Origin of the sequence: Nannocystis sp. RBIL2 (assembly GCF_026626745.1) — a bacterium.
Taxonomy (GTDB): Bacteria; Myxococcota_A; Polyangia; order Nannocystales; family Nannocystaceae; genus Nannocystis.
Genome location: NZ_JAPNJW010000002.1, coordinates 1,959,901 through 2,075,243 on the forward strand (window position 1 = coordinate 1,959,901; position 115,343 = coordinate 2,075,243).

The 115,343-nt window shown below is 71.7% G+C and carries 85 protein-coding genes, 1 pseudogene and 1 riboswitch (2 of these 87 only partly in view); of the genes and pseudogenes, 42 read left to right on the top strand and 44 right to left on the bottom strand.

Going from position 1 to position 115,343, the window contains the following annotated elements; all coding sequences use genetic code 11:
- The 12 genes from OV090_RS32895 to OV090_RS32950 form a co-directional block, all read right to left on the bottom strand.
- On the bottom strand, positions 1-686 hold the 5' portion of the coding sequence (locus tag OV090_RS32895; RefSeq protein WP_267708629.1) for a M20/M25/M40 family metallo-hydrolase. Its footprint begins 529 nt before the window's first position; only the first 686 of its 1,215 coding nucleotides appear in the window; it begins with the start codon at positions 684-686; its stop codon lies off the left edge, out of view.
- 20 nt (positions 687-706) lie between these two features.
- Positions 707-1,540, bottom strand: coding sequence for an acetylglutamate kinase (argB, locus tag OV090_RS32900; RefSeq protein ID WP_267708630.1), 834 nt, complete (start codon positions 1,538-1,540; stop codon positions 707-709).
- Positions 1,537-2,607, bottom strand: coding sequence for an N-acetyl-gamma-glutamyl-phosphate reductase (argC, locus tag OV090_RS32905; protein WP_267708631.1), 1,071 nt, complete (start codon positions 2,605-2,607; stop codon positions 1,537-1,539). The genes argB and argC overlap by 4 nt, the downstream gene beginning before the upstream one ends.
- A 498-nt stretch (positions 2,608-3,105) precedes the next feature.
- Positions 3,106-4,026, bottom strand: a complete 921-nt coding sequence (locus OV090_RS32910; protein WP_267708632.1) for a hypothetical protein — start codon at positions 4,024-4,026, stop codon at positions 3,106-3,108.
- A gap of 13 nt (positions 4,027-4,039) precedes the next feature.
- On the bottom strand, positions 4,040-4,249 hold the full coding sequence (locus tag OV090_RS32915; RefSeq protein WP_267708633.1) for a hypothetical protein: 210 nt from the start codon (positions 4,247-4,249) through the stop codon (positions 4,040-4,042).
- Between the two features lie 9 nt (positions 4,250-4,258).
- Positions 4,259-4,645, bottom strand: a complete 387-nt coding sequence (locus tag OV090_RS32920) for an acyl-CoA thioesterase (RefSeq protein ID WP_267708634.1) — start codon at positions 4,643-4,645, stop codon at positions 4,259-4,261.
- 32 nt (positions 4,646-4,677) lie between these two features.
- Entirely contained in the window at positions 4,678-5,145 is a 468-nt protein-coding gene (locus OV090_RS32925) for a hypothetical protein (RefSeq protein ID WP_267708635.1), read from the bottom strand.
- On the bottom strand, positions 5,142-8,111 hold the full coding sequence (locus OV090_RS32930; RefSeq protein ID WP_267708636.1) for a tetratricopeptide repeat protein: 2,970 nt from the start codon (positions 8,109-8,111) through the stop codon (positions 5,142-5,144). Before OV090_RS32930 ends, OV090_RS32925 begins: the two co-directional genes overlap by 4 nt.
- Positions 8,112-8,241: 130 nt before the next feature.
- Positions 8,242-9,948: a sigma 54-interacting transcriptional regulator gene (locus tag OV090_RS32935; protein WP_267708637.1), complete on the bottom strand. Its 1,707-nt coding sequence runs from the start codon at positions 9,946-9,948 to the stop codon at positions 8,242-8,244.
- A 3-nt stretch (positions 9,949-9,951) separates the two neighbouring features.
- Positions 9,952-10,374 (bottom strand): hypothetical protein, encoded by a 423-nt coding sequence (locus OV090_RS32940; protein WP_267708638.1) that lies wholly within the window; start codon positions 10,372-10,374, stop codon positions 9,952-9,954.
- Positions 10,375-10,394: 20 nt separating this feature from the next.
- Positions 10,395-10,865 carry a hypothetical protein gene (locus OV090_RS32945; protein WP_267708639.1) on the bottom strand — a complete coding sequence of 157 codons (471 nt, stop codon included), beginning with the start codon at positions 10,863-10,865 and terminating at the stop codon, positions 10,395-10,397.
- 113 nt (positions 10,866-10,978) lie between these two features.
- Positions 10,979-11,707, bottom strand: coding sequence for a hypothetical protein (locus tag OV090_RS32950; RefSeq protein WP_267708640.1), 729 nt, complete (start codon positions 11,705-11,707; stop codon positions 10,979-10,981).
- A gap of 195 nt (positions 11,708-11,902) precedes the next feature.
- Between OV090_RS32950 and bioA the strand changes: the two genes are divergently transcribed.
- Positions 11,903-13,237: an adenosylmethionine--8-amino-7-oxononanoate transaminase gene (gene bioA / locus OV090_RS32955; protein ID WP_267708641.1), complete on the top strand. Its 1,335-nt coding sequence runs from the start codon at positions 11,903-11,905 to the stop codon at positions 13,235-13,237.
- Positions 13,238-13,286: 49 nt separating this feature from the next.
- Complete coding sequence (locus OV090_RS32960; protein WP_267708642.1) at positions 13,287-14,558, top strand: hypothetical protein; 1,272 nt, start codon at positions 13,287-13,289, stop codon at positions 14,556-14,558.
- A gap of 111 nt (positions 14,559-14,669) precedes the next feature.
- On the opposite strand, the gene OV090_RS32965 is transcribed toward OV090_RS32960, so the two are convergent.
- Complete coding sequence (locus OV090_RS32965) at positions 14,670-15,494, bottom strand: PA14 domain-containing protein (RefSeq protein WP_267708643.1); 825 nt, start codon at positions 15,492-15,494, stop codon at positions 14,670-14,672.
- Between the two features lie 307 nt (positions 15,495-15,801).
- Between OV090_RS32965 and rseP the strand changes: the two genes are divergently transcribed.
- Together rseP and tsaB are read left to right on the top strand one after the other, a co-directional pair.
- Entirely contained in the window at positions 15,802-17,433 is a 1,632-nt protein-coding gene (gene rseP / locus OV090_RS32970; RefSeq protein WP_267708644.1) for an RIP metalloprotease RseP, read from the top strand.
- On the top strand, positions 17,433-18,173 hold the full coding sequence (gene tsaB, locus OV090_RS32975) for a tRNA (adenosine(37)-N6)-threonylcarbamoyltransferase complex dimerization subunit type 1 TsaB (protein WP_267708645.1): 741 nt from the start codon (positions 17,433-17,435) through the stop codon (positions 18,171-18,173). Before rseP ends, tsaB begins: the two co-directional genes overlap by 1 nt.
- Before the next feature lie 92 nt (positions 18,174-18,265).
- Here the strand turns inward: tsaB and OV090_RS32980 are convergent, their stop codons facing one another.
- Positions 18,266-19,111 carry a hypothetical protein gene (locus OV090_RS32980; RefSeq protein ID WP_267708646.1) on the bottom strand — a complete coding sequence of 282 codons (846 nt, stop codon included), beginning with the start codon at positions 19,109-19,111 and terminating at the stop codon, positions 18,266-18,268.
- Positions 19,112-19,510: 399 nt separating this feature from the next.
- Complete coding sequence (locus OV090_RS32985; RefSeq protein WP_267708647.1) at positions 19,511-20,746, bottom strand: tRNA cytidylyltransferase; 1,236 nt, start codon at positions 20,744-20,746, stop codon at positions 19,511-19,513.
- Positions 20,747-20,809: 63 nt separating this feature from the next.
- Here OV090_RS32985 and OV090_RS32990 point away from each other — a divergent pair, with 63 nt between their 5' ends.
- The gene (locus OV090_RS32990; RefSeq protein WP_267708648.1) at positions 20,810-21,199 is read left to right on the top strand and encodes a hypothetical protein; all 390 of its coding nucleotides are present in this window, start codon (positions 20,810-20,812) and stop codon (positions 21,197-21,199) included.
- Positions 21,200-21,205: 6 nt separating this feature from the next.
- On the opposite strand, the gene polA is transcribed toward OV090_RS32990, so the two are convergent.
- Together polA and OV090_RS33000 are read right to left on the bottom strand one after the other, a co-directional pair.
- The gene (polA, locus tag OV090_RS32995; protein WP_267708649.1) at positions 21,206-23,986 is read right to left on the bottom strand and encodes a DNA polymerase I; all 2,781 of its coding nucleotides are present in this window, start codon (positions 23,984-23,986) and stop codon (positions 21,206-21,208) included.
- A 206-nt stretch (positions 23,987-24,192) separates the two neighbouring features.
- Positions 24,193-26,337, bottom strand: coding sequence for a bifunctional serine/threonine-protein kinase/formylglycine-generating enzyme family protein (locus OV090_RS33000; RefSeq protein WP_267708650.1), 2,145 nt, complete (start codon positions 26,335-26,337; stop codon positions 24,193-24,195).
- Between the two features lie 545 nt (positions 26,338-26,882).
- Here OV090_RS33000 and OV090_RS33005 point away from each other — a divergent pair.
- A complete protein-coding gene (locus tag OV090_RS33005) occupies positions 26,883-28,562 on the top strand; it encodes a hypothetical protein (RefSeq protein WP_267708651.1) in 1,680 nt (559 codons plus the stop codon).
- Between the two features lie 431 nt (positions 28,563-28,993).
- Here OV090_RS33005 and OV090_RS33010 read toward each other — a convergent pair whose 3' ends face one another.
- The 15 genes and pseudogenes from OV090_RS33010 to OV090_RS33080 all read right to left on the bottom strand — a co-directional run bounded on the left by OV090_RS33010 (position 28,994) and on the right by OV090_RS33080 (position 46,419).
- Positions 28,994-32,074, bottom strand: coding sequence for a hypothetical protein (locus tag OV090_RS33010; RefSeq protein WP_267708652.1), 3,081 nt, complete (start codon positions 32,072-32,074; stop codon positions 28,994-28,996).
- A 12-nt stretch (positions 32,075-32,086) separates the two neighbouring features.
- Positions 32,087-32,941 carry an alpha/beta fold hydrolase gene (locus OV090_RS33015; protein WP_267708653.1) on the bottom strand — a complete coding sequence of 285 codons (855 nt, stop codon included), beginning with the start codon at positions 32,939-32,941 and terminating at the stop codon, positions 32,087-32,089.
- A 23-nt stretch (positions 32,942-32,964) separates the two neighbouring features.
- Positions 32,965-34,788, bottom strand: a complete 1,824-nt coding sequence (ptsP, locus tag OV090_RS33020; protein ID WP_267708654.1) for a phosphoenolpyruvate--protein phosphotransferase — start codon at positions 34,786-34,788, stop codon at positions 32,965-32,967.
- Positions 34,785-35,060 (bottom strand): HPr family phosphocarrier protein, encoded by a 276-nt coding sequence (locus tag OV090_RS33025; RefSeq protein ID WP_267708655.1) that lies wholly within the window; start codon positions 35,058-35,060, stop codon positions 34,785-34,787. Before OV090_RS33025 ends, ptsP begins: the two co-directional genes overlap by 4 nt.
- Positions 35,057-35,479, bottom strand: coding sequence for a hypothetical protein (locus OV090_RS33030; RefSeq protein WP_267708656.1), 423 nt, complete (start codon positions 35,477-35,479; stop codon positions 35,057-35,059). Before OV090_RS33030 ends, OV090_RS33025 begins: the two co-directional genes overlap by 4 nt.
- Positions 35,472-36,350, bottom strand: coding sequence for an RNase adapter RapZ (rapZ, locus tag OV090_RS33035; RefSeq protein WP_267708657.1), 879 nt, complete (start codon positions 36,348-36,350; stop codon positions 35,472-35,474). The genes OV090_RS33030 and rapZ overlap by 8 nt, the downstream gene beginning before the upstream one ends.
- A gap of 2 nt (positions 36,351-36,352) precedes the next feature.
- Positions 36,353-37,384, bottom strand: coding sequence for an HPr(Ser) kinase/phosphatase (gene hprK, locus OV090_RS33040; protein ID WP_267708658.1), 1,032 nt, complete (start codon positions 37,382-37,384; stop codon positions 36,353-36,355).
- A gap of 68 nt (positions 37,385-37,452) precedes the next feature.
- Positions 37,453-38,109 carry a ribosome-associated translation inhibitor RaiA gene (gene raiA, locus OV090_RS33045; RefSeq protein ID WP_267708659.1) on the bottom strand — a complete coding sequence of 219 codons (657 nt, stop codon included), beginning with the start codon at positions 38,107-38,109 and terminating at the stop codon, positions 37,453-37,455.
- Positions 38,110-38,204: 95 nt separating this feature from the next.
- Positions 38,205-39,689, bottom strand: coding sequence for an RNA polymerase factor sigma-54 (gene rpoN, locus OV090_RS33050; protein WP_267708660.1), 1,485 nt, complete (start codon positions 39,687-39,689; stop codon positions 38,205-38,207).
- Between the two features lie 200 nt (positions 39,690-39,889).
- Positions 39,890-41,521 carry a CTP synthase gene (locus OV090_RS33055; RefSeq protein WP_267708661.1) on the bottom strand — a complete coding sequence of 544 codons (1,632 nt, stop codon included), beginning with the start codon at positions 41,519-41,521 and terminating at the stop codon, positions 39,890-39,892.
- Between the two features lie 96 nt (positions 41,522-41,617).
- The gene (locus OV090_RS33060) at positions 41,618-43,129 is read right to left on the bottom strand and encodes an acetyl-CoA carboxylase biotin carboxylase subunit (RefSeq protein ID WP_267708662.1); all 1,512 of its coding nucleotides are present in this window, start codon (positions 43,127-43,129) and stop codon (positions 41,618-41,620) included.
- A 45-nt stretch (positions 43,130-43,174) separates the two neighbouring features.
- Positions 43,175-43,510 carry a hypothetical protein gene (locus OV090_RS33065; RefSeq protein WP_267708663.1) on the bottom strand — a complete coding sequence of 112 codons (336 nt, stop codon included), beginning with the start codon at positions 43,508-43,510 and terminating at the stop codon, positions 43,175-43,177.
- A gap of 401 nt (positions 43,511-43,911) precedes the next feature.
- A pseudogene (gene rpoZ, locus OV090_RS51100) lies at positions 43,912-44,085 on the bottom strand (DNA-directed RNA polymerase subunit omega); the annotation flags it as partial.
- Positions 44,086-44,174: 89 nt separating this feature from the next.
- Complete coding sequence (locus OV090_RS33075) at positions 44,175-44,606, bottom strand: DUF533 domain-containing protein (protein WP_224194965.1); 432 nt, start codon at positions 44,604-44,606, stop codon at positions 44,175-44,177.
- 163 nt (positions 44,607-44,769) lie between these two features.
- Positions 44,770-46,419, bottom strand: coding sequence for a hypothetical protein (locus OV090_RS33080; protein ID WP_267708664.1), 1,650 nt, complete (start codon positions 46,417-46,419; stop codon positions 44,770-44,772).
- Positions 46,420-46,596: 177 nt separating this feature from the next.
- A riboswitch (cobalamin riboswitch) is annotated at positions 46,597-46,828 on the top strand.
- A gap of 245 nt (positions 46,829-47,073) precedes the next feature.
- Between OV090_RS33080 and OV090_RS33085 the strand changes: the two genes are divergently transcribed.
- The 9 genes from OV090_RS33085 (at position 47,074) to OV090_RS33125 (ending at position 58,704) form a co-directional block, all read left to right on the top strand.
- Complete coding sequence (locus tag OV090_RS33085; protein ID WP_267708665.1) at positions 47,074-49,257, top strand: TonB-dependent receptor; 2,184 nt, start codon at positions 47,074-47,076, stop codon at positions 49,255-49,257.
- A complete protein-coding gene (locus tag OV090_RS33090; RefSeq protein WP_267708666.1) occupies positions 49,254-50,495 on the top strand; it encodes a hypothetical protein in 1,242 nt (413 codons plus the stop codon). The genes OV090_RS33085 and OV090_RS33090 overlap by 4 nt, the downstream gene beginning before the upstream one ends.
- A 19-nt stretch (positions 50,496-50,514) precedes the next feature.
- Positions 50,515-51,729, top strand: coding sequence for a hypothetical protein (locus OV090_RS33095; RefSeq protein ID WP_267708667.1), 1,215 nt, complete (start codon positions 50,515-50,517; stop codon positions 51,727-51,729).
- Between the two features lie 137 nt (positions 51,730-51,866).
- A complete protein-coding gene (locus tag OV090_RS33100) occupies positions 51,867-52,742 on the top strand; it encodes an ABC transporter substrate-binding protein (protein ID WP_267708668.1) in 876 nt (291 codons plus the stop codon).
- Complete coding sequence (locus tag OV090_RS33105) at positions 52,739-53,740, top strand: iron ABC transporter permease (protein WP_267708669.1); 1,002 nt, start codon at positions 52,739-52,741, stop codon at positions 53,738-53,740. Before OV090_RS33100 ends, OV090_RS33105 begins: the two co-directional genes overlap by 4 nt.
- Before the next feature lie 504 nt (positions 53,741-54,244).
- Complete coding sequence (locus tag OV090_RS33110; RefSeq protein WP_267708670.1) at positions 54,245-55,294, top strand: hypothetical protein; 1,050 nt, start codon at positions 54,245-54,247, stop codon at positions 55,292-55,294.
- Between the two features lie 198 nt (positions 55,295-55,492).
- Positions 55,493-56,998, top strand: coding sequence for a hypothetical protein (locus tag OV090_RS33115; RefSeq protein ID WP_267708671.1), 1,506 nt, complete (start codon positions 55,493-55,495; stop codon positions 56,996-56,998).
- Between the two features lie 230 nt (positions 56,999-57,228).
- Positions 57,229-58,260, top strand: coding sequence for a beta-ketoacyl-ACP synthase III (locus tag OV090_RS33120; protein WP_267708672.1), 1,032 nt, complete (start codon positions 57,229-57,231; stop codon positions 58,258-58,260).
- Positions 58,261-58,305: 45 nt separating this feature from the next.
- Positions 58,306-58,704 carry a hypothetical protein gene (locus tag OV090_RS33125; protein ID WP_267708673.1) on the top strand — a complete coding sequence of 133 codons (399 nt, stop codon included), beginning with the start codon at positions 58,306-58,308 and terminating at the stop codon, positions 58,702-58,704.
- Positions 58,705-58,827: 123 nt separating this feature from the next.
- Here the strand turns inward: OV090_RS33125 and OV090_RS33130 are convergent, their stop codons facing one another.
- Entirely contained in the window at positions 58,828-59,373 is a 546-nt protein-coding gene (locus tag OV090_RS33130) for an RNA 2'-phosphotransferase (protein WP_267708674.1), read from the bottom strand.
- A 392-nt stretch (positions 59,374-59,765) separates the two neighbouring features.
- On the opposite strand from OV090_RS33130, the gene OV090_RS33135 reads away from it, so the two are divergent.
- From OV090_RS33135 to sppA (OV090_RS51105), 6 genes are all read left to right on the top strand, one after another.
- Positions 59,766-60,377: a CAP domain-containing protein gene (locus OV090_RS33135; RefSeq protein ID WP_267708675.1), complete on the top strand. Its 612-nt coding sequence runs from the start codon at positions 59,766-59,768 to the stop codon at positions 60,375-60,377.
- A 172-nt stretch (positions 60,378-60,549) separates the two neighbouring features.
- On the top strand, positions 60,550-61,248 hold the full coding sequence (locus OV090_RS33140; protein WP_267708676.1) for a CAP domain-containing protein: 699 nt from the start codon (positions 60,550-60,552) through the stop codon (positions 61,246-61,248).
- 44 nt (positions 61,249-61,292) lie between these two features.
- Entirely contained in the window at positions 61,293-62,099 is an 807-nt protein-coding gene (locus OV090_RS33145) for a DUF4159 domain-containing protein (protein WP_267708677.1), read from the top strand.
- Between the two features lie 6 nt (positions 62,100-62,105).
- Positions 62,106-64,457 (top strand): hypothetical protein, encoded by a 2,352-nt coding sequence (locus OV090_RS33150; RefSeq protein ID WP_267708678.1) that lies wholly within the window; start codon positions 62,106-62,108, stop codon positions 64,455-64,457.
- Positions 64,458-64,524: 67 nt separating this feature from the next.
- Complete coding sequence (locus OV090_RS33155) at positions 64,525-64,947, top strand: co-chaperone GroES (protein WP_267708679.1); 423 nt, start codon at positions 64,525-64,527, stop codon at positions 64,945-64,947.
- A complete protein-coding gene (gene sppA, locus OV090_RS51105; RefSeq protein WP_267708680.1) occupies positions 64,944-67,766 on the top strand; it encodes a signal peptide peptidase SppA in 2,823 nt (940 codons plus the stop codon). The genes OV090_RS33155 and sppA (OV090_RS51105) overlap by 4 nt, the downstream gene beginning before the upstream one ends.
- Here the strand turns inward: sppA (OV090_RS51105) and OV090_RS33165 are convergent.
- Positions 67,747-68,490, bottom strand: coding sequence for a hypothetical protein (locus OV090_RS33165; protein ID WP_267708681.1), 744 nt, complete (start codon positions 68,488-68,490; stop codon positions 67,747-67,749). The genes sppA (OV090_RS51105) and OV090_RS33165 overlap by 20 nt on opposite strands.
- 305 nt (positions 68,491-68,795) lie before the next feature.
- Here OV090_RS33165 and OV090_RS33170 point away from each other — a divergent pair, with 305 nt between their 5' ends.
- Positions 68,796-71,732 carry a M16 family metallopeptidase gene (locus OV090_RS33170; protein ID WP_267708682.1) on the top strand — a complete coding sequence of 979 codons (2,937 nt, stop codon included), beginning with the start codon at positions 68,796-68,798 and terminating at the stop codon, positions 71,730-71,732.
- Between the two features lie 104 nt (positions 71,733-71,836).
- Here the strand turns inward: OV090_RS33170 and OV090_RS33175 are convergent, their stop codons facing one another.
- The 3 genes from OV090_RS33175 to OV090_RS51115 all read right to left on the bottom strand — a co-directional run bounded on the left by OV090_RS33175 (position 71,837) and on the right by OV090_RS51115 (position 77,936).
- Positions 71,837-72,559: a TerB family tellurite resistance protein gene (locus OV090_RS33175; RefSeq protein WP_267708683.1), complete on the bottom strand. Its 723-nt coding sequence runs from the start codon at positions 72,557-72,559 to the stop codon at positions 71,837-71,839.
- 62 nt (positions 72,560-72,621) lie between these two features.
- Entirely contained in the window at positions 72,622-75,288 is a 2,667-nt protein-coding gene (sppA, locus tag OV090_RS51110) for a signal peptide peptidase SppA (RefSeq protein ID WP_267708684.1), read from the bottom strand.
- A gap of 59 nt (positions 75,289-75,347) precedes the next feature.
- A complete protein-coding gene (locus OV090_RS51115; protein WP_267708685.1) occupies positions 75,348-77,936 on the bottom strand; it encodes a Smr/MutS family protein in 2,589 nt (862 codons plus the stop codon).
- A gap of 254 nt (positions 77,937-78,190) precedes the next feature.
- Between OV090_RS51115 and OV090_RS33190 the strand changes: the two genes are divergently transcribed.
- The 11 genes from OV090_RS33190 to OV090_RS33240 all read left to right on the top strand — a co-directional run bounded on the left by OV090_RS33190 (position 78,191) and on the right by OV090_RS33240 (position 90,495).
- Complete coding sequence (locus OV090_RS33190) at positions 78,191-78,664, top strand: Na+/H+ antiporter subunit E (RefSeq protein ID WP_267708686.1); 474 nt, start codon at positions 78,191-78,193, stop codon at positions 78,662-78,664.
- Positions 78,664-78,927 carry a monovalent cation/H+ antiporter complex subunit F gene (locus tag OV090_RS33195; RefSeq protein WP_267708687.1) on the top strand — a complete coding sequence of 88 codons (264 nt, stop codon included), beginning with the start codon at positions 78,664-78,666 and terminating at the stop codon, positions 78,925-78,927. The genes OV090_RS33190 and OV090_RS33195 overlap by 1 nt, the downstream gene beginning before the upstream one ends.
- Positions 78,928-78,929: 2 nt before the next feature.
- Positions 78,930-79,241 carry a monovalent cation/H(+) antiporter subunit G gene (gene mnhG / locus OV090_RS33200; protein WP_267708688.1) on the top strand — a complete coding sequence of 104 codons (312 nt, stop codon included), beginning with the start codon at positions 78,930-78,932 and terminating at the stop codon, positions 79,239-79,241.
- A complete protein-coding gene (locus OV090_RS33205; protein WP_267708689.1) occupies positions 79,238-80,446 on the top strand; it encodes a Na(+)/H(+) antiporter subunit B in 1,209 nt (402 codons plus the stop codon). The genes mnhG and OV090_RS33205 overlap by 4 nt, the downstream gene beginning before the upstream one ends.
- Complete coding sequence (locus tag OV090_RS33210; protein ID WP_267708690.1) at positions 80,443-80,901, top strand: cation:proton antiporter subunit C; 459 nt, start codon at positions 80,443-80,445, stop codon at positions 80,899-80,901. The genes OV090_RS33205 and OV090_RS33210 overlap by 4 nt, the downstream gene beginning before the upstream one ends.
- Positions 80,894-82,414, top strand: coding sequence for a monovalent cation/H+ antiporter subunit D family protein (locus OV090_RS33215; protein WP_267708691.1), 1,521 nt, complete (start codon positions 80,894-80,896; stop codon positions 82,412-82,414). Before OV090_RS33210 ends, OV090_RS33215 begins: the two co-directional genes overlap by 8 nt.
- Entirely contained in the window at positions 82,411-83,988 is a 1,578-nt protein-coding gene (locus OV090_RS33220) for a monovalent cation/H+ antiporter subunit D family protein (protein ID WP_267708692.1), read from the top strand. The genes OV090_RS33215 and OV090_RS33220 overlap by 4 nt, the downstream gene beginning before the upstream one ends.
- On the top strand, positions 83,985-84,230 hold the full coding sequence (locus OV090_RS33225) for a hypothetical protein (protein ID WP_267708693.1): 246 nt from the start codon (positions 83,985-83,987) through the stop codon (positions 84,228-84,230). Before OV090_RS33220 ends, OV090_RS33225 begins: the two co-directional genes overlap by 4 nt.
- Entirely contained in the window at positions 84,223-86,022 is a 1,800-nt protein-coding gene (locus tag OV090_RS33230) for a Na(+)/H(+) antiporter subunit D (protein ID WP_267708694.1), read from the top strand. The genes OV090_RS33225 and OV090_RS33230 overlap by 8 nt, the downstream gene beginning before the upstream one ends.
- Before the next feature lie 192 nt (positions 86,023-86,214).
- Positions 86,215-88,257, top strand: a complete 2,043-nt coding sequence (locus tag OV090_RS33235; RefSeq protein ID WP_267708695.1) for an ATP-binding protein — start codon at positions 86,215-86,217, stop codon at positions 88,255-88,257.
- 450 nt (positions 88,258-88,707) lie between these two features.
- Positions 88,708-90,495 (top strand): VIT domain-containing protein, encoded by a 1,788-nt coding sequence (locus OV090_RS33240; protein WP_267708696.1) that lies wholly within the window; start codon positions 88,708-88,710, stop codon positions 90,493-90,495.
- Positions 90,496-90,700: 205 nt separating this feature from the next.
- Here OV090_RS33240 and OV090_RS33245 read toward each other — a convergent pair whose 3' ends face one another.
- The 3 genes from OV090_RS33245 to OV090_RS33255 all read right to left on the bottom strand — a co-directional run bounded on the left by OV090_RS33245 (position 90,701) and on the right by OV090_RS33255 (position 95,869).
- Positions 90,701-92,569 (bottom strand): serine/threonine-protein kinase, encoded by a 1,869-nt coding sequence (locus OV090_RS33245; RefSeq protein ID WP_267708697.1) that lies wholly within the window; start codon positions 92,567-92,569, stop codon positions 90,701-90,703.
- A 187-nt stretch (positions 92,570-92,756) separates the two neighbouring features.
- Positions 92,757-94,070, bottom strand: coding sequence for a carboxypeptidase-like regulatory domain-containing protein (locus OV090_RS33250; RefSeq protein WP_267708698.1), 1,314 nt, complete (start codon positions 94,068-94,070; stop codon positions 92,757-92,759).
- Positions 94,067-95,869, bottom strand: coding sequence for a phospho-sugar mutase (locus OV090_RS33255; RefSeq protein ID WP_267708699.1), 1,803 nt, complete (start codon positions 95,867-95,869; stop codon positions 94,067-94,069). Before OV090_RS33255 ends, OV090_RS33250 begins: the two co-directional genes overlap by 4 nt.
- A 291-nt stretch (positions 95,870-96,160) precedes the next feature.
- On the opposite strand from OV090_RS33255, the gene OV090_RS33260 reads away from it, so the two are divergent.
- The 5 genes from OV090_RS33260 (at position 96,161) to OV090_RS33280 (ending at position 103,052) form a co-directional block, all read left to right on the top strand.
- Complete coding sequence (locus tag OV090_RS33260; RefSeq protein ID WP_267708700.1) at positions 96,161-98,329, top strand: hypothetical protein; 2,169 nt, start codon at positions 96,161-96,163, stop codon at positions 98,327-98,329.
- 107 nt (positions 98,330-98,436) lie between these two features.
- A complete protein-coding gene (speE, locus tag OV090_RS33265) occupies positions 98,437-99,267 on the top strand; it encodes a polyamine aminopropyltransferase (RefSeq protein ID WP_267708701.1) in 831 nt (276 codons plus the stop codon).
- 77 nt (positions 99,268-99,344) lie between these two features.
- Entirely contained in the window at positions 99,345-100,751 is a 1,407-nt protein-coding gene (locus OV090_RS33270; RefSeq protein WP_267708702.1) for a hypothetical protein, read from the top strand.
- Between the two features lie 39 nt (positions 100,752-100,790).
- Positions 100,791-102,302 (top strand): hypothetical protein, encoded by a 1,512-nt coding sequence (locus OV090_RS33275; protein ID WP_267708703.1) that lies wholly within the window; start codon positions 100,791-100,793, stop codon positions 102,300-102,302.
- A 9-nt stretch (positions 102,303-102,311) separates the two neighbouring features.
- Positions 102,312-103,052 carry a hypothetical protein gene (locus OV090_RS33280; protein WP_267708704.1) on the top strand — a complete coding sequence of 247 codons (741 nt, stop codon included), beginning with the start codon at positions 102,312-102,314 and terminating at the stop codon, positions 103,050-103,052.
- Positions 103,053-103,100: 48 nt separating this feature from the next.
- On the opposite strand, the gene OV090_RS33285 is transcribed toward OV090_RS33280, so the two are convergent.
- Positions 103,101-103,517, bottom strand: a complete 417-nt coding sequence (locus OV090_RS33285) for an inorganic diphosphatase (protein ID WP_267708705.1) — start codon at positions 103,515-103,517, stop codon at positions 103,101-103,103.
- 79 nt (positions 103,518-103,596) lie between these two features.
- Positions 103,597-104,493 (bottom strand): hypothetical protein, encoded by an 897-nt coding sequence (locus OV090_RS33290; RefSeq protein ID WP_267708706.1) that lies wholly within the window; start codon positions 104,491-104,493, stop codon positions 103,597-103,599.
- Between the two features lie 96 nt (positions 104,494-104,589).
- Here OV090_RS33290 and OV090_RS33295 point away from each other — a divergent pair, with 96 nt between their 5' ends.
- On the top strand, positions 104,590-106,176 hold the full coding sequence (locus OV090_RS33295; protein ID WP_267708707.1) for a serine/threonine-protein kinase: 1,587 nt from the start codon (positions 104,590-104,592) through the stop codon (positions 106,174-106,176).
- A gap of 224 nt (positions 106,177-106,400) precedes the next feature.
- Here the strand turns inward: OV090_RS33295 and OV090_RS33300 are convergent, their stop codons facing one another.
- Complete coding sequence (locus OV090_RS33300) at positions 106,401-107,936, bottom strand: hypothetical protein (RefSeq protein WP_267708708.1); 1,536 nt, start codon at positions 107,934-107,936, stop codon at positions 106,401-106,403.
- Positions 107,937-108,029: 93 nt separating this feature from the next.
- Positions 108,030-108,554, bottom strand: a complete 525-nt coding sequence (locus tag OV090_RS33305; RefSeq protein ID WP_267708709.1) for a hypothetical protein — start codon at positions 108,552-108,554, stop codon at positions 108,030-108,032.
- Between the two features lie 727 nt (positions 108,555-109,281).
- On the opposite strand from OV090_RS33305, the gene OV090_RS33310 reads away from it, so the two are divergent.
- The 3 genes from OV090_RS33310 to OV090_RS33320 all read left to right on the top strand — a co-directional run.
- Positions 109,282-112,008 (top strand): trypsin-like peptidase domain-containing protein, encoded by a 2,727-nt coding sequence (locus tag OV090_RS33310; protein WP_267708710.1) that lies wholly within the window; start codon positions 109,282-109,284, stop codon positions 112,006-112,008.
- Positions 112,009-112,522: 514 nt separating this feature from the next.
- Positions 112,523-113,566 (top strand): hypothetical protein, encoded by a 1,044-nt coding sequence (locus tag OV090_RS33315; protein ID WP_267708711.1) that lies wholly within the window; start codon positions 112,523-112,525, stop codon positions 113,564-113,566.
- Positions 113,563-115,343, top strand: partial view of a hypothetical protein gene (locus tag OV090_RS33320; protein WP_267708712.1) — the 5' portion only. It continues 709 nt past the right edge of the window; the window shows 1,781 of its 2,490 coding nt (coding positions 1-1,781); the start codon lies at positions 113,563-113,565; the stop codon falls past the right edge of the window. The genes OV090_RS33315 and OV090_RS33320 overlap by 4 nt, the downstream gene beginning before the upstream one ends.

The following is a 115,343-nucleotide window of genomic DNA, read 5'->3' on the forward strand; positions in this document are numbered from 1 at the left end:
CGATCGACCAGCAGCGCGAGCGCGTGGATGGCGTTGACGCCCTTGTGATGGTTGTTGCCGGCGTGGGCCGCCTTGCCGCGCACCGTGATGGTGAACAGTCCGCCGCCCTTGCGCCGCGTGACGATCGTGTCGCCCTCCCGGCCCGACTCGAACACCAGCGCGCCGGTGAGCTTCGGCGCCAGCTCGCGGTACATCGCCGCGCTGCTCGGCGAGCCGACCTCCTCGTCGCTGACGACGATGAAGCGCACCGGCAGGCTCGCGCGCGCCGGCGCCACCGCCCGCAGCGCGCGCAGGGCGAAGATCACCGAGGTGAGCCCCGACTTCATGTCGAGCACGCCGGGGCCGCGGGCGACGTCGCCGTCGCGGCGGAAGCTCAGGAAGCCGAGCGAGCGCGGGAACACGGTGTCGATGTGCCCGACCAATGCCAGCGACGGTCCGTCGCCCACGCTCGGATCGGCGTAGACGCGATGGTCGGCGAACCTGCCCGAAGGGTCCGGTATTTTGGTACAGGTGAGCCCGGTCGCCGCGGCCGCCTCGTCGAGCGCCGCGGCGGCGATCTCGACGTCGTCGCGGGCGTAGGTGTGGCTCGGGAGGTCGACCAGCCGCTGCAGCAGCGGCACCTGTTCGGTCTCGAAGGCGGCGTCGACGGCCGCGCGCAGGGCGGCGCCGAGGAGTGGGTCGCGCATGGGCCGCGAGTGTAGCAGCCTCACGCGACCAGCACGGTGCCGACGCTGCCGGGCGTCGCCGCCTCGGCCTGCAGCGCCCCCGCGGTGGCGCCGAGGACGTGCACTGCGCCGATCCCGAGGGCCAGGTTGGCGAGCGCCTCCTCGACCTTGGGGATCATGCCGCCGACGATCACCTTCATCTCGATCGCCCCGCGCGCCTCGGCGGCGCTGAGGCGAGCGATGCGCGTGCTCGGGTCGTCCTTGTCGCGCAGCACGCCCGGCACGCCGGTCATGAGGAACAGGTGGTCGACCTTGAGCGCGCCCGCGATCGCCGACGACACGGTGTCGGCGTTGATGTTGAAGACCGGGCAGGCGAAGCCCGCGGTCTCGAGCCCGACGCCGAGCGTGTTGATCACCGGCGTGTACCCGCCGGCCCACAGGTGTTCGATCACCGCGGTGCGGATCTCGACGACGTCGCCGACGAGGCCGAAGTCGACCAGCTCCTCGCCGCCGCCGCTCACGCGCGTGGGCGGACGCTTGCGCGCCGAGACCAGGCCCGCGCTGACGCCGGAGAGCCCGAGCGCGCCGCCCAGCCCGGCCGCGAGCGCGGCGGCGACGACGTCGACCGAGAGCTCGCCGGCGAGGACGTACTTCATGACCTGCAGCGTCGCCTCGTCGGTGACCCGCCGGCCGCCGACCTTGATCGGCTGCAGCCCCAGGCGCTCCTGCAGCGCGTTGGCCTGCGGCCCGCCGCCGTGGCAGATGGCGAACTTCCACCCGGCCGCGGTGAGGCGGGCGACATCGCCGAGCACCGCCGCCAGCGCGGGCGCGTCGGCGATGACCTCGCCGCCGAATTTGAGGACCGCCGTCGTCATGGCCACAGCCCCGGGGCGTCGATGCCGGCCGTCTCCGCGAGCCCGAGCATCAGGTTCATCGACTGCACCGCCTGCCCTGCCCCGCCCTTGACGAGGTTGTCGAGCGCGGTGACCACCGCCAGCTGGCGCTGGCCGGTCGCCGGATCGACCTGTCCCAAAGTCCAGGACAGGTCGACGTACATGCTGCCCTTGATCGCCACGACCTCGGCGCCGACCTTGCTGCCGAGCACGCGGACGAACGGCGCGTCGCGGTAGTACTCGCCGAAGAGCGCCTTGACGTCGACGTCGCCGGGCACCGGGACGATGCTGGTCGCCAGGATCCCGCGCACCAGCGGCGCCGACACCGGCACGAACGCCAGCGAGAACTCGCTCGCCTGCTTGTTGCGCCCGGCCGCGTCGCGCAGCGTCTGCTCGATCTCCGGCGTGTGCTGGTGGTTCAGCACCTTGTACGTCTTGAGGTTGCCGGCGCGCAGCGGGTGGTGCGTGCCGATCTGCGCGTAGGCACCCGAGCCGGACGAGCCGGTCATGGCGACGGTGTGGATCGCCCCGCGCAGCAGGCCGGCGTGGGCCAGCGGCAGCAGGCCGAGGGCGATCGCGGTGGCGAAGCAGCCCGGCGAGGCGACCCTACGGGCCTCGCGGATCGCCTCCTTGTGCAGCTCCGGCAGGCCGTAGACCCACGTGCCGAGGTGCTCGGGGTGCGGGTGGACGTCGCCGTAGAAGGTCTTGTAGTCGTCCTTGTCGCGCAGGCGGAAGTCGCCGGACAGGTCGATCACCCGCGCCGGCACGTCGGCGAGCTCGCCCGCCATGGTCGCGCTGACCTTGTGCGGCAGCGCGAGAAACACGACGTCGACGTCACGGGCGGCCTCGGCAGCGGGGATGTTCTCGAACACCAGGCCGGTCTTCGGCAGGTTGCGGTGGACCGCCTCCAGCGGCTCGCCGACCTGGTCGATGCTGGTCACGCGGACCAGGTCGACGCCGGGGTGCCAACGAAGTAACCGGATCAGCTCGGCGCCGCCGTAGCCGGTTCCACCAATAATCGTCACGCGTGGCCGCGAATTCGTGGACATGGGGCCTCTGTGCGGGACTTCCTAGCAGATGCCCGCGGCACGCGCGATGTCCGGCCCCGGCCGCGCACGACATCGATGTCATGGCCTGTCGCGGCGGCCGGCGGGCCAGGTCTGACAGAGATGTCATACCGGAGCGGAGCGGCGCCGCACCTGACAACCTGTCATCAATGATCTCGACAACTTGCCAACCTGGCTCGTGCCCTGCACTCCTAGGTCGGTGTCGCCGGAAACGACGACCTTACTTACCTTAGCCCTTCTGCTTCGCCTTCTGACTTACGCCTTAGCTTCTCTAGCTTCTCTTGCGCCACTTACCGCTTATTTAGCTTCTTCTGGCTTGAACCTTCGCGCCTAACTTAAAGATTCGCCTGGTTTATCGAGTCGTTTTGAGCTTGTCGCGCTTCGCTTGGTCGGTGCAGTAGCAACATCTTAGATCTGGGGGGGGACCCGGGATGCTTTGGTCGGCATCTCGGGTTCTCGATTTTAAGGCCCCGCCGGAGCTCAGTGCAGGTGATCGTCGGGCTCGACCACGTGGTCGGCCAGGCGCTCGACCTGGTCGGACGCGAGCAGCCCCTGCAGCGCCGACTCGAGCTCCGCGCGGCCTGGCTCACCTGGCCCGAGAGCCAGGTTCGAGGCCGCGACCGCGAAGTGAGCGCGCAGACCGCACCGCTCGCCGAAAGGCATCGCGTGGACCGCGGGCGCCCAGCCGTCGCGCCCGAGGCGCTCGTGGTCGGCGCGGATCGGCCCGCCGCAGCGCGGACACACGAGCTCGCCCTGAGCCTCGCCGCGCCACAGCGTGAGCAGCGGATCGCGCCCGCCCGTCCGCGCGCCCGACCACCAGCGCGAGTCGAACGGCAGCACGCCCGGCAGCTCGCGCGGGAGCAAGCCCTCGGCGCGGAACCATGCGGCGCTGAGGTAGTACGCCGGGGCCTGGCGCTGCTCCTGCTCGCGCGCCTCGACGAACAGCGACGGCTTCTCGAAGTGCGGATCGATCGTCCACGACGCCTCGAGCCGCTCGCGCATCGGCCCGCCCAGGCGCGTGAAGCGGTGGCCGACGACCACCCGCGTCAGGCGATCGGCGAACACCCACAGGACGTTGCCGAGCTTGTGCCACGGGTCGATCGTGAGGTCGCAGACCTTGAGCTTGTCGCAGGCGAGGCCGTCGCGGGCGCGCCACACCGACACCAGCTTGAGCTCGATGCGGTCCTCCCAGTCGAGGCGATCGAGGCCGTCGTGCGGCTCGAGCCCGAAGTGCCACTGCAGCGCGCTGCCGTAGCGCCCGCGCGAGCCGCGAGGCGTGACCAGATCGGCGGCTGGCCCCAAAGCCAGGCCGCGCGCGTGCTCGGCGAGCGCCTCGAGATAGGCGCAGCGCCGCAGCTGGGCGTCGCGCCCGTGCGGCGGGTGGCGGAGCGGCAGCCGCATCGCTGACGCCGGACTACTTCGCCTCGGGCGCGGGCGCAGGCGCAGGCGCAGCGTCGGCCGGCTTGGTCTCGGTCTTCGTCTCGGTCTTCGTCTCGACCGTCTTGCCGTTGACCGTCTTCGCCTCGGTCTTGGTCTCCTCTTCCTTCTTCTTGCCAGGCTGCTCGGCGCAGCCGGTGGCGAGGCCGAGGGACAGGGCGAACACGGAACAGGTGAAGCGCTTCATGCCGGCAAGCTAGCACTCCGCGTCGCGGGGCGGAAGTGTGCGCTGGATCGGCACCGGGCGGCCGCGGTCGTCGACCTGCACGTAGACCAGCTCGGCGGTGGTGACCTCGACGCTGCGGCCGCCGATCGGCTCGTGCGCCTCGACCCGCACCCGGATCGTCAGCGAGGTCGACCCCACGTTCGTGACCTCGGCGTAGAGGCTGACGATGTCGCCGACGTGCACCGGCTCCTTGAACACGACCTCACGAATGGCCACCGTCACGACCTTGCGCGCGCCGATGGCGTGCGCCGCGACCGCCCCGGCCTGGTCGAGCAGGCTGAGGATGTGACCGCCGAAGATCGTGCCGTGCGCGTTGGTGTCGCGCGGCATCATCATGACCCGAATCGCGGGCTGCATGAGGCGGACGATGCGCCAAACGGCGCCGATTGTCACGCGGGCGTGCGCCCGACGGCGCGCTGGATCGCGGCGTAGATCGTGTCGGCGTCGGCGTAGTCGGGGCAGTAGCTGAGCGCCGGATCTCGCTCGGACAGGGCGCGGAACCGTCGCTCCTCCGCGCCGAAGTCGTACGACAAGATCACCGGGCCGCGGAAGCCGGCGTCCCGCAGCGCCCGCAGCACGAACAGGCCCTGATTGTCCTGTTGGAAGGCGCGCGCGCGCGCGACGTCGCCGTTGAAGCGAGCAGTCAGCGCCACGAGGTCGCCGAGCAGCGCCTCGATCGGCGTGCGGTCGAAGCGCATGTCGAGGTACACGAGGTCCGGCTGCAGCGACGACAGCAGCGCGCACGCCTGCTCGCCGCTCTTCGCCTGCGTGTAGCGGATCCCCCGCGACACGAAGGTCGAGAGGTTGGTCAGGTACTCGTCCCCGTCTTCGACGACGAGGACCTTGATCTCGCTCATGGCCCCTCCTCCACGGTGAAGAAGCGCAGCACCACCGCCTTCTGCCAGCCGCGCTCGGGCTCGACGGCGATCGAGCCGTCGTAGCGCGACAGGAGGTCGGCGGTGATACCCATGCCGCGCTCGACGTAGCGACCGCGCAGCATCTCGTTGCTCAGCTGCTCGGTCGAGCGGTCCTTGATCCGGATCGCCAGCGTCGACAGGCCGGTGATCTCGTCCATCTCGGTGACGAGGTCGATGCCCAGCGCGATCGGCTTCGGCCCGTACAGCACGCTCGACTGCAACGAGTTGCGCAGCACGTTGGTGACGATGTCCTCGAGGTCGGTGTGGAACACGCGGATCTTGGCGCCCTCGCCGGCGATCTGCGGCTCGGCGATCTGCACCTTGGCGAACTGCGGCTCGGCGACCACCTGCGCGAAGATCTCGCGGATCGTGGCCGGGTCGACTGCGACGATGCAGAGCGAGCGGATCACGCCCGACAGCTCCTCGAACGCCTTGCGGCCGAGGACGTGACCGCTGCGGCTGAGCCGGCGCGCCCACTCGAGCTTGAGCCCGTGCCGCTCGCGGTTCGGCGCCCGCTGCAGGCCCTCGAGCCCGCGCAGGTCCTCGAACGCCGCGATCATGGCGCTGAAGATCGGGTCCTTGCGATAGAGGTTGAGGTTGATGTTGTGGCTGCGGCCGACCTTCTGCAGCTCGTCGACGTAGCCGAGGAAGCGGCCGTGGATCCCGCGCTCGCGCAGCGAGCCGCGCCCGGGCGTCGGGCTCGACTCGTTGCGGTCGCGCGGGGCGCCGAACAGGCGGGCGGCCACGACTGCGGTGCGCGCCTCGGCGTCGGGCTCGTCCATCTCGAGCGCGCGGCCGACGTCGGACAGGAAGGAGGTGTTGTGCTTGAGGATCTCATGGCGGATGAGGCTCAAGATCCGCGCGACCTCGGGGAAGCTCTTCGGCGCCCGCTCGAGCATCTGCGCCAGCGAAGCCCCGCGCAGGCGGCGGTAGACCTGCCACGCCGGGATCGCAACCAGCAAGAACGCGAGCGCCCCGGCGCCGAGGTAGATCCGCAGGAAGATGGCGTCCATGCGGTCGCGCAGGCGGTGCGCGGCGTCCCAGTGCAGGTTGTACTCGTCGGCCTCGCGCAAGAACTGGTCGAGCTGCTCCGAGGCCTCGATCAGGTGGTAGTCGTCCCACAGCCGCTTGGCCAGGCGGAAGCGCGCGGTCGCCGACCCGAGCTCGGCGGCGCGGCGCAGGTGCACCGTCGACTGCGCCGGCAGGTCGCGCTCGAGCAAGATGCCGAGGCGCTCGTGGACCTCCATCTGCTCCTCGGCGAGCGCCAGGCTCTGCTCCCAGAACTGCCGCGCGTCGCCGGTGCGGCCCTGGGCGTACACGACCTTGGCGAGCTCGTTGTAGACCACCGGCTCGCTGCGGAACCGCTCGCGCGCGCGCTGCAGGATCTTCTCGGCCTGGTTGAGGTCGCCTTCTTCGGAGACGCGCAGGTAGGCCTCGTTGATCATGCGCTGCAGCGACGGATCGAGGCGCTGCAGGTTGTCGGGCGGCTCGTTGAGGTAGAGCGGCTCCTCGGGGCTGACCTCCTGCGTGAGGTCCTTGAGCGCGCGCTCGGCCTGCGCGCGATCGGGGTCGTCGTCGGGCGCGGTGCGGAGGAACCGCTCGTAGTGACGGCGCGCGGCGTCGCGGTTCTCGCGGGCGTTGAGCTCGCCGAGCAGGATGTGGAGGTGGTGCAGGTCGGGCCGCAGCAGCAGCGCCTTCTCGAGGTGCTCGATGGCCCGCACGTCCTCGGCGCCGGCGAACTGCTTCTTGTAGACGAGGCCGAGCGCCATGTGAGCCTCGTAGTCGAAGCGATCCATGCGCACTGCGAGCTTGAGCTGGTCGACGGCCTTGGGGATCCGGCCCTTGCGGGCGTAGATGACGCCGAGGGTGTAGTGGGCCTTGGGGTACCACGGCGAGTTCTCGATCGCGGCCAGGAGGTCGCGCTCGGCGGCGTCGAGGTCGCCGGCCCGCATCGCGGCCAGCGCCCGTCGGTAGCTCTGCTCGGCGAACTCGCTCGGCCGCCCGCCCTGCTCCTTCTCCAGCTTGTTGAGCTCGACCTGCAGGCGCAGCTCGTCGAGCTGCTCCTTGGCCTGCTTGGCCAGGGGCGTGCCGGGATAGGCGGCGCTGAGCTCCTCGTTGATGGCGATCGCGCCCTCGAGGTCGTTCTGCTCGAGCAGCAGGTCGGCCTGCAGTCGCAGCGCCTCGGCACCCGGCTTGCGCCCGCCGGCGGTGCAATCGCGGCGGTAGAGGTCGAGCTGCTTGAGCGCCGCCTCGCGCTGGCTGTCGCGCTCTCGCGTCGACACGGCCTTCTCGGCCTGCTTGCTGAGCAAGGAGGCGACGGTGTAGCGGATCTCCGGCGGCCGGCCCTCGGTGCGCGGGTCCTGCTCGGCGATCTCGAGCGCGAGGTTCAGCCGCTCGTCGTCGTAGCGCTCCTCGCAGCGGCCCATCCACTCGACCAGGGTGCGCCGCTCGGCCAGCCACAGGCCGCGCGGATCGTAGGTGCGCAGCAGCTTGAGGTCGTCGATGGCCCGCCGCGGGCAGGTGTTCTCCCGCGTGCGACGGGCCCGCAGATAAGCCCGCCCGCGCAGCGCCCCGGGATCGCCGGGCTGCAGCTTGAGGGCGTTGTTGTACTCGCGCAGGGCGTCGTCCGGCCGGCCCTCGCGCTCGAACCGCGCGGCCCGGCTCATGCTGACGTCGAACTGCTCCATCCGCTGCTCGGGCGTGAGCCCGCCCGGCTCCTCGAACGCGCTGTCCTCCTCGGGCGGCAGCGGCAGCTCGGCCAGCGGGTCGTAGACCGGCTTGATGGTGGGCTCGTCGGCCTTGCCGGGCTTCTTGCTGGCCTTGCTGACCGTCGGGGCGGGCGCCGCCGCGGCCACCGACGGGCTGGCCCACAGGACATGTGCGAACAGGCATGCCCCAAGGCGCATTGCCGATCGGACATGTCCCTTGCGCACGGTCGCTAGCCCTCCGCCCGAGTGGTGAGACCCGGGCCCGGCGACCCGCGCCGCCCGGCCCGAGACGACAGAGTAGCAGGCGGCGAGCGACGCATGGCCCCGCCTAGCCGTCGGCGCGGCGCTTGAGCCGGCGCAGCTTGATCCCGAGCTGGTTCATGCGGAGCTGGATCTTGCGCCCCGCCCCGGCGTCGTTGAGGAGGATCTCGCCCATCTTGCCGAGGTCGCCGAGGCAGCGCTCGTAGAGGTGCTCCAGATACTGGCGCTCGACCGCGCACGAGACTGCGTTGAGCGAGTCCCCCGGGCGCACGACGATCGCCAGGCGCGCGAGCTCGGCGCCGTCGGCCGCGACCTCATCGAGCGGCGCCTCGGCCGCGGTCGGGGCGGTCATCGGCCGCAAGAGGTCGCTGACGGTGCGCGGCAAGATCGGGATGATGTCAGGACGCCCGGCCTCGCCCAGATCTTCCGGCTCGATGCGCTCGGGCCGGTCGACGAGGTCGACGAGGGTGAAGGTGAGGAGGTTCGAGAGGGTCATCTCGAACTGGCGGAAGTTGCCGGGCCAGTCGAACTCCTGCAGCAGCTTGAAGCTGCTGGGGTGCAGGAGGACGTGCATGCGCCGGGCGTCGCCGCGCGGGGGGATCGATCGTCCGACCGTGACCGCGAGGTTGTCGTTCGGCCCCGGCGCCGGGAGGCCGCGCTGCTCCGCGTACTGGGCCAGCAGATCGCGGTTGTACGCCTCGGCGGTGACGCGGCGCATGAACCACTCGAGCAGCTCCTGGAAGTCGTCGCGACGCTCGCGGAGGCCCGGCAAGGTGACCGCGGTCGCGGGGTTGAGGCGCATGTAGAGATCCTCGCGGAAGCGGCCGGCGCGGACCATGGCGGCGAGGTTCTCGTTGGTGGCGACGACCAGCTTGATGTCGGTCTGCAGCTCCTTGGTGGCGCCGATCGGGCGGTACGCGCCCTCCTGCAGCACGAGCAGCAGCGACTTCTGCAGTTCGAGGCCGAGGTTGCCGATCTCGTCGAGGAACAGGGTGCCGCCGTGGGCCCGCGCGAGCACGCCCTCGCGCGAGCTGGTGGCGCCGGTGTAGGCGCCCTTGACGACGCCGAACAGGTGCGCGGCCATGAGGTCGTTCGGCAAGGTCGAGAGGTCGACCGCGACGAACGGACCGGCGCGCTCGGAGCGAGGGTGGATGAACTCGCGGGCGACGAGGCTCTTGCCGGTGCCGGTGGCGCCCTGAATGATGACCGGCAGGCGCCCGCGCGCGAGGATGCCGAGCCGCCGGCGCAGGCTGATCATGGCGGCCGAGTTGCCCCAATAGAACGGCTCGCTGGCGGCGGCGACGTGGCGCTCGCGCTGGGCGAGGATGCCGTCGATCTGCAGCTTGAGCGCGCGCGCGTCGAGGTAGTCGTCGGCGAGGAGATACGTGTAGTCCTCGGCCCGCAGGCGCTCGGCGTCGGCCTCGAGCGGCAGGTCGTCGCGCGAGGTCATCACGATCACCGGCAGGTCGGGGTGGCTCTGCCGGATCTGGTCGAGGATGTAGAGGCCCTGGCTGCGGCGCAGCCGCTCGAACACCTTGGCCGGGTCGCCGCCGCGGGCGAGCAGCGGCTGCTTGTCGTGCGGCAGCAGCTCGGCGTCGGGGATGTTGAAGTGGACGTCGAGCAGGACGAGGTCGACCTGGCCGGCGTAGCGACGCAGCGCCGCCGCGGTCTCACGGTAGTTGCGGGCCGGCGGCAAGAAGCTGTGCTCCGGCATGTAGCGCCGGCACAGCTCGAGGTAGTTGTCCTCGTCGTCGATGATGAGGATCGACGGCACGAATCACCCGCGAGATGACTGGAGGCGCCGATGCAGCTTCTGCAGCTCGCTGCGGATCGTCTGCTGGGCGGCGCGGATCTGCGGGCGCGCGGCGGCGATGGCGTCGCGGTCGCCGCGCGCGAGCGCCGGACTGTGGGCGCGCAAAACCTCGACTGCGGCCTCGACCTCGACGAGCTCGGGCGCCGGCAAAGGACGCGGCCAATCGGCGGCGAAGCGGGTCCACAGCTCCCACGCGGCCTCGACGGTGCCGTCGCCGCCGCTGCGCGTGCGCAACAGGTCGCGCCGCAGGGCCTCGACGAGCTCGTCGCGCAGCGGACCGTGCCAGTGGTCGTCGCCGAGGTTGGCCGACATCCAGGCGACGTACTTGCCGAGGTCGTGCTTGAGCGCGGCGACCTGCTCGGGGAAGTCGGCGACCGCGAATGCCATGGCGTGCGAGCGCCGGCGGCTCAGGCCCCGGCCGGCTTGTGATAGCGGGTCGCGCGGGCGCGCCCCGAGCTGTCGATCTTGCCCATCTTCTTCATCCACGCCAGGTAGCCGCGCAGCTCGGCGATGTCGCAGTCGATGCGCTTGGCGAGCTGGCCGATGGTGAGCGGCTCGTCCTCGATGGCGGTGAGGATCTGCTTGTAGACCTGGACCTCGCGCGCCTCGCCGGCGCCGTTGGCCGCGCCCTCGCCCTCGCTCGTCGTCGCCGCTGCCGCCGCCGGGCGGGCGGCCCGCGCGGGCACCAGCGCGGCGAGGGCCTCGCGCAGCTCGCTGATGCTGAGCTGGCGGATCGAGGCGCCAGCCTCGCTGCTGAGCAGCTCACTGAGCTTGGTGGTGGCCGGCATCCGCGCCACCGTGTTGATCGCGGCCTTGCGCAGCAGCGTGGCCCGATTCTGTCGGAGCGCAGATTCGAAGAGCTGGGCGATCTCTGTCATGGAAGTCCACCACGCCGCATGTGGCCCTGACGGACATACACGCGACGGGGGAGACGTAGCGGCAATCAGGCGCAAAAGCAAGGGGCCCGCGCACCCCCGCGCCTCGCCGGGCTTCAGCCCTGGCAGGTGAGGAACCCGAGATCCAGCAGATCTTGGGAGCCGCAGGCGGCACAACACGCGTCGCACTGACCGGAGCCGTCGAGGTTGAAGCCCCAGGTGACGTCCCCGGAGGCGCCGGCGAAGCAGATTTGTTCGCCCTCGAAGCACTGAATCGTCTGGTAGACGTCGACGCCGCGGCCCGCGGTGCGGAAGGTCGAATCGACGCTGGGCCAGGCCCAGTCGCGGCCCTGCGCGAACAGCTTCCACTCGATGTCGAGGCCGTCGTCGCAATCGTCCGTCAGCAACCACTCCTGGAAGACCGGCGCCGAGCAGACCGCGGTCGCCTCGTCGGCGCCGTTGGGACAGTCGGCGGTCTTGTCGCAGAGCCGCTCGGTCGGCATGCACCCGGCGTTCTCGCCGCAGACGTAGACGTGGTCGAGCTCGCAGTAACACTCGCCTTCGGAGCAGTAGGCGTTCTGCCCGCAGTCCTTGGCGCACTTCTCATCGACTGCGGGCGTCGCGTCCTGACAGCCGGTGTACGGGTTGCCCTCGTAGCCCGGGTCGCAGAAGCACTGGCCGTCGCCGCAGCTGGCATGGTTGCCGCACGCGACCTCCTGGCAGGTCTTGTAGTCGTCGGGCTCGCCGTAGAGCACGCAGCCACCGGCGACGGCGGCAGTGAACAGCCCGGCGAACAGAGGGAGCGAACGGAGGGCGGTACGAAGGGTCGAGAGCGTGCGCTGCATGGCAAAAAACCCGAGGCGGCGCGACCGGTCGCGAGCCGCGCCCACCGCAAGGTTGCGCGAGCGGCCCGGCTCACGCAATGGGGACCGCACGCACGCCGGCGGGTCGGGCCAAAGCCGGCGCGGACGGCGAGGGGCCGGCCTGCGCGGCTCGCTGGGGCTTGACGGCCGCGCGCGCCTGAGGTCAGCCTCGCCGGCGTGGCGAGGCTCATCGACCGCGATCGCGCGCACGTCTGGCACCCGGCGACGCACTTCGCCGATCTCGACCGCCTGCCGCCGATCGCCGTCGAACGCGCCCGCGGATGCTGGCTCTACGAGGCCGGCGGGCGGGCGATCCTCGACGCGATCGCGTCGTGGTGGACGTGCGTCCACGGCCACGGCCACCCCGCCATCGTCGCGGCGGTCCGCGAGCAGGTCGAACGCCTCGACCACGTGATGTTCGCCGGCTTCACCCACGAGCCGGCGGTCGCGCTCGCCGAGGCGCTGCTGGCCGCGGCGCCGCCCGCTTATGAGCGGGTGTTCTACGCCGACTGCGGCTCGGCGGCCGTCGAAGTCGCGCTCAAGCTCAGCTACCAGGCCCGCCAGCAGCGCGGCGAACCCGGCCGGCGCCGCTTCGCCACGCTGCGCAACGGCTACCACGGCGAGACCCTGGGCGCGCTGGCCCTCTGCGGCGCCAGCGCGTACCGCGACACGTTCGCCCCCCTGCTCTTCTCGCCGGTCGAGCTGCCGGCCCCGAGCTTCCGCGAGCACGAGCACGCCGACCTCGCGTCCGACCTCGGCCGTGACGCGCCCGAGACGCAGGCCGCGATCGCGGCGCTCGAGGAGCACGCGCACGAGCTGACGGCGGTGGTGATCGAGCCGCTGGTGCAGTGCGCGGGGCGGATGACGATGACCGGCGCCGGCTTCTACCGCGAGCTGGCGAGCGCGGCCAAACGCCTCGGGATCCACGTCATCGCCGACGAGATCGCGGTCGGCTTCGGCCGCACCGGGCACATGTTCGCAAGTACATGGTCGGAAGTGCAGCCCGATCTGCTGTGCCTCAGCAAGGGGCTGGCGGGCATCCTCCCGCTGGCGGCGGTGCTGGTGCGCGAGGGCTTCGACGTCGATTTCCGCGGCTCGCCGGCCCGCAGCTTCCTCCACAGCCACACGTTCACGGCCAACCCGATCGCCTGCGCGGCCGCGATCGCGGGGCTGGAGCTGTTCCGCTCGACCGACCTGCTGGCCCGCTTGCCGGCCCGCGTGGAGGCGATGGCGGCGCGCCGGCGGGCGGTCGCGGCGGCCTGCCCCGCGGTGGTGGCTCACCGCCAGGCGGGGATGATCGCGGCGCTCGAGGTGGTCCCCGCGGCCGGCAGCCCCGGGGCGCGCGACGGCCGGCTCGGGCTGCTGCTGCGCGAGGCCGCGCTGGCCCATGACGTGCTCCTGCGGCCGCTGCACGACACGATCTACTGGTTCCCGCCGCTGGTGATCGACGACGCGGAGCTCGACCGCCTGGCCGAGGTGACGATCGCGGCCATCCGCGCCGTGCTCGAGTGATTCGCGGCCGACGTCGCGGCGATGCGGCGTCGCGAGTATCATCGCGGCGATGCGGGCTCGCGGACTCGTCGGCGCGGCGCTGCTCGGCGCGTGCAGCCCGGTGACGCCGCCCGGGCTGGTCCTCGACATCGGCCGCATGTGCCGGGACATCGCGCTCGCGGTCGCCGATCCCGACGTGCTGCCGGGCTGGCGGATCCACGCGGCCGCGATCGCCCGCAGCGGCGAGGACGCGACGTGGTACCTGGCGAGCGAACACCCGGGCGAGCTGGCGCTTCGACGTGTCCCCGAGGACATCCCCGGCGTCGACCTGACCACTGTCGGCGCGACGCACGAGTTCACGCTGTCGCGCGGCCCGATCGAGGGCCAGATCTGGCTGACCCTCGACCGCGGCGACGAGGCGCGGCTGTGGCGGATCGACGAGGACGGGGCCGAATTGTCCGCCGGACCGACGCTCGCGGGCTTCCCCGGCGACGCGAGCACCGAGTGGTTCTACCGCCTGGTGTTCCTCGGCCACAGCCCGCACCTGCTCGCGCTGCCGCGGCTGACGCGGGCCGGCGAGGTGCCAATCCACGTGGCGGCGGTGACCCCGGAGTTGGAGCTCGGCGAACGCTGGGCGTTGACCGCGACCGTGACCTGCCCGCCGCTCAGCGAGCTGAACTGCCCGTTGCTGTGGGAGGACCTGCGCGAGCTCGACGTGCTCGACGTCGCCGAGCCGGGCAGCGTCGCCGGGGCCGCGCTGCTGATCTCGATCGCCACGCTGCCCGACGAAGAGCCCGCTCCCGAGATGCCCGCGGCCGTGTTCCAGACCCTTGTCATCAGCCTCGCGCTCCAGCGCGACCCGACCGCGGAGGCGCCGGTGCTCACCCGACGCGATCACGTAGCGTGGACGACCGCCGGACCCGTGCTGCCCTCTCCCGCCCAGATCGCGGCCGATCCGCTCGGGATCTACGTACTCGCGGGGCTCGTCCCCGGCCCCGACGGCTCCAGCGCCGACGCGACCCCCGCCGACTATCTGTACCACGCCGACCTGCTGAAGGCGGACGGGGCTGACGAAGGCGACGTGATCGCGCTGCTCGACAGGGACCTGCACTCGCACCTGCTGCAGCTCGGCAGCCGGGTGGCGCTCGGCCAGCTGCCGACGAAGCACTGGTACGTGGCGCCGCTCGACGGCGTGACCATCGACGAGGACATCGTCGGCACGCTCGAGGTCGGCGAGCAGGCGACCCTCCTGCGAGCCGGTCGCGGTCAGGTCGTCGTGCGCGCCCAGTCGGCGCCGACCCGGCGGGTCCAGATCGCCTGCGCCGACCCGACGCAGGAGTAGCCGGATCCGGGATGAACGAAGAGCATGTCCTTGCGGACATGCTCTTCGGGTCATGTCTCTATCAGCAGGTCCTCGCGGACATGTCGCCGAGGACCTGCTCGAAGTGCCAGCTTACTTGCCGGCCTTGGCGCGGGCGTCGGCGCCCTCGGGCTTGTACAGGTTCTTGAGCGGGATGGCGGCCGGGGTGCCGTCCTTGCCCTCGGCCCACGCCAGGCCGACGACGATCGGGGCGCTGGTGTGGAACGTGCGCAGCTCGAGCTTGTACTCGCCGGGGTCGAGGCTGACGAGCTCGCAGGCCTCGGAGGCCTCGGTCTTCACGCCGTCGTTGTCGACGATCAGCGTGTCCTCGATGTAGAGCTGGCTGCCGTCGTCGCTCTTGGCGCACAGCTTGTACTCGCCGGCGGTGATGACGTTGACCGAGCCGGTGAAGCGCAGCGCGATCGGGGCCGTGACGGTCTTCGGCAGGCCGGCGATCGGCGCGGTGGCGGCGGCGTCGAGGCCGTTGGCGATGAACGCCTTCTTGACCGTCAGGCCGGCGAAGTCGGGCAGCTTCTCGGTGGCCGCCGGGATGGTGAAGGCCTCGGCGAGGAGGCCGTTCGGGCTGACCGCGCGGCCCGGCTTGGGCTTGGCCGGCGCGGGGGTCTCGGGCTCTTCGGCCTTCGGCGGCTTGCTCGCCGCGATCCGCTTGACGACCTTGGGACCGACCGAAGCGCCGCGCGTGGTGGTGGAGTCGCGGCCCTTGATCGCGGGCTCGCTGCCGCCGTCGCCGTCGCCGTCGGCCGGGGTGCTGCTGCCACCGCCGTTGCTGGGCGTGCCGACGTCGTAGTCCACCTTGCCGGCGTCGGGAGAGTTCGATTGCGGCGCGTTCGCCGAAGAAGAGGCACAACCAGCGAGCAGCCCGAAGCTCGCGACCAGGATGACGGACGTGCGAAGCATGAAAATCCTCTGGAGGTCAGAACTGGCGCCTGTGACGACGCCCTCGGCGCAGGGATTCAGGCGGGCTCGGGCCCGCAGGAACGGGGAGTCTGCGCTCCGCGAGTGTACGGCGCTGAATTGATTCGAGGTGGCGAAAACGGCCGGGTCCGTGCGACCCCAGCGCCCCCGCACGACCTGTGAGGCGCGTCACTCATCCTGCGCTCGGCCAGAGGCCCCGGGTCGAGTATCCACAGTCAGCCATGTCCAGGACGGAGGCAGCCGGGCGCGACCGCGCCAGTACCCGCGAGAGACGCCGCGGAGGCGGTCGATGACGCAATTCCTGGCGTTCATCCTCCTGATCGGCCCGCTGATCTTTGTGCATGAGCTCGGCCACCTGCTGGCCGCCAAGCTGGTCGACGTCAAGGTGGTGCGCTTCTCGCTCGGCTTCGGTCCGGCGCTGGCGCGGATCCAGCTCGGCGAGACCGAGTACCGGATCGCTCCGATCCCGCTCGGCGGCTACGTGACGCTGCTCGGCCAGTCCCCCGACGAACCACTCGCCCCGCACGAGGCGCACCGAGCTCTGCGGAACCGACCGCTGTGGGCCCGCTACCTGGTCCTCGGCGCCGGACCGCTGTTCAACCTGCTGCTGCCGCTGCTGCTCTACTTCACGTTCTACCTCGGGCACACGGTGATCGCGCCGCCGGTGATCGGCACCGTGCTCGACGACTCGGCCGCCGCCACCAGCGAGCTGCACTCCGGCGACCGCATCGTCGCCATCGACGGCACCGACATCCACTCGTGGGGCGAGATGCAGGACCACGTGCGGGCGGCGCCCGACCGCGAGGTCAAGCTGCAGATCGAGCGCGACGGGGTCCGCTTCGACCGCTTCGTCACGCCGCGCCGCAGCGTGGTCAAGAACGCCGTCGACGAGCCCGAGGCGCGCGGCATGCTGGGCGTGTTCCCGTGGGTCTACGCGCCGCAGATCGGCATCGTCGACACCCACTCGCCGGCCCACGAGCAAGGCCTGCAGACCGGCGACATCATCACCTCGATCAACGGCGAGCCGATCGAGACGGTCGAGGACCTCGAGCGCGAGCTGACGCGCCAGGGCACGGCGCTGCTGCGCCTGACGTATCTGCGCGCGGTGCCGGTGCGCGGCGAGCTAGGCACGTATTGGTGGTACGCGTCGCACCACGCCCGCCTGCTCCCGCGTCACGAGGGCGGCGCGAGCACGGGGCTGTTGCCGGCCAACACGTTCGTCCGCACGGTCGCGTCCGGTTCGCCGGCGGCCAAGGCGGGGATCGCCCCGGGCGATCGCGTGCTCGCGGTCGACGATCGGCCCGTGACGCGCTGGGAGACGGTCGCGGTGATGCTCGACCGCCAGGGCACCAAGCCGATCGACCTGCGGGTGCAGTCGCCCGGCGATGCGCCGCGCACGGTCCGCGTGGAGCAGGAGATCCGCACCCACCGCGGGATCTACAAGCAAGAGCGCAGCTACCTGTTCTTCGGGGCCGAGCCGTACGCCAAGCGCGAGGTGCCGCCGCCCGAGCCGATCCGCGGGCGAGTGACCTACGCCGTGCGCTCGGCCGTCGACGAGACGCTGTCGATGCTCGGCATGATGTGGACGAGCCTGCGGCAGATGGTGACGCTCGAGCGCGGCGTCGACGAGCTCAGCTCGGTGGTCGGGATCTTCAACGTCGCCGGCACCGCGGCCGAGCAAGGCCCCGGCCAGTTCCTGCTGCTGATGGCGCTGCTCAGCATCAACCTCGGCTTCGTCAACCTGCTGCCGATCCCGATCCTCGACGGCGGGCACCTGATGTTCTTCACGCTCGAGGCGCTGCGCCGCAGGCCGCTGGGCCAGCGCGCGCGCGAGGTCGCCAGCGCGATCGGCCTGGTGATCATCCTCGTGCTGCTGCTGATCGCCCTGCGCAACGACATCACCCGCTTCTGGATGGACTGATGGCGACCTGGCTCCTCGCGCTCGACACCTCGACGCCGCGGACCGCCCTAGCGATCGGCCGCATCGATCGCGCGACCGGTACGACGCAGCCGGTGGCGGAGGCGACGCACGACGATCGCGGGCGCCCGGCCTCGGCCGAGCTGACCACGCGGATCTCGGCGCTGCTGGCAGCGGCCGGCGTCGCGCCGCGCGAGCTCGGGGCGATCGCCTGCGGCCTCGGGCCCGGGATGTTCACCGGCAGCCGCGTCGCCCTCGCCACCGCCAAGGGCCTGGCGCTCGGCCTCGACTGCCCGCTGTTCGGCCTCAGCACCCTGGCGATCGTCGCTGGCGCCGAACACGTGCGCGGGCCGGTGCTGGCCCTGCTCGACGCCCGTCGCGGCGACGTCTACGCCGCGCCGTTCCGCCTCGGCGACGACGGACCCGAGCGCCTGGCCGACGATCGCTGCTGTCCCTTGGAGCAGGTCCTGGCCCATCTGCCGGCCGAGTTCGTCGCCGAGGCCCGCGCGATCGGTCCCGGGGTGGCCGCGGTCGCCTCCGCCCTGCCGGCCGAGCTGGGCGCGCGCTCGCTCGCAGTCCCCGGCGCCGACGGGCCCGGATTGTGGGCCGCCGCCGCCCGCGCGGCCCTGCGCGAGGCGCCCGCCGACGTCGCCACGGTCGATGCGGTCTACCTGCGCGCCAGCTACGCCGAGCTCGGGCTCAACACGCCCAAGCGACCGCCGTACCGCTCGCCGTTCGTGTGAGCGCCGCACCGCGGGCGTAACAGCAACATGTCCCCGGAGACATGACCGATCGGGCATGCGCATTTCTTCATGTCCCAGAGGACATGCGCTTTTTAAAAAGCCACGGAGAGGCCGCGGCCGCCGAGCGCGAGGGCGGCGGCGCGGCGGCGTTTGTCGCCGATGATGAGCATCGGCATGCCGACGGTGAAGGCAGTGGCGCCGGTGACGATGCTGAGCGCGGCCGAGGCGTCGCGCTCGCGCCCGGCCATTCCGACGCCGAGGCCGACCACCAGCAGGCCGCCGGCCATCAACGCAACGCCGAGGTTGGTCCACAGCTTGCCGCGCTTGCCCGAGCGCGGCGGGATGGCGGGTACGTACGGGCTGTCCTGCGGGGCGGCGCGGGCCAGCGCGCCGGGCTCGAGGATCCGGTCGCTGAGGACATGTCCTTCGGGATAGGTGACGACAGTGCTGAGCGCCACGGAGGCCGGCACCGCGGCGGTCGGATTGGTGCAGACCGCCCCGGCTTCGCGCAGGCGAGCGTCGATGCGGGACCTGGCCCCGCGCAGCACGGCGACGGCCGCGGGCGTGAGCACGTCGGCGGACTCGAGCAGGCGCGCGTGCCGGACCACGCGGAGGTCGGCGGCGCACAGAAGGTCGGTGCGCTGCCGATCGAGGGCCTGGGCGACTGCGGCCGCGTTGACGCCCTTCTCCAGCGGCACGTGGGCGCTGCCGAGGAGCCGCTGCGGCGCGGCGCTGCCGGTGAGGCGGTCGTGGGCGCGGAAGTAGAAGTCTGCCGCGCCGGCGTGGTCCCCCTCGGCCCCACGCTGGTCGGCGTAGCCGGTCAGGTTGTCGCTCCACAGGACGCTCTCGCTGACCGGGCCCTCGGCCGGCTTGGCGGCGACGGAACCGGCGCCCAGCGCCACCACGAGCCCACAGGCGACCGCCCGGACACCGCGCATGCCACCAGCGTACCCCCGGCGAGCGAGTCGCGCCAGTCGCCCGCGCGCGGCGCCGCGAGTCCACATGCTCCGTCCTCGCGCATGTCAGGTCTCGCGAGCGGCGTCCCGAACCGACATGCATCCCCCTCGCGCACGCACTGTCCGACCCCGCGGGCAGCGCCGCCAAGCGGCATACATCGGCCTCGCGCTGTCCGACCTCGCGGGCAGCGCTGCCGACCGGCATGCATCAACCTCGTGCAGGCATGTCCGATCATCGTGGGCAGCGCGGCATGCCGTCCGCACCCGCAAGTCTCGCGTCGCTCCGCACGGCGAACATGTCCGAAGAGACAGAGGAAGCGCACTCATGAAGGCGCTTCATCTGTCCTACGGGACAGATGCCCGATTCTCTGCCCTGAACGCTCAACCGCGCAGGTGCGCCAGCAGCTGCTCCGCGGTGTTGCGGCGCGGCTCCTCGAGCACCCAGTCGAGCAAGTCGGCCAGCGTCTTGCCGAGCTTCGGGCCCGGGGTGGCCAGGCCCTCGCGGACCAGGTCGTCGCCGCCGATCGCCAGCTCGCCGATCGCCAGCGGCGCGCCGCGGATGGCCTCCTCGATCGTGACCGCCTGGGCCCACTCGCTGGCGTGCAGGGCGGCCGCGTCGGCGGCGTACTTGCGGCCCAGCTTGGCGAGGATCCGGCGGATCTGCAGGGGGTCGTGCGAGTGCCCCAGCGGCTCGAGCGCGGGGCTGGTGAGCGCGAGGACCCGCGCGCGCTCGTCCCGGCTCGGGCGCAGGTTGTCGATCACCCTCTCGATCAAGGCCTTGTCGGCGCGCACCGGCCACAGCAGCCGTGCCAGGCGGATCACCGGGTCGCGCGGCATGCGGTCGACGTGCTCGATCGCGGCGGACAGGACCTCGCGCTCGAGCGGGACGAGGACGCGCGACCAGATGCCGGTCTCGGCCATCGGCAGGAGGCCGAGGATCGGCCGCGCCGCTGACAGCAGTTTGAACAGCTCGACGTGGACGCGCTCGCGGCTGACCTTGTCGAGGACGTCGAGCGCGCCGCCGATGGCCGCCGCGGTGTCGAGGTCGAGCCTGTACTCGAGGACAGCACACAACCGGACCGCGCGCATGGCCCGGAGGCCGTCCTCCTGGAAGCGCTGGGCCGGGTCGCCGACGGCCCGGATGAGCCCACGGCCGAGGTCGCCGAGGCCGTCGAAGCAGTCGGTGAAGATCTCGCGGATGGGGTTCCACGCGAACGCGTTGATGGTGAAGTCGCGGCGCGCGAGGTCCTCGCGGAGCTCGCGGAGGAATCGGACCTCGGTCGGCCGACGCCCGTCCTCGTAGCGGCCCTCGCCCCGGAAGGTCGTGACCTCGGCGTGGACCCTGTTGTCGCCGCGGCCATGGACGACGGTCACCGTGCCGTGGGCGACGCCGGTCGGGATCGTCTTCTTGAACAGCGCCTGGACCTCTTCGGGCGTGGCGCTGCTGGCGAGGTCCCAGTCGCCGTGGAGCCGGCCGAGGAGCACGTCGCGGACGGCGCCGCCGACCAGCACGGCCTCGTGTCCGGCGTCGTGGAGGATCTGGGCGATCTCGCGGAGCGCGGCCGGGATCGGCGCGGCGCGCAGCAGGGCCGCCGCCTGCGAGGGCGTGGGGTTCATGCGATCGACGGTATCACTCGCGCGGCCGGGTTCGCACGCCGAGTGCTATGGTTGACCCTGGCCATGGACTTCCCCATCCGGATCACGCCCCTGCTCCGACCCCTGCTGTTTCCGCTCCGGGCCTCGGGGGAACGAGCGGCGGTGCATGTGGGGGGCGGACACGTCGAGGTGGAGTTCGGAGTGTTGTTCCACGGCAGCTTCGCGCTCGAGCAGGTCGAGCACGTGAGCCGCTCGACCTGGCCGTGGTGGAGCGGCCTCGGTCTGAGGATCGGCGCCCGCGGTCGCGTCGGCCTCATCGGCTCGCTCGAAGGGGTGGTCTGCATCCACTTCAACCGGCCCCAGCGCGTTCGCGCGCCGTTCCCCTGGCGATGTCGCGAGCTGTACCTCTCGCTCCACGACCCCGACGGCTTCATCGCCACGGTGGAGGCCGCAGCCCACATGGCTGCGGCCTGACGCGCCTCAGCCCTTGCACGCAGCCCAGCTCGGGCCGTGCCCCGACTCTACTTGCAGAGGCACCTGGAGCTTGTCGCCCGCGGCGCCCTCCATCAGGGGCCGCGCGAGGGCGATGAGCTCGTCGACGCGGCCGGCCTCGCACTCGAAGATGAGCTCGTCGTGGACGGTCAGCAGCATCTGCGCCCACGGCTTGTCGGCCAGCGCCGCGTCGACGGCGATCATGGCCCGCTTCATGACGTCGGCGGCGCTGCCCTGGATCGGCGTGTTGCGGGCGATCCGCTCGCCGTAGGAGCGCGCGGCCCCCTTGCGCGCGAGCTCGGGGATCCGGCGCCTGCGGCCGAAGATGGTCTCGGCGTAGCCGCGCGCGCTGGCGAGGTCGATGAGCTCCTCCATGTAGCGCGACACGCCGGGGATCTTCTCGAAGTAGACCTTGATGTAGCTGCCGGCCTTGCCGCGCGGGATGCCGAGCTGGCGCGCGAGACCGAACGCCGACTGGCCGTAGATGACGCCGAAGTTGACGGCCTTGGCGATCCGCCGCTGATCGCCGGTGACGTCCTGCTCGGCGACGCCGAACACCTCGGCCGCGGTGCGCCGGTGGACGTCGACGCCGTCGCGGAACGACGACACGAGGTTCTTGTCGCCCGAGAGGTGGGCCAGGATCCGCAGCTCGATCTGCGAGTAGTCGAGCGCGACCAGCTCCTTGCCCGACCCGGCGACGAAGGCCTCGCGGATCTGCCGGCCGACCTCGCTGCGGATCGGGATGTTCTGCAGGTTGGGGTCCTTGCTCGACAGGCGCCCGGTCTGGGCCACTGCCTGGCGGAAGTTGGTGTGCAGGCGCCCGGTGACCGGGTTGATCTCCTGCGGCAGCGAGTCGAGGTAGGTGCCCTTGAGCTTGGTGAGGCCGCGGTACTCGAGGATGAGGCCGACCACCGGGTGATAGGCGGCGAGCTCCTCGAGCACCGCGGCGTCGGTGGAGAAGCCGGTCTTGGTCTTGCGCCCGGCCTCGAGGCCGAGGTCCTCGAACAGCAGCTTCTGCAGCTGCGTGGGCGAGTCGGGGTTGAGGTCGTAGCCGGCGTGCTCGGCGATCTGGACCCGTAGTTTAGCGATGTCGGCGCCCATGACCTCGCCTTGCTTGGCCAGGACGCCGGCGTCGACGCGCACGCCCGTCTCCTCGATGCGCTGCAGCACGCGCACCAGCGGCATCTCCAGCTCGTCGAACAGCGAGCGCAGGGCGCTCGACTCCTCGAGCTGCGGACGCAGGTGGGCACTTGTCTTCAAGGCCAGCTCGGCGCGCTCGCAGGCGTAGATCGTGGTGCGGTCGACCGGGGCGCGGGTGAAGGTGACGGCCTTCTTGCCCTTGCCGAGCACGTCCTCCTGGACGCCGGCGGTGTAGGCGAACAGGTCCTTGGCCAGCTCGGTGAGGTTGTGGGACGCGCGCGCGGGGTCGAGGGTGTACGAGGCGAGCTTGGGGTCCATCACCAGCGGCCCGAGCTCGACGCCGTGGCGGCGCAGGACGATGGCCTGGAACTTGGACCCCTGGGCGACCAGCGGCAGGCCGCCGGTGGTCAGCCGGCGCAGCTGGGCGCTGATGATGTCCTTCGGGACATGTTTAACCAGCAAGGCGTCGCCCTCGTGCGCGACCGGGATGTAAGCCGGGGCCGGAGCCCCCTCGCCGCCGGGCGCCAGGGCCACGCCGACCAGCGCGGCGCGCATCGAGTCGGCGATGTCGACGACGATCTGCAGCGCGAGGCTGCTGCTCTTCGCTAGGGTCTCGTCGACGTAGGCGACCAGCTCGGCCTCGCTGCCGAGAGCGCGGTAGCGCGACTTGTCGAGGGTCAGCGGGGCGCCGGGCCGCAGCTCGAGCGGGCCCTCGGGCGGCTTGGTCTCGATGGCCTTGCTCCTGAGGCCGAGCAGGCTCTTGAACCCGAGCGGGCCGAAGAACGCCTCGAGCGTCTCCTGATCGCTGCCGTGGTCGGCGAGCTCGTCGAGCGGGCGCGGCAGCGGGACGTCGCAGCGCAGCTGCACGAGCTGCCGGCTGAGGCGCGCGTTGGCGGCGTGCTCCTGCAGGGCCTCGCGCCGCTTGACCTGCTTGATGCTGGCGGCGCCGTTCAGCAGGCCCTCGAGATCGCCGAACTCTTCCAGCAGCTGCGCGGCCGTCTTGGGGCCGATGCCGGGCACGCCGGGGACGTTGTCGGAGCTGTCGCCGGTGAGCGCCAGCAGGTCGACGAGCTTGGTCGGCGGCACGCCCCACTTCTCGACGACCTCGGCCGGGCCGATCAGCTTCGACTTCATCGAGTCCCACATGAGGATCGGCTTGCGGTCGCCGCCGCCGGCGTCGATGAGCTGCATGAGGTCCTTGTCGGTCGACAGGATGACGACCGAGCGCCCGGCCTTCTGCGCGGCTTGGGCGTAGCAGCCGATGATGTCGTCGGCCTCGACCCCGGGGACCTCGATCACCGGCAGGCCCAGCGCGGCAGTCGCCTGGCGGACCAGCGGGATCTGCGGCACCAGATCCTCGGGCATCGGCGGGCGGTGCGCCTTGTAGGCCGGGTACAGCTCGGTGCGGAAGCTCTTCTCGCTGTGGTCGAACACTGCGATGAAGACCTCGGGCTGGAACTCCTTCCGCATGGCCTGGATCATGCGGACGAACCCGTGCACGGCGTTGATCGGCACGCCTCCGGGCGCGCTCAGGCTCGGCATGGCATGGAAGGCGCGGAAGATGAAGTTGTTGCCGTCGATGAGGAAGACGCTGCCAGGGCCGCCTTGAGGACGCGCGTTTGTGCTCACGCTGCGGGTTCTACCACAAGCGAGCGGCGGGTCGACCCGGTCCCGGCGCCCGCGGCGGCCGCAGGCGGATCCGCGGACCTGCGCCTGCGCACGCGGGCCGGAAGACATGTCCCCGGGGACAGGTCATGCGAGCGGACTCGGCCGTGCGACATGGCCCGTGGGACAGGTTGCAGTGACCTGTCCCGCGGGACATCTGGGGGCGGCCGTCAGCGCGGGTCGGCGGCGCAGCGGAAGCCGATGCCGTGGGTGTGCGCGTCGGCGTCGTTGGGGAAGCGCAGCGCCGGGTCGGTGTGCTCGGGCTCGGAGCTGTTGAAGGCGCCGCCGCGGATCACCCGGTTGTTGCCGGGCATCGGCGGGGCCGGCTCGCCCTCGGCGGTCGGGTAGCGCTCGAAGCGGTCGGCGGTCCACTCGAACACGTTGCCGACGAGGTCGAACAGGCCGTTCTCGGTCTTGCCGCCGGGGAAGCTGCCGACCGGCGCGGTGCCGACGAACTTGTCGTCGGCGGCGTACATCGGCTCGACCGGCGGCAGGCCCTTCTGCTTGCGCCACGCCACGCACTCGGTGCCGCAGGCGTTGAGGTGCTCGGGGCTCGGGGCGCCGTCGCCCCACGGGAACACGCGGCCGTCGGAGCCGCGGGCGGCGAACTCGAACTCGGCCTCGCTCGGCAGGCGCCCGCCGTGGACGCGGCAGTACTCGTCGGCCTGGGCCCAGGTGACGCAGTTGATCGGGTGCTGCTTGCGCTCCTCGTTGCCGGCGTTGCACAGCGTCGTGTAGGCGGCCTTGGCCTTGTCCCAGTCGGCCCGCTTGCTCGCGCCCTGCGGCCAGAAGGCGTCGCGGTAGGCCCGCTTGCACTCGCCCTTGTCCGAGCAGGCCTCGTACTTCTCGGTCGTGACCTCGTAGATGTCGATGCAGAACGGCCGGATCTCGACCTTGTGCAGCGGCCGGGCCAGCGCCAGCACCGGCTTCTCCGACTCGGTGCCCATGAAGAAGTTCTTGCCGGTGACGAAGGCCATGCCGTCGGGGCACGAGGTCGGCGGCTTGGGCGGCTCGACCTTGACCTCGGGCTTGGGCGGCTCGACCACCTTGGCCTCGACGGGCGGCGGCTGCTCCGGCGGCTTCTCGGCCTCGCCGCCGCCGCGGGTAGCGACGAACACGGCGACGCCGACGGCCACGAGGGCGCCGACGATCGCCGCGATCGCGCCGACTGCCATCGGCTTGACCGTGGGCGCGGGCGGGGTGACGACGGTGGCCGGAACCGGCGGCGAAGCGGGGGTCGGCGGCGCCGACATCGTGAGGACCGGCTGCTGCGCCAGCAGCTCGCCGGAGCGGCGCGTCTTGAGCCCGCCGCCCTGGCCGTCGGGCACGACGGTTTGACCGAGGGTGGTCTCGCCGGCCTGGATCGCCGGGTACTCCTTGAGCTCGAGCGCGGCGGCGAGGCCGGTCCAGAACTCGCCCATGTTGGGGTAGCGGTCGACGACCTTGACCGCCAGCGCCTTCTGGAACACGGCCTCGACGGCGTCGCTGATGGTGATGCCGAAGGTCCGCGGGGTCGGGCGCCGCTGGGTGTTCTGGGTCGCGAACGCGAACTGGATGAACTGCTCGCCCTCGAGGGCCGGCAGGCCGCCGCGCATGATCTCGACCAGCACGAGCGCCATTTGATAGACGTCGGTCCACGGCCCGGTGGCGCCGTAGCTGCGGTCGAACTGCTCGGGCGCGCCGTAGGTCGGGGTGAAGCTCGAGATCTGCGTGCCGGTGGCCTGCATCGCGGTGCGGGCCTGGCTCTGCATGACCTTGGCGATGCCGAAGTCGAGGACCTTGATGACGACGCCGGGCGCGAGCGTGTCGCCGAGGACGAAGAAGTTGGCCGGCTTGATGTCGCGGTGGGCGACGCCGCGGCCGTGGGCCAGCGCGAGGGCGCGGGCGCAGCCGTCCATGAGGTTGAAGGTCTCGAGGGCGCTGCGCTCCTGCGAGCGCGGCTTGCCGTCGTCGTGGCCGATCCACGACTCGAGCGGGCGGCCGTCGAGCCACTCGAGCACCATGTACGGCAGCCACACGCCGCCGGGGGTGGTGAGCGTGCCGATGTCCCGCGCCTGGACGATGCCGGTGGTCCGGCTCGACAGCGCGGTCAGCAGCTTGCCCTCGCGGACGAACGCCTCGAGCAGCTCCTCGCGCATCTCGACCGGGGCGTTCGACAGCGCCGTGAAGCACTTGACCGCCACGGGCTCGTCCCAGATCCGGTGGTTGGCCCGGTAGACGATGCCGAAGCCGCCCTCCCCGACCACACGCTCGATGAAGTACTTGTCGGCGACGAGGGTGCCGACGAGCCCGAATCGGTCGACCGCCTCAGCCATGGCGGCTCTCCTTACGGACAGAGGTGCGGTCTGGATCGAGCGCAGGCATGTGCATGATCAGCGGCGCGATTGTACGCCAGCGTCGCGCGGCGCGCACCGCGGCGGTTGTCGCGGCAGCCAGCCCTTTTTTTGCCCTCCGCCGCCCGGACTCGTAGGGTCCGCCAATGTCCGCCCGTCCGTCGCTGTTCATCTGCGCCGCCCTGCTCGCGGCCCTGATCGCGCCACCGGCCTCCGCCAGCACTGCCACGACGGCGACGCGCGGATCCACACAGAGGCCCGCGACGGCCGCCGCCGGGCGCCAGACGGCGACCCCGGCCCGGCCGGCGGCGACGAGCCCGGCGCCGGCCCGACCGGCCGCGACGGCGGCGAAGCCGACCGCCCCGGCCGCGTCTGGCCGTCAGGACATGGCGAAAAGGCCAGGCAGCTCGCAGACGGCGACGCATGTGCGATCGGGCACGACGACCCCGGCCCGGCCCCATGTGACGACGCAGTCACGCCGGACCGACGCGGTCGACGGAAGCGGACCGGCGAGCAAGCGCGCCGACGTGATTGACGGCCGCGACGCGGCGGCGGTGCGCGAGCTGTACCGGCGCAAGCCGGCCCGCGGGGCCAACCGGACTGCCACGAACGCCGCCCGCCCGACTCCCGTGGAGCCGAGCCAGCCCGCCGCGACCGCGACGCGCGGGGCGACCCGCTCGTCGGCTGCTCCCGCGACGAACCGCCCGGGCGAGGCGACCGCGGCCCGCGGCACGAGCCGGCCGGAGCCCCGTGCGGAGGCCCGCGGCACGTCGAGCGAGGCCGACCGCAGCAGCAAGAAGATCGACGCGGCGCCGTCCGGTCGCCAGACCCCGGCCGTGGTCACACGCGAGCCGATCCCCGCGCCGGCGGCGCGAGAGCCGGAGGTCGACGAGGCCCCGGCGACGACGCAGGTAGCTGACTCTTCCGACATGGTGAAAAAGACCGGTCCGAAGAAACAGCGTCGAAAGGCCAGCCAGGACGAGGACGAGGTGATGGCGACGGCGACCGGTCCGCGGCCGACGGCGGCCAGCAGCTGCGCGGCAGGTTTGGGCGCCGCGCCGGCGCTGCAGTTCGACCGCACGCGGGCGAGCCTGCGCGAGTTCTCGTGGGCGGACATGGCGTACTTCTTCGAGACCGCCGCCGACGAGGCCGAGCCCGAGCCGCGGCAGGTGGCGCGCGAGGGCTCGCTGCGGGCCGACGAGGCGATCCGCCTGGCAGGCCTGCCGCGGCGCCCGCTCGAGGCGGTGGCCCAGGCGCAGGCGGTCGATCTGCTGACCGAGCGCGAGCTGGTGCGCATCGACAAGGCGCTCTCGGGCGCGAGCCCGGCCGCGATCGCCACGCTGCTGCGGGCCGACTCGCCGACCCTGCGGGCGCACGTGTGGACCTGGCTGGCGACCACCCCGGCCGGCGCTTGCACCCTGGTCAAGCTCGACGGCCGCGAGGTGGAGGCGGCGATCCGCGACCGCAGCGTGGCGGTCGAGCACGGCGAAGATCTGGTGTTCCGCCCGCTCGGCGACTACGCGCTGCAGGCCCGCTCGCGCCTGGCGGCCGCCGATCCGCAGGCCTACGACAACCTGCTGCGCTCGCTGGCCATGGACACCGGCATCGACGGGCGGGTGCGGGCGGTGATCGCCGGCCTGCGCGTGCGCCGGGGCCACGCCGACTCGATCGAGGCCGGGCTGCGCGACCCGGTGGCCGCGATCCGCGGAGCCACTGCTTCCGCGGCGATCGACCGCGACCGCCCGCGCTACGAGGGCCGCGTGCTCGACCACGCGGCCGACGACCCGGCCGATCTGGTGACGGAGCTGATCGTCGGCGAGCTGCTCGGCGGACCCGACGGCACGCCGCAGGGCGAGCTGGCGCAGCGCCGCGACGAGCGGGTGATGGCGGCGCTGGCCCGCTGGAAGGGCCGCGGCGATCCGATGGCGCCCCTGCCCGTCCCCAGCCAGCCGCTGCGCTTCCAGGTGCAGAAGAAGATGGAGGCCGCGCCTGCGCCCGCGCCCGCGCCGATGATCGCGGCGACGCCGGTCGAGCCGGCGGCGCCGGTCGAGGCGCCCGCGCCCGCGCCGGTCAAGACTGTCGAGGAGCCGGTCGAGGCGCCGCGCCCGCTGGCGCACACGCCCACCCGCCGCGAGCCCGAGGCCGCGAGCGGGCCGCAGCTGCCGAGCGTGCTCGACGACCCGACCGGGACCTCCCTGCGACCCTGAGCTTTCGGACATGCTCAAAAGGCCATGCTCTTCGGAGCATGGCCTTTCGACTTCTCGAGCTCACCTGAGCACGGGATGACCCAGATGCGCCGTTATCGTTGGTGAGTGTGCCTTGACTAAGATGTAGTGGTCCTCGACTTCGAGCAGCGTCCACTCTCCCCCGCCCTCTACAGCAATGAATCGCTTTAGCTGGGCCAGAGTTGCGTTTCCACGACCTGATGCTTGCACATCAGCTTTGGAGCGCCGGGAGACGATGTCTGCGGTATCCGTCCACTGTTTCAACCACGCTCGACCCATAGTCATCCTCGAAGAAGCCTATTCTGTCGCACCTCTTACTTGGGAACAAGCTCGACTTTCCATTGCTCAGGGCAAGGTGACTCCAAGACTCTGCCTGCCCAATTTGCGCAGTCGGGCTTCGGAAGTTCTCCCGCTCAGAAGCTGCGGGCGATCAGCGCCCGGAAGTAGTTGACGTCGCCGCGCTCGGCGAAGCCGTGGGCGTAGGTGAAGAACAGGTCGATGGTGTCGCGGTAGCCGATGCGGAAGCTGAACACGAGCGACATGCCGAGGCTCCAGCGCAGCGCCTCGCGGCTCAGGCGCTCGGTCCAGGCCACGCCGACGTCGGCGAACGGGATCGTCGTCAGGCGGCGCAGATACAGCGGCAGCGAGCTCATGCCGCGCTCGATGTCGACGAGCGGGATCCGGTACTCGCTGTTGAGCACCGCGTAGTAGTCGCCGGGCAGCGAGCGCCAGGCGAAGCCGCGCAGGTAGCCGGCCTCGCCGAAGGCCTCGCGGCGGAGGAACGACTGGATGACGTCGGGCTGGTCGCGCAGGCCGCCGAGGCGGAAGCCGCCGAGTCGGCCGAGGCCGCCCGCAGAGGCGCCGCCGCCGATCCGCAGCGCCAGCACCTGGTGGCCGCGCCAGGGCATCCGGATCCGCTCGGTGTAAGCGGCGCCGATCTGGATGTCGCCGTACTGCCCGCCCAGGTGCGGATCGACCACCGACAGGCGCACGCTCGCGGCCCGCCCGGTCTCGTCGCCGTAGCCGTAGCGGACGCTGCGGAGGTTGTTGTAGCGCAGCTCGAGGTCGACGCGGCCGAGGTCGCCGGCGGCCGGCGGCGTGCTCGCGGGGGCGTTGGGGTCGAGCCGCTCGCGGTCGCGGTCGAGGTCGCGGAAGCGGGTGAACACGTAGTCGAGGCTGGCGCTGGCGTTGTGGATCGCGTGGCGCACGATCGGCACGTCGATGCCGGCGCGCACCGACGTCTGGCGCTCGCGGTAGCCCTTCTGCGCGTACGGCTGGAAGCTGCCGTCGGCCGAGATGTTGTCGTAGCTGTAGCGCTGGCTGCTGTCGTGGATCCGGAAGTCGCGGCGGAAGGCGAGGCGGAAGGTCGGCACCAGGCGGGCGAAGGTGTACTCGACCGAGCCGGTCGGCTGCTGGTGATCGACGAACTGGCGGAACACGCCGGTGAGGCGGTGGTAGCCGACCACGTCGGCGATCTCGAGCTTGGCCCCGAGCTCGAGGCCCTGCCCCGCGCCGCCGAAGTCGAGCGAGGCCGGGGCGATGGCCCGCGGGTACATGGTGCGGATCGGCTTGTAGCGGGTGCTGCGGGCGCTGGCGGGCCGCCCGCGATCCTCGGGCAGTGGCGGGTTCGGCTCGTCGGCCACCGGCAGGTCGTCGACCACGGGCAGCGGCTCGAGGAACGAGCTCGGGTCGAACTTCATGACCCAAAGGTCATATCCGGTCGAGCTCGCGCCGATGTAGGCGATCCGCGTGCCGTCGTGGCTGACGACGGCGTCGAAGGCGGCGCCGAGGACGTTGGTGACCTGGTGCGTGCGACCGGTGGCGAGGTCGATCGCGTAGACGTTGATCACGTGGTCGCGGTCGGACGAGAACAGCAGCCAGCGGCCGTCGGGCGAGTACGCGGGGGTGATGTCGAGCCAGCGGTCGGCGGTCAGCCGCGTGTGCGTGCCGGCCTCGCGGTCGTAGACGTAGAGGTCGCGGTAGCCGCCGGCGCGGTGCATCGAGTAGGCGACCTTGCGGCCGTCGGGCGACCAGCGCGGGGTGTAGACCTGCTGCATGCGCTCTGTCGGCGCGACCTCGGTGACCTCGCGGGTGTGCAGATCGAGGAAGGCGAGGCGCGACTGGGCGGCGTCGTTGCGCACGAACACGACGGTGCGGCCGTCGGGCGCGACCTGGGCGTCGCGGGCGCGCAGGCCGAAGGTCAGCTGCTCGGTGTCCGCGGGGCCCTGGCGGGCGTTCGGCGCCCCGTGCTCGCCGTGCCACAGGTAGAGGTCGTTCCACGCGTAGCGCAGGTCGTGGAGCGACCATTGCTCGAAGACCATGTCCTTTCCGCCAGGTAGGAACGAGCCGGTGGTCGCGCCCTGGACCTCGACGATCCGCTCGATGTCGGTGCTCTGGCCCTGACGGCCGACGCCGACGCCCTCGCGGAGCCGACCGCCGCGGCTCGAGATCCGGCGGATGCCCGGGTTCGAGTGGCCGTCGTCGTCGTAGAAATAGATCATGCGGTCGTCGGCCGACCAGAAGGGCCGGCGCGTGAACGCGTTGCTGGCCTCGGAGGCGACCGTGAAGGTGAGGCGCCGGCCCTCTCGGATGCCCCGGCCGCGGATCGCCCGCGCCTGGGCCTCGAAACGGCGGGTGATGTCGAGCTCGAACTCCTTCCACAGCTGCTCGAAGCTGACGCCGAGGACCCGCGAGACGGCGCGGTGGATCCCGTACGGCACTGCCTGACCACCGTAGGTGTGGCTGAGCTCGCGCAGCTTGTCGTGGCCGTAGTGCGTGCCGATGTAATCGACGAGGTGGAGGCCGTAGAGATAGACCGTGGTGACGTTGGGGAAGATCGTGCCGGGCGAGGACACGCGGTCGATCGGCTGGAAGCCGTGCTCGAGCACGTGCATGCGCATCATGGTGTCGAACTGGGCCGAGCGGTGGCGACCCTGCGACGACAGGCGCGACTCCTCGTAGGTCGCCAGGCCCTCGATGAACCACCGCGGCTGGGCGCCGTTGGGCGGCCACACCTTGCCGAGCACGCCGAAGCCGAGCAGCGCGTTGACGAGGCGCGGGACGCCGTGGATGGTGTCGATGTGGACGATGTGCGTGTACTCGTGGGTGAGCAGGACGTCGAGCCAGTCGTCGTAGCTCTCGAGCACCGACATCGACTCGGGCGCGGTGACGTTGCCGTTGATGTGCGCGTACGGGACGACCGAGGCGCTACCGTTGGCCGAGTCGGTGTCGTCGGTGAGGATCACCTGCGTGCGCAGGTACGGGCTGTGGCCGAGGTCGGGGGCGAGGCGCGAGTGGGCCCGCTCCATCGTCGCCGCGGCCCGCTCCGCCGCGACCTCGTTGCCCTGGTAGTAGTGAATGACGAAGTGCTCGGTCTGCAGGGTGCGCCACCGCTGATCGCGGGTGCCCGCCTCCGCGACCGTAGCGACCAGCGTGAGCAGCAACAGGCACCCCAACGCGAACCACCGCGCGCGGCCGGGGCGTGATGCAGACACCCTCGAATGGTATCAGGCCGTCGCGCCGAGGTGCTCACGGACCAGCGCCGTCAGCGCCGCAGGCCGCTCCTCGGCGACGGCGTGGCCGCAGCCGTCGACCCACCGGAGGGCGGCGCCGCTGATGGCGTCGCGCAGGCGCGAGGCGTGCTCGCGCGGGACGATGGCGTCGCGCTCGCCCCAGATGACGAGCGTGTCACACGTCAGGGCCTTGAGCCGCGGCAACATGCCGGCCATGCGCTCGTCGTTGGCGAGCTGGGTCAACATCGCATAGGCCGCCTCGCGCCCGCCGGTGCGCGCGAGCCGATCCCAGTAGAGGTCGAGGTCGTCCTCGCCGAGCCGGGTCGGGTCGGCCAGCGCGCGCGCCAGGTAGTGCGCCAGAGCTGGCCTTCGGTACAGGTTCTTGAAGACATACGGGCCGAGGCCGGGGACCAGGGCGAGCTTGCCCTCGAGCGGCAGCGGCATGGCGAAGCAGGTGGCGTCGACGAGCAGCAGGCGGCGCACCCGCTCGGGGGCGGCGTCGGCGAGACACACCGCGATCGCGCCGCCCCAGCTGTGGCCGAGCACGTCGACCTGCTGCAGGCCGAGGTCGTCGAGCAGCGCCAGCAAGACGCGCGCGAGCCAGGTCGGGCTGTAGCCGGCGCAGTGCACCGGCGGCGGGCGATCGCTGTCGCCGGCGCCGGGGAGGTCGGGGATCAGCAGGCGACGCGTCGGCGCGAGCTCGGGGACCAGCGCCCGGAAGGCGTAGCCGTAGACCATCAGGCCGTGGATCAGCAGCAGCGGCGGCTCGCCGTCCGGCGCGGCGGGACCGATGTCGCGGAGGTAGAGGCGGCCGAAGTCGAGCGACACCAGCCGCGAGCGATCGGGCACGACGGGCTGATAGCCCGGGGCCTTCACGGCCCGCCCTCCCCTTCGCTGCAGCCGTGGCGGAGGTGCTCGGGGAAGCGCGCGCGCATGGTCGCCAGCACCAGCTCGTCGGCCTCGCTGGCGGAGTCGACCTTGAGCACGCGCTCGGCGAGCTCCTTCATGTCGTCGGTCTTCGACGAGCGGATGATGTGCTTGATGACGGGGATCGCGCTCGGGTGCATCGACAGCTCGGCGACGCCGAGGCCGAGCAAGACCCAGGTGTAGCGCGGATCGGCGGCCATCTCGCCGCACAGGCTGACCGGCACGTGGTTGCGCGCGCCGGCCTCGGCGACCTCCTTGATGAGGCGGAGGATCGCGGGGTGCATCGGCTGGTAGAGGTACGAGACGGCCTCGTTCTCGCGGTCGATCGCCAGAGTGTACTGAATGAGGTCGTTGGTGCCGATGCTGAGGAAGTCGACGCGGCGGGCGAAGTGCTCGGCGGTGAGGGCCGCGGCGGGCGTCTCGATCATGACGCCGATGTCGATGTCGTCGGCGTGCGCGACCCCGGCGGTGGCCAGCTGATCGCGCGCCTCCTCGATCGCGTCGAGGCCGGCGCCGAGCTCGTCGACGCCGCCGACCAGCGGCAGCATGATCGCCAGCGGGCCGTGCACGCCGGCGCGCAGGAAGCCGCGCAGCTGGGCGAGGAACATGTCGCGCTCGCGCAGGGCGAGCCGCAGCGACCGCATGCCCATCGCCGGGTTGCGCTCGTCCTCCATCTCGAGGAGCTTGGTCGGCTTGTCGGCGCCGAGGTCGAAGGTGCGGAACACCACCGTGTAGGGGGCGCAGCGCCGCAGGACGTGCTTCGCCATGCGGTAGTGCTCCTCCTCGCTCGGGAGGGTGTCGCGGTTCATGAACATGTACTCGCTGCGGTAGAGGCCGACGCCCTCGGCGCCGTGGCGCAAGGCGAGGTCGAGCTCCTCCGAGATGGCGATGTTGGCGCGCACGCGCACGTGCAGGCCGTCGAGGGAGACGGCCGGAAAGGCGTGCTCCTTGCGGATCTTCTGCTCGAAGGCGAGGTGGCGCTCGCGCTCGGCGTGGAAGTGGGCGACCTCCTCCGGCGTCGGCCGGACGATGATGCGCCCCCGCACCGCGTCGACGACGATGAGGTCGCCGGCGTCGACCGCCGCCAGCACGTCGTCGACGCCGACGACCGCGGGGATCTGCAGCGAGCGCGCCATGATGGCACTGTGGGAGGTCTTGCCGCCGACGCCAGTCACGAGCCCCGCGACCTGGCAGCGGTGCATCCGCGCAGTGTCGGCGGGGCTGAGGTCCTGAGCCACCACCACCGATCCGGCCGGCGGGTCGATCTCGTCGCCGTGCTCGCCGAGCAGCGCCTGCAGCACGTTCTCGATCAAGTAGGTGAGGTCGCTGCCGCGCTCGCGGATGTAGTTGTCGTCGGCGTGGCCGAGGACCTCGAGGATCTGGTCGGTGACGGTGGTGAGCGCCCACTCGGCGTTGGCGAGCTCCTCGCGGATCAGCGTTTCGGTGCGCTGGATCAGATCCGGGTCGCGCAGGATCATCTGCTGCGCCTTCAAGATCTGGCGGTGCTCGCCGTGCGGCAGCTTGCTCTTGACGACCTCGATCTGCTGCCGACACGCGCGCAGGGCCTCGTGAAGGCGCTCGATCTCGGACTCGACCCGGTCGCGGTCGATGTGGGTGTGGAGGACGTGGACGCGCCGGCGGTCGACCACGTAGGCCGGGCCGATGCCGACGCCGGGGCTGGCGGCAGCGCCGTCCATCTCGCGGCGCAAGCCGAGGTCGGTCTGGCGAAACAGGCCCGAGAAGGCGGCGCTCTCCGCTCCGTCGTTCACAGCTCTCCGAATCCGCTCTTGATCAGCTTGCTCAGCGCGTCGAAGGCCGGCGTGGCGTCGGCACCCTCGACGCGAAGCATGACACGGCTCCCTTGACCGCAGGCGAGCATGAGCACGCCGAGGATGCTCTTGGCGTTGACCTCCGTGCCCTCGCGCGCGATCCAGACGTCGGACTTGAACTTGTTGGCGAGGTTCACCAGCTTGCTCGCGGCCCTGGCGTGGAGCCCGAGCTTGTTGACGATCTCGAACTCACCCTGCATCTGCTTGCTCATGCGGTGCTCTCCTTGGCGGGCGACGGGACGTGGACGGCCAGGGCCCGCCTGGCGGAGTCGGCGCAGGTGCGCGCGAGCTCCTCGGGGGACAGGGTGGCGCGATCGAGGCTGGCGAGCTTGAGCAGGACGTTGAAGCTGAGCCCGCTGAGCACCACCGGCGGCGCCGTGGCCTCGCGGATCCCGCACGAGCACGGGCTGGCGCCGTAGGCGTCGGCGATCATCAAGACGCCACGGCCGCGGTCGGCGGCCGCGAGCGCGGCCTTGAGGCGTGTCTTGAGGTCGTCGGTCTCGCCGCGGCCGGCGTCGACCGCGATCACTTCGGAGAGCCCCGTCTCGCCGCACACCCCGCGCGCGGCCTCCAACAGGGCGCTGGCACTGCGACCATGTCCCACGAGGACGATACCCACCTGCTCAGGCATGAACCGTCTCCTTGGCCGCCGCTTCCGGGAGGTCGCGGTGGCGGATGATGAGCTGCGGCGGCGGCCGCGACAGCGGTTCGCCTACGGACAGCCGTTGCGCGAGGGCTTCCGTCAAGGCCACGGAACGATGCTGCCCGCCCGTACAGCCGAGCGCAACGGTGAGGTACGAGCGCCCTTCGCGCACGCTGCGCGGGACGACGAAGCGGAGCAGGCCCTCGAGGTGGTCGAGCAGCACCGCGGCGTCGGTCTGGCCGAGCACGAAGGCGGCGACCTCGGCGTCGAGGCCGGTGCGCGGGCGCAGCTCGGCCACGTCGTACGGGTTGGCGAGGAAGCGGACGTCGAACACGAGGTCGGCGAAGCTCGGCAGGCCGGTCTTGAAGCCGAACGAGGTGAGCACGAGGTGGAGCACCGAGGCCGCGCTGTAGCGGTCGCGGATCATCTGCCGGAGCTCGCGCGCCCGCAGGCCGCCGGTGTCGATGGTGGCGGTGGTGCGCGTCCGCAGCGAGCGCAGGCCCGCGCGCTCGTCGGTGATCGCGTCGGGCAGCTCGCCGAGCGGGTGGCGCCGGCGGGTCTCGGCGAAGCGACGCACGAGCACGTCGTCGGGGGCGTCGAGGAACAAGATCTCGACGCGGTGCCCGGCCTGCACGAGCTGCAGGTGGACGCTGGCGAAGGCGCCGAGGTGGCCGACCTCGCGCGCGTCGATGCCGACGGCGATCCGCCGCGGGGCCTCCTCGGCCGCCAGGACGTCGACGAGCTGCGGCAAGAGCAGCACGGGGATGTTGTCGACGCAGTAGAAGCCGATGTCGGCCAGCGCCGCGAGGGCGGTCGACTTGCCCGCCCCGCTCATGCCCGTGACGACGAGCAGCTCCACGGCTACTCGACCTCGGGGGAAGGCACCGCGCCCGAGCTGGCTCGCGGGGTCGGGACCGGGACGTCGGGGCCGGGCGAGCGGATGTTGGCACCGCGAGCGCTGGCGGCGATCCGGGCGTTGATCTTCTCCTGGAACTCGCGCGCCGAGTCGTGACCGCGGAACTTCAGCACCTGGTTGCGGGCGACGACCTCGATCAGCGAGGCGATGTTGCGCCCGGGTCGCAGCGGGATCCTGGCCAACGGGACATCCACGCCGAGGATCGGCCACACCTGCGGCTCGGTGCCGAGGCGGTCGTAGTCCTCCTCCTGCGCCTCGCTGAGCTCGACGACGACCTCGATCTTCTTGTTGTCGCGGACCGCGGCGACGCCGAACAGGTGCGTGATGTTGAGGATCCCGAGGCCGCGGATCTCCATGTGGTGCTGATGCATCTCGAGGGCCGCGCCCCACACCGTGTCGGGCGGCCGCACCGAGACCTCGACGATGTCGTCGGCGACCAGGCGGTGGCCCTTGAGGATCAGGTCGAGCGCCGCCTCGCTCTTGCCGACGCCGCTGCGGCCGATCAGCAGCAGGCCGACGCCGAGCACGTCGATCAGCACGCCGTGGATGGTGGCGCGCGGCGACAGCAGATCCTCGAGCTTCCGCGTCAGGCGCGAGATGAAGACCGAGCTCATGAGCGGGCTGCGCAGCACCGGCACGCCGTGACGGCGGGCGACGTCCATCAGGAAGTCCGGCGGGTCGAGGCCGCGGGAGATCGCCAGGCAACACAGCGGCTTGCTGCAGAACGCCTCGAGGCCCGCCCTCGCCTGCTCCGGCGAGCAGCTGAGCAGGTAGTCGATCTCGGTGAGGCCGAGCACCTGGATCCGGTCGGGGAAGACGTGCTTGACGAAGCCGGACAGCGCGAGGCCGGGCTTCTGGATCCGCATGCTCGTGATCTTGCGGTCGAGCTCGCCCCAGTCGGACAGCAAGGTCAGCTGGAGCGGTTCGGCGGCGGCATCGAGGAATTTGCCGACCTCGATCGAGGCGTCTCTGCGCATGATGGGCGCAGTCTAGCAGGGGCCGCCCGGCGGGCGCGAGAGCCCGCCGGGGCGCGCCGCGCGGCCGGTCACGTGGCGGCGGCGGCCTCGGCCTCGCTCCCGTTGGGCTCGATGAGGCCGTAGTTGCCGTCTTCGCGCACGTAGACGACGTTGATCTCGCCGGACCCGGCGTTGGTGAACACGTAGAACTGCTTGTGCAGCAGGTTCATCTGCATGATGGCGCCCTCGACGGTCATGCGCTCGGTCGTGACCTCGGTCTGGCGGATGACGACGGGGCGCGACTCGGGCTTGGCGTGGCCGTTGCCGTTGGTGGCGAGGGCGGCGACGGTCGCGGCGGCCTCGGCGGCGGCGTCCTCCTCCTCGACGATCTGGTCGACCATGCTCTCGGCGGCGATGACCCCGAGGCGGACCTTGGCCGAGCGGCCCTCACTGCCCTTGTGGTGCTTGATCCGCGCCTTGTAGCGCCGGACCTGCCGCTCCATCTTGGCCAGCGCCATGTCGACCGAGGAGTACATGTTCTCGGTCGACTCCTGCGCGTGCAGCTGCAGGCCGTTGCGCAGGGTGACGTCGAAAGCGGCGATGTGCATCACCTTGTCGACGGTGAACGTGCAGCTCACCCGCAACGGTTCGGCGAAGTAGCGCTTGATCTTCTCGAGGCGCTCCTCGGCGTAGCCGCGCAGGGCGGTTGAAGACTCCATCTGGCGGAAAACGAAGTGAGTCTGCATCGATCGGGCACCTTCTTGGTGGGTTTGGCTCCGGCCGTGGCCGGCTTCTTCTGATTGTCTGACCGCAAGGCCAGGAAAGGCCAGGCAAATCGGGCTTAAAAGAGCTTACGGCGTTTCGCGCTGGAGAGCACGCCGAGTTGCTCGCGGTACTTGGCGACCGTCCGCCGGGCGATGTCGATGCCTTCCTCCTGCAAGAGCTCGACGAGCCGCTGATCACTGTACGGATGAGCCTCGTCCTCGAGGTCGATGAGCTTCTTGATGCGCTCCTTGACGGCCTCGCTGGCGAGGTCGTCGCCGGTCGTACGGCTGATGCCGGCGTTGAAGAAATACTTGAGCTCGAAGATTCCCTGCGGGGTGTGGACGTATTTGTTGGTCGTGACCCGCGAGACCGTCGACTCGTGCATCTCGATGTCCTCGGCGACATCCTTGAGGATCAGCGGCCGCAGGTGCTGGGGGCCGCGCTCGAAGAACTCGCGCTGGAACTTGAGGATGCTGCGCGTGACCTTGACGATCGTGCGCTGGCGCTGCTGGATCGAGCGGATGAGCCACTGCGCCGAGCGCATGCGCTCGTGGATGTACTCCTTCGCCTTGGGGTGCTCCCCCACGGCCTCCTTGTAGAGGCCGCTGATCCGCAGCCGCGGCAGGCCGTCGTCGTTCAGCGTGACCACGAACTCTTCGCCCACCTTGATGATGTAGACGTCGGGCGTGATGTACTGCGGCGTCTCGACGCCGTAGGCCCGCGCCGGCCGCGGGTCCATGCCCATGATGACCTTGGTGGCCTCGTAGACCTCCTCGAGCGCCTCGCCGGTGTCCCTTGCGACGGCTTGATAATTGCGGATCTCGAGGTTGTGCAGGTGCTTGGCGATGATCGCCCGCACCAGCGGATCCTCGACCGGGTGCTCGGGGTGGTTGGCCTGCACCCACAGGCACTCGGCGAGGTTACGCGAGCCGATCGCCACCGGGTCGAGCTGCTGGATCTTCCGCACCAGGGTCTCGACCTTCAGCGTCGACACGCCGAGCTTGCGCGCGATCTGCGGGGCGCTCTCTTGCAGGTAACCCGCGGGCGACAGGCAGCGCACGATGTACTCGGCGACCTCCTCGCCGGTCTCGTCGAAGTTCGACAGGCGGACCTGCCACATCAGGTGCTCGGCCAGCGTCTCGGCGCGGGTCAGGGTCGCCTCGATCGAGGGGCCCTCCTCGTCGTCGTTGCTCGTGCGCGTCGCGCCCGCTGCCGAGGGCGGCATGTACTCCATCGAGTCGGCGTAGGCCTCCCAGTCGGCGCCCTCCTTCGGGACCTCGTCGGCCTTGACCTCGGGGGCGCTGCGCTCCGGCTCCGCCGCCGCCTGCTCCTGCTGCGGCGCGTCAACCGCGTCCTGCAGCTCGACCGAGCTCACCGGCTCCTCGGCGCTGGTCCCGATCTCGTGGGCCTCCTCGAGCAGCGGGTTCTCCATCAGCTCGCTGCGGACCAGGTCCACCAGCTCGGGCCGGGACAACTGCAGCAGCTTGATCGCCTGCTGGAGCTGCGGCGTCATCACGAGCTGCGTGCTCATCCGCAGGTCTTGGCGCATCTGAAGTGCCATGGTCCCTCGCCTCGCTAAACCGGTAATTTAGCAGAGCGTGCACCTGGAACCAACGGCGACCGGACGGGTGCCCCCCGCACCCACCTCGGACGCTCGCACGCGGTGACGAGCCGTTGATTTGTCGCGGCGCCGCGAATTGCAGCGCAATCCCCGGCCGGATCTTCCGGGGCCGCACGCCCCAAACCGGCCCCGCGGGGTCCTCAGGCGCGCTCGCGCTGGTACTGCAAAGACGCGGCGATGTACGCCGTAAACAACGGATGCGGCGCGGTCGGCCGGCTCTTGAACTCGGGGTGAAATTGGCAGCCGACGAAGAACGGGTGCCGGTCCTGCGGCAGCTCGATCATCTCGACGAGGGTGCCGTCAGGCGAACGACCGGACAGCACGAGTCCGCTGGCCTCGAGCTTCTCGCGGTAGCGGTTGTTGACCTCGTAGCGGTGGCGGTGACGCTCGGAGATCCTGCCGCGGCCGTAGATCCGCGCCGCCAGGCTGTCCGCGACGAGGTCGCAGTCGTAGGCGCCGAGCCGCATGGTCCCGCCCTTGTCGGCCACGTCCGCCTGCTCGGCCATCAGCGCGATCACGGCCCCGTCGAGCGAGGGGTCGAACTCGGTGCTGTGGGCCCCGGCGATGCCGCCGACGTGGCGCGCGAACTCGCAGACGGCCATCTGCATGCCGAGGCAGATGCCGAGGTACGGGATCTTGCGCTCGCGGGCGTAGCGGATCGCGGCGATCTTGCCCTCGCTGCCGCGCGAGCCGAAGCCGCCCGGGACCAGCACGCCGCCGAGCCCGCCGAGCAGCGCCTCGGCGCCCGAGGCCTGGATCTGCTCGGCATCGACGTAGACGATGTCGACCGCGGCGTTACAGGCGAGGCCGCCGTGGACCAGCGCCTCGTGCAGGCTCTTGTAGCTCTCGGCGAGGTCGACGTACTTGCCGACGATGCCGATCGAGACGCGATGCTGCGGGTGCTCGAGGGTGTGGACGATCCGCCGCCACTCCTCGAGCGGCGGCTCGCGGCTCCAGATGTTGAGCATCTCGCAGATCTTGTCGTCGAGGCCCTCGGCCCGCAAAACCATCGGGACCTTGTAGATGATGTCCTGGTCGGGCAGCGAGATGACGCTGTCGGCGCGCACGTTGGTGAACAGCGCCAGCTTGTCGCGCGTGCCCTTGCTGATCGGCTGCTCGGAGCGACACACCAGCAGGTCGGGCTGGATGCCGATCTCCCGCATCTTCATCACCGAGTGCTGGGTCGGCTTGGTCTTCAGCTCGCCGGCGGTGCGGATGAACGGCAGCAGCGTGAGGTGCACGAACACGGTGTCGCGCGGGTCGAGCGTCAGGCGCAGCTGGCGGATCGCCTCGAGGAACGGGAGGCTCTCGATGTCGCCGACGGTCCCGCCGATCTCGACGATCAGGAGGTCGAGCCCCTCGGCCGCCGCGAGGATGCAGCTGCGGATCTCGTTGGTCACGTGCGGGATGACCTGGACCGTCTGGCCGAGGTACTCGCCGCGCCGCTCCTTGCGGATCACGGCCTCGTAGATCTGTCCCGAAGTATAATTGCTGTGGCGCGACATCCGGTGCGAGACGAAGCGCTCGTAGTGACCCAGATCGAGGTCGGTCTCGGCGCCGTCGTCGGTGACGAACACCTCGCCGTGCTGGGTCGGGTTCATCGTGCCGGGGTCGACGTTGAGGTACGGATCGAGCTTCTGCAGGCCGATGTTGAGCCCGCGCGCCTCGAGCAGCGCGCCCATCGATGCTGCGCAGAGACCCTTGCCCAGCGAGGAAACGACGCCGCCCGTGACGAAGATGAACTTGGTGTGCTTCCCGCGACTTGATGCCACGGGCGAGTGGTATGGCAAAAAAGCGCGGCCGGATCCATCGCCGTCGCCGCGTGCCTAGCTCACGCGACGACGCAGAAAAATCGGGCTCGCAAGATTTCAGCCGCGCCAGCGGGCCGAGCGGCGCCAGGCCGACACGTCGGCTTCGCCGCCTTGAGTCGACGCACCACGCGACAGCGACTCCGCCGCTCGCACCGCGGCGGCCGCAGCGATCGCCCGCGCGTCGGCCTCGCTCGGGACGTGCTCGGCGACGAGGTCGGGGTGCTTGTCGATGTAGCGGGTCGAGAAGTCGCCGGCGAGGAAGTCGGGCTCGTCCAGGCAGCGCAGGTGGAACGCGAGGTTGGTCTCGATGCCGAGGACCACCGTCTCGCGCAGCGCCTCCCGCATGCGGGCCAGCGCCGCGGCGCGGTCGGGGCCCCAGGTGGTGATCTTGGCGATCATCGGATCGTAGAAGCGCGAGACGACGCTGCCCGAGGCGACGGCGGTGTCGATGCGGATGTTGGCGCCGACCGGCCAGCGGACCAGCCGCACGAGCCCCGGCGAGGGCAGGAACTTGCGCGGGTCCTCGGCGTAGACGCGGCACTCGACCGCGTGCCCGCGCAGCTCGACGTCGGCCTGGGTGTAGCCGAGCGGCTGGCCGGCGGCGACGCGGATCTGGTCCCACACGAGGTCGCGCCCGCAGGTCGCCTCGGTGACCGGGTGCTCGACCTGCAGCCGCGTGTTCATCTCGAGGAAGTAGAAGCGCGGGCCCTTGGCTGTCTCTTCGAACAGGAACTCGACGGTGCCGGCGCCGGTGTAGTCGACGGCCTTGGCCGCGCGCACCGCCACCTCGCCCATGGCCTGGCGCACCGCGGGGGTCATCTGCGGGCTCGGGCTGGGGCTCTCCTCGATCACCTTCTGGTGGCGCCGCTGGACCGAGCAGTCGCGCTCGTTGAGGTAGACGGTCTCGCCGAACTGGTCGGCCATCAGCTGGATCTCGACGTGGCGCGCGCTCAGCACCGCCCGCTCCATCAGCATGCGGTCGTCGCCGAACGAGGCCTTGGCCTCGCGCGCGGCGCCCTCGTAGGCCCGCCGCAGCTCGGAGGCCTCGTGCACGATCCGCATGCCCTTGCCGCCGCCGCCCGCCGAGGCCTTGAGCATCACCGGGAAGCCGATCTCGCGGGCCGCGGCCTCGGCCTGCTCGGCGTCGGCGATGTCATCGAAGCCCGGCACCACCGGCACGCCGGCCTCGCGCATCGCCTTGCGCGCGCCGGCCTTGTCGCCCATCACGTTCATCGCGTGCGCGCTCGGGCCGATGAACACCACGCCCGCTTCCTTGCACGCCTCGACGAAGTAGGCGCGCTCGCTGAGGAAGCCGTAGCCGGGGTGGATGGCCTCCGCGCCGGTCGCCTTGGCGGCGGCGAGGATCCGTTCCACGCGCAGGTAACTTTCGGCGGCCGGTGCGGCGCCGATGTGGACCGACTCGTCGGCCATGGTGGTGTGCAGGGCGTCTCGGTCGGCGTCGCTGTACACGGCCACGGTGGCGATCCCACGCTCGGCGCAGGTCCGGAACACACGCAGGGCGATCTCACCGCGGTTGGCGACCAGGATCTTGCGAAAAGGCGGCGTCATGGCAGAACGCCGGATCGGTAGCACAAAACGCCGGACGGCGCGGCCTCAGCGATGCGCGCGCGCCGGCTGCCACGGACCGAGCGCTCCGGGCTGCTCCGGCGGCGTTTCGGGCTGATGGGCCGCGCCGGCGTCGACGGCCGGCGGGGCGACGGCCGGCTTCATGGATGCTTCTTCATTCTCGCTGCCCTGCCCGCCCGCGGCGCTCACCGGCCGCTCGGTCACGCCGATAGGGGTCGCCATCGGCGGCGGCGGCGGGGTCGGCCACAACGGCGGCGGGGTCTTGTCGACGCAGCCGGCCGGCGCAAGAAGCACGAACGGCCCGAACAGCGCGGCGAGCACCCCTGCGGTGCTGCGGCGCGAGTTCGGGCCGGACGGACGCACGGGCACCTTCTCGGCTACTCGTCGTCCTCTTCGGCCGCGTCGCCGGAGAGCTCCTCGTCGTCGAGGCCCGCGTCGTCGAGGTCCTCGAGGCCGGCGGCGTCGTCGAGGTCGGGGGCCGGCCCCAGCTCCTCTTCCTCCTCGGCCTCGGCCTCGGGCTCGGCCTCGGTCTCCTCGACGTCGACGTTCTCGTCGCCCTCGGTGGTCTCGGGGGCCATGCCGACCTTCTCGAAGTCCGCGGTGAGCTCGGGGATGGTGTCACCCTCTTCCGACTCCTCCTCGCCCTCGATGACGCTGAAGGCCGCGGCCTCGAGGAAGGTGTTGTCGTTGCTGGTGAGCTTGAGCTTCTGGCGCTGCTCCTCGATGTACTCGAGCATGACGCCGGTGATCTGCTCCTGGTAGCGGACCTGGCCGCCCTCGATCTCGCGGAGGGCGGTCACGGCCTGCTTGTTGTCGCATGCGACCTGCGCGGTGCCCTTCCCCTCCAGCAGCGCCCGAGCCCGACGGGCGGCGAGGATCGTGAGGGCGAAGCGGTTGGGGATCAGCTCGAGGCAGTCTTCGACGGTGACGCGGGCCATGGGGGGCGGAGTATGGGGGGTGAGGGGCGAAGGCGCAAGTCCCGGCCGGGCGGCTCAGAACGGCCGCCCGCGCCAGAAACGGCGGCGACTCACATCTCGATGAGGAGCTGCTGGCCGCGCTCGCGCAGGTCGAGGGTGTCGCGGACCCAGGCGATGAAGGCGGTGGCGTGCTCCCGGCGGAAGTTGAACGCCTCGGCCAGGAACAGCAGCGCTTCCATCTCGCCGTCGACGATCTTGTTGTCGGCGAGGGCGGCGCAGACCGCCTGGTAGAACAGGAAGATCCGCGCCTCGCGGTGCTGGACCGATCGCGCCACGTTGGACAGATCGGACGGGTGGGAGAACTCGCGCCGGACCAGGTCGCGCTCCTCGGGGAGGAGCATCATCTGTCCCATCAGCTCCTCGACGAAGTGGCGCTCGCTGTCGGAGACCTGGTTGTCGCGGGATGCCATGATCGCCACGGCGCGGGCGACAGCCACCTGCTCCTCGGGGGTGATGAGCTCTGCGATCGGGAAGTCGAGCATCCGCTTACTCCAGTGGGCCCAGGCTAACCCAAGTCCAAGGTCCTGGATAGCCGGCGCGGGCGCGCGTCCGCGGGCTAGAAATCACTGGCCGCCGCGCCGTGACAGGCGAGCGGACCGCGCGCCGCAGCCGCGCGCGGAGTAGATCTCCCGCGCGGCCTACCCCTTACTCGGCAGCCTTGAAGTAGTCCGGGCGGTGAAGCCAGCGGACGGCCGTCGGCTCGACGGCGCTGTCGCCCTCGGGCGCGCGCAAGGTGAAGCCCTGCAGCTGGCGACGATCGAAGTCGGCCGGCAGCGGCGCGACGATGTTGAGGGTGGTGCCGTGCGGCCGGACGCTGACCTGGGCGGCCACCGGCGTGGTGCCGTCGGCGAACTCGAAGTCGACGGTGTGGGTGGCGCTGCGCGGCTCGTCGTCGGCGATCGTGCCGGGCGCGGTCCACCACATCTCCTGGCCGTCGTCGATCGCGCCGAGGAGCAGGCCGCCCTCGCGATGATCGTCGCCCGGCGCCGGGGCGCCCTCGAGGTCCCACCCGCTGAGGGTGCGGATCCGCTGGTAGGTCGCGTTCCACTGCCAGTCGGACACCCACGTCGAGCCGCAGTAGCTCATGTAGTCGGAGTGCGTGCTCGGGTGACGCAGGCGGATGTCCTGGATGCCGAAGCCCCACACGCCGATGACGCCGTTGGCGTGCGGGTAGGTGCCGTCGTTGCCCTGCGAGTTGCCGCCGGGGCACTCGATGTGGCGCCGGCCCTGGGTGTGGCCGATCTCGTGGACGAAGGTGTCCGCGGCACCACCGTTGAGCTGACCCGCGGCGGCCCGGCGCGAGGCGTGGGACTTGTCGGGCCCGGTGATGTCGGCGGCGAGGCCGACGGTGCAACCGGACGAGATGCCGCCGCCGCCGCCGATGCACTCGCCGCAGTTGTCGAACAGGCCGTAGTAGTAGACGTTCGGATCGGCGCCCTCGGCGGTGCGCAGCTGGCTCATCTCGCTGACGAGCCGCGACAGCCCCTGGTACTCGGTCATGTTGAAGGTCACCGGGTACGGCTCGTGGACGGTGAACTCGAGCGACTCGAGCGCGTTCTGCTGGAACAGCGCCCGCTTGAACTCCTCCTCGATCGCAGCGCCGTCGACCTTCGCCTGGCAAGCGCCGAAGTTGTAGTCGACCGGCACGAGGACGACGCGCATGTTGGCGACCGCGTTCTCGATGCCGACGAAGGCGGTGCCGCTGTACGGCGCCTGCGGCGGCATGTCACCTTCGGGGCTGTCCTCCTGGCCAGGTGCCGTCTCCCACAGAGAGATGCTGTACTTGAGGCCAGGTTGGACGTGCTCCGCCTTGACGCCGAACGAGAAGGTGCTGGTGAGGTCGGAGTCGCGCGAGTCGTTCTCGACCAGCAGCTTGGCCTTGTAGACCTTGTCGACGCCGCCGCCGGTGAGGTGCAGCTGCGCCTCGAGCTCGCGCGGCACCCAGCCCTCGGGCAGCTTGACGTAGGCGCGGACCAGCGTGTCCCGCCGCGCCGGCAGGTAGGCCACGCGCTCGGCCCCGGCGACCTCTGCGCCGTCCTTGCCGATCATCACCGCCACGCCCGAGTTGGCCTCGACGCGGTCGATGACGATGCCGCCGCGCGCCGGGAACGGCTCGAACGGCTCGCCCGTGGTCGACTCGGCGGTGCTCTCGCCGGGCGGCTCGGAGTCGGTGCCGGTGGCGCTGGTGTCGCCCGTGTCGGGCCCTTCCGTACCCGAGTCACTGGCGGCGACCGAACACGCGGACGCGACCGACAGACAGAAGAGAGGCGCGAGAGCGATGGAGGAGCGCAGCATGTTTCGGAACTTACGTTTTTTTTATGGGGCTCTCAACTCGCAAAACCCCGGCAGATCCGGAAAAACGAGCCCAAATACGTGAGTCAGCGCGCGATCGCGCCGTTGACAATCGCGCGCCCGAAAGCGCAGTAAGGCCCTCGCCTCGCCCGAAAAACAGGTCCGAGGCGCGCTGCTTGACAAGCCATCCGCGCACGCGGTCGGGCTGGATCTCCAGCCCGGTTCGAAGAGGGAAATCGGTGCGGTGCCTCGACTCACGTCGGCGCGCCCAATCCGATGCGGCTCCCGCCACTGTGAACGGCGACGAGACCGGCGACCCCGTGAGGGGACCACTGCGGCCATGGGCCGTGGGAAGGCGCCGGTCGAGGATGACCCGTAAGCCAGGAGACCTGCCGTGTGCCACGTCCGTCCGCGCCTTTCGGCTGCGGCGGGAGGTCGCGGGAGGTCGACCTCGGGCGCGTTCGCGTGGCCCCACTCCTGCGATCCGCATGCACGGCTCCGTGCCGTGACGGCTCTCGACCTTCGAGAGCCTGGTGAGACGGGAGTTCACTCGCCATCGCCCTCGCCCCCTTCATACCGGGCCTCCGCGGCCTCGTCCGTGCCGTCGTCGCGGCGTTCGTCGTGTTTCCGAGCGCCGCCGCGCGCGGCCAGGCGCCCGTGAGCCGCGAGGCCGCAGCGCCCGCGCGCGAGTCCTCTCCTGCTTCGCCCGCACGCAAGCGCGGCGTCGCCGGGCCGTACCGCACCGTCGTGCGCGCCGGCGAGGGCGACGGTCTCGACGCCCAGCGCCGCCTCGACGCCCAGCGGCCCGGGTTTCACACCGCGATCGAGCTGGCCGCAGAGCGCGGCGCGCGGTCGGCCGACGGTCTGCCGGAGATCCTCGCGCGCAGCGCCGGCGCCACGGTGCGCAGCCTCGGCGGCCTCGGGCAGTACTCGGCGCTGTCGCTGCGCGGCTCGTCGGCGCAGCAGGTCGCCCTGTTCCTCGACGGCGTGCCCCTGTCGGCCGGCAGCGGCGGCGTGGTCAACCTCGCCGACCTGCCGCTCGACGCCCTCGGCGCGGTCACCATCTACCGCGGCCTGGTGCCGATCGCCTACGGCGGGGCCGCGCTCGGCGGTGCGGTCGACCTCGGCTCCGACCTGCGCTGCGCCCCCGAGCCTCGCCTGCGCGCGGTGGTCGGCGCCGGCTCGTTCGCCGCCCGCGAGGCCCGCGTCGGCGCCACCGTCCCGCTGCGGGCCAGGCCTTCGAGACATGTCCGTAAAAACATGTCCTATGCGCCATCAGCGGCCCACTGCCTCGACGTGCGCGTCGGCTACACCGGCTCGGCCGGCGACTTCCGCTTCTACAACATCGGCGAGACCCCGCTCGACCCGAGCGACGATCGCCTCGACCGCCGCGTCAACAACGGCTACGACCGCGCCCTGACCCAGGTCGCCGTCCACGGCCGCGTCGGCGACCTGCGCTACAGCGTGCAGGAGCTGGTGTTCGTCAAGGAGCAGGGCGTGCCGAGCATGGCGACCGGCGCCCAGGCCCGCCACACCCGGCTCGGCACGGTGTCGGCGCGGACGGTCGCGCGGGTCCGTCGGACCTGGCCGCAGGGACATGTCGAGGGCGTGTTCGGCGTCCTCGCCGAGCAGGCCCGCTTCCGCGACCCGGTCGGCGAGATCGGCCTCGCCCGCGACGACCAGCGCACGCGCGCGCTCGACCTCTACGCCTCGCCGCGCGGCCGCGTCCGCGTGTGGCGGGGCGCCGAGCTCGGCCTGGTCGCCGACGTGCGCGGCGAGCTCGTCCGCGTCGACGAGCGGGCCGCCTCCACCGGTCCGCTCGGGGCCACCGGCGACGCCGACCGCCGGCGCGTGGCCGGCGGCCTCGGCCTCGAGCTCGACCAGCGCCTGCTCGCCGGCCGCCTGCAGCTCGCCCCCGCGGTGCGGCTCGACGTCCTGCGCAGCGCCTTCGCCGTCCCGGCCGGCCAGGGCGAGCAGAGCGACGAGGGCCGCGATCACACCAGCGTCGGCGTGTCGCCGCGGCTCGGCATGCGCCTGTCCCTTCGGCCAGGTCTCAGCCTGCGCGCCAGCGCCGGCCGCTACTTCCGCCCGCCGACCCTGGTCGAGCTGTTCGGCGATCGCGGCTACGCCGTCGGCAACGAGGGGCTGCGGCCCGAGCGCGGCACCGGCCTCGACGGCGGCCTCGTCGTCAGCACCCCGCCGGCGCGCACCAGCCTGTACGCCCACGCGGCCGGGTTCGTCACCTGGTCGGAGGACCTGATCGCGTGGACGCAGACCGGCCCGTACCTGCGGCCGACCAACCTCGATCGCGCCCGCGTCGCGGGGCTCGAGGCCGCGGCCGCGCTGCGCCTTCTGGGCGGCGACCTCGAGCTACGCGGCAATTACACCCTGCTGGCCACCCGCAACGGCAGCGCCGAGCCATCGATGTTCGGCCAGCCGCTGCCCGGCCGCCCACGCCACGAGCTGTTCGTGCAGGTCGCCGCCGGTCACGCCTACGACCTGCGCGGCCGCGAGTTTACCCCGCGCCTCGGCGCCACGGTCGAGCACGCGGCGCGGACCTTCCTCGACCCGAGCGGCCGCTTCGAGGTCCCGGCGCGCACCGTCGTCGGCGCCTTCCTCGAGCTGCACCTGCTCGCGCGGATCCACCTCGCCCTCGAGGTCCGCAACTTGCTCGGGGCGCGCGTCGCCGCCTGGCGCCCGCCGGTCGCCGGCAGCCCGACGGTGACCGTCCCGATCAGCGACTTCTTCTTCTTCCCGCTCCCCGGCACCAGCCTCTGGACCACCCTGCGCGTCGACCTCCAGCCGCCGCGCCGCCCGCGAACCACCGAGAGACCGTCATGATCAGCCGCCCCGCCCTCCTCACCACCGCCCTCGCCCTCGCCGCCTGCAACCCCGCCAAGGGCGACACCGACAGCGACACCGACGCCGGCACCGACACCGATGGATCTGGCACGACGGACATGTCCCCGACGACAGGCGAGGCGCCGGTCGTGGTCGAGCTCGACGCCCCGTGCGACTTCGGGCCCGACGGCGCGACCGAGCTCGCGCTGATCACCAACGACTTCGTCGCTCCGGCCGGGCTCGGGCGGGTCGCGGTCGGCGACCTCAGCGTCACCGCCGACATCCTGCCCGCGACCACCGACACAGTGCTCGGCGCGACCGCCGACTGGCTGGTCATGGTCCACCGCTTCGGCCAGAACCGCATCGACGTGGTCGACCGCGCCGGCGAGTGGCTGCTGCGCGGCTCGGTCGACGTCACCCACCCGGCCTCGGACGATCCCAACCCGCAGGGCGTCACCTTCGCCGCCGACGGCCTCGCCTACGTGCCGCTGTTCGCCGCGCCGGCGGTCCAGATCTACGACTTCTCGGCGGCCGACTCGTCGGCCTGGCTGCAGGGCGAGATCGACCTCTCGCCGGTCGCCGACGCCGACGGCAGCCCCGAGGCCGGGGTCGCGCTCGCGTGCGGCGGCGTGCTGTTCGTCGGCGTCCAGCGCCTCGTCGACTTCGCGCCGGTCGACAGCAGCTACCTCGTCGCCGTCGACCTGGCCGGCCGCACGGTCCTCGACCTCGACGACGCGACCGAGGGCGTCCAGGGCATCGCGCTGCTCGGCCCCTACCCCAAGCAGCTCCGCCGCGACCCCGCCGACGCCAGCGGCCACACCGCGCTGGTCCTGACCTCCGGCGTCGAGCGCGTCGACCTGTCCCGTGGGACATCCGAGTGGGCGGTCGCGCCCGAGGTCCTGGCCGAGGCCGGGATCGACGGCTTCGACCCGCAGGCCTTCGTGCTCGCGCAGGACGGCGCCTCGATCTTCCTCACCGCCACCGACGGCGAGTTCCCCAGCGCCGCGGTGTTCCAGGTCGGCCTCGACGGCGGCGAGCCGGCCGCGCCGATCAAGGTGCTCGCGGGCCTGAACTCCGGCGAGAAGATGCTCGAGCGGCTCGGCGGCAACCTGTGGATCGGCGACGCCAACTCGGCCGCTCCGCGCGTGCGCGTCTACGACCCCGCCACCCAGAACGAGCTGCTGGGCGACGGGCTCAAGACCGCGGTCGCGCCGTGGACCTTCATCCCCCTGCCCTGAGAGCCAGGTCCTCATGCACATGTCCGTTCGCACCTGTACTTTCGCGCTGGTCGTCGCGGCCTGCGACGTCGGCGGCGCGCCGGTCGAGGAGGGTCCGCCGGCCTCGGACGCGCCCCTGCCGATCGCCGGCTGGCCGCGCGAGGTCGGCGCCTGCGTCGGCGAGCCGGCCGCGCCGACCCGCCTGCTGGTGACGACCACCGACTTCGCCACCGGAGGCGTCAGCGCGGTGACTCTGGCCGACTTCCGGGCGGACGCCGACGTCGCGCTCGGCAGCACCGACGCCAAGCCGTTCTGGTTCGGCGGCCTCGCCTACGTGCTGCACCGTTACGGCCTCGACGCGCTGGACGTGCTCGACCCCGACGACGGCTTCCGCCTGCTGGCCCAGCGGGCCGTCGTCGCCGAGGATCCCGCGGTCGTCAGCGCCAACCCGCACGCGCTGGTGGTCGGCGAGGACGGCCGCGGCTACGTCTCGCTGTTCGGCGCCCCCGAGGTGCAGGTGTGGGACCTGGCCGATGAGACAGACCCCAGGTTGACCGGGCGCATCGACCTCGGCCGGCTCGCCGACGCCGACGGCAACCCCGAGGCCTCGGACCTGCTGCTGTGCGGCGGCGTCCTGTTCGTCGCCGTCGACCGCGTCGATCAGGACGCCGGCCTGGTGCCGAACGAGCCGCGGGCCCGCCTCGCCGCGGTCGACCTCGAGAGCGGCGCCGTCCACGACGTCGATCCGCAGACGCCCGGGGCCCAGGGCCTGGCGCTGCTCGGCGCGTGGGCCCGGCAGTTCCGCCTCGACCCCGCCGACCCCACCGGCCGCACCGCGCTGGTCTTGACCACCGGGCTGGAGCGCGTCGACCTGTCCTCGGGGACATCCGCGTGGGCGGTCAGCGAGGCGCGCCTGCAGGACGCCGGCCTGACCGACTACCGCCAGCCGCAGGCCTTCGACCTCGGGCCCGGCGGCGCCGACGTCTACCTCGCCGCCTACCGCGCCGACTTCGCCGAGCTGGCGCTGTTCCGCGCCGCGCTCGACCGCGACGAGCCGCTGGTCGAGCTCGCGGCCGGCCTGCAATCGGTCGAGCAGAGCCTCGAGGTCGTCGGCGACGTCCTCTACTTCGGCGACCGCGCACACGGGACCTCGGGCCTGCGCGCGTGGGACCTGCGCCAGGATCCGCCCGCGCCGCTGCCCGGCGCCCCGCTGGCGCTCGGCCTCGCCCCGTACGCGGCCGTGGCGATCCCGTGAGGGCCATGCCCGCGGACCGCGAGCGATCGTCGCCAGCCCCGTCGTGGACGCGCTCACGGGCCATCCCGACCGGCGCTCCCCTCGCGGCGGGCGAAAAGGGGTCGAAATGCCGCGCGCGCGGCACTAGACTGCCCGCGGTGCCGCGCGGCCTCGCTGTCCTTTTCGCCCTGTCTGCTTGTACAGGTGCGCCCGCGCCCGCGCGCGAGGTCGGCGACGCGCCCGCGCGCCGGATCGTCTCGCAGACGATCCTCGCCGACGAGGTCCTGTGGGCGCTCGGCCCGGCCGCGCAGGCCCGCGTCGTCGGCGTCAGCGCGCTCGCCGACGACCCGCGCTACTCCGGCGTCGCCGGGGTGTGGCCGCCCGCGACCCCGCGGCGCGCGCTCACCTCCGAGGGCCTGCTGGCGCTCGAACCCGATCTCGCGATCATCGCCAGCTTCACCTCGCCCGAGGTCCGCGAGCTGCTGGCCAGCCACGGCGTCCGCCTGCTCGAGTTCACCCGCTTCACCGGCTTCGCCGACTACCGCGCCCACGTGCGCCGGCTCGCCGCGGTGGTCGAGGACCCGCCCGCGGGCGAGCGCCTGCTCGCCGACCTCGACGCCCGCCTCGCCCGCCTGGCCGCCCGCCGCCCCGCCGCCCCGCTGGCCGCGATCAGCTGGGGCGACGGCCACGCCGCGGCCGGCGGCACCAGCTTCGACGACATCGCCGAGGCGGCTGGCCTTTCGAACCTGGCCAAAGAGAAAGGTCTCGAAGGACATGTCCCTGTGGCCCTGGAGCTGATGGTCTCGTGGGACCCGCCGGTGATCGTCATCGGCTGCCCGGCGGCCGAGCCCGACGATCCGGCCTGCCCCGCCGCCGAGGCGGCCGTCGCCGCGCTGCCGGGGGTGCGCGCGACCGCGGCCGCGCGCAGCGGGCGGATCTTCGCGGTGCCGGGGCGCGCGCTCGCCAGCACCGGCGAGGGGATGGCGCGGGCCGCGGAGATCTTGCAAGATCGCCTGCTCGCGGAGCGGCCGTGACGCGGACCACCTGGCTGGCCGCCGCCGCGATCCCGCTCGCGCTGCTCGTGTCTCTCGGGACAGGTCCGGGGGACATCGGCCTCGGCGAGGCCCTGGGCGTGATCGGCCGCCGCGTGCTCGGCGACGATCTCGGGCTGCGCGGCGCGATCGTGTGGGATCTGCGGCTGCCGCGGGCGCTGCTCGCCGGCCTCGTCGGCGCCGCCCTCGCGGCCGCGGGCGCGCTGTGCCAGGGCCTGTTCCGCAACCCGATGGCCGATCCGGGGGTCCTCGGCGTCAGCTCCGGGGCCGCGCTGTTCGCCGTCGTCGGCCTGCTGTTCGGCCTCGACCGCGCCGGGATGTGGGCGATCCCCGTCGTCGCCGCCGTCGGTGCCGCCGCGGCCATGGTCCTCCTGCTCGCGGCCGCCGGGCGACAGGCCAGCCTCGCCGTCCTCCTGCTCGCGGGCGTCGCCCTCGGGGCCCTGTGCTCGGCGCTGATCACCGTGTGTCAGGCCCTCGCCTCGCACCAGTGGGACTTCGGGCTCAAGGTCGTCTACTGGCTGATGGGCAGCTTCGAAGGCCGCAGCTGGCCGCACCTGTCGTGGGCCGTGCCCCCCTGCGGCCTCGGGCTCGCGCTGGCGCTGTGGCTGCGGCGCGATCTCGACGCGCTCCACCTCGGCAGCGACGCGGCTGCCTCGCTCGGCGTCGACCTGGCGCGCCTGCGGCTGCTCGTCGTCGTCGCCGTGGGCCTGCTCGTGGGCGCTGCGACCGCGCTGACCGGCGTATTGGCGTTCGTGGGCCTGGTCGCGCCGCACGTCGCTCGCATGTCCTCGGGGCCAGGTCATCGCCGGCTCGTCCCGCTCGCCGCGCTCGTCGGCGCGAGCGCGACCATCCTCGTCGACGCGATCGCTCGCTCGGCCAGCGGCGTCGTGATCCCTCCAGGAGTGATCACCAGCCTGGTGGGCGCGCCGTTCTTCTTGTGGTTGCTGCGGCGTCGTGGCCTGCGCGGACTCGCTGGCTGAGCGCGACGGTTGCACATGCATCGTCGTCGCGTGTCCGCGCGTCGATCGGACGAACGCGGTCAACTGACCGCACCGCAGCACGCGCACGCCGATCCGCGTGACTTTGTCTGAGCCAGAGCATGCGTTCCTGCGCTGCGCGAGGGTGGCGTGTTCGAGGCGCGTCGCGACGCATGCGGCTTTAAGACCTCGGCGATGATGTGCGCGACGTCGAAGTCGCACCACATACAACATCTTGGGTATACGCGTGCTGCGCTGTCCACAACTTGTGCCTGCAGCAAAGCGGACGCGCGGACACAGACGAGCGACTGTCACATTCTCACGCCGGTCGCTCGTGCACATGCACGCGACTGACGCGGCCGCACGCTCGCGCGCGCGGCAATTTCCTGCACGCGCGCACTGGACGGACCACCGCTTTCGGTTTCTTCTTGTCGGCCTGATGAGCCAAGGCGCCGAACCACCTCAGCGAGCTCAGCGGAGACGAAGGAGTGTTGCGGAATGAGATTGGTGCAACTGACAGCTCTGGCGTACATCGTCGCCGTCGTCACCGACGTCTTCGACGACGGAGCCAGCGCGGAAGCGGCCCACGAGGTCCGGTACGACGACGGCGACGACTTCGACGGCGACCTGAGCACAGTCGGCCGGACCGGCCCGAGCAGCCTGGACGAAGTTCTCAAGGCACCCACTCGCGTCGCCGCGCCGCTGGCTGCTGTGCCGGCAGCGACCGACGCGGACGAGACCGCGCAGGCCGCCGACCGCGCACAGGTCCAGCAGTTCCTACCTCGGCAGTGCGTTCACAGCGTCGACGAGCAGCGCCCGCGGCTGACGCGGAACGAGCAGAAACGGACCTATGCCGTGCTCGCCCACGTCGTCAAGCGGCTCAAGGCCAGCGACGATTTTCTCAAGCTGCTCCAGCTGGTCGCCGCGCGCGAATCGAGCCTGCAGCAGGGGCTCGTGCATCGCCTGTCGCCTGACCTGGAGGCCAGCCTACAAGCGTGGCGCAAGACCGCCAAGCTGTACGAGGGCAACCCGCACCACGCCGACGCCGAGCACTGGCAGACTTACGGCCTATTCGGCATGAACTCCAACTACTTCACGCAGGTTTGGGACAACCAGGCCGACCCCCGCGTCCTGTGCGACGCGATCGTCGACATCCTGGTCTACCGCCGCGCCGTCGCCCGCGTGATCAAGAAGGCGGGATCTGCCATCGAATGCACCGACGCCGCCGGCCGCACCTATCAGCACACGACCCGCGCGACGTGGGAGTCGGTGCATCGGGCCGTCAGCGGCGGCAAGCTGTGCCCGAGCAAGAACGAGAACGTCGCCGCGATCATGGGCAAGTACTTCCGCGGGCGCGCGGCCAAGTTCGGGCTCGACCCCGACAAGCAGGTCACCCTCAAGATGCTGGGCGCCGAGCCGGCCAAGGGCCTCGACGGGGCCGCCTGGGCCGACCAGGAGGCCATCGTCATGGGGCTGTGGGCCGAGCTGGAGGCCGAATGGGCCGAGAACCCGCCGGACGCCCCGGACCCGGTGAAGATCGCGCGCACCGGCTCCTGACCGGCGGACGGCCCCCGCGCACCCGGACCGGCTTCGGACCCGGCCGCCCGGCCTGCCCTGGAGAGGCCCGTACGGCCCCCCGTCCGCCGCCCCGGCAGCCTCCCCGGTCGCGGACGCGCGCCCTTCCCGCTGGCGGACGGGCGGCGCGCCCGCTATCTTGTGCCTGTGCTCGCTCGTACGTTGCACCTTAACTTATGGATGTTGACTGCGGCCCTCGCCGCGGCCGGATGTGACCCTTCGGACAGCCTCGGTCCGGAGCCCGGCCCGTCGGCGAAGCCAGGACCTGCGCTCGCGGCCCCCGAAGGCGGCGGCCAGCTGTGCGGCGACGACATCGAGCTCGACCTGCGGCGCTCGTTCGTCCTCAGCGAGTTCACGGTGGTGGAGCCCTTCACCTTCTCCCGGGTGATGCAGCAGATCCTGGACACCAGCCCCGCGCCTGCGGTCACGCCGACGGTCCTCTACCAGCGCTGGTGGGACTACTTCAACGAGAAGCCCGGCGTCCACCCCGACGCCTTCCACTGCGACGACGAGCTCGTCGACGGCTCACCGGGCATGGGCGCCTTCCCCCACGCCTGTCCGCGCCCCGAGGGCCGGCTCGCCGACACCGACCCGTTCAGCGACCCGCAGAACAACTTCGACTCGTACATCGCGCTCGGCGTGTTCAACCGCTTCGACCTCGCCCCGCTCGACGGCAGCAACTGCGGCGAGTACCGCATCGTGTTCGCCAAGCAGTCCGGCCTGTTCGATCCCAACGATCGCAACCTCATCATCTTCGAGGCCGCGCTGCCCAACCCGAACCCGAGCTGCGGCATCGAGGGTTGTCGACCGATCGCGCAGTTCTGGGCCGACCTCAGCGAGATCGACGACATCACCGAGATCCGCGACCGCGTCGAGGACTTCTACTTCGTCGACGCCGCCGGCGCCGGACCGGTCGTGCACGCCGACCACTACGGCCCCAAGGGCGGACAGATCCGCACCAACATGTTCATGAACGGGCCCAACGCCTGGCAGCTGCGCCAGTTCGAGTTCGTGCACGACTGCGGCGGCTCCGCCTGCATCAAGCCGACGCTGCTCAAGGACAACCCGTTCCCCGAGCTCTTCCAGGACGACTCGCCGTGGCCGGGCGCCGAGGCGTTCCAGGAGTGGTTCGTGCGCCAGGTGCCGAACCTCGAGAAGGCCGGCAGCAACCTGTTCTTCACCACCGACGTCGGCACCTTCGCCTCCGGCGCCAGCAACTCCGAGGGCGAGTTCGACAACTACCGCATCCAGTCCGGCTTCAGCGGCTCGTTCCGCGAGAAGATCCAGGACGCGATCACGCTGCCCGGCGTCACCGCCGACAACATCATCAACCGCGCGCTCTCGCTGTCGTGCGCCGGCTGTCACGAGCACAACAACTTCGGCGAGAACCTCGACTTCGGCGACGGCCTGCCGTGGGAGCCGAGCCTCGGGTTCGTGCACATCAGCGAGGAGTTCACCGCCGAGGGTCCGTTCGGCACGCGCTTCCCGCTGTCCGACGCGGTCCGCTTCGTGTTCCTCCCGCACCGCGGCGAGGTCATGCAGAACTTCCTCAGCGAGACCGCTTGCGAGCCCTGCACCGACAAGGGCGTCAAGCAGTTCGGCCCGCCCGACCCGAGCAAGTTCTTGCCCGACGGCTTCGACAGCGTCGAGGGCATGACCATCGGCGGCCCGCGCAGCGGCCACTGAGCGCGGTCGCCCTGGCGCCGCTCCGCGCGTGGCCGTCCTGTCGCGGGCCCGCGCCGCCGCGCGCGTGACCGTCATATTTCGGTCACGCGCCGTCACGCTCGTCGCGCACACGAGGCGACGTCAGCCGCCTGCGGCCCGCGGGAGCGAAGCGGAGCCGGCCCTGCGCGACCGCGTGACGCGACCTGGCCGGGTGGGACCTGCGTGTTAGACTGCGCCGCCGGAGGACCGCAGTGGTCAACGCCTACATCTCAGGGACAGGTTCCTACGTGCCGCCGCGGGTCGTCAGCAACGACGCCTTGATCCACGAGTTCGGCGTCGACACCACGCACGAGTGGATCGTCCAGCGCACCGGCATCGAGGCCCGCCGGTTCGCCGAGGCCGGGGTGGGCACCGCCGACATGGCCGTCGAGGCCGCCCGCGCCGCGCTGAAGGAAGCCGGCCTCGCCGCCCACGACCTCGACCTCATCATCGTCGCCACCCTCTCGCCCGAGCACGCCTTCCCCGGCAGCGGCGTCTACCTGCAGCGCAAGCTCGGCCTGTGCGAGGGCGACGACGCCAAGTTCGTGCCCGCGCTCGACGTCCGCAACCAGTGCTCGGGCTTCCTCTACGGGCTGTCGACCGCGGTCGCCCACGTGCGCGCCGGCATGGCGCGCCACGTCCTCCTGGTCGGCGCCGAGACCCACTCCGCCGCGCTCGACCTCTCGCCCGAGGGCCGCGGCGTGTCCTCGCTGTTCGGCGACGGCGCCGGCGCGGTCATCGTCTCCGCCACCGACGAGGACCGCGGCGTGCGGGGCGTCTACCTCGGCGCCGACGGCCGCTTCGCCGAGGTCCTGTGCCAGAAGATTTGGGACATCCGTCAGCGGCCCTTCGTCGCCAAGAACCCCGACCGCAGCGGCACTGTTCCGGCGGACATGTTGTGGGCGAGCATGGACGGCAAGGTCGTGTTCAAGCACGCCGTCGCCGCCATGGTCGGCTCGCTGATGCGCGCCTGCTCGACCCTGTCGCTCGACCTGCAGGACATCGACCTGTTCTTCTTCCATCAGGCGAACCTGCGCATCAACCAGTTCATCGCCCAGCAGCTGCAGATCCCCGAAGAGAAAGTCCCCCACAACATCGAGCGCTACGGCAACACCACCGCCGCCACCATCCCGCTGCTGCTGGCGGAGAGCGCGCGAGAAGGGCGCCTTGTGCGCGGTAAGAAGGTCGCGATGGTCGCGTTCGGCAGCGGATTCACCTGGGGCGCCGCTATCGCCGACTGGTGAGGGCATGCACAGCCCCACCCGCTAAAAACCGATCAGGGTGAGGGCGTGGTACGCCGCGCCGCATTGCTCCTCGTCTTCGCCGTTCTCGGGTGTGCCCCGACGACGACGACGCAGGCGCCGCCGGAGCAGCCCACGGCCCGCGTCGAGCCTGAGCCCGCGCGGACCCAGCCGCGCCGACCGCCGCCGCCCGCGTTCGTCCAGGCCCTCGCCGAGCTCGAGCGTAACCCCACCCTCTGCCTCCGCCTCGTCGGCCCCCGTGCGGAGCCTGTCCGAAAAGCCATGTTGCGAGCCGCTCGCGGCCGCATCGACGAAGCCCGGATCGTCGCCGAGACCGCCTCCACCGAGCCGGTCGCCCGCAACGTCGAGTTCCACTTCTTCGTCCAGCCCACCACGGCGCCCAGCGGCGCCGGTCTGCACACGATCCACGCGTACATGCCGCAGTGATCACGTGTCCGCCCGGACATGCCCGAAAGGGCATGGCCAGGCGGACATTGCCTTGTGAGCATGTCCTCGGGGACATCTCTGCCGGGCGCGATCGACTGGCCCGCCGGCACGCGTCTCGCGGACTCACGGCCCGCTGAGGTAATCCGGCGGCACGTGCTCGACCAGCCAGACCCCGTTCTCGGCGCGGTAGAACACGAAGCCCGCGTCCACCATCGCCGCCGCGTCGATCGTCAGCACAGCAGGGCGGCCGTGGCGAGCGCCGACGCGGTGGGCCGTCACGGCGTCGGCCGACAGGTGCACGTGGTGGCGTCGCATCTTCAGCAGGCCCTCGCGCAGGATCGCCGCCACCGAGCGCTCGCCTGTCCCGTGGTACAGGATCGGCGGCGGCGCCGCCGGGACCAGCTGCAGATCGACCGCGACCGTGTGGCCCTGATTGGCGCGGATCTTCGTCTTCGTCTCGTCGAACGCGAAGCGCTGCTTGTCGCTGGTGCGCACCACCTCCTCGAGCTGCGCCCGCGAGATCGGCCGCTGCTTGCGGGCGCAGGCGGCGAGCAGCGCCTCGACCGTGACCCATCCGCCGGGCTCGAGCTCGAGGCCGAGGCCGGCCGGATCGTGGCGCAGGTGCAGCGAGAGGAACTTGCTGAGGCGGACCCGGGAGCTCGCGTCCATCGCCTGCCACGATCGTCGATCCGGCGCCGGCGGCAAACCCCTGACAGACCTGTCACGCGATCCGGCGGGCGCCCGGGCACAGGCGTCGCGCGATCTCCCGCCCGGATCGGGCCGCCGCTTCAAACCTCTGTTATTTCAAATACATCCAGCGCAGGCCCCGTCGTTGCACACCTGGGTTGGCACGGGCGGCGCGCCGCTTCCTCCGCTTCCTGGCGAGTCGCCCGACCTTGGCTTACTTGGCTTGACCACTGGCTTATCGAAGAACTTAGCCCTCTCTTAAACTTAGCCCTCCGCCATCCGCACCACCCCATCGGGTCGAGCCATGCTCGGCCCGATGCTATTGGGTCGCCTGACGGCGTCCGCGCCGGGAATTTCGGCTATCGTCACGGGCCATGGCCACCGCGCTCCGCGGGACGTGCGTCGGCGCGCTCCTCGTCCTCGCCTGCGATCCCCCGCTGCCGCCCGAGCAGGCGACCCCGCCCGCGGTCCCCGAGCTGGCCGCCTGCGAGCCGGTCGCCGAGGGCGAGTGGCCCGACGCCTGGGCCGAGGCCGAGCACGAGGTCGTGGCGCGGATCAACGAGCTGCGGGCCGAGGGCGGTCGCTGCGGGACGCTGCAGTTCTCGCCCGCGCCGCCCCTGCGCATGCAGCCGGCCCTGCGCTGCGCCGCCCGCCTGCACACCGCCGACATGATCGAGCGCGAGTACGTCAGCTCGGTCGACCCTGACGGCCTCGGCGTCGGCAGCCGCCTGGCCGGCCTCGAGTACAACGCCGCGACCTTCGCCGAGGTCGTCGCGGTCGTCACCGAGGACGCCGTCGACGAGCTCGACGACGCCACCGACGTCGTCACCGCCTGGCGCGACAACCCGACCAGCTGCTGGCAGCTCTACGCCCGCGAGCTCACCGACGTCGGCGTCGGCGGCCGCGAGGCCACCTACATGGCCAAGGAAGCCGAGGAGCCGCAGCGCGCCGCCTACTGGACGCTCACCCTGGCGGCCCCCCGCTGACGCCCTCGCGCATCCACCCGCGCGCCCCCTCCCGAGTCACCGTGACGCTCCGCGCGCCCCCGCCCGCGCGACCCCGACGCGCTCGTCATTCCTCGCCGCGCTCGCCCCGGCTCCCTTGCCGCCCGCGCGCCCGGCGTCGCCGTCCTGCGCGCGCCTCTGCTACCCTGCCGCCATGACCTCGCGCGCCCGGCGAACCACCTGTCTCTTCGTACCGGTCTGTACGGCCATGTTCCTGGGGACAGCTTGCAGCGACGACGGCGGCGCCGCGACCGAGGACGCCACCGCGGCGGTCACCGCCAGCCCCACCACCGATCCCACCGCCGACTCGACGGGCGATCCCACCGACGGCCCGAGCGACGACACCACCGGCGGCAGCGCCGAAGACCCCGCGTGGATGACCCCCTACTGCTACACTGTGGCCGACAAGAAGTGGCTGGCCGCGTGGATCGAGCACGAGCAGCAGGTGCTCGAGCGGATCAACGCCGCGCGGGCCGACGGCGCCGATTGCGGGAGCATGGGCAGCTTCGGCCCCGCCCCCGCGCTGAGCATGGACGTGCGGCTCCACTGCGCCGCGCGCAAGCACTCGCAGGACATGGCCGAGCGCGGCTTCTTCGACCACGTCAACCCCGACGGCCAGGATCCCTTCGACCGCCTCGACGAGGCCGGTTACACCGGCTGGGCCGTCGCCGGCGAGAACATCGCCGCCGGCTCCGACGACCCCGGCATGACCGTCCAGGGCTGGCTCGACAGCGACGGCCACTGCGCCAACCTCATGAACCCGCAGTACACGCACACCGGCGTCGGCTTCTACGAGGGCACCGGCAACCTCACCTACTACTGGACCCAGACCTTCGGCGCGCTCCTGCCGTGAAGCGACCTGACCCCCGCCCCGCCGCGGTGCTATCCTCGCCACCCATGGCCCGCACCCGTCGCAGCCTGCTCGCCGGCGCCGCCGGCCTCTGCGCCGCAGCCGCGACCCGCCCGCTGCGGGCCCAGGAGCCCGGCCTGTTCGGCCCGCTCGGCGGCGACGAGTTCCGCGAGCCGACCGCCGTCCTCACCGTCGACCTGCCGCAGCTGCAGTACCCCGGCAAGTGGAACCCGCGCCCCGGGGCCATGCGCGAGCTCGCCGTCGAGCTGCGCCTGCGCACCCGCCTCGAGCCCGTGCGCGAGCCCAGCGTCGTCACTGCCGACTCGCGCCGCCTGTTCGACACCCCGTTCCTCTACGTCGCCGGCGAGGGCAACCTGCCGCCGCTCGGCGCCGCCGCCGAGACCGCCCTCGGCCGCTTCCTCGATCTCGGCGGCATGATCGTGTTCGACGCCGCCGACGGCGGCGCCGACCTCGGCTTCGAGAAGGACGTCACCGCCCTGCTCGGACGGATCTTGCCCGGCGCCGCGCTCACCCGCGTCGCCGCCGACCACGTCCTCTACCGCTCGTTCTACCTCGTCGAGACCCCGCTCGGCCGCACCAGTACTTTCGACCATGTCCTCGGGATCCACGAGGAGGGCCGCCTCAAGGCCCTGCTCATCCGCAACGACCTCGGCGGCGCGCTGGCCCGCGGCGAGTCGGGCCTGTTCACCTGGCCGTGCGTCCCCGGCGGCGCCGACCAGCGCGAGTGGGCCTTCCGCTTCGCCGTCAACATCCTCCTCTACGCCACCTGCACCGACTACAAGGCCGACCGCGCCCACGTCGAGACCCTCCTCCGCAACCGGCGGTGGCGCTGAAGTCCCATGGAGCGCTGGCGCATCACCGCGGGTCACGTCCCCGGCCCCTTCGGCCTCGTGCTGGTGCTCGCCGCCGTGGTCCTGGCGATCGTCGAGGCCGCGCGGGCCTACCGTAAACCTGTCCCCGGGGTCAGCCCGCGCCTGCGCGCCGCCCTGTTCGCCCTGCGCTGCGCCGGCGCCCTGTGTCTGCTGGCGGTCGCGCTCGAGCTCTCGCTCAGCTTCGAGACCACCAGCGCCGCCGGCCCGCGCCTGGTCGTGCTGGTCGACGACAGCGCCAGCATGGGCGTCGCCGACGCCGAGTCGCCTGGCCAAAAGGCCATGCGGCGGATCGATCGGGTGCGCGAGCTGTGGCGCCGCTCCGAGCCCGCGCGCGCCGCCTGGAAGGAGCAGGGCCTGGCAGTCCAGGTGCGCCGCTTCGGCGAGGGCAGCGAGCCGCTCACCGGCGACGCCGAGGCCACCCTCGACCTCGCCGCGCGCCAGCCCGCCTCCGACCTCACCCGCGCCTTCGCCGAGATCGCCGCGATCGACCCGGCAGTCGACCCGCGCCCGCTCGCCGGCGTCATCGTCATCAGCGACGGCCTGTTCGATCGCGCCGACCGCGGCGCCGACGACCCGCTGATCCTCGCCGCCCGCGAGCTCGGCGTCCCCGTCACCGCAGTCGCCGCCGGCGCCCCGCACCTCGTCGACCTCGCCCTCACCGAGCTGCGCGCCGGCGAGTTCGCCTTCGTCGAGAACGTCGTCGAGTTCTCCGCCGACATCGAGGCCCACGGCCTCGAGGGCACCAAGACCGAGGTCGTCCTGCGCCGCGACGGCCAGGTCGTCGCCACCGAGCCGTTCGTCGCCCCCGCCAGCGGCCTCACCACCGTCCGCTTCGAGGTCGCCCCCGATCGCGTCGGCCAGTTCGTCTACGAGATCGAGGTCCGCCCGGTCGAAGGCGAGGCCAGCCCGCTCAACAACCGCCGCGCCTTCGTCGTCAAGGTGTTGCGCGACAAGGTCCGCGCCCTTCACGTCGCCGGCCGGCCCGACTGGGACGTCCGGGCGCTGCGCACCCTGCTCGGCCGCGACCCCAACGTCGAGCTGCTCAGCTACTACATCTTGCGCGGGGCCGACGACGCCGACCGCGAGGATCCGTTCGCCCCGCTGTCGCTGATCGCCTTCCCCACCGACGAGCTGTTCAAGGAGCAGCTCGGCAGCTTCGACCTCGTCATCCTCCACAACTTCGACGCCCTCAACCACCAGGTCGGCCGCTACTTGCCCGACATCGGCCGCTACGTCGAGGAGGGCGGCGCCCTGGTGATGATCGGCGGCGACATGGGCCTCGCCACCGGTGACTACCCGGCGCCGGCGCTCTCGGCGGTGGTCCCGGTCGACCTGCGCGTGCCCACCGGCCTCGACACCGAGGCCTTCCGTCCGGCGGTCACCGACGCCGGGCGCCGCCACCCGATCACCGCGTGGATCGATCACAGCGGCCTGTCCGATTGGTCAGCCTTGCCGCCGCTCGACAGCTACAACCCGGCCAAGCTGGCCCGCCACGAGGCCCAGATCGGCAGCGCAGTGCTCTTGCGTCACCCCGAGGGCGGCCCGCTGCTCACCATCGCCGAGCCCGGCCGCGGCCGCGTCCTCGTCCTCAGCACCGGCGCCAGCTGGCGCCTCGGCTTCCACGCCGACCTGCCGATCGTCGACGGCGCTCGCCCTTACGATCTCCTGTGGCTCGGCGCCATCCGCTGGCTCCTGCGCGACAGCGCCGCCGACCGCCTCACGCTCGAGACCGACCGCCCGACCTACCTCCTGGGCGCCCCGATCACCCTGCGAGCCGCCGCGCTGTCGCCCTCGTACGCCCCCGAGGCGGGCGTCGAGGTCGGCTGGCGCGTGCAACCACTCGGGCACGCCGCCGACGATCCCGGCGCCGACCCCAACGCGCCCGTCACGATCCTGTCCCAGGGGACATGGACCACCGACGCTCTCGGGCGGGCCAGCGAGACCCTCGGCGGCGGCCTCTCGGTCGGCGCCTACGAGGCAGTGGCCCAGCGCGCCGGCGGCGACGAAGCGGCCGCCGCCCCGCAGCAGGCGCGCCGCGTCTTCCTCGTCCAGGCCGCAGGCCGCGAGCTCACCCGCCTCGCCAGCGGCCCCGGCGACGAGCGGCTGGGCCGGCTCGCCGAGGCCACCGGCGGTCGCTTCTTGCGCGCCGCCGACGACGACCTGCCCGCCGCGCCCCCGCTCGCCCCCGATCGCCAGGACCGCGAGCGCGTCGACAGCCGGCGCGACATTCCGGTGTGGAGCGGCGGCATCGCCATGGTCTTGCTCGTGATCTGCCTCGGCGGCGAGGTCCTCGTGCGCCGCCGGATCGGCCTCGCCTGAACCGCACGCGCGCCCCTGGCTGCGGCCCCTGCATTGTCGCGGCCGTCTCGGCTAAAGTCCCCGGCCGATGCCCTCTCGCAGCAAGCCGCCCGCCGACGACGACCGCACCCCGCCGGGGCGGGTCTCGCGGCACATCCAACCGCTCGGCCCGCGCGTCCTCGTCCGCGTCGTCAAGAGCCCCGACCGCAGCGAATCCGGGCTGTTCCTCCCGGCTGGCGCGAAGGACAGCCACAGCGAGGCTCTGCTCGCCGAGGTCGTCGAGGTCGCGCGCACCATGCCCAAGCCTGGCTTCGTGGTCGACGACGACGACGACGACGACGAGCCCAAGGCCGACCTCGGCGAGAACGTCAGCGGCATCCCGGTCGGCGCCCAGGTCCTGTTCGCCAAGGATCAGGGCATCGCCGTCCCGTGGGACGAGAGCCTGCGGATCTTGAGCGTGCGCCACGTGCTCGCCATCGTCGACATCATCTCCGAGGATCACCTGCAGTGAAGCGCCGCGCGCCGCGACCGGTTCCCGACATCCTGCCCACGCCGGTCCGCGCCGTCCTTCCGCACCCCCCCGGGACCGACCTGCCCCTCGGGACAGCCAGCACCCGCTCCGGCGGCGCCGCGCCTGGCCATGACCTGTCCTCCGGGACATCCGGCGCCGCCCGCCGTCGCCTCGCCTCGCCCTTCAGGACATCCCGCGCTGCGCCGCGCCGCGCCGCGCTCGTCGGCGGCCTCGGGCTCATCCTGTCCTTCGGGACAGCCCACGCCCAGGAGCCGCGCGCTCTCGATCGCGCCGCCTCCGACGGAGTCGACCGGCCGATCAAAGATTACTCCGGCGAGGGCGACGCCAGCAGCATCGAGCTCAACCCCGCCCTGCTCTCGGGAGTGCGGGGCCTCGACCTCGTGATCATGGGTTACCGCTCGGTCAGCCCGTTCACGCGCGGCGGCGGCCTCGGCGGCTTCATGAACTTCAACCTCGGCTTCGGCCTCGCCACCGGCATCGGCGTGCAGGCGCTGCGGCCCGGCTTCGGCGGCGGTTACCCCGACCCGTTCGCCGCCCGCAACCCCGACGCCACCAAGATCTCGTGGGCCCTCTCGGGCGGCGACGGCAAGGTCGCCGCCTTCGGCCTCGGCGTCCACTGGCTGCGCAACGACGGCCTCTTGCGCGCCCCCGACCTCGACGTCGGCCTCCTCTTCCGGATCCGCAACTACGCCTCGGTCGGCGCGGTCGCCCGCTTCGGCGCCGCCGACCTCCGGCCTTACGGCGACCTCGCCAGCGAGCTCTCGATCGTCGGCGAGCTGGCAGTGCGGCCGCTCGGCACCCGCACCCTCGAGCTCGCCGGCGGCGTGCGCAGCCGCTTCCGCGCCGACCAACCTGGCCTTCAGGTCAGCCAGTGGGACAACCTCGGCGCCCTCCCGCGCGGCCGGATCGCAGTGCGCCACAAGGGCCTCGAGCTCGCCGCCGAGGTCGAGCAGGTCCGCGTCCACACCCTCGATCCGTCGACCTACAACTTCGTGCGCGCCGACAAGGCCGTGCGCGGCTCGGTCCAGCTCGCGGTCGCCTGGGACTTCATGAAGGTCAGCGGCGGCGTGCATGCCGGCCTCGGCGAGGGCCTCGACGGCTTCGGCCTCGCCGCCCGCTTCTCCACCGCTCGCCAGGGCCGCGTGTTCTGGCCGCGCCTCGTCGACGTCGAGCGCGTCGACATCTCCGCCATCAAGGGCGAGCGCCACCTCCTCGGCCTGCTGCAGCGGCTCGAGCGGGCCGAAAAGGCAGGCAAGCGCACCATCCTCCTCGTCGACGCGCGCAGCACCGGCCTCGGCTGGGCCAGCCTGCAGGAGGTCCGCAGCGCGCTCGTACGGATCCGCAACGCCGGCGGCCACGTCTTCGCCTACCTCGAGGACACCAAGCTCAAGGACTACTACCTCGCCAGCGCCGCCGAGCAGGTCTACCTCCACCCCGCCGGCGAGCTCGCCACCTTCGGCCTCTCCTCCACCACCTTCTACCTGCGCGGCCTCCTCGACAAGCTCGGCGTCCAGGTCGAGGCCTTGCACATCGACGAGTACAAGTCCGCCCACGAGATGTTCTCGCGGACAGGTCCGTCCGACAAGGATCGCGAGCAGCGCGAGGCCCTCCTCGACGACACCTTCGCCCAGGTCACCCACGACATCGCCCAGGCCCGCGGCCTCAGCGTCGCCCAGGTCCAAGGCCTCGTCGACGACGCCCCTTACGGCCCGGACAAGGCCGAGCAGCTCGGCCTCGTCGACGCGGTCGTCTACCGCGACCAGGTCGTCGAGAAGATCGGCGACGCCGTCGGCGCGCGCGTCAAGTTCGCCCAGTTCGACGACACCGAACCTGACCCGAAGACCTGGTCGAGCGCCCCTTACGTCGCGGTCGTGCTCATCGAGGGCACCATCGTCGACGGTGAGAGCCGCACGATCCCCCTGCTCGGCACCCAGTTCACCGGCGGCGACACCATCGTCGCCCAGCTGCGGGCCGTGCGGAACGACCCTGCGTGTCAGGGCGTCGTCCTGCGCGTCAACAGCCCCGGCGGCAGCGCCCTCGCCTCCGACCTGATCTGGCGCGAGGTCTCGCGCACCCACGAGGCGTGGAAGAAGAACCCGCGCAAGAGCCCGCCGATCGTCGTCTCGATGGGCGACGTCGCTGCCAGCGGTGGTTACTACGTCGCCGCCGGCACCGACCACGTGTTCGCCCAGCCCACCACCCTCACCGGCTCGATCGGCGTCGTCAGCCTGCACTTCGACATCAGCGGCCTCTTGCAGAAGCTCGGCGTCGCCACCCACACCTTCAAGCGCGGCAAGAACGCCGACATCGCCGGCTTCTACCGCCCCTTCACCGCCGACGAGCGCGCCCGCATGGACGCCTCGATCCGCCGCGTCTACGACCTCTTCCGCAAGCGGGTCGGCGACGCTCGCGGCAAGACCCTCGAGCAGGTCGACGAGCTCGGCCGCGGCCACGTCTACTCCGGCATCGACGCCAAGGAGCTCGGCCTCGTCGACGCCTTCGGCGGCCTGCGCGAGGCCGTCGCCCTCGTGCGCCAGCGCAGCGGCGTCGGCGACCGCCGCGAGCTCCAGCTGCGCATCCTACCTGTCCGCAAGACCATCCTCGACCTCATCCTCGACCTGCTCGGCCCCGAGCGCGGCGACAAGGGTCTACGCGGCCGGATCCAGGCCCGCCGCGACGCCGAGCCCCCGCTCCCCCTCGTCCTCACCACCGCCTTCGCCCGCCTCCCCCTCGCGCTCCTGTTCCTCCCGCAAGACCAACCGAGCGCCCTCATGCCGGTCATCCACGCGATCGAGTGACGCGCCCCTCGATGCAAGCCGCGCGCGCATTCACCCGTCGGTGCGCGCCTGCGACGACTCGCATCCACTCGCGAGCTCGGGCAACCTCTCGGGTGATGCCCACGAGCAAGCTGCGGCGGCTCGAGATAGCGCAGCTCCGCGACCTCGAGCCCGGCACCGAGCTGCGCTTCGCCGGCGATCGCCACGCCGACAAGACCACTCTGTCGACGCTGCTCTCGATGGTCTGTCGCGGCAGCTTCATGCTCGAGCCAACCGACGACTTCTTCGACCGCGAGGCCGAGCTGCAGCTCCGCGATCGGATCGTCCTCATGCGCCTCGCCGAGCCATGTTCCGGCGGTCGCTCGCGGCCAGCGAGCTCGACCTCGGCAGCAGCCTCGCCGGCGCTCTCGACGCCCGCGACATCACCACCGCTTCCGACTTCCACGACTTCGAGTTCGGCGGCAGTCTCCGCCACGACGTGCGTGGCTTCACCTTCACGATCACGCGCAGGGACGGTCGTGTCGTCGCGCACGACGACCTGTCCTTCGGCGAGCAGCGCGGCCTCGGCTGCTTTTACTGTCTCGCCTGCAACCTTGCGGTCGTCTTCGCCGACGAGCTGCCCACCGGCCTGTCCGAGCCGCAACTCGCCCTCTGTCTCGTCGCGCGACCGTCGGGTCTTCCTCGCCTGCCGCGATCGGGCGCCTCTCCTGCGGCCCCTCGCGCCCGCGCGCTCGATCGACTGCACCCACGGCCACGGCCACCGGCGCTGGCGGGACGCGCCTCGCGGCGTCCACGGCGGCGCCGCCCTGCCCGACCTTTCACCCGTGCGAGGATCGCAGTGAGCGCGCCCAGCGACCGCCCCGCCGCCTGTGCGGCGACTCGCCTCCGGCTCGCCCTCACGCGCGGCCGCCTTCGTCTGGCGCGCCCGCGGCCGCTCGCGCAAACTCCAACGGCCGCATGAGCACGCGCCTCGCAAGCCTGGCCCTCTGCCTTCTCGCCTGCAACGCCGCCACCGCTCCGCCGCCTCGTGCCGCACCTGCCCCTTCGAACATGCTCGAACAGACACCTCCAGCGCCCGCGCCCGTCCCTGCGCCCGAGCCCGCGCCTGCCCCCGCGGTCGACCCCGAGCGCGCCGCCATCCTCGCCGCCTCCGCGCTGCCCGAGCTGCTCCCGGTCGCGCTGCCTGACGACCCGCTGGGCGTCACGGTCCACCGCCTGAGCAACGGCCTCACCGTCTACGTCAGCACCGATCGGGCCGCCCCGCGCGTCACCGCGTGGATCGCCTTCCGCGCCGGCAGCCGCCACGACCCGCCGCACTCGACCGGCCTCGCGCACTACCTCGAGCACATGATGTTCAAGGGCACCGCGCGGCTCGGCACCCTCGACGGCGCGGCCGAGGCTCCGCACGTCGCCGCGGTCGCCGAGCTCTACGATCGCCTGGCCGCCACCGCCGACCCGTCCGGTCGCGCCGCCATCCTCGCCGACATCGACCGCGCCACCCAGGCCTGCGCCGCGCTGGCGATCCCCAACGAGGTCGACCGGCTCTACGCCCAGCTCGGCGTCACCGACCTCAACGCCTTCACCAGCGACGACATGACCGTCTACAGCGCCGACGTGCCGTCCTCGCGGCTCGCCACCTGGGCCGAGATCGAGGCCGAGCGGCTGCGCCAGCCGGTGTTCCGCCTGTTCTATCCCGAGCTCGAGGCCGTCTACGAGGAGAAGAACATGAGCCTCGACGCCCCCGACGATCGCGTCGACGAGGCCATGCGCCTGGCCCTGTTCCCCGGCCACCCGTACGGCACTCAGCCGACCATCGGCAGCGCCGAGCACCTCAAGACCCCGGCTTACGGCGAGATGGTCGCCTACCACCGGCGCAACTACCTGCCCAACAACGCTGCGGTCTTGCTCGCCGGCGACGTCGACGCCACGGTGCTGCCCGCGCTCGAGCGGGCCTTCGCCGACTGGCAGCCCGCTCCGCTGGCCGCGCCCGCGCCCGGCGAGCTCGCCGGCCCACGCGGCCGCGTCGTCCGCGAGCTCGTGGCCGACGGCGAGCAGTCCGTCACCCTGGCCTTTCGCACAGTGCCCATCGGACATCCTGACGAGCCGGCCCTGCGCGCGCTCGAGCGCGTGCTCGGCGACGAGGTCGGCGGCCTCGTGGCCGCGCGCCTGCTGCTGCCGCAGCGCCTGCCCGAAGCCGAGGTGTTCGGCGCGCTGATGAACGAGGGCGGCTACCTCGCGCTCACCGGCGTCGCCCGCGACGGCCAGTCTCTGGCCGAGGTCGAGCGCCTGCTGCGGGAGGTCCTCGGCGCCGCCAAGGACGGCGCGATCGGCCAGGACGACCTCGACGCCGCCGTCCTCCACGCCACCATCGACGAGCAGAACGACCTCGAGAACGGCGAGCGACGCGTCGAGCAGATGCTCGAGGCCTACACCAGCGGCCGCCCGTGGCCCGAGCACGCCCGTCGCCTCGCCGCCCTGCGAGCGCTGACCCCGGACGACCTCGCCCGCGTCGCCCGCACCTACTTGGGCGACGACGTCGTGGTCGTCCTGCGCCGCCGCGGCCGCTTCGCCCCGCCGGAGATCGAGAAGCCGCGGATCACCCCGGTCGCCATCGATCCCACGCGCCAGAGCGACTACGCCCGCGACGTCCTGGCCCGCCCCGTCGACGAGCCGCCGGCCGAGCACCTGCGGCCCGGCCACGACTATGTCCGTTCGGACATGTCCTGTGGGCCACTCATCGCCGCCCGCAACCACCGCAGCGAGCTGTTCAACCTGGTCCTCCGCTACGACGTCGGCACCCGCCGGCGCCCGCTGCTCGGCCACGCCGCCGACCTGCTGACCCGCAGCGGCGCCCGCGACGGCGACACGACGCTCAGCGCCGCCGCGCTGCAGCGCCGCCTGTACGCCCTCGGCACCGAGATCGACGTCGACGTCGACGCCGACCGCACCGAGATCACCGTCAGCGGCATCGACCGCAACATGGACGCCAGCCTCGCCCTGCTCGACGCCTGGCTCGCCGGCCCCGTGTTCACCGACGCCGTGCTCTCGAGCCTGGTCGCCAACACCCTCAGCGGCCGGCGCGACGAGGAGGACGACCCCGACGACCTCGCGGCCGCGCTGCGCGACTACGCCGCCTTCGGCGACGCCTCGCCGGTGCTCACGCGCCCGAGCGACAAGCAGCTGCGGCGCGCCAAGGGCCCCGAGCTGCTCGCCGAGCTGCGGGCCCTCCGCGACGCCGCCCACGCCACCCTGTACTTCGGGCCGCGCACCGACGAGGCCGCCGCCGCCGCCCTCGTGCTCGGCGCCGGCACCCCGGTCGAGCCGCCTCCGCCGCTGCGCTACCGCAGCGTCGCCGCGCCGACGATCTTCTTCCTCCACAAGGATGTCGCCCAGGCCCGCATCGACATCGTCCTCCCGCGCCCGCCGCAGCCGGCCGGCGAACGCCCGCGCGCCGAGCTGCTCGGGCACGTGCTCGGCGGCGACATGAGCGGCATGGCGTTCCAGGAGATCCGCGAGGCCCGCGGCCTGGCCTACCACGCCGGCGCGCACCTCGACCTCGGCGACCGCGTCGGCGACGACGCGGCCCTGCTCGGCAGCCTCGGCACCCAGTGCGACAAGGCCGGCGGCGCGCTCGGGCTGATGCTCGACCTGCTGCGCCGCACCGAGCTCGCCCCCGACCGCGTCGCCGCGGCCCGCCTGGGCCTCCTGCGCGAGTACGCCAGCGAGCGCATCACCCCGCGCTCGCGCCCCGGGTGGGTCCAGTCGTGGCTCGACCTCGGCCACCCCGGCGATCCGCGCCTCGGCGCCGCGCAGACCATCCGCACCGTCGAGCTGGCGGCCCTGCAGTCCTACCTGGCCGAGTTCGCCGCCTCCGCCCCGATCATCAGCATCCTGGGCGACCGCCGCCGCGTCGACCTCGACCGCCTGCGCGCCCTCGGCGAGGTTCACATCGTCACCCCGGCCGCCCTGTTCCCGTACGCGCGCTAGCGCCTGTCCGCCAGGACACACTCCACGGGACATGTCCATTCGGACATGCGCGAATGGGCATGTCCTCGCGGACATGCCCCTCTTCGCCCTCTTCCGGGCCCGGCTCAGCCGTTGCCGAGCAGCTGCTCGACCTCGGCCTGCGAGCCGAGCACGCGGCGGGACAGCTCGAAGTACAGCTCGCGCTCGCGGCCGCCGCGGCGGCTGGCGCGGAGGATCGGCACCAGAGAGTGCAGCGCCTTCACGCGCTCGGCGAGGTCGAGGGTCAGGAGCCGCTCGACCAGGGTGTCGAGGGTCGGCGGCTTGTGCAGCAGCTCGGACAGCTCGACGCGGCGGCCGACCGGGATGGGCAGGCGCTCGAGCAGGTTGTCGAAGTGGATCGCCTCGTGGAAGTCGAGGTGACCGTCGAGGTTGACGAACATCGCCGCCAGGCCGACGGTCAGCTCCGCGCGGAGGTGGGCCTGCTGCGTCCAGGTGTCGCGCAGGTTGGCGACGCGGTCGAGGTCGACGCCGAGGCGGCGGGCGATGCGGTCGTGGACCGTCGACTCGACGTCCGAGCCGGTGCCGTCGGCCAGGGCCATCTGCCAGCAGCGGCGCAGGATGTCCTCCTGCTTGGCCTCGTCGGTGAGCGGCGGCAGGTCGTTGAAGCGGCGCTCGAGCTGCTCCTGGCGCGAAAGGATCTCCATCCAGGTCAGCTGGTCTTGCTCGCTGAGGGTCGAGCCGACGTACCGCAACACTTCGTCCCACTCGCCGATGTCGAGGATCTCGTCGGCGTGGGCGATGAGCCCGCAGCCCACCAAAATCCACTCTTGCTCGGAAGTGAGCGACACCTTGCCTCTCTTTCGCCTGCCCGGAAGGGTACAACAGATCGACCGGGGCGGCGGCCGGGGCCCTACTCGACCACGATCGTCTCCTCCGCCAGGGCCAGCTCCGTCGGCCGCTCGGACAGCCAAAGACTCGGCGGGAGCCGGCGCAATACCCACACCATCGCCGACTCACCCAGACCGAGCGGCGACGGCAGCTTGAGCCCGAAAATCGCGCTGATCTGGTCGCCGAGGGTCGGCGGCGCGGGCACGTGACGCACCTCGCCCTCGCCGGGCTTCAGCTTGGCCTGCTCGCGGGCGTAGGCGACCGCCTCGTGCAGCCCGCCGTAGGCGTCGACCAGGCCGACCTCGAGGGCCCGGACCCCGCTCCACACCCGACCGCGGGCCAGCGCGTCGACCTGCTCCGACGTCAGCTTGCGCGCCTTCGCCACCCGCGCCGTGAACTCCTGGTAGCTGGCGTCGACCCCGGCCTGCGCGGCCGCCCGCTCGTCCTCCGTGTACGGCTTGAACCACGTGTAAAGCCCGGCCCGGGCCCCGTAGTCGATCGACTCGACCTTCACGCCGAACTTCTCCAGCACCCCCGACACGTCGACCTTGGGCCGGAACACGCCGATGCTGCCCGTCTTGGTGGTCGCGTCGGCGAAGATGTAGCTGCCCGCGGTCGCCACGTAGTAACCGCCCGACGCCGCCACGTCGCCCATCGAGATGATGACCGGCTTGAGCTTGGCGACCCGCTCGAGCGCGCGGGCCATGTCGTCCGACGCCGCCACCGACCCGCCCGGGCTGTCGATGCGCACCACCACCGCCTTGACCCGTCGGTCCTCGCGCAGGCGGTCGATCGCCCGCACCAGTGTGTCGCCGCCGGCCAGCACGCTGCCGACGATCGGCACCGTCAGGCTCGCGCCGTCGCTGATCGTGCCCTCGACGTGGACCACCGCGACCGCCGGACCTGGCCCGAAGGACATGTCATGCACCGGCAGCGTGCTCGGGCTGTGCAGCGACACCTTGCGCGACAGCCACTTCTCGAGCTCGCCCTCGAGCTCGTCGGCGTAGCCGACGGCGTCGATCATCCCCGCGCGCAGCGCCTGCTCGGCAGTGTGCGGCGCCGCGTCGATCCACTTCACCACCTGCTCCGGCGTCGTCTTGCGGCCCTTCGCCACCATCCGCACCACGTGGTTCCAGATGTCGGTCAGCAAGAGGCGCCGCTGCGCGTCCGACTCCGGCGTCGGCCCGGTGCGCTCCCACTGCTCGGGCCGCGACTTGTACTCGTACGCGCGCACGAACTCGGCCTTGGCCCCCAGGCGGCCGAGCAGCTCCGCGTAATAGAACACCTCCGAGCGCATGCCGACGATCGACAGCCGCGCCCCCGGGTGGAGGATCACCCGGTCCGCCGCGGTCGCCAGGAAGTAGTCCTTGAGCCCCGCGCCGCGCAGGTACACCGCCACCTTCCCGCCGCGCCCGCGCACCCGCAGCATGGCCTCGCGGATCTCCTCGATCTCGCCCCAGCCGTTGTTCGAGCCGTCGACCTCGAGCGCCACCACTGCGCGAGCGCCTCGCAGGTCCGCGACCTTGTCGAGCGCGTCGATCAGCCGGGTCGCCCCGCGGTCGCCCCCGTACTTGTCGACGTCGAAGCGCAGCGCCTCGAGCGGCGGCTGGGCCAGCGTCGGATAGCGCTCCGCCGACGCGCGCAGCTTGAACGCCCCGCCCTGCGCCCCGAAGCCCTCGGCCCCGTTCGGCCCGAGCACCGGCGCCGCCGCCACGCCGATGTGGGTGAAGTCGAGCTCGAGCCCGACCATCGCCCGCAGCGCGTCGGTGGCCTCGCGCTGCCCGACGGTGTTGACGTAGTAGCGCTCGACCTCGCCGAACAGCCGCCAGCTCGCGCCGCCCGCCGCGATCCGCCCGCGCGGCGCGAGCACCGGGGTGTGGAACCGCGGGTCCGCGTTGGGCATCGGCACGATCCGCGCGCCGACCCCGAGCTCGAGCGAGCGCGAGCCCTTGATCGGCCGCACCGCGACCTCGGCGTCGAGTTCGAAGGGCTGTCGGCGGTCGAGGATGCCCGGGCGCGGCGGCTCGGGGATCCGCAGGTCCTGGCCCGCGCGCGGCGTGTTGATCGCCCGCGCCACCAGGCCCATCGCCACGTAGCGGCTCGGGCGGTACGCCAGCGACAGCTCGGCCTGGTGCAGCCGCTGCGCGTAGAGGTTGTGCTCCGACCACGTGCGCGCGTAGCTGATGCCGAGCGACAGCCCCGGCGCCCAGCGCATCAGCGGCACCGCGGCCGCCAGGGTCAACTTGTTGTAGTCGAGGTCGGCCGGGTACCAGTCGTCGCGGTACCACTCGACGAAGTCCTGGCTCGGCAGGCGGCCGCAGCCGAACGGGCACAGCCGCTGATAGCCTGCCCCGAGGGACAGGAAGGTGTCCGCCAGCTTCTGCCCGAACAGCTTGAGCTGCAGCGGCACCGCCACGAACACCCCGAAGCCGCCGCCGCGCCGCTGCGACGTCGCCCGCGTGTAGTTGCCCGCCAGCACCCCGCTGAAGCCGCGCAGGAAGCCCATCGCCGCCGGGTTGACCGCCACCGCCGCCGCGTCGGACTCGCCGGCCACGTGGCTCTGCGGCATGTCGATGTCGCGCAGCAACGAGCGACCCTCGCCCTCGCCGAACGGCGCCGGCTCGGGCGGCGCCGCCTCGGCCGTCGCCGCCAACGCGACGACCAACAGCGCGGCCGCGGGGCGAAGCACCGGCGACCTGCCGGCCGGTCGCTGCACCTGCAAACGGGTCGATCGAGAGCGAGCGGCCATCACGGCTGCACCCATACCACGGTCACGCCCTCGCCGCCCTCCTGCTGCATGCCCGGGCGAGTGCGGTGGATGAACGGCTGCTCGGCCAGGTGCTCGCGCACCGCCTTGCGCAAGGCCCCGGTGCCGTGCCCGTGGATCACCACCACCACCTCGAGGTCCCGCTGCATCGCCTCGTCGAGGAAGCGGTCGATCGCCCGCAGCGCGTCGTCGGCCCGCGCCCCGCGGACATCCACGCTGTTGTCGATGCCGACCTCGATCGCCGCCGCGCCCTCGCCGAAGTGCTTGCCCGCGGTCGACGGCATCGCGTCCGGCACCTCCCAGCGGTGGATCGCCGCCGCCACGCCCGGCTTCACCTTCGCCCGCGTGCGCGTCGGCGCCCGCAGCGAGCGCAGCTCCGACAGCGGCACCGTCGTCTTCAGCGCCTCGACCTGCACCACCGCGCGCTCGCCCTTCACCGCCAGCACCTCGCCCTCCTTGCCGAGCGACACCACCATCACCCGGTCGCCCGGGCTCAGCTGCACCGGCGGCTCGCCCGGCGCCTTGGCGGCCGGCTCGCGCCGCTCCGCCAGCTGCTCGCGCCCGGCCTGCAGCCCCTCCTTGGCAGTTCCCAGGGCCACGTCGATCTTGCCCTCCTTCTCCGCCTTTCGCACCGACTTGCGCAGCTCCGCCACCTCCGCGTGCAGCGCCCGCAGCTCCGCCGACGCCGCGTCGTACGCCTTCTGCTTGCGGCTCTTCGCCTGCTCGAGCGCCGCGGCCTCGCGCTTCGCCACCTCTTGATTGCGCCGGCGCAGCTCGGCCCGCTCGCGGTCGACCGCCTGCCGCGTCGAGATCAACCGGTCGCGCTCCGCCACCACTTCTTGAAGCAGTTGATCGACGCGCAGCCGGCCCTCGTCCATCAGCCCCTGGGCCACCTGCAGCACCGGCTCCGGCAGGCCCAGGCGGCGCGCCACCGTCAACGCGCTCGACGGCCCCGGCACCCCGATCAGCAGGCGGAACGTCGGCAGCAGCTTCTCGAGGTCGAAGCCCACCGACGCGTTGACGAAGCGCCCGGGGAACCGCTGCGCCAGCAGCTTGAGCCGCTCGTAGTGCGTCGTCGTCACCACCGTCCCGCCGGCCTCCGTCAGCGCCAGCAGGATGGCCTCGGCCAGCGCCGCGCCCTGCTCCGGATCGGTGCCGACCGCGATCTCGTCGAGCATCACCAGCGTCCCGCCGTGCAGGGCCTGCGCCGCCGCCAGCGCCGCGCACACGTGCTGCATGTGCGCCGAGAACGTGCTGAGGTTGGCCGCGATCGACTGGTCGTCGCCGACGTCCGTCACGATCGCCCGCACCAGCGGCAGCCTCGCCGGCCGCCGCGTCGGCAAGCGCAACCCAGCCTGCGCCATCAGGGCGCACAGCCCCAACGTCTTCAGGGCCACCGTCTTGCCGCCCGCGTTGGGCCCGCTGATCACCAGCGCCGAGCCGACCTCGAGCACGATGTCGTTGGGCACCACCTCGACGCCCGACAGCACCATCAACGGGTGACGCGCGGCGATCAGCTCGAAGCGCCCCATCGCCTCCTCGTCCTCGCTCGCGGTCGCAGCTCCGACCTCGGGCGCGAGGCCGTGGTACGCGTCGGCGAAGCGCAACCGCGCGTGGATCGCATCGAGCGCGATCAGCTGCAGTTGATTGCCGCGCAGCTGCGCGTGCGCCTGCCCCACGCTGCGGCTCAGCTGCTCGAGCACCCGCCGCTCCTCGGCCGCCGCTTGCATCTGCGCCGCGCGCAGCGAGTTGTTCTCCTCGATCAGCTCCGACGGCTCGACGAACAGCGTCTGCCCGGTCGCGCTGCTGTCGTGGATGATGCCGGTCAGCGAGCCGCGGCGGGAGAACGCGTCGGCGCGGACCGGCAGCACGATCCTCCCCTCGCGCTCGGTGTAGTACGAGTCCTGCAGCACCTCGGACACACCTGTCTGTTTGACCAGGCGACTGGCCGCCTTCATCAGCGACGCCTTCAGCTCGCGCACGCGTTGCCGGGCCTTCTGCAGGCCGGGGCTCGCGCCGTCGACCACCCACGGCTCGCCTTCGGGGCCGTCGGGGGCGATCGATCGGCCGAGCGCCGCCGCAAGATCGCGCTGGGGGTGGAGCTCCCCGATGCGCGTCGCCAGCGTCAGCACCCCGGGATCGCTCGCGTACCCGCGCTCGGCCGCGACCGCCGCGTGCAGATCCACGCACAGCTTCACCGCCTGCAATTGGCGCAGGGCTGCGAGCAGTTCTGCGGGCAGAAGCATCACCCCGCGGCTGGCGCGCACCACGGCATCAGAGATGTCGGTCAAAGCCCCCAGCGCGTCCGCCAGATTGCCGGGGACCCCGGACTCGCGGGTCAGCGAGGCCTGCACCGCCAGGATCGCTTGCAGCCCGTCCTGCTCGGCGAGCAGCGTTCGCACCTGCGCCGGCTCGGACGTCCGCCGCAGCACCGGCGCCGCGTCGGGCTCGTACTGCTTCTGGGCCAGCTCCGCCGCCACCTCGGCCTGCAGCAGCGAGCGGGCCATCGGGGTGCGCAGGTGTTCGGCGAGGCGCTCGCACAGGAGCGGCCAGCCCAGGTGTACGAGCACCGAGCGGCTGTTCGGCGACCGCGTGGCGGTCTTAGTGGATCGCGAATTGTCCTGGCCGTTCACGGCCGCGGATTTTAGCCCCGTTCGCCGGCGGGGACTTCCATGCGTGCGTCGCTTGCGAACGCCGTGCGCCTGAAATCGCCCGCCGCTCGGCGCGCGGCATCGGCGACCTGTCGCCCGCGACACGTCTTGCCTGCCGCGAATTTTCGACTAGGCACGCATGGCGCAAACGGGATAGGGTACGTTACCCGATGATGCGCGCCTTATCGCTTGTCATCCTCCTGGCCGGTTACTGGGCGCTGCTGTCCGGACAGTTCCACAACACCTTTCTCATCACCTGCGGCGTCGTCTGCATCGCCTTCGTGGTGTGGATGGCGAGCCGGATGGGGCTCGTCGACGACGAGGGCGCCCCCGCGCGCTACTACGTGGGTCTGCTGCTGTACGTCCCCTACATCATTTGGCAGGTCCTCCTCGCCAACTGGGACGTGCTGAAGCGGATCTGGGCCGCCGACATGCCCATCGATCCCCGCCTCACGCGGATCGCCTACAGCACCCGCGCCGGCTTCGTCACCGTCACCTACGCCAACTCGATCACCCTCACGCCGGGCACCGTGACCATGCAGGTGACCCAGACGGAGATGCTGATCCACTCGCTCACCAAGGAGGGCGAGGACAGCCTGATCGAGGGTGACATGGAGCGCCACTGCAAGCGCCTGGAGGGCGGTTGATGTCCACGATCTACTTGATCACCGCCGTCGTCCTGATCGTCGGCGCCTTCATGCTGCTCTACCGCGCGCTGGCCGGCCCGACGGTCTACGACACGATCCTCGCCACCAACGCGATCGGCACCAAGACGATCGTGTTCGTCACCCTGCTCGGTTACATCAGCGGCCGGACCGAGTTCATCGACATGGCGATCATCTACGCGCTGATCACCTTCATCACCACGATCGCGATCCTCAAGTACATCGAGAAAGGTCGGCTCGACTAGCCATGCACTGGAACGAAGTCGTCTGTACCGTCCTGCTCGCGCTCGGCTGCGTCATCAGCTTCTCCGGCTCCTACGGCGTCCTCAAGTTCCCCGACTTCTACGCGCGCCTGCACGCGGCCGGCAAGACCGACTCGCTGGCCCAGGTGCTCATCCTGCTGGGCCTCGTGTTCGTCACGCCCGACGTGCTGACCCAGGTCAAGCTGATGATGGTCGCCTTCATCCTCCTGATCGTCGCCCCGACCGCCACCTTCGCCATCACCAAGGCCGCGCACCTCGACGGCCTGCGCCCGTGGACGCGAGGAGGCGGCCAGTGACCGCAGTCGTCATCATCGACGCCCTCCTCCTCCTGCTCGTCACCGCCACCGCGGTGGCGATCGTCGAGGTCCGCAGCCTCTACGCCTCCTCGATCCTCACCGGCATCTACAGCCTCTTGATGGCGCTGGTTTGGGTCAACATGCACTCGATGGACGTCTCGTTCACCGAGGCGGCCGTCGGCGGCGGCATCAGCACGATCCTCCTGATCGGCACCATCGTCCACGTCGGGCGCGAGGAGAAGCCGATCAAGAAGCGGCTCCACCTCCCGGCCCTCATCTTCACCGCGTTGACGGGCGCCGCGCTGATCTACGGCACCCTCGACATGCCGCGCTTCGGCGACCCCGCCGCGCCGATCCACCACTACCGCGTGCCGGAGATGATGGCCCAGACAGTCGGCTTCGTGAACGGCACGCCGGGCAAGCAGAAGCCGCCCGAGGGCTTCGACCTCGAGCGCTACCGCCGGTTCGACGGCCGCGTCGCCGGGCCCATCCCCGCCGACCCCAAGGACACCGCCTGGCGCGAGAAGTCGATCCTGCAGACCTACGGCCTGATGGTCCCGCAGGTCCGCGCGGCGCACGAGCCGCACGCCGAGGAGGGTCATCACCTCCACCCGCCCGACGACTTCAACGGCCACGTCCCGAACTCGGTCACCTCGCTGCTCGCGGCCTACCGCGGCTACGACACCATGTTCGAGACCACCGTCATCTTCACCGCCGGCGTCAGCCTGATCCTCCTGCTGCGCCGGCCGCGGCGCGAGGGCTACCTGCAGCCCGGCGCAGTGATGAGCGACCAGGTCATCCTCCGCGTCGTCACCAAGCTGTCGATCCCCTTCATCCTGATCTTCGGCTTCTACGTCATCACCCACGGCGAGCTCGGCCCCGGCGGCGGCTTCCAGGGCGGCGTGGTGCTGGCGACCGCGTTCATCCTCTACGCGCTGATCTTCGGCCGCGCCGCGCTCTACCGCGTGGTCCCGCCGCCGGTCAGCGACATCCTCGCCGGCGTGGGCGTGCTGATCTACAGCGGCACGGGCGCGGTCTGCATGCTGCTGGGCGGCAAGTTCCTCGACTACTCGATGCTCAACAAGGAGCTGCCGGGCGACGGCGAGTCGCTGGGGATGACCCTCGTCGAGTACGGCGTCGGCATCACCGTCAGCATGGTCATGCTCACGATCTTCAATCAGCTCGCGGAGGAGCGCTCCACGTGACCGGTGCTCTCGGGATCTACAACTACTGGATCTACGTCGTCTTGATGATGATCGGGCTCTACGGCGTGATCGCCAAGCCCAACCTGATCAAGCAGGCGATCGCGCTGGGCCTGTTCCAGACGGGGATCTTCCTCTACTACATCTCGATGGCGGTGATCGACGGCGGCACCGCGCCGGTGTGGACCACCATCCTCGACGGGGCCCAGAAGTACGAGGGCCCCTACGACAACCCGCTGCCGCACGTCCTGATCCTGACGGCCATCGTCGTCAGCGTCAGCGTCCTCGCGGTCGCGCTGGCGCTCATCATCAACATCAAGCGCACCTACGGCACCATCGAGTACGACGAGATCGAGGCGATGGACCAGGCCGACAAGCGCGCCGACTACCAGCGCGGCCAGGTCACCGACGCCGCCGACGACGTCGAGCACAAGCTGGAGGGGCATCACCATGCTTGATGCTTTCGAGATCGTCCCCAACCTCCCCGTCCTGGTCGTCACCACCCCGCTGATCGGCGGCATCCTGACGATCGCCATGGGCCGCGGCAAGGGCCCGTGGGCGTGGGCCACCCTCATCACCGGCGTGGTGTTCTACTTCACCGTCCTGCTGATGCAGCAGGTCCTGGCCGCAAAGACAGGTTTCATCTCCTACGAGCTCGGCAACTGGCCGCGCCAGTGGGGCATCGAGTACCGCGTCGACGCGCTCAACGCCTTCATCCTGCTCACGGTCGCCGGCGTCGGCTTCGTCACCACGCTGTACGCCCAGAAGAGCGTGGAGAAGGAGATCCCGCAGGACCGCCACAACTTCTTCTACGCGGTGTGGGTCCTGGCGATCTGCGGCCTCCTGGGCATCACGGTCACCGGCGACGCCTTCAACGTCTACGTCCTGCTCGAGATCAGCTCGCTCACCGTGTACGCGCTGATCGCCATGGGCAAGGACATGAACCGCCAGGCGCTCACCGCCAGCCTGCGCTACCTGATCCTCGGCTCGGTCGGCGCCAGCTTCATCCTCCTCGGCATCGGTTACCTGATGATGGTCACCGGCACGCTCAACATGGAGGACATGCACGACCGCCTCGCGGCCCTGCCGGACATCGTCCACCACCGCACTGTCCTGGTCGCGTTCGCGTTCCTGCTGTGCGGCCTCGGCCTCAAGATGGCCCTGTTCCCGCTGCACATGTGGCTGCCGAAGGCCTACACCTACGCGCCCTCGGCCGTCAGCGCCCTGCTGTCGGCCACGGCGACGAAGGTCGGCATCTACATGGCCTTCCGCTTCCTGTTTACGATCTTCGGCGTCGGCTTCTCGTTCGTGGCCATGCCGGCCAACCTCGTGCTCAGCGTCGCCGCCTGCGCCGGCATCCTCGTCACCGGCGTCACCGCGGTGCGCCAGACCAACCTGAAGCGCATGCTCGCCTACTCCTCGGTCGGCCAGCTCGGCTACATCGTCGCCGGCTTCTCGCTCGCCAACGTCCACGGCGTCGCCGGCTCGGTCGTCCACATCTTCAACCACGCGGTCATGAAGGGCGGCATGTTCATGGCCGCCGGCGCCATCATGTACCGCCTCGGTCGCTGCGACCTGCGCTCGATCCGCGGCCTCGGCAAGCGCATGCCGCTGACCATGGCCGCCTTCGTCGCCGGCGGCCTCGGCCTGGTCGGCTTCCCGCTGACCGCCGGCTTCATCTCGAAGTGGTACCTCGTGCAGGGCGCCCTCGAGGCCCCGCACATGTGGCCGGTCGCCGCGGTCGTCCTGGTCGGCTCGCTGCTCGCCGTCGCCTACACCTGGCGCGTCGTCGAGGCCGCGTACTTCCAGGAGCCCGAGGGCGAGAGCGCCCTGGTCACCGAGGCCCCGCTGTCGATGGTCGCGCCGATGTGGATCCTCATCGGCGCCAGCGTCTACTTCGGCGTGTCCGCCACCTTCACCGGCGAGATCAGCATGCGCGCCGCCAAGAGCCTGCTCGGAGGGGCCCCATGATCCACTTCGACGTGAGCCCGCAGCTGCTGGCGCTCTACATCCCGCTGCTCGGCGCCCTGCTCATCTCGCTCGCAGGCCGCTGGCCCAACCTGCGCGAGCTCGTCACCCTGCTGACCGCCGGCGTGCTCCTGTACGTGGTCGCCGGCATGGCCCCGGCGGTGCTCGCCGACGGCTTCTGGGCCAGCTTCGCCAAGGCCCCCGGGCTCAAGCTCGCCGAGGTCCTGCCGGGCGTGTGGCTCGAGCTCAAGGTCGAGCCGCTCGGCATGCTGTTCGCGCTGATCGCCAGCAGCCTGTGGATCCTCAACTCGATCTACTCGATCGGCTACATGCGCGGCAACCACGAGAAGAACCAGACCCGGTTCTACGTGTGCTTCGCCCTGGCGATCGCCAGCGTCATGGGCCTCGCCTTCGCCGGCAACCTGTTCACCCTGTTCGTCTTCTACGAGGCGCTGACGCTCACCACCTACCCGCTGGTCGCTCACAAGGGCAGCGCCGAGGCCATCCGCTCGGCCCGCACCTACCTCGGGATCCTCGTCGTCACCTCGGTGTGCTTCCTGCTGGCCGGCATCATCGGCACCTACGTGTTCACCGGCGGTGACATGACCTTCCGGCCAGGCGGCGTGTTCCGCCGCGCGCTGGCCGATGGGAGCCTGACGGCGCCCACGCTCGGGATTCTCTTCGTCCTCTACATGTACGGGATCGGCAAGGCTGCGCTGATGCCGGTGCACCGCTGGCTGCCGGCCGCCATGGTCGCCCCGACCCCGGTGTCGGCGCTGCTGCACGCGGTGGCGGTCGTGAAGGCCGGCGTCTTCACCGTCCTCAAAGTCATCGTCTACGTGTTCGGGCCGGCCGTCCTGGTGCGCTACGGCGTCGGCGACTGGCTGATCTACGTCGCCGGCGCGACCATCCTGATCGCCAGCTGCATCGCCCTGTTCCAGGACAACCTCAAGCGGCGGCTCGCCTACTCCACGGTCAGCCAGCTCAGCTACGTCATCATCGCCGCGGCCCTGCTGTCGCCGCTGTCGATCACCGCGGCGGCGTTGCACATCGCCGCCCACGCGTTCGGCAAGATCACCCTGTTCTTCGCGGCGGGCTCGATCTACACGGCCGCGCACAAGACCGAGATCAGCCAGCTCGACGGCATCGGCCGGCGCATGCCGATCACCATGGCCGCGTTCACCATCGGCTCGCTGTCGATGATCGGCCTGCCGCCGACGGCCGGCTTCGTCAGCAAGTGGTACCTGCTGCAGGCCACCTGGGAGACCGACGCCCCGTTCGTGCTGGTCGTCGTCATCCTCTCGACCCTGCTCAACGCCGCCTACTTCCTGCCGATCGTCTACCGCGCCTTCTTCGTCGCCGAGGCCAAGCCCCACCACGAGCCGCACCAGTCCTCGGCCGACGGCAACTTCGGCGACCACGGCGACCACCACGGCCACGACGCCCACGACCACGGCGAGGCGCCGTGGCCGGTCGTGGTCGCGCTGTCCTGCACGGCCCTGGCCACCATCGTCTTCTTCTTCTACAGCGACCTCGCCATCGGGTTGGCGAACCAGCTCCGGAGCGGCCTGCCATGAGCCTCGAAGATCCTCGGACCATACGCAAGCTGTGGACCGTCTCGCTGGTGGTGCTGGCGCTGCTGGTGCTGGCTGACTTTTGGGTCATGCGGGACCCGCACCACCACGCCCACTTCGGCGTCGACGGCACGTTCGGCTTCTACTCCTGGTACGGCTTCGGCGTGTGCGCCGTCATGGTCCTGGTGTCGAAGTTCGTCGTCGGCCTGATCTTGAAGCGGAAGGACACCTTCTACGATGACTGACGCGGTCGGCCTGCCTCCTCCGGGCATCATCCTGGTCCTCGGCGGCCTGTTGCTCCCGCTGCTGCGCGGGCTCGGCCCGGCGGTCGCGCTGCTGCTGCCGCTGCTGACGCTGGGGTTCATCTGGGGCATCCCCGACGACCTCACCGTCACCATGCCGTTCATGGGCCAGTACGACCTCACGGTCCTGGCCTTCAACCCGCCCACCAAGGTGTTCGCCACCATCTTCGCGGTGATGGCCTTCGCCGGGGCCCTGTTCGCCCACCCGATCACCGGCCTCGACAGCGAACGCGGCCGCCGCTGGCGCGTCGAGCTGCCGGCCGCCTTCGTCTACGCCGGCTCGGCCATCTGCGTCACCTTCGCCGGCGACATCCTCAGCCTCTTCATCTTCTGGGAGCTGATGGCGATCGGCTCGACCACGGTGATCTGGAGCGCCGGCACCAAGGCCGCCGGGCGCGCCGGCTACCGCTACGCCCTGGTCCACTTCGTCGGCGGCGTGCTGCTGATGGCCGGCATCCTCGCCAAGGTGTTCGCGCTGCAGGGCGCGGGCGTGGCCGATCCGCTGGCGCTGCACCACTTCTTCTTCGGCGCGGCCGGCTTCGAGGGCCTGTCCTTCGGAGCAGGTGACGCGGCCGCCTGGCTGATCTTGCTCGGCATCCTCGTCAACGCCGCCGCCCCGCCGCTCGGCTCGTGGCTGGCCGACGCCTACCCGGAGGCGTCCGAGAGCGGCACCGTGTTCCTCTCGGCCTTCACCACGAAGACGGCAGTCTACGTGCTGATGCTGCTGTTCGCGGGCACCCAGCTGCTGATCTACGTCGGCCTGTTGATGGCGGTGTACGGCATCGTCTACGCCATCCTCGAGAACGACATGCGGCGGATCCTCGCCTACTCGATCGTCAACCAGGTCGGGTTCATGGTCTGCGGGATCGGCATCGGCACCGCCATGGCGCTCAACGGCGCCGCCGCCCACGCGTTCGCCCACATCGTCTACAAGGCGCTGCTGCTGATGTCGGCCGGCTCGGTCCTCTACATGACCGGCAAGCGCAAGTGCACCGACCTCGGCGGCCTCTACCACTCGATGCCGATCACGATGACGTGCGGCATCATCGGCGCGCTCGCCATCTCGTCATTCCCGCTGACCTCGGGCTTCGTCACCAAGTCGATGATCAACCAGGCCGCCGCCGACGAGCACATCGCGCTGGCCTGGTTCACCCTGACCGCGGCCTCGGCCGGCGTGTTCCTGCACGCCGGCATCAAGTTCCCGTGGTTCGTGTTCTTCCAGAAGGACTCGGGCCTGCGCCCGCCCGACCCGCCGTGGAACATGCGCGCGGCGATGATCTTCTTCGCCGCGGTCTGCATCCTCCTCGGCGTCCCCGGCCTCTACGGCCCGCTCTACGCCATCCTCCCGTTCCCGGCCGCCGCGGGCGAGACGCTGTACGCGCCCTACACCGTCCCGCACGTCATCAACCAGCTGCAGCTGCTGCTGTTCTCGGGCCTGGCGTTCTTCGCCCTGCTCCCGGTCCTGAAGCGCACGCTGACGATCACCCTCGACGCCGACTGGTTCTACCGCCGCCTGTTCCCCGGCGTGTGGCAGCACCTCCTGCGCCCGGTCGTCCTCGCCTTCCGCGAGTTCTTCGACTACCTGTTCGGCAACATCCCGCAGATGGTCAAGGACACCGTCTACTCGCCCCCGCAAGAGGCCCGCATGTTCAAGGAGTGGGGCCTCGGCGGCGCGATGGTCGTGATCACCGGCTTCCTGTTCGTCTACCTCGTGCTCGGCTACATCGCCGCCTGAGCCGCGGGCGCGCCGCTCGCCGCGCCGGTGCCGTCGACCCCTTGCAGGTCGCACCGCGCCCGCGGCCGGCGGCGACATGTCTTTCGGGACATCTGCGGTCTTCCGTGACCCGCGGCAATTCGCCCGCCGAACCACGGCAGCGCAGACCCGGCGTCGCCGAGGCCGGTCGCACGCGCGCGGCATCAAGGCGGCATGACGCCGCCCCCGGCGTTACCCTGTGACCTCGACGCGAGGGTCGGGATGACGACCGGCGACCGTTCCCCCAGCGAGAGTTCTTCGGCGCGCGCGAGCCTCGAGCCGGCGGCGAGGTGGCCGCTCTCCCTCGCCAGCGCCGCGGCGGCCGTGTTCTTCGCCCTCGCGCTCGCCGGCCCGCTCGGCGGCATCTACTTCGCCGTGCCGCTCGCGGTCCTCTCGCTGTCCGCGCAGGTCACTGGCGCCGCACCCGCGCTGGTCTCGACCGCGTTGGCGACGATAGGCATCGGCGCGTGGATCCTGACGTCCGGCGACGAACCGAGCCAGAAGGACGCGCTGCAGCTCGTCGCGTTCCTGATCGCGGGGTCGATCATCAGCGTCGTGTCCGGCTCCGTGCGGGCGGGGCGGGCACGCGACGTCGAGGCGCGGATCGCCGCCGCCCGCGCCGCCAAGGAGGCCGAGCGTCTGACCGCGGAGACCCGCATGACCCTCGCGGCGGTGCGCGCGAGCGAGGTGAAGTTCCAGCAGCTCGCCGACTCGATGCCCCAGATCGTCTGGGCCTGCCAGCCCGACGGCAGCCCCTACTACTACAACCGCAGGTGGTACGAGCTCAGCGGCACCCCGGAGGGCACGCTCACCGAGGGCAGCTGGGTGCGCGTGCTCCACCCCGACGATCAGCAGCGCTGCCTCGACCTCTGGTACGAGTCGGTGCACAGCGGCGAGCCGTTCCAGATCGAGTACCGCTTCAAGTTCCCCCACACCGACGAGTACCGGTGGTTCCTCGGCCGCGCGCTCCCGGTGCGCGACGAGGCCGGCCGGATCGTCCGCTGGTACGGCACCTCGACCGACATCCACGACGCCAAGCGCACCGAGGCGGCCCTGCGCGCCAGCGAGGAACGCCACCGCGCCCTCGCCGAGGCCCTGCGGGAGGCCGACCGCCGCAAGGACGAGTTCCTCGCCGTGCTCTCGCACGAGCTGCGCAACCCGCTGGCGCCGATCAAGAACAGCCTCTACGTCCTCTCGCGCGCCACCCCGGGGAGCGAGCGAGCCCGCCGCGCGGAGCGAGTGATCGAGCGCCAGATCGAGCACATGACGCGGCTCGTCGACGACCTGCTCGACGTCACCCGGATCTCGCGGAAAAAGATCCAGCTGCGGCGCACTGCGGTGGAGATGAACGAGCTGGTGCGCCGCACTGTCGAGGACCACCGCTCGGTATTCGACCGGAGCAACGTGTCGCTGGAGCTCACCCTCGCCGACCGACCCGCGTGGGTCGACGGCGACCCCACGCGGCTGTCGCAGATCGTCGGCAACCTGCTGCAGAACGCGGCCAAGTTCACCGGCCCCGGCGGGTGGGCCAGGGCCTCGGTCACTGCGGACGAGACCGAGGTGCGCGTCCACATCCGCGACAGCGGGATGGGCATCGAAGCCGACATGCTGCCCCGCCTCTTCAGCCCGTTCATGCAGGCCGACACCACCCTCGATCGCAGCCGCGGCGGCCTCGGTCTTGGCCTCGCGCTGGTCAAGGGGTTGGTCGAGCTGCACGGGGGCGATGTCCGTGCCGCGAGCGAGGGGCCGAACCAGGGCGCGGAGTTCGAGGTCCGGCTGCCCGCGATCGCTGCGCCCGCGATCGAAGCCCCATCATCCCCCGCGCCGGGCCGCGCCTCTCTCGGGCGGATCCTCGTCATCGAGGACAACCTCGACGCCGCCGAGACCTTGAAGGACGCGCTGGAGCTCGGCGACCACGAGGTCTGCCTCGCCCACTCTGGCCCCGAGGGCCTGGCCACTGCGCGGGTGTTCCGACCCGACGTCGTGGTCTGCGACATCGGCCTGCCGGGCATGGACGGCTACGAGGTGGCGCGCGCGATCCGGGCCGATCCGGCCCAGCGCGCGACGAAGCTGGTCGCGCTCACCGGCTACGCCTCGCCCGAAGATCGTCAGCGGGCCCGGGACGCCGGCTTCGACCGCCACCTCGGCAAGCCGCCCGACCTCGACGCGCTGCTGCAGATGCTCGACGAGCTCGTGCGCGCCCAGGCTTCGCGCTGAAGTCCGCTCGCTCGCCCCCTCGGCGAACCGCCCCACCTCGATGTGTTGCTCGGGCACACCGAGCCGTCGCGCTGGAGTCCTCGCCGGTCCGATCGGCGTCGGAGGGGCCATCCCCGCTCCGCGCTACACCGAAGGCATGGTGGGTACGCCGCCCGGCTCATGCGGTCTCTGTGTCTGGCTCGCCACCTCGCTCCTGCTCGCCTGCGCCCACGCTTCACCCGGCAGCGAGCGAGCTCGCCGCGTGCTCGTCCGCGAATGCGGCCCGCCGCTCCAGCGGCTGCCGGGTCCGTGCGCATCATCGTCCGCCGGCGATGACGTGTCCTCTTGGACATTCTCCAAAGTACATGTCCTTATAAACATGTTTGTAGATGTTTCGCGGCGAGCCTGCGGCGCGGCCTGTCCGATCGCAGTCGGTGCCGCGGTGGTTCGGCGCGCGCTACACCCGATCACATGACGATCCGGCTGTCCGCGCTGTTCGGTCTCGGCATCCTCCTCGCGTGTAGTCGCACCGCGACGTCCGTCGCGCACCCCGAGCTGTTGCCGGAGCCCGACTGGCAGCAGCTCGACCTGGCAGTCCGCACGGAAGTCACCCCGCTTCGGCCCGCGCCGCCGCTCGTCGTCGTCGATCCCGAGGGCGTGCGCGACGTCGTCTACACCGATCCCGGCGCCCTCCCGCAGCTGCTGCACGCCGGCGTCGCCTTGCCGCTGCGCAACACCGACGTGCGGGCGCACCTGCGCGGCCCCGTCGCCGAGGTCGTGGTCCGCCAGCGCTTCGTCAACGACAACGCCGCCGTCCTCGACGCCGTCTACACCTTCCCCTTGCCCGAGAACAGCGCGGTCACCGACATGCGGATGATCGTCGGCGCGCGCACGATCGAGGCCCAGATCCGCGAGCGCGCGCAGGCGCGGTCCGAGTACGGCGCGGCCCGCGAAGCCGGCCACACCGCGGCGTTGCTCTACATCGGCGAGGAGGACCAGATCGCCCGCAGCGCCCGCGGCTTGCTCGAGCGCCAGCGCGCCGAGGGCCGTCGCGCGCGCGTGTTCGGCGTCGGCATCGGCGAGGCGCCCAACAGCCACCTGATCGCCGCAGTGGCCAGGGCCGGCGACGGCGCCTCCCTGCACGTCCGCGGCCCCGCCGACCTCGCGCGCGCCGCTCAGGTCATCGAGCGCACCATCGACGCCCCCGTGCTCACCGACATCACGGTCGACTGGGGCACCCTCGCGCCGCGCGACCTCTCGACCTCGCTGCCACCTGACCTTTTGGCCAGCCACCCCCTCGTCGTCCACGGCCGCTACACCGGCGCCGCGCCGACCGAGCTGCGCCTGCGCGCCCGCGCGGGCGAGCGCTCCGTCACCTTCCCGATCGAGGTCGTCGCCAGCGGCGAGTCGAGCCGCACCCTCGCGCGCCTGTGGGCCCGCGAGCAGATCGGCGCGCTCGACCTCACCCGCGCGACCACGACCTCGGCGGACGTCGAGCTGCAGGCGCGCCGCGACATCCTGCAGCTCGGCCTGCAGCACCACCTCGTCACCGCCTACACCAGCCTGGTCGCAGTCGACCGCTCGCGCCGCGTCGAGGGCCTCGCAGTCGAGGTCGTCCAGCCGATCGAAGCGGTCCACGGCACGGAAGGACGCGTCGTCGTCGACGCCGCCCGGGTCACAAAGATCCGCATGGACCAGGCCCGCTACATCCCGGTCGGCGGCACCTCGCGGGACTTCACCGCGGTCGTCGACATGGCCCCCACCGCCAGCCGCGACACCGCCGGCATCCGCCTCGGCGGCAGCACCGGCGCCGAGTCGCGCTACGTCGTCGACGGCCTGCCCGGCGACGGCTCGGCCTTCGGCGGCCCCACCCCGCCGGCGCTATCCGACGCGCTCGGTGACCCCGGCCGCGGCTTCGTCGCCGTCGAGCCGTACGCCCGCGCCCGGATCGCCGCCGTCAACGGGCCGAGCGACGCCGAGAGCGACCGCCTGCGCGCCCTCCTGCGCGCCGACGCCGAGCCGCTGGCCCAGTGCTTCCTCGACGCCGGCCGCACCACCTATCGCGTCCACCGCAAGCTCGTGCTGGTCGTCCACCTCACCGCCACCGGCGGCCTCGCCCGCATGGAGGTGAAGGGCCGCGAGTCCCTCAGCCCGGCCCTCACCGCGTGCCTGCGCCAGCGCGTGTGGCCGCGGGTCCGCGGCGCCGTCAGCCCGGGCGCCACCGTCGAGATCGACCTCGGCGTGTGGATGCGCTTCTGACCATGTTCTAAAGAGCATGTCCTATCGACCATGTCGAAAGGACGGGCTCTCGGAGGGCGCCGAGGAAGAACCCCGCGAGGTCCGGCCTCCCGCTCTCCATGGCTTTCAGGACATGCTCCTCAGAACATGTCCCTAAATCCAGGGAGACGCGATGAGAGCCCTCAACCTTCGGGACATGCCTTATCGACATGCCCCGAAGTTCATATCACTTCTTCCCGGCGCTCTTGAGCTGCTGCTTGGCCTCGTCGAGCGCTTTCTTCACGTCCTTGTCGTTCGACCGCAGCTTCGCGGCGGCGGAATAGGCGTCGACGGACTCTTGCCAGCGGCCCTTGCCGGCCATCCCCTGGCCCTTGAGCACCAGCGCGTCGAAGCCGGGCTTCACGCCGAGCTTCTCGTACTCCTCGAGCAGCGCCGCCAGCTCGTCCCAGGCCTTCATCAGCCGCAGGATCTTGCCCTCGCCGATCAGCGCCTCGGCCAGCAGCTCCTTCATGCCCGGGGTCTCGGGGGCCAGCGCCATCACGCAGCGGAACACCTGGCCCGCGTCGTGGAAGCGCTTCTCGGTCAGCGCCTTCCGGCCGGTGTCGAGCGCCGCCGCCGGCATCTTCTGCGTCAGCCGCTCGATCGCCTCGTGCTTCGGGTCGATCTCCTTGAGCGCCGCCAGGTAGTCGCGCACGCACTCGCCGGCCGGCTGGCAGAAGCGGCCCTCGGCCAGCGCCAGGTCGGCGCGCCCGGCCAGCACCAGCGGGTCGCCGACGTTCTCGACCGCCTGCGGGATGGCCAGGTCGATCGGCTTCGGCGGCTCGGGCGGCGTCGAGTCGTCGACGTCCTGCGTCGCTGCGACGGGCGCCTGCGGCTCGTCGGCCGGTGGCTTGGACCCGCCGAACAGGCGCGGCCCGAACAGCACCAGCACCACTGCGATCGAGCCGGCGCCGACCAGCCACAACCACGCGTGCGGGTGCTCCTTGGCCGGCGCCACGATCGTGCGCGGCTCCGGGGCCGGCCGCGGCGCGCTCATCGACGCGCTCGCCAGGATCATGTTCGGGTTCGACACCGCGGCCACCGGCTCGGCCGGCGGCAGCAGCGAGCCCGAGCTGAGCGACGTCGCGGCTGACCGTTCGGACAGGTCGCCGCTCGAGCGAGCGGCTCGCGGCGCGGCCGGGGCGTCGAGCGAGCGCAGGAGGTCGACCTCGAGCACGCGCATCGAGCGGATCCGGTTCTCGGGCCGGGGCGCCAGGCAGCGGGACACCAGGTCGGCCAGCGCCGCCGGCACGTCGCGCACCAGCTCGTCGACGCGCGGGGCCTCCTGGCGGCCCTTCTTCATCATGATGTCGTAGTCGTTGCGGCCGGTGTACGGCAGCCGCCCGGTCAGCATCTCGAACAGCACCGTGCCGAGCGCGTAGATGTCGGAGACCGGGTCGGCCTCCTCGCCGGCCGCCTGCTCGGGTGCCATGTAGGCCGTCGAGCCGACCAGCTTGTCGATCGTCGACACGCCCGAGCGCTCGCTGTCCATATGCGAGCACACGCCGAAGTCGAGCACCTTGACCACGTCGAGCTCGCCGTCCTGCGTGACCAGCACGATGTTGCTCGGCTTGAGGTCGCGGTGGATGATGCCCATGTCGTGGGCGGTCCCCAGCGCGCGGCACACCTGGCTGGCGATGTGGACCGCCCGACCGGCGGAGATGCGCTTCTCCTCGTCGAGCACGGCGCGCAGGTTCTGCCCGTCGAGCAGCTGCATCACCGAGAACACGCCGCCGTCGTCGAGCTTGCCGGTGCCGAACACCTCGATGATGTTGGGGTGTTGCAGCACCTGCGCCGCCTCGGCGTCGCGCAGGAAGCGGTCGCGGATCTCGGGGTCGCGCGCGTAGATCTCGGGCAAGATCCGCAGGGCGCACGGCACCCCGCGCTCGGTGTCGCGTGCCCGGTACAGCGCCCCCATCTCGTCGAAGGAGAGCAGCTCCTCGACGCGATAGCGGTGCGCGATCATCGTGCCCCAGCGCTGCTCCGCGGCCTCGCGCGGCGAAATCATCGCCCTGTTGGGGTTGCTGAGCAGGCCGTCGTTCTCGATATCCGCCATGATTCGACTTGTCCGGCGCTGCAGCGCCGGGCTCCCAAGGCTAACGCGAGCCGGTCACGCCCTCAAATTTGTGCCCTCGCGCAAATTCAGGCATGGCGCGCTCCGACCTGCGAAGACCGGCGGCCGCGAGCTGCCGGCACACACATGTCTGCGGGGCATATTCCGCGCCGCGCGCCGGACCACGAGTTTACGGCGAGTCGTCGACTTCGACGCGTCCTGTCCACGTAGCGGCGTCATCACCCGGAATTGTCACCTGAGCGCGTTGGGAACGCAGCCCGCGCACCCGCACGCCGAGCGTGTACGTCCCCGGCAGCACGTCGGTCGCCCCGACGGTGCCCTCTGCACTCGTGCGCGCGCCGGCGAAGGGCCCGCCGTCGACCACCGCCCCGCTCACCGGCTCGTCGCTGCCGCGTCGCACCACCGCGACCGTGACCGCGCGACCGAGCGCCGGCACGGCCCCGACCAGCGCCACAGTCTCTCCGGCCACGTGTCCGCCCGAGTTCGCCAGCTCGACCCCGTCCTGGACCACGCGCAGGTCGTAGCTGCCCTCGCCGAGCTCCGCGAGGCTGAACTGCCCGGCCTCCACGCGCGCCTGATGCACCTCGTAACCTCGCGTGTGCGCTCGCGCCAGCACGCGCGCCCGCGCGTAGGCTCGCCCCTCCGCGTCGGTCACCGTGCCCGACAGCGGCGACAGCGGCGGCGCCAGCACGATCTGCCAGCCGTCCTCCTCGTCGACCGCCACTTCCTTCTCCGTGGGGCGAAACCCTGGCGCGCGGGCGATGAGCATCAGCGACGCGTAGGTCGGCACGTCGCGTGCGTCGCCTGGTTCGCAGCGACCGCTGGCCTCGCCGCACGGGTCGCACGGCGGCTTCTCGACCCGCGCGAAGCTGAAGAACCCCTCACCGTCGCTGACCGTGTTGCGCGACGTGAACGGCGGCAACGCCGCCGGATCGTCGTCGGCGCCGCGGCGGACCCAGATCTGCGCCCCGGCGACCGCCCGACCCGAGCCATCACTGACCGAGCCGACCACCCGGCTCAGCGCCTGCGCGACCAGCGTCACCGGCGCCCGATTCGGCTCGAGCACCCACGGATCGCGCGGCACCAGCGTCGGATGGCGCAGCTCGGCGCAGACGATCCCGCGGCAACCGGGACCGCTGAATTCGCCCTCCGGGCCGGGTTCGACCACGCCCCCGTCGATCGGCGCGCTGCGGTCCGTCCCGCTCGGGAGGCAGTGCAGGATGATCCGGCCGTCGCTCACCGGGCTGCCGTCGCGGTCGACGATCCGGCCGCGCACGACGCCCTCGCCGCTGCGGTCGACATCGGCGCGCCGCGCCACGCCCAGCACCGGCGCCTCGCCCTCGACCGCTGCCGTCACCTGGGTCGCCGCGGCCTTGTTCTTGCGCCCCGGCGGACGGGGACCCGGTCGCTCGGAGCGCCCGAGCCAGACTGCCAGCGCCGCCAGCAACGCCAGCAACGCGGCCACCACCGCCGCCCGCCTCATGAAGCCGAACCCAGCCAGGGCCGCATCATCACCTCGATCTGCGCGTGCGCGTCGGCCAGCACCGCCTCGACCACCGCGTCGATCTGGGACACCAGCGCCGGCAACGCCGCGCGATCGATCTCCGGCGCGCTGCGAGCCAGCCCGTAGATCTTCACCTTCGGCTCCGTCCCGCTCGGGCGCAGCACCAGCCGGCACTTCTTGCCGCCCTCGCCCTCGAGCTCGAGGCTCAGCACGTCACCCGGCAGGTCGCGCGTGGGCGAGCCGGTGTGGCGCGGCTGCGAGCGGTCTTCGAAGCGGCGGGTCGTCAGCCCGGCGAAGCCTGCGGGCGGCGACGTCCGCCACGCCTGCATCAGCGCCGCGATCGCCTGTCGGCCGGCCAGCCCGGGCGCCATGTAGTTGAGCGTCTTCTCGCGGTGGTAGCCGAAGCGGCACCAGACCGCGTCGAGGACGTCGAGCAGCGTCTCGCCGCGCTGCTTGGCCAGCGCCGCCGCCTCGGCCAGCAGCAGCGCCGCGATCGACCCGTCCTTGTCGCGGATCTCGTCGCCGCGCAGGTAGCCGTGGCTCTCCTCGCACGCGAACACGACCGTGCGCTCCGGGTGCTCGGCCGCCATGCCCGCGTGGTGCTTGAAGCCGACCAGCAGGTCGTCGATCGCCGTCAGCCCGCGGGCCTGGGCCATCGTCGCGATCAGCGGCGTCGTCACCAGCGTCGTCAGCACCCAGCCGTTGGCGGGGATGGTCGCGTTGGCGAGCACGTGGTCGAGCATCAGCACCCCGAGGCGGTTGCCGTCGAGGGGCACGAACTTGCCGTCGCGCCCGCGCACGCACGCGCCCAGGCGATCGGCGTCGGGGTCGGTGGCCAGGACCAGATCGGCACCTGTCTCTTCGGCCAGCTGAATCGCCATCGTCATCGACTCCGGCGCCTCTGGGTTGGCCGAGCGGACCGTCGAGAACCGGCCGCCGTCGGGGTCGCACTGGCGCTCGACCGCCAGCACCTCGATCTTGCGGGCGCGCAGGGCCGGCAACACGCTCGTGTGCCCGACCCCGTGCAGCGGCGTGAACGCCACCCGCAGCCCCGCGGCCGACAGGTCCGCCGGCGCCACCCCTTGCGCCAGCACGTACGCGTGGTACGCCGGGTCCGCCTCGGTGACCACGCGCTCGGGCGGCAGCACGTGGATCTGCTTGCGCTGCTCTTCTTGCAGCTCCGGCAGCTCGCTCACCGACAGGATCGCGCGCATCAGCGCCGCGTCGCGCTCGCCCAGCACCTGCGCGCCGTCGGGCCCGTAGATCTTGATACCGTTGTCCTCGGGCGGGTTGTGGCTGGCGCTGATGACCACGCCGGCCCCGCAGCCGAGGCGGCGGACCATGAACGACAGCTCGGGCGTCGGCCTCGGTGAATCGAGCAGGACCACGGTCATCCCGCCGGCGGCGCACTGCTCGGCCACCGCGTACGCGAAGTCCCGCGAGTGGGTGCGCGTGTCGTAGACGACCGCGACCTGGGGGGTGTCGCCGGCCGCGCGCATCGCCTGCACCAGCCCCTGGGCTGTTTCGCGCACCACTACCTTATTAAAGCGGTTGGGACCGGGCCCGACCTTGCCGCGGCGCCCGCCGGTGCCGATCGGGAGCACCTGGGAGTACGCGTCGAGGATCTCCGCCAGCGCCACGGTCGACCCCGCTTCGGCGGCTGCGACCAGCGCCTGCAGCGCCTCGCGTTCGACCGCGAATCTGGGTTCCGCAAGCCAGTAGGACAGGGTGCGCTCGACATCGGCGGGGAGGCGGAGGGCGCTGGGGCTCGAGGTCACGGGCGGATCTTACCTCAGCGACATGCACGCCAGTGAAATCATCTGCGCCGCGCCTACGTTTTGTGGAACACTCAAAGGCTGCCGGTTGTCCGGGCCAGCACGCAAGGCGGGTTTATGGCGAACCAGGATCCTCGTACTCCTTCTCGACCGACCGGGGCTCCGACCCGGTCCCTCTCCCAACGACTTCGTCCCTTCCTCCGCCGCGACCTCCGGTCGCGCACCGCCTCGGCCCTGGTCGCCGCGACCCTGATCAGCGGCCTCACATGGCTCGGGACCTCCGCGCTGACGCGCATGGACAGCCCCGCCGCTCAGGACGTGCGGGTCGCCGTCGGCCTCGAGGACGCCTGGGCCGTGTGCGACGGCCCGCAGATGCCGCGCTGCAGCTTCGACGACCGCGAGCAGGCCGTCGTCGACCGCGAGTTCGCCGCCCAGCAGCGCGTGCGGATCGCCGTCTTGACCGAGCTGCGAGCGCGCGTCGACCAGGTCGTCCGCAACCTCGACCGCGCCGAGTCGATCCTGCGCCGCGAGACCGTCGACCTGCGCGGCGACCTCCTCGGCGGGCGCCAGGACCTGCAGGAGCTCCTGCTCACCACCGTCGATCTTCGCCCGCTGACCACCCGCGACGAGGATCTGGCCCGCACCGCCGCGCTGCAGGCCGCCGCCTTCGCGGTCGACGTCGACAACGGCAAGCTCGGCGAGCCCGCCGGTCCGCTGCTGCGCGAGCTCGGGGCCCAGCGCCGTCAGCTGACCGCCCTCGCCGCTCGCGTCGATCGCCTCGAGCGGCGCGACGGCGCCGTCGCCATCGACACCAACGGCACCGATCGCCAGGCGCTGTGGGCCGACCTCTTCAACAACGACCCGTACGGCGACGGCGGCCAGCTCGCCAGCTGGGTGCTGAGCTCGGGCGGCCTGCCGCACATCTCCAACACCCTCGCCAACCTCGCCCAGGGCGACATGCGGACCCTCGCCGAGGCCGTGTTCAACCCCGGCGCCGCGCTGTGGCAGGGCGGCCTCGTCGATCCGATCGCCGAGTTCACCGCGCTGCAGAAGCCCTCGGTCCGCTACCGTTCGCCGGTCTCCGAGAGCCAGCGCGGCCAGCTGATCGGCTCGGTGCTGTTCGGCTTCGCCGCCTTCATGCTCCTGCTCGTCGGCCCGGTCGTCACCGCCACGCACACCGCTCGTGAGCGCGAGGCCGGCACCTTGCCCGTCCTGCGCATGACCGGCCTGTCCGCGGGTGACCTCGCCCTCGCCATGTCGGTCGGGCCCAACGTGTTCGCCATGGTCGCCGGCGCCTTGCTGCTGCTGCCCGCGCTCGCGCTGCTCGGCCTCACCGTCGGCGTCGCCCCGCTGCTGCTGCCGCTCGGCCTCCTGGTGCTCTTCACCGGCGCCACGCACCTCACCGCCATCGGCCTCGGCGACGCGCTCGGCCAGCGGGTCAATGCCCTGCTCGTCGGCGCCTTGATGGCCGTCGGCATCGCCGGCGCCGGCCTCTTCGGCACCGCGCTCGTCGGCGCCAACATCGCCAGCGCCGGCCTCCTCCTCGGCCCGCTGCCCGCGGTGCTCGGCGGGATCCTCGGCTTCACCGGCCTGCCCGGCTCCGCCGACCTCGTCACCGCCGGCGACCCCGAGCTCGGCTCCTCCTTCCTCGCCTACGCCGTCGGCACGCAGGTCATGCTCGCCACGATCTGCCTGTTCAGCTGGCGCCGGCGCGTCGAGCAGGCCTGGGCTCCGCTGTTCCGCCCCGCCGAGGGCATCGCGCTCGCGCTCGCGTGCGTCGGTTGCTCGGGTCTCACGCTGCTCGACCTCTCGTCGCGCACCAACACCCAGACCTTCGACGGCCTCAACCTCGTCACCTTCCTCGCCAGCGGCTTCCTGCTGCCGGTGCTCGGCTGGTTGCTGGTCGCCAGCCTGCGCCGTCCGGCCCGGGCGCACGCCGTGCCGAGCCACGTCGAGGCCCGCGGCGCCTTCCTGCGGTTCCAGGGCGTCCTCACCGTCGCCATGCTCGTGGTCGGCTTCGCCTACAGCGCGGTGATGCAGCGCAACGGCCTCGCCGGCGAGCAGAGCGAGATCATGTACGCCACCCTGACCCAGGTCCTGCTGATCGCCGAGACCGCGGTCGCCACCCTGCTGCTCGCCTCGCGCAAGCGCGACGGCAAGCTCGGCATCGGCATGATGGGCGGCGCCCTGCTCCTCCTGCAGATCGTCTTCGCGGTGCTGGTCTACCGTCTCGAGGTCGACCACGTCGCCCTCACGCACAGCGCCGGCATGCCGTTCCTCTACGGCATGAACGCCTCGCCCTACTGGATCGCCCTCATGATCCTCACCTGGGGCGCGGGCTTCGGCCTCATCCTCACCGCCCTCCTGCGTGAGCGCGACCAGGCCCGCGCTGCCGCGGCCGACGCCGACGAGCAGGCGGACGAGGACGCCGACGAGGAGCGCCGCGGTCGCTGGCTGCACTGATCCTCTGCGTCTCGGGCCGCGGTCGTCGACTGCGGCTTGAGTCCCGGGCGGCGGCAGGGCTATAAGGCCCAGCCTCCGCCCGGAGCCCGTTAAAGGACCCTGCGCCCATGCCCTGGTTGTACGAGCACTACCACGACCTCTCCGCGATCGGCCTCCACGTCACCGACAAGGTCCACGAGGAGCAGAGCCCCTTCCAGCGCATCGAGGTCTACGACACCAAGGGTCACGGCCGCCTGCTCATGCTCGACGGCATGGTCATGCTGACCGAGCTCGACGAGTTCGTGTACCACGAGCTCATCAGCCACATCCCGCTGTGCATCCATCGCGACCCGAAGCGCGTGCTCGTCGTCGGCGGTGGCGACGGCGGCACCGTGCGCGAGGTGCTGCGGCACCCCGGCGTCGAGCGGGTCGTCCTGTGCGAGATCGACGAGCGAGTCACGCGCGTCTGCCAGCAGTGGATCCCCGCCGTCGCCGGGCGCCTCGACGATCCGCGCGTCGAGCTCGTGTTCGCCGACGCCGTCGAGTACGTCCGCAACAACCCCGGCAGCTTCGACGCCATCCTCGTCGACAGCTCCGAGCCGATCGGCCCCGCCGCCGGTCTGTTCGGCGGGGCCTTCTTCGCCGATCTTCACCGCGCCTTGCGGCCCGGCGGCATCGTCAGCGCCCAGACCGAGTCGCCGTTTTACGCCGCCGACACCGTGCGCGGCGTCTTCAAGGAGCTGCGCGGCGTCTTCAAGGGTGTTCACGCCTATTACGGCAGCATCCCCACCTATCCGAGCGGGTGCTGGACCTTCGCCCTCGCGGGCGACGACTTCCGCCTCACCGACCTCGATCCGGCTCGCCTCGCCGCGGTCGCCGGGCGCTACGTCGGCCCGAGCCTCGGCCTCGGCGCCTTCGCCTTGCCCGAGTTCGTGCGGCGACTCGTTGAGGGCGACTGACACCAGCGAATACGGGTGATCACACACACGCAGCGCGCGCTGCGTCGTTGTGAAGGCCGTCTGGTACCGTCGCCACGATGGCCCCTCAAAACGCCCGCACCCGGTTTTCCTGCCTCGTACTGACGCTGTTGTTCGTGCCCGGGTCGGCCCTGGCGGGCCAGCCCGACGACGTCGCCGCGGCGATCCCGATCACCTCGCCGTTCCACGAGCCGCTGGTGTTCGGCGCCGATCTCGAGCAGCCCCCGGTGCAGGCGGGCGAGTGGATCGTCTTCGCCAACTTCGACGGCGCCGACATGAACGGCTGCGGCTGGGGCAACAACAGCCCGCAGGACAACTGCTCCACCATCTTCCAGGGTCAGGTCTTGCCGTTCACGGGCGACCTCGGCCGACGGGCCGCCGTCGTCCAGGTCATGCGCAACGACCTCGGCAAGTTCAACATCCACGTCACCGACGTCCGCCCGGCCAGCGGCGACTACGACATGGAGATGATCGGCGACTGGAACCCTGCCCCGGGCGGCGGCTTCGCCGGGGTCGCCCCGAGCATCGACTGTTTCAACAGCGACGGCGGCGAAGTCAGCTTCACCCTCGACTACACCAGCTCGCCGACCGGCATCGCCAAGGCGGTGCTGCAGGAGATCGCCCACACCTGGGGCCTCGAGCACGTCGAGTCGAAGTCCGACCTCCTCTACCCCACCACCCAGAGCGTCCCCGACCCGACCTTCGTCGACGAGTGCTTCCAGATCGTCCGCCTCGACGACAGCAACGAGCCGGTGCCCGAGAACAACATCCAGTGCCCCAACCAGCACTCGCAGTTCTGCAACGGGAGCAACTTCCAGAACAGCTACCAGGAGCTCCTCCAGATCTTCGGCCCCGGTGCGCCCGACCTGACCGCGCCGACGCTCGAGATCACCGCGCCGGCCGAGGGCGCCGAGATCGACCCCAAGTTCGACCTCAAGCTCACCGCCGCCGACAACCTGAGCCCGCAGCTGCTCACGCTGTCGCTCAAGATCGACGGCCCGAGCGCCGCCGAGCTTGACCCGACCGCGTGGCCCAGCCCCTCCGATCTGACCTTCCCGATCGCCGGCCTCGCCCCCGGCGAGTACACGGTCACCGCCACCGTCCACGACGAGGACAACAACGAGACGATCGACACCGTCCACTTCACCGTCAAGGGTGAGCCCGTCCCCGGCACCACCGGCGACGACAGCACCACCGGCCAGCCCGGCACCACCACCGGCGACGACACCACCACCGGCGACGACACCACCACCGGCGAGGCCCCCACCACGGGCGACGGCAGCGGCGACCCGACCACCGGCGTCACCAGCGCGACCGGCGGCGTCACGGACTCGGCCACCACGGGCGACCAGAGCGGCGGCGACGACGGCTGCGCCTGTCGATCGGACCTCGCTCCGACCTCCGGCGCCCCGGCCCTGCTCCTGCTCCTGGGCCTCGCGCGCGGGCGTCGGCGCGCCCGCGCCTAGCCCACTGCGCGGCCGCGCCAAACCGCGTACCCTGGCCCCGTGAACCTCGCCCTCGCCCCCGCCCTGCTCGCCGCGCTGACCCGCGCCGGCGACCCGGGCGCGGGCGCGAGTGCTGTCCCCGAGGCCCTGTCCCGAAGTACAGCCGCCCTGGTCGACTCTGCTGTCCCCGCGGCCCTGTCCCAAAGTACAGCCGATGCCGCGGCCTCGCGGCCCGCCTCGCCTGTCCCTTCGGCCCTGTCCCAAAGCGCAGGCGGCACATCTCGGTCGGCCTCGACTGTCTCCGCCGCCATGTCCCAAAGCACAGCCGCCGCGACGGATCCGTCCCGAAGTACAGCCCTCGACCTCCGCACGAGCGCCGCCCGCCCCGCCGCAGAGCCCCTGCGCCCCGCCTTCACCCCGCCGCTCGCCGCCCGCGGCCTCGACGCCTTGCCGGCCGAGCCCGGCACTCCGCACACCCTCTACGTCAACTTCGACGGCGCCGTCCTGCGGCGCGGCTGCGGCAACGACTCGCGCCACGACTGCAGCACCCTCGCCGACATGTTCGACGGCTACATCGGCCCGTTCGTCGGCACCGAGGCGCGGCGGGTCGCCATCATCGAGTCGGTGCGCAAGGACCTGCGGGAGATCGGCGTGCGCACCACCTGGCGGCGCCCGCCCGACGATCCCGGCTACACCATGGTCCTCTACGGCGACATCGGCGCCCAGGACTTCGCCGGCATCGCCCCGTACATCGACTGCGGCAACCTGTGGGCCAACGACACCTGCTTCGCCGGCGCCTTCCAGGGCTCGAACACCGGCGCCACCATCATCTTGCAGGAGGCCGCGCACACCTGGGGGCTCGAGCACGTCAACAGCCCGTTCGACAACCTGCACCCGTTCGTCGAGGCGCCGACCCCGTACTTCCAGGATCAGTGCAACAAGATCGTCGCCAACACCGACCTCGTCGAGACCGCCGGCGTGTGCAACCTGGTCCACGAGATGTTCTGTGAGACCGGCTATCAGAACAGCTTCCAGGAGCTGCTCTACCTGTTCGGCCCGGCCCAGCCCGACATCGTCGCGCCGACCCTGAAGCTGACCAGCCCCGTCAACGAATCCTTCCACGTGCTGCCGGTCGAGCTCTCGCTCTACGGCGACGTCGACGACGACCTCGAGCCGCAGTTCTACGCCGTCGACATCCAGCAGGACGGCCAGACGATCTTCAGCGACGAGGCGCTCCGCGTCGACCTGCGGCTCAAGAACCCGCCGCCGGGCACCTACGACCTGCTCGTCACCGTCCGCGACGAGGGCGGCAACGCCGGCAGCGACCGCGTGCGCTTCACGATCCTCCCCGAGGGCAGCGAAGATCCGGACAGCACCACCGGCGACGTCGACGGCACCGGCGACACCGGTGACACCGGCGAGACCGGCGGCCTGTCCGAGCAACAAGGCTGCGACCTCGGCATCACCGCGGGCGGCCCGGCCTGGCTCGTCGTGCTCGCGCTCGGGCGCCGGCGCCGGCGCTCGCTCGCGGCCCGCGACACCGCGCTGGCAACCCCGTCCGCGCCGCGCTAAAGGAGACCCGTGACGCACCGCCTGCGCCTCGCCCCGTTCGCCCTCGTGTTCCTCGTCGCCTGTCCGCAAGCACAGGCGCCCGCGCCCACGCCCAGCGTCGGCGGCGCGCACCCGGCCCCGGCCGACCCGCGCGTCGTCGAGGACTCCGGCGATCTCTACGCCGCCCAGAGCGCCCCGAGCGTGGCCAAGCAGCCCGAGGCCGAGCCGGTCAAGTCGCCGGGCACCGGTCGCCCCGACGAGACCAACGGTGTCTGCCGCCTCTACGCCCCCGAGCTGCCCGACCCGGGTTGCTGCGAGCACACTCTCGGCTTCGACAGCAAGGTCGCCGCCGAGACCTGCGGCCTGCAGGTCTACCTCGGCGAGTCCTACCACAACAGCTGCGGCTTCTACTTCGTACCCCAGCCCAACACCCCGGCGCAGTGGTTCCGGATCGCCACCATCATCGGCGACACCCCGCAGAAGGCCGCCGAGGACAACCTCTACACCATGCGGCGCACCGACCCGAAGGTCACCGTCGAGCCCGTTCCCGACGTCCCCGGCGCCTTCTGGACCAAGCAGAACGAGTACCGCTGGGCCTTCTTGCCCGGCTGGAAGACCGTCCGCATGTTCGCGTGGAAGACCACGAGCTGCAGCGACGACAAGATCGGCGGCCTGCTCCGCCACATCATCGCCGCCCCCGAAGCGGTCACCGCCCCGCGCCGCGACGGCCTCGTCCCCGTCGCCACCCCGCCGCCCGCGCCTGCCCCCTGAGACATGTCCTGAGGGACATCGACGCGACCGGCCGTTCGTGTGCCCCCGTCAGCCCGCGCGCCAGCCGTCAAAGCGCGTCGCCCCCGACAGCCCGCGCGCGGCCGCCAGCGCGCGCTTGCCGAGCGCGTAGACCCGGAAGAACAGCTCGATCCCGCCCCGCTGCGCGCGTGTCAGCGGCGCCGCGCTGAAGATCACCTTCGGGTCGTCCTGGTCGACGTCGACGAAGCCGACGATCGCCACCACCGCCAGCTCGACCTCGGCCCCGGCGGGCAGGCGGCGCCCGAGCACCACTGCGTCGAGCGGATCGCCGTCGCCCGACATGACCCCCGGGACATGTCCGTAGTTATAGGGGCACGGCAGCGGCGACACGAAGTCGACGCGCCCGTCGCTGCGGCGCTTGACGACGCTCCAGCGCGGATACTCGATCTTCACCCGGCAGCGCGCCCCGATCTCCGGCAGGTCCACGGCGGTGGTCTACGCCAGGCCTGCCGCCCCCGCAACCCGCATGTCCCATCATTCCTGTCCCGAGGTACATGCGCCTCGCTCAGAACTGCCCGAACGCCGCGATCCCGGCGCCGCCCGCTCCGAACGTCGGCGCCGCCCGGGCTGCCCGGCGCTTGCGCTCCTGCACGCGGTCGGCGAACAGCAGGCTCGCCCCCGCCAGCAAGATCCCCGCCCCCGCGGCCAGAGTCAGGTAGCCCGCGTCGTGGTAGCTCGCCAGCGCCGCGTCGGAGCAGTCGGGCGTCGTCGTCGTGCACTCCGCGCGGTACAGCAGCAGCCCCACGCCGACCGCCGACGTCAGCGCTCCGCCGACCGTCACGCCGAAGCCGGCGGCCAGCAGCTCGAGCGACGGCTCGGACGGCGCCGCCCAGCTCGTCTGTCCGCGCCACTGGCTCGGACGCGGCGGCGGCAGCCGCTTCAGCGCCGGCGTCGGCGTCGTCGGGCTCGCCGGCGCGGCCTCGCTCGTCTCGCTAGCCGCCGGCGCTTCGGTCGGTGCCGGCGGAGCGGCGCACGCGTCGCGACCGGCCGTCTGACTGGCCGCGCGCAGCGTCTGATCGATCTGGTCGGCCAGCCCCAGCGCGCGGCGGCGCAGCCGGATCGCCTCCGCCTTCTGCGGCCGCTCGAGGTAGTCGCGCACCACTCCTGCCGCGCGGCACATCGAGCTCGCCTCGCCGCCCTGCGCATGAGCCTGCTCGTACGCCGCCACTGTGTCGCTCAGCACATTGAAGAGATCGCGGCTCGCTCGCGGATCGAGCTCCGTCAGGCTGACGTAGACCCGCTCGAAGCAGGCCCCGGCCTCGCCGCTGCGACCGGCCTTGCGCAGCGCCTGGCAGCCCTCGTGATCGCGTCGCAGCGCCTCTGCGGCCGGGTTTGCGGCCTCGACCTGACCGCTCGTCAGCGCCAGCGCGCACGCCAGCGCCGTCATCCTGCGCCTCGCCATTACCTCAGTATCGACCACTTCGGCGTCATCGGCAGCGGTCGCTTCCGCGCCTTCCGGCCGCGCCGGAGCCGCCGCGCACACCTTTATACTCGCCCCATGGCGGGCGACGACGTCGACGGCACCGGCCCCACGCAGGCGAGCCCTGCGGGGGACGCCCCGACCGCCGTCGCCTCCGGCGTCACGCGCCGCCCCGACTCCCCTGACTCGCTGCTCGGGGGCGTCCTCGCCGGACGCTACCGCATCGATCGGCGCCTCGGCTCTGGCGGCATGGGGGCCGTCTACGCCGGCACGCACCTCCTGCTCGATCGACCGGTCGCAGTGAAGGTCATCAAGCCGCGCTTCGGCGACGACCCCGGGATCGCCCAGCGCTTCATTCAAGAGGCGCGCGCCGCCTCCGTCATCGCCCACGCGCACGTCGTCGAGATCACCGACTTCGGCGAGACCGACGGTGGCACCGCCTTCTTCGTCATGGAGCGGCTCGAGGGCGAGGACCTCGCCGCCACCGTCTCGCGCGAGGGGCCGCTGGCCTGGCAGCGCGTCGTCCACATCGGCGAGCAGATCGCCCGGGCCCTCGCCGCCGCGCACAAGCACGGCATCGTCCACCGCGACATCAAGCCGGCCAACTGCTTCCGCCTCACCCGCGACGACGACCCCGACTACATCAAGGTCCTCGACTTCGGCCTCGCCAAGGTCGTCGGCGGCGCCTCGCGGGGCGAAGACGCCTCGCTGACCCAGACCGGCGCCTTGCTCGGCACCCCCGGTTACATCGCCCCCGAGCTCTACCGCGGCCTCGCGGCCGATCACCGCGTCGACATCTACGCCCTCGGCGCGCTCATGCACAAGCTCCTCACCGGCGAGCTCCCGCCGATGCGCCTCGGCAGCGACGACCCGACCGAGCTCGCCCTGTCCGCGGTGCCACCTGGCCTTCAGGCCATCTTGCGCCGCGCCCTCGCCGACGATCCGTCCGCGCGTTACCCGACCGCCCAGGCCGTCGCCACCGACCTGCGCCACCTGGCCGCCGGGACAGGTGTCAGCCTCGACCCGGGCTCCGATCCGCCGGCCACGAGCGGCCCGCTGCTCGCCGTCAGCCACGACGCCCGCGGCCTCTCCTTCACCATCGGCGCCCCCTTGCTCGGCGCCCTCGTGCTCGGCCTCGGCCTGTTCGCGTTCTTCAGCCTGCGCGCCGGCAGCTTGCCGCCCGCCGAGCCCACCGGCGTGCCCGTCGAGCCCGCGCGCACCGGCGCCGAACCCGGACCGCCGCTCGCCACCCCCGAGCCCTCCGCCCCTCCACCCACGCCCACCGCGCCCGCAGAGCCGACCGCCGCCGAGCCGCCCACCCCGACGCCGCCCACTGCCGCCGACGTCGATCCTCCCCCGGCGCCCGTCGAGCCCGCCGCCACCACCGCCGACGAGCCCGAGGCGAAGCCCGTCAGCGCGCTTCCCAAGGGCAGCCGTGCGGCTGTCCAAAAGGCCATCCGCCGCCGCTGCGCCGGCACCTTCGACTACACCGTCAAGCTGGAGTGGAAGGCCGACGCCGAGGGCCGCCTGCTCCCCGGCTCGGCCAGGGTCGTCGGCACCCCGCTGCACAACGACGCAGAGAGCTGCGCCCTGCGCCAGCTCGTCCGCAGCGAGTTCGCCTGGACCCCGGGCGAGACCTACACCCACGCCTTCAAGAGCGGCTGACCTGTCCCCCGGGACAGCCGCCGCCCGGCCCGGTCACGGCCCGGACCCGCTCACGTCGCTGGCGAGCGCCCGGCCGATGACCTGTCTCATCAGACAGCTCATCCACTCCCACGCCCCTCTCATCACCTGTCTCTTCAACCAGCCCACCCTCGGGCTAGCTCCGCCCGCAGCGACGATCCCCTGTCTCTTTGGCCAGCGACCCGAACGCCCGCTCCTCTCTCCAATCACCTGTCCCCGGAGCCAGCCTCATCGCTCCCCGCCCGCCACAGCGCCCGCGCCACCAGCCCCGCCGCCGCGAGCCCGACGAGCGCCACGATCGCAAACCCGATCAACAGTCCCGGGTGCCCCGCTCGCGTCAGCCGCACCGCCCCGAGCGCCAGCACGTCGGGCTGCAGCGACGAGAACCCCGCGATCGGGCTGGCCCACCACGCGAAGTGGGACGTCTCGAGCACCTGCCCGGCCGAGCGCGGGTCGTTCGTCAGCGCGATCATCCACTCGAAGATCGATCGCGTCGCCAGCCACCCGGTCAGCACCGCGCTCGCCGCCACCGCGAGCCAGAACAGCCGGCGCACCGAAGCAGCCCGCGGCGGCAGTTCCTCGATCGCCGCCGCGAAGCCGATCATGACGAACGGGATCACCGGCACCAGGTGACGCGGCCCCAGGCCCCACCCGCCGTACCAATCGGTGCGCGCCGACACCACCCACCAGCGCGTCACAAGCAGCGACAGCGCCAACCAAGTGGCAGCCGGCGCGCGACGCAGCGCTGCCCGCAGACCCATCAGCCCGAGCGTCGCCGCCGGCGCGTACAGCCACAGGCTCCGCCCCGGCGCCAGCATCTGCGCCCACAGTCCCGTCCACGGCCACGTCCACGCGCTGTAGTGGCCGAACCGTCCCGTCTCGAGCGGATCTCCGAAGCGCCACCACTGCCCGAGCAGCAGCAACCCGAGCCCGAGCCCTGCCAGCAGCGCCGCGCCGACGAGCCCGCGTCGCGTCGGAGCCAGACCTTTCAGACATGTCCCGAAGAACCTGCCCCTTGATTCCTGCTCCTTCGGACCTGCCCCGAGAGGCCACAGCGCGTACGCCGCCAGGCACGGCCAGGCCACCAGGTTGAGCACGTGGACGTGGACCGCGAAGCCGGCCGCGGCACCGGCCAGCCACAGTCGGCAATCGGCCGCGCCCGGCCGGCTGCCGCGGAGGGCACGCGCCTGCGCGATGGCCACGGCCGCCGCCAGCAGCACCATTGCCGACAGCGGCTCGCTGAGGAACGTGCGCGCATACGGCCATGCCGCCGTGCCCGTCGCGTACGCGACCCCCGTCCACAGGGCGGCCCGCCCCGAGAAACCGACCCACGCCAGCCAGCGGACCAGCAGCCAGGCAGTCGCCGCCGTCACGAAGCAGTGCGTCAGGCTGACCACCAGGTGGAGCCAGTCGGCCCGGGTCTCGCGCACGTGGAACGTGAAGTGGTCGGAGCGGACCGCGCGCGTCCAGGCGAACGGCACCTGCGGCGCGGTCGCGCGGGCCAGCGCGTACATCGGCGTCGCCACCAGCGACAGCCCGTGGCCGAAGAACCCGTAGCGGCGACCGTCCCGGCCCTCGGCCCAGCCGAACGTCCCCGGCGGTCGCCCTGGCGGCTCACCGGTGCGGTGGGCGATGCCGGCGATGGCGAACGAGCCGTGCTCGACCAGGCTCGCGGTGGTCTGGAACACGATCTCGTCGTCGGGGAACTGGATCCGGCCCGGCGCGGTCCACAAAAACAGCACGGCGCAGGCCGCAAAGAGAGCGGCTGCGCCGGGCGTACGCGGTGTTTGAGTTCTCGGGTCCAGGGGCCGAACCAGCTTCGGCGAGCGCAGCGACTAGCCGGAGGTGCCGCTGGAGCTGTTGCCCATGCACAGCGAGGTGTCGAAGGTGCAGGTCACCGGGTCGCAGCCGAGCGAACCGCCGGCGTTGCCGAGCGACTCGCAGGTGAACCCGTTGAGGTTGGCGCCGTCGCACTGCTCGTTCGGATCGATCTGGCCGTTGCCACAGCCGGCCGGGTCGGTCGTCTGGGTCGTCTGGCTCGTCTGCGTGCCCGTCGTCGACGTGTCGGTGTCGCCGGTGGTGGTCGTGTCCGGCAGCGTCGTCGAGGTCGGCCCGTTGGTGGTCGGCGCGATGGTCGTGCCGGTGGTCGTGTCCGGGCCGGTCGTCGGGTCGCCGGTCGTGGTGCTCGTGCCCGGCGCGCCGGTCGAGGTGTCCGTGCTGCTCGACGTGTCCGTGGTGTTGTTCGTGTTGCTGTTCTGGTTGTTGGTGCTGAAACCACTCCCAGTTTCGCCGTCGTCGCCACAGCCGGAGACGAGGCACAGCAAGGAAACGGAGCAAGCGAGCGTACGCCAGGCGATCATGGCGCCTTTATCCCAACGGCGCAGTCCGGGGGTCAAGAGAAAAGCGAGCACGGCCATGGATGCCCGCTTAGCCGCTTCAGAGACCTCTATCACGGGGTTTTCACGCCTCGCCATGCCAGTGGAGCCATCAGCACCCACGCGTCGTCACTGGCACACGCGCAGCGGCTGCAGCACCGACTTTGATGCTCGCCGAGTTGGTGAGTGAGCAGTCAGTAATCAGTCCGCGAAGCGAGACGGCCGAGCGCCACGCGGACCGCTCTGCGGGCCTTCAGGGCCGTTGCGGTGCTTCCACGCCGCGGTGCCTTCTCCTCCCGCAGTGTTCCTTCTTCACCGCGCTGGCATTTCCTGCGCCCGCGCGACGCGCTGTCGGCCCGTCCGCCTCGTCTGCCCGCACCACCTGGCCTTCGGGACAGCCGAGCATCCCGGGCACGCCGATCGGTTGCTCGCGCGGACACCCGACCGCGACCGCCGGGCGAGCGACGGCTCGGCTCGCTCGCTCGAGGCCGTGAATGACGCATACCCCGCCGCGACCCCGGTGCGGCCCGCGGAGCGAGCAGGAATCACCGCCTTCTCGACCGAAAATGCAGCAAGCGACAACCCTTCTATTTTCGGGCACTTGGCCACATGAACATCAAGCCGTTTCGAGCTGCTGTATCTCCGCCTTTGCGCCCCCCACCGCGCGAGTGCTACCACGATGCTTCACGTGACCCTATCTGAAGCTCCAGCCATGACCCCGACCTGGCGCGAGAGCCTGGAGCGCGTCTGTGCGGCCGTCGTCTCGGTCCGGATCGACGCTCCCCGTCCCTTCGACACCGAGTGGAACGGCAGCTCGCAGGCCACCGCGTTCGTCGTCGACGCCGAGCAGGGCCTCCTGCTCAGCAACCGCCACGTCGTCCAGCCCGGCCCCGTGGTCGCCGAGGCGGTGTTCCTCAACCACGAGGAGATCCCGCTGCGACCGGTCTACCGCGACCCGGTCCACGACTTCGGCTTCTTCCGCTACGACCCGGCGGCCCTGCGCTTCATCCGACCGCCCGCGCTGCGCCTGCGGCCCGACAAGGCGCTCGTCGGCACCGAGCTGCGCGTGGTCGGCAACGACGCCGGCGAGAAGCTCTCCATCCTCGCCGGCACGCTCGCTCGCGTCGATCGCCCAGCGCCGCTCTACGGGTCGAGCAAGTACAACGATTTCAATACGTTCTACCTGCAAGCTGCAAGTGGCGCGACAGGTGGATCTTCCGGCTCGCCGGTGGTCGACATCGAGGGCGACGTCATCGCCCTCAACGCCGGCAGCCGGACCCAGGCCGCCTCGAGCTTCTTCCTCCCGCTCGAGCGGGTGCTGCGCGCCTTCGAGCTGCTGCGTGCGGGTCAGCCGATCCCGCGCGGCACCTTGATGACAACCTTCTCGTACACCCCCTTCGACGAGCTGGCGCGCCTGGGCCTCCGCCCCGAGACCGAGCAGGCCTGCCGCGCCGCCGACCCGGGCGGGATCGGCCTCCTCATCGTCGACAAGCTGATCCCCGGCGGCGTCACCGACGGCCTGCTCGAGCCGGGGGACATCCTCCTGCGCGTCGACGGCGAGTTCATCCCCCGCTTCGTCCCGCTCGAGGCCCACCTCGACGCCTCGGTCGGCCAGACCATCACCCTCGAGCTCGAGCGCGGCGGCCGGCCGCTCACCGTCCGCGCCCGCGTCCACGACCTCCACGCCATCTCGCCCAGCACCTATCTCGAGATCGGCGGCGCGATCCTCCACGACCTCTCCTACCAGCGGGCCCGCAACCCCCAGGTCCCGCTGACCGGCGTCTACCTCGCCAACAGCGGCTACCTGTTCTCGCCCCTCGACCTCGACCGTGGCGCCGTGGTCCGCGCCATCGCCGGCGTGCCGACGCCGGATCTGGCCGCGGCCGAGGCCGTCCTCGGCAGCTTGCCGCACGCGGCCCCCTTCATGGTCCGCTGGATCGACCTCGACCAGCCGACCCGCGAGCACGTCACCGTCGTCACCATGGACCGGCGGTGGTTCGCCATGACCCGCTCGACCCGCGACGACGCCTCTGGCCGTTGGCCGTCGGCCGACGCCCCGCCCCCGCCGCAGCCTCCGCCGCGCACGCCCGTCACCACCAACCTGCCCCCGTCCGACGACGTCCGCGTGCAACAGGTCCAGCCCTCGCTGGTCACCGTCACCTGCAACATCCCCTACAAGATCGACGGCATCCACGCGACCCGCTTCGTCGGCGCCGGCCTGGTCGTCGACGCCCGGCGCGGGCTCGTGCTCGTCGACCGCAACACCGTCCCGATCGCCCTCGCCGACATCACTCTCACCGTCGCCGGCGCGGTCGAGATCCCGGGCGAGATCGCCTTCCTCCACCCGCACCACAACTACGCGATCCTCTCGTACGACCCGGCCCTCCTCGGCGACACGCCGATCCGCGCCGTCGACCTCGCGCCGCGTCCGCTCCACCCCGGCGACCCGGTGTGGCTCGTCGGGCTCAAGTCCGGCCACCGCGTGTTCGCCCAGAGCACGGCGGTCGCCGCAGTCGAGGCCGTCGACCTGCCGCTGCCGCGCCCGCCGCGGTTCCGCGCCATGAACCTCGAGCGGATCTCCCTCACCAGCGCCACCGCCTCGCTCGGCGGCGCCATCGTCGACAGCGAGGCCCGTGTCCTCGCCCTGTGGGCCGGCTTCTCCTACCAGGACGGCAAGGACCACCGCGTCGCCGAGTACGGCATCGCGGCCGACCTGTTCGCCGAGGCCATCGAGATCTTCCGCCGCGGCGAGTCACCGATCGTCTGCGACCTCGGGGTCGAGTTCGGCACCGTCACCCTCGCCGAGGCGCGCCACCGCGGCCTGTCCCCGGAGACAGCCGCCGAGCTCGAGGGCCACGACCCGCTGCGCCGCCAGGTGCTGGTCGTCCAGCGCCTGGCCGCGTTCGCCCGCGGCTGGCAAGCCGGCGACCTGGTCTTGCGGGCAGGTGGCGCCGCCGTCACCTCGGTCCGCGAGATCGAGCGATCGCTGCGCGGCGGTCGGGTCACCGTGCACCTGCTGCGCGACGGCAGGGAGCTGGACCTCGAGGTCGAGACGCGCCCCGACGACGGCCGCGGCACCGACCGCGTGCTGCACTGGGCCGGCGCGCTGCTGCAGGCGCCCCACCACGCCGCGCTGATCCAGCGCGCCGTCCCCGACGAGGGCGTGTACATCTCGCTCTACTGGTACGGCTCGCCCGCCAGCCGCTCGCGCCTCCGCGCCGCTCGCCGGATCGTCGCCGCCGAGGACCGCCCGACCCCCGACATCGACAGCTTCCTCGCCGCCGTCGCCGGCAAGCCCGACCGCGCCTCCGTCCGCCTCAAGACCGTCGACCTCGACGGCAAGGTCGACCTCCTCACCCTCCGCCTCGACCTCGAGTACTTCCCGACCTACGAGCTGCGCCGCACTCGCGACGGCTGGGTCCGCATCGAGCACAGCTGAGGCACCGCGGCATCCGCGAGCCGAGAGCCCGAAGGCCCCGCGCCTTCGGGCTCTTCGGTCTCGAGGAGACGTCATGCGCACCGTCGCTTCGCGCCCCGCGGAGCAGGGCGCGGTCGCGGCGTGCCTGTCCCAAAGAACACCCGACCTCGCATCCTCACCTCTGCGAGCTCCGACCGGCGGCCAATCACATGTCCCAAAGGTCACCCGGCAAAACGCGTCGTCGGAGCCCTGCAGCCGCCGTCGCACCTGCCCCGAGGGACACACGCCCGCGTCGCAGCGCGCCTCGATCCGCGTGCGCGGCCGCGGCACACGGCCTGTCTCTGTCACCTCGCACCGTCGGAGCAGTGCAGCCCCCGCGAACGCACCGGTTCCCGCGGGACGCTCGCCACGTCGCAGCGCCTCGCCGCCGCCGCGGACCCGCGGCACGCGGCCTGTCTTTCAGGACACCCGCACCCCGGTCGTCGCCCCGTCAACCGCTTCCATCGCCGCTGCATTCCCGCTAAGTTGACCGCGCATGCGAACCGCGCTGGTCGTCGGCCTCGGCCTCCTCGGCGGCTGCGTCCCCAACGATCACCCCCCGTGGCTCGTCGATCACCCGCTGCCCTGGGGGATCGTCGCCAGCGTCGTCGAGCCGGGCGGTTACTCCTCCGAGGTCGTCGTCCCCGACGATCGCGTACGGGCTTCGGCGCTCCCGCTCGACACCCTCGAGCTGCAGTGGATCACGGCCGTGCCGCCCGGCGTCACCGTCCCGCCGCCGATCTGGTTCGTCTGCCCCGGCCGCTGCTCCTCGCTCCCGGCAGAGCCCATCCCCGCCTGCGCTTTCCCGTTGCCGCTGTCGCGCAGCGAGCACTGCCGCCTCGGCGAGGGCGAGCGCGTCCGTCTCAGTCTCGGCGGCGCCTACACTGCCAACGAATACTTCCGCGGCTTCATCGGCGTCATGGGCATCACCAGCGACGGCACCGTCGAGCCCGAGACCTGCCTGCAGCGCTACCGCACCGTGCCGCGCGCCGGCCTCGAGCACTGCCTCTTGCAGGAGCGCCTCCTGCAGCTCGGACCGGAGAGCCGGCTCCTCACCACCGTACCCGGGCTCGCCGACTTCTACACCGTCGAGGGCGGCCTGCCCGACGACCTCGACGACGAGGCGCCCGACGTCCACCCGACCCTCAGCGGCCTGCGGGTGGCGCACAGCGGGCGCGGCGGCCTCCGGGAGCTCATCGCCCAGCCCGGGGACACCATCACGGTGCGCGTCGGTGCTTACGTGTTCGTCGAGCCGCAGTACACCGCCGACGCCTACCAGCCCCACTACGCCTTCCAGTCGATGCCGGGCCAGCCGGAGCGCCTGGTCGCCGCTCCCGACGAGGAGCGGATCTTCGAGCGCTACGGCCTCTCGACCCTGATCGAGGACAGGGGCGACCCGAACGACGATCTCCTGGGATTCTGGCAGGTCCCCGACGTGCCCGAGCCGATCCTCTTCTACCTCTATATCGCCGACTCCCGTCAGGGCCGCGCCTTCGCCACCCTGCGCTTCGTCGTCGAGGACGCCAGCCCCGCGCCATGATCGCCGCGCCGCTGAGCCTCCTCCTCGCCGCCGCGACGGCCGCGTCACCTGTCCCTTCGACCAGCCCGCCGTCAGGCGAACTGCCTGTCCCTTCGGACACCCGACCGACCCATCCGCTCCCGATCGGCGCCGTCCCCGAGCAACCCCGGTCGCCGGCTCCGCCTGTCCCTTCGACCAGCCTCCCGCGCTCCCGCGAGGCCGCGCGACCTGTCCCTTCGACCAGCCGCCTCGAGGCGCGCGGCACCCTGCGCAGCGCCGGTGAGCGTCAGCCCCTCGCGGGCGCCCGCATGTTCGCCCGAGCCCGCCGCGGCCCCGACTGGACGCGCGCCGCCATCACCGGCGCCGACGGCAGCTTCGTCCTCAGCGACCTCCCGTCCCTCGACTTCGAGCTCATCGTCGTCGCCGCCGGTCACGAGCGCCTCGAGCAACCGACCACGGCCGGCTTCTGGCGCCGGCGCCGTCCCCCCGTCATCTACGTGCAGCCGGCCGGCGCAGGCCGCTACCGCACCATCGTCGCCCAGGAGCGAACCCCCAAGCCCAGCCCCTTCAGCGTCGAGCTCGCGCCCGACGAGATCGCCGCCCTGCCCGGCAGCCAGGGCGATCCGCTGCGAGCCTTGCAGAACCTGCCCGGCGCCGCGCGGGTCCCCGGCGGCCTCGGTCTCCTCATCCTCCGCGGCGCCGCGCCCAACCAGTCGCAGGTGTTCTTCGGCGAGCACCCCCTCCCGCGCGCCTTCCACGTCCCCGGCCTCGCCAGCATCGTCCCCGCCGGCGTGCTCTCGAACCTGCAGTACGTGCCCAGCAACTTCGCCCCCAACTACGGCAACGCCACCGGCGGCATCGTCGTCCTCACCCCGCGCGTCGGCCGACGCGACGGCATCCACGGCCACGCCAAGCTCGACCTCATCTCCGCAGGCGCCCAGGTCGAGGGGCCCGTCGGCCGCGGCTCGTTCCTCATCGCCGCCCAGCGCGGTTACCTCGACCTCGCGCTCAAGGCCGTCGGCCAACTCGCCTTCAACCGCGACTACCTCCGCCCCAAGTACAGCGACTACCAGGTCGTCTTCGATCACCCCGTCGGCCCCGGCGCGACCCTCACCGCCCGCGTCCTCGGGGCCAGCGACATCCTCCGCTTCCCCTCGCGCTACTCCGGCGACGGCGGCGTGACCCTCAGCTCCGGCTTCCACCGCGTCGACCTCGTCTACAAGAAGCGCCAGGGTCCCTGGGACTTCCTGCTCTCGCCGGCGCTGCGCCTGGACACCGGCGGCCTCGAGACCGGCACCCAGATGCGCCGCCGCACCGACGTCATCGGCCTCCTGCGCGCCGAGCTCACCGCGCGCCCGTCGCGGCGGTTTCAGCTGACCCTCGGCGCCGACACCCAGATCGATCGCCACCGCACGCGCAGCCAGATCGAGTCCTTGCCGGGCGTCATCGACTCCTCGTACGGCGACGTCGAGAACTTCGACGAGGTCGCCCGCGGCACCACGACCTCCAGCGGCGTCTACCTCACCCCGATCCTCGCAGTCGGTCGGTTCACCGTCTCACCTGGCCTTCGGGCCAGCCTGTTTACCGGCCTCGGCGAGCCCCGGTTCTCGGTCGACCCGCGGCTGCACGCGCGCTGGGCCCCGCACCCGCGCGTCGCAGTGCAGCTCGGCGCCGGCCGCTACTCGCAGCCCTCGTTCCGCTCGCTCAGCACCGTCCCCGCCCTCGGCAACTTCAGCGCCATCGACAGCCTCGGCCTCGGCCCCCAGATCGTCCTGCCCGCCGCGCTCCGCTACCTCGA

Excerpts from the sequence above, each read along its gene's own strand:
- OV090_RS33030 (WP_267708656.1), bottom strand. The coding sequence starts at position 35,479 with ATGCCTGAGCAGGTGGGTATCGTCCTCGTGGGACATGGTCGCAGTGCC.
- OV090_RS33235 (WP_267708695.1), top strand. The coding sequence starts at position 86,215 with ATGACGCCGCCCCCGGCGTTACCCTGTGACCTCGACGCGAGGGTCGGG.
- OV090_RS32960 (WP_267708642.1), top strand. The coding sequence starts at position 13,287 with ATGCGGGCTCGCGGACTCGTCGGCGCGGCGCTGCTCGGCGCGTGCAGC.
- OV090_RS33310 (WP_267708710.1), top strand. The coding sequence starts at position 109,282 with ATGACCCCGACCTGGCGCGAGAGCCTGGAGCGCGTCTGTGCGGCCGTC.
- OV090_RS33170 (WP_267708682.1), top strand. The coding sequence starts at position 68,796 with ATGCTCGAACAGACACCTCCAGCGCCCGCGCCCGTCCCTGCGCCCGAG.
- OV090_RS32925 (WP_267708635.1), bottom strand. The coding sequence starts at position 5,145 with ATGAGCGAGATCAAGGTCCTCGTCGTCGAAGACGGGGACGAGTACCTG.
- raiA (WP_267708659.1), bottom strand. The coding sequence starts at position 38,109 with ATGCAGACTCACTTCGTTTTCCGCCAGATGGAGTCTTCAACCGCCCTG.
- OV090_RS33240 (WP_267708696.1), top strand. The coding sequence starts at position 88,708 with ATGACGATCCGGCTGTCCGCGCTGTTCGGTCTCGGCATCCTCCTCGCG.
- mnhG (WP_267708688.1), top strand. The coding sequence starts at position 78,930 with ATGCACTGGAACGAAGTCGTCTGTACCGTCCTGCTCGCGCTCGGCTGC.
- OV090_RS33145 (WP_267708677.1), top strand. The coding sequence starts at position 61,293 with ATGGCCCGCACCCGTCGCAGCCTGCTCGCCGGCGCCGCCGGCCTCTGC.
- argC (WP_267708631.1), bottom strand. The coding sequence starts at position 2,607 with ATGTCCACGAATTCGCGGCCACGCGTGACGATTATTGGTGGAACCGGC.
- OV090_RS33220 (WP_267708692.1), top strand. The coding sequence starts at position 82,411 with ATGATCCACTTCGACGTGAGCCCGCAGCTGCTGGCGCTCTACATCCCG.
- OV090_RS33290 (WP_267708706.1), bottom strand. The coding sequence starts at position 104,493 with ATGGCGAGGCGCAGGATGACGGCGCTGGCGTGCGCGCTGGCGCTGACG.
- OV090_RS32980 (WP_267708646.1), bottom strand. The coding sequence starts at position 19,111 with ATGCGCGGTGTCCGGGCGGTCGCCTGTGGGCTCGTGGTGGCGCTGGGC.
- rpoN (WP_267708660.1), bottom strand. The coding sequence starts at position 39,689 with ATGGCACTTCAGATGCGCCAAGACCTGCGGATGAGCACGCAGCTCGTG.
- OV090_RS33295 (WP_267708707.1), top strand. The coding sequence starts at position 104,590 with ATGGCGGGCGACGACGTCGACGGCACCGGCCCCACGCAGGCGAGCCCT.
- OV090_RS32950 (WP_267708640.1), bottom strand. The coding sequence starts at position 11,707 with ATGCAGCGCACGCTCTCGACCCTTCGTACCGCCCTCCGTTCGCTCCCT.
- OV090_RS32990 (WP_267708648.1), top strand. The coding sequence starts at position 20,810 with ATGGACTTCCCCATCCGGATCACGCCCCTGCTCCGACCCCTGCTGTTT.
- OV090_RS32985 (WP_267708647.1), bottom strand. The coding sequence starts at position 20,746 with ATGAACCCCACGCCCTCGCAGGCGGCGGCCCTGCTGCGCGCCGCGCCG.
- OV090_RS32940 (WP_267708638.1), bottom strand. The coding sequence starts at position 10,374 with ATGGCATTCGCGGTCGCCGACTTCCCCGAGCAGGTCGCCGCGCTCAAG.
- speE (WP_267708701.1), top strand. The coding sequence starts at position 98,437 with ATGCCCTGGTTGTACGAGCACTACCACGACCTCTCCGCGATCGGCCTC.
- OV090_RS33225 (WP_267708693.1), top strand. The coding sequence starts at position 83,985 with ATGAGCCTCGAAGATCCTCGGACCATACGCAAGCTGTGGACCGTCTCG.
- OV090_RS32930 (WP_267708636.1), bottom strand. The coding sequence starts at position 8,111 with ATGCGCCTTGGGGCATGCCTGTTCGCACATGTCCTGTGGGCCAGCCCG.
- OV090_RS33130 (WP_267708674.1), bottom strand. The coding sequence starts at position 59,373 with ATGGACGCGAGCTCCCGGGTCCGCCTCAGCAAGTTCCTCTCGCTGCAC.
- OV090_RS33115 (WP_267708671.1), top strand. The coding sequence starts at position 55,493 with ATGTTGACTGCGGCCCTCGCCGCGGCCGGATGTGACCCTTCGGACAGC.
- OV090_RS32965 (WP_267708643.1), bottom strand. The coding sequence starts at position 15,494 with ATGCTTCGCACGTCCGTCATCCTGGTCGCGAGCTTCGGGCTGCTCGCT.
- tsaB (WP_267708645.1), top strand. The coding sequence starts at position 17,433 with ATGGCGACCTGGCTCCTCGCGCTCGACACCTCGACGCCGCGGACCGCC.
- hprK (WP_267708658.1), bottom strand. The coding sequence starts at position 37,384 with ATGCGCAGAGACGCCTCGATCGAGGTCGGCAAATTCCTCGATGCCGCC.
- OV090_RS33250 (WP_267708698.1), bottom strand. The coding sequence starts at position 94,070 with ATGAGGCGGGCGGCGGTGGTGGCCGCGTTGCTGGCGTTGCTGGCGGCG.
- OV090_RS33270 (WP_267708702.1), top strand. The coding sequence starts at position 99,345 with ATGGCCCCTCAAAACGCCCGCACCCGGTTTTCCTGCCTCGTACTGACG.
- OV090_RS33080 (WP_267708664.1), bottom strand. The coding sequence starts at position 46,419 with ATGCTGCGCTCCTCCATCGCTCTCGCGCCTCTCTTCTGTCTGTCGGTC.
- OV090_RS33060 (WP_267708662.1), bottom strand. The coding sequence starts at position 43,129 with ATGACGCCGCCTTTTCGCAAGATCCTGGTCGCCAACCGCGGTGAGATC.
- OV090_RS33305 (WP_267708709.1), bottom strand. The coding sequence starts at position 108,554 with ATGATCGCCTGGCGTACGCTCGCTTGCTCCGTTTCCTTGCTGTGCCTC.
- OV090_RS33095 (WP_267708667.1), top strand. The coding sequence starts at position 50,515 with ATGTCCGTTCGCACCTGTACTTTCGCGCTGGTCGTCGCGGCCTGCGAC.
- OV090_RS33315 (WP_267708711.1), top strand. The coding sequence starts at position 112,523 with ATGCGAACCGCGCTGGTCGTCGGCCTCGGCCTCCTCGGCGGCTGCGTC.
- OV090_RS33190 (WP_267708686.1), top strand. The coding sequence starts at position 78,191 with ATGCGCGCCTTATCGCTTGTCATCCTCCTGGCCGGTTACTGGGCGCTG.
- OV090_RS32915 (WP_267708633.1), bottom strand. The coding sequence starts at position 4,249 with ATGAAGCGCTTCACCTGTTCCGTGTTCGCCCTGTCCCTCGGCCTCGCC.
- OV090_RS33195 (WP_267708687.1), top strand. The coding sequence starts at position 78,664 with ATGTCCACGATCTACTTGATCACCGCCGTCGTCCTGATCGTCGGCGCC.
- OV090_RS33230 (WP_267708694.1), top strand. The coding sequence starts at position 84,223 with ATGACTGACGCGGTCGGCCTGCCTCCTCCGGGCATCATCCTGGTCCTC.
- OV090_RS33090 (WP_267708666.1), top strand. The coding sequence starts at position 49,254 with ATGATCAGCCGCCCCGCCCTCCTCACCACCGCCCTCGCCCTCGCCGCC.
- argB (WP_267708630.1), bottom strand. The coding sequence starts at position 1,540 with ATGACGACGGCGGTCCTCAAATTCGGCGGCGAGGTCATCGCCGACGCG.
- OV090_RS33000 (WP_267708650.1), bottom strand. The coding sequence starts at position 26,337 with ATGGCTGAGGCGGTCGACCGATTCGGGCTCGTCGGCACCCTCGTCGCC.
- OV090_RS33245 (WP_267708697.1), bottom strand. The coding sequence starts at position 92,569 with ATGGCGGATATCGAGAACGACGGCCTGCTCAGCAACCCCAACAGGGCG.
- OV090_RS33075 (WP_224194965.1), bottom strand. The coding sequence starts at position 44,606 with ATGCTCGACTTCCCGATCGCAGAGCTCATCACCCCCGAGGAGCAGGTG.
- rseP (WP_267708644.1), top strand. The coding sequence starts at position 15,802 with ATGACGCAATTCCTGGCGTTCATCCTCCTGATCGGCCCGCTGATCTTT.
- OV090_RS32920 (WP_267708634.1), bottom strand. The coding sequence starts at position 4,645 with ATGCAGCCCGCGATTCGGGTCATGATGATGCCGCGCGACACCAACGCG.
- OV090_RS33215 (WP_267708691.1), top strand. The coding sequence starts at position 80,894 with ATGCTTGATGCTTTCGAGATCGTCCCCAACCTCCCCGTCCTGGTCGTC.
- OV090_RS33155 (WP_267708679.1), top strand. The coding sequence starts at position 64,525 with ATGCCCTCTCGCAGCAAGCCGCCCGCCGACGACGACCGCACCCCGCCG.
- OV090_RS33140 (WP_267708676.1), top strand. The coding sequence starts at position 60,550 with ATGACCTCGCGCGCCCGGCGAACCACCTGTCTCTTCGTACCGGTCTGT.
- OV090_RS33025 (WP_267708655.1), bottom strand. The coding sequence starts at position 35,060 with ATGAGCAAGCAGATGCAGGGTGAGTTCGAGATCGTCAACAAGCTCGGG.
- OV090_RS33260 (WP_267708700.1), top strand. The coding sequence starts at position 96,161 with ATGGACAGCCCCGCCGCTCAGGACGTGCGGGTCGCCGTCGGCCTCGAG.
- OV090_RS32910 (WP_267708632.1), bottom strand. The coding sequence starts at position 4,026 with ATGCGGCTGCCGCTCCGCCACCCGCCGCACGGGCGCGACGCCCAGCTG.
- OV090_RS32945 (WP_267708639.1), bottom strand. The coding sequence starts at position 10,865 with ATGACAGAGATCGCCCAGCTCTTCGAATCTGCGCTCCGACAGAATCGG.
- OV090_RS33135 (WP_267708675.1), top strand. The coding sequence starts at position 59,766 with ATGGCCACCGCGCTCCGCGGGACGTGCGTCGGCGCGCTCCTCGTCCTC.
- OV090_RS33150 (WP_267708678.1), top strand. The coding sequence starts at position 62,106 with ATGGAGCGCTGGCGCATCACCGCGGGTCACGTCCCCGGCCCCTTCGGC.